Source organism: Bacillota bacterium (assembly GCA_033549065.1).
In the GTDB taxonomy this organism is placed as follows: domain Bacteria; phylum Bacillota; class Dethiobacteria; order DTU022; family DTU022; genus JAWSUE01.
This window is the reverse complement of sequence record JAWSUE010000004.1, coordinates 1-115,343: the sequence shown is the minus strand read 5'-3', so window position 1 is coordinate 115,343 and position 115,343 is coordinate 1. Positions and strand designations below refer to the sequence as shown.

Here is a 115,343-nt window from a genome sequence, read left to right as displayed (position 1 = left end):
CATGTTCATTAGTGGCTTCATTTATATTATCAGGGAAACCATTAAAGGGCTTTATCGCAACAGGTGGATGTGTATAACATCAACCGGGGTGGTTGTTGTAACTTTACTGATGCTTGGTCTCTTTATGCTGGTTAACCTGAATATAGGGCATATCACAGATACTGTGAAAGAGCAAGTCGAGATTGTAGTTTACATAGATGATCGAGCAAATCAGGATGTGCTAAGCCGTTTGGAACAGAATCTACGCAGCCATCGTGATATTGAAGAGGTGCGTTACGTATCAAGCGAAGAACATCTGAACCGGCTTCAGAGTCAGCTTGGAGCGATGTTGGAAGGTTATGATACTGATCTTGACAATCCTCTTCTCGCGTCGTACGAAATTAAAACTGTCGTTCCGGAGAATGTTGTTGCTCTGGCCGGTGAAATTGAACTATATGAAGGGGTTACTTCAGTATTTTACGGACAGGATTATGTTGAAAACCTTTTTGCTGTAACCCGTGTTCTCCAGTATGTTGGGCTGGCTCTTATGGCAGGGTTGTCAATCACAGCAGTGTTTTTGATTTCACATACGATCAAGCTTACCGTTATGATGCGGAAAAAAGAAATAGCAATAATGAAGTATGTGGGAGCTACAAACTGGTTCATCCGTTGGCCTTTTCTGTTGGAAGGCCTGATGATGGGTTTCGTCGGCGCTGTTTTGCCATTGATAGCTTTATACTATATATATCAATACTCGGTAGACTGGGTAGTTGCCAATAATCTTTTTTTCCTGAGCTTGCTCCCAGTCCAAATGGTAATTATCGAGTTAGCCAAGTACCTGGTCCCACTTGGTACCGGTTTGGGAATCCTGGGAAGCACATTTTCAATGGGACGCTTTTTGCGGGTTTAAACAATATATAGATATAAGAAATACAAGCAGGGAGGAAAAAGAATATGATGACCGGTAAAAAAGCCTGGTTTTTATTAATTTTCCTGACACTTCTGTTTTTTATTTCTATCGCTATTCCTGCCTATGCAATAAACGAAGAAATTGAAGCCAAACAGCAGGAAAGAGAGGAAATTGAAAAAAAGAGGCGCGATGAACAGAGCGCTCTTGAACAGCGTCTTAATCGTGAATCTGCTTTAAAGGAAGAGTTAAAATACCTGGAGAACCGTATTCAGGAGCTGCGACAGGAACAGGAAAGATTGGCCGGAGAAATAGCCCTGGTGGAAGATGAAATCTCAGAGGCAGAAGCCGAACTTGCTGTTGCTGAAGAACAACTGCGTTACCAGGAAGATTTATTAAAACTGAGGTTAAGGGCAATACAACAGCACGGGCTAGTGACTTATGTGGAAGTTCTCCTTGAATCCAGCAGCTTTTCCGACTTTTTAACCCGATTATATAATTTAAGTTTGATTGCTTCCAATGATCTACGGCTTATTGAGGAGATTCAGGAAGAAAGAGATTTAATTAGAGCATGGAAAGAAGAGCTCGAGCAGAAGAAAGCTAACCTGGAAAATATGCGCCGCAGGGTTGCTGACAACGAAGCTGAGATGGAGAGGGTATCAGAAGACAGGGTTATCATCCTTGGAGAGCTTCAGGAAGAAATTACCCTTAACCTGAAAGCGATCGAGGATCTCGAACGTGAAGCACAAGAGCTCGACGATCTTATCCGACGCTTAATTGCCGAAGCCAGCAGCAGATTTTCCGGAGTTCAGGGAGCGCTGCATTACCCGATTGAACCACCGACCTGGATCAGTTCGGGATATGGTTGGCGACGTGATCCATTCAGTGGTGCCCAGGCCTGGCATGGCGGTGTGGATATGGCGCCACATCATGGAGCAGCAAATTATATCCTGGCTGCAGCAGATGGTGAAGTAATCTATTCCGGTTGGAATGGTGGATACGGTAACTGTATTATGATAGATCATGGTGATGGAACTGTAACATTATATGCTCACATGAGCAGTTTACTGGTTAAAAAAAGTGAAATCGTTCTAAAGGGTCAGCGTATAGCCCGGGCTGGGACAACAGGATATAGCACAGGAGTTCATCTACATTTTGAAGTTCGGGAATATAACCAGCCGGCGGTTCGAAGATATCCCAGTGGAAAGCCGGATCACAGGTATAATCCGATGAACTATTTTTAAGCAACATAATTATTTAACTTTTTAGGCCGTTCAAACACACGTGTATTGAACGGCCTATTTATTTTTGGGTAGTAGAAGATTATATTTATGATATTATAGATAACAGGTGTCCGGTTTGAATCCGGATTACTGCACATGAAATTTTTTGGGAGATGAATTTTATGGAGAATAACAATAGAAAGAATTTTTTTATCTGGGCATTGGTTGTACTTGCCTTAATTATCATAACGAATCTGGCAACATATCACTATTCCAGAAATGCTGCTGAAGGCGAGAATGATAATTCAACAACCATAATCAGGTATGAACCTACACGAAGCGATATTGATCCCGATACGGTAATTATATTTGAAGCGCTGGACTCCATCTTGAAAAATTATTACACGCCTGTTGAAAAAGAAGTCCTGATCGAAGGAGCAGTCCGTGGTATAATCCAGAGTCTGGATGACCCTCTGGTCCGTTACTATGATGCCGAGGATTTAGAAGAATTCCTGATGGAAACCAGGGGTTCCTACGGCGGTATCGGGGTTAGGATTATAGAATCAAATCAGAGTATTGTTGTTTTTGATGTATTCCCCGGGACGCCGGCAGAAAGAAGTGGCTTGAGCCCCGGTGACAGAATTATTAAGGCTGACGGTGTTGAATTAACCGGACAGGGTCTGATGATTGCAGTTGAACACCTACGTGGTCCAAGTGATACAATAGTCGAACTTGAAATAAGTAGGCCTGGTGCGGATGAGCCCATCGTGATTAATGTTAGTAGGGAAGAGATCCAGGTAACCACAGTTTTCAGTGAAATGCTTGATGACGGCCTTGGCTATATTCAGATCAGCAGTTTTGACAGCAATACGGCCAGGGAATTCACCGAGCAGTTCAGGGCTATGGAGCAGAGAGGTTTAAGCACAGGTTTGATTCTAGATTTGAGGAACAACCCGGGAGGCCTGGTTGATCAGGCTGTTGAGATTGGCAAGCTATTAGTTCCTGAAGGCGAGATTGTCAGACTTGTCGGGCGTGACGATGATGTAAAAACTATTTATAATTCCAGTGCTGCCCGCAAACCTTATCCTATCGTTGTTCTGATCAACGAAGAATCTGCCAGTGCATCTGAACTGCTGGCGGGTGCGCTTCAGGACAGGGGGGCTGGAATGCTGGTCGGGAAAACTTCATACGGAAAAGCATCTGTCCAGCAGTTAGTCTACTTACCGGGAGATAATGCCATACTTTTAACTATGGCCCGCTACCTGACTCCATCCGGCCACGATATTGATAAATATGGGATAGAACCTGATTTTACTGTTGAAATGCCCGAAGTTTTGCGGTATTATCGTTACTTCCACCCCGGAAGGCTGGAAGAGGGCTCGTATGGCCCTGATGTGGAAGTTTTACAAATGATCCTGGAACAAATCGGAATAAGAGTTGAGGTAAGCGGTTACTTTGATGATCAGACAGCCCGGGCATTATCTGAATTCCAGATCTATGCAAACCTTAGACCAAGCGGTGAATTTGATGATCAGACGTGGATAGAACTAAGAGAAGCACTTGATATTGCTGCCCGCGATCAGGACGCACAGCTTAACTATGCAATTGAACTGATCAACAAACCAGGGTTGTGGACCATTACCGGAGGAATTGAATAAAATATGGAAGTTCTTCTGGAAATCAGCCGGGTTTTCATGTTGACCTATGCCCTGGCATTCGTGATGCCCATCTTTTGGATAGTTTTATTTCTTGTTTACTTACAATACAGGCGTCAGCTATTAACTGAAAAGAAATTATTCGGCCGGGCAATTAACAATCTGGGCAAACAGATGTTGACATCAGTTGGGCTGGGAGCAGTCGGGGGTATTGCAGCCAGCATAGTCCTTGTATTTCTGGGCCTTTCGCTGGAGCAGATCGGGTTATATTTTATATGGCCTGTGGCTTTATTGTTACTCCTTCTGAATCCCCGATATCTTTGCTTTTCATATGCCGGTGGGATTGTCGCTTTGCTTGTCCTTTTTACCCGTTATATACTGACAGATCTTTTTCCCGGTCTATCAGAAAATCTGATGGTTGAGGCACTGTTAAAAATTCATATACCGGCGCTCCTGGTATTGATTGGTCTTCTGCATCTTATTGAAGCGTTTTTAATTTACTTTGGCGCTCACCAGGGAAGCAGCCCGGTTTACCTGAAACAGGAATCGGGTGGTGTGATTGGAGCATACTTGCTGCAGAGGTTCTGGCCCATACCCCTGGTTGGACTTCTGGTGTCGGTGGTTCTCCAATCGGAGATTGTCGGGGTAAGCATGCCGGACTGGTGGCCTATACTCCAATCGACTATTCAACCCGGTGAAGGCCAGAGCCTGCAGTATATGGTAATTCCGGTAGCTGCCGGCCTGGGGTACGCCGACATTGCTATCTCCTCGTCTCCCCGTGAGAGATCCCGGTTTTCTGCAAAATGGCTTGCAGCCTATAGTATAGTTCTTCTAATCATTGCTATAGCATCAGAATATTATCCTTCGTTGATTATAATAGGAGTGATTTTGGCTCCGGTCGGGCATGAAATCCTTATTATTTATGGGAAAAAAAGAGAAGAAAAAAGGCCTTCTTATTACCAATTCACCCCCCACGGAGTGCAGTTAATGACAGTCTTACCGGGAAGTTCAGCCATGGAAGCAGGTTTGCAGGAAGGAGATAAGATCACCGGAATCAACAATATGGAAGTTAATAGCACCAGGGAATTGATGACAAAAATTGATGAAAGTTATTTCATGGTTTTTGTTGAAGGGATAAGGGATGGCAGTCATTTCTCGGTTATTTTAAAAAAAGAAGCTGGAACGAGAACTGATACAGGTAGAATTTATAATGATCAAATGAGGCCAGCTTCTTCCTCTTTATTACTTCACAGATGTGTAGAATTAGGAGTAATTCCGGTTCCCGAACCTGACTCGCCGGTTTATCTCGAAGCGAGAAAACCTGATACGCTGGGCTGGATCAGAAAAATAAAGAAGAGAATTAAAGTGATGCTCAGGATTTCCTGAATGCCATGGGCCAAAAGGTGGATTGAAATATGTTTGCTGCAGCATTCGCTGCTTTTATTACTATATTTATAGCTGAATTTGGAGATAAAACGCAACTCGTTTCGCTGGCTATGGCCTGCCGGTACCCTCCGCTGAAAGTTTTGAGCGGGGCCATGGTTGCTCTGGCTGCAGTTCTGGGTTTGGCTGTATTGGTAGGAGGTTTAATATTTACAGCAATTCCACATTCGGTAGTTGTTATAATATCTGGCGCTGTTTTCCTGATCATGGGGATTGCCAATTATCTTCGCAGGGATGATTCTGCAGAGGAATGCAAAGATCGAAATGGTTTTCTGCATACAATGATCATGGTATTTGTTGCTGAGTTTGGAGATAAAACTCAGCTGGCCGCGCTCTTCCTTGCAGCTAGCTTTGGTTATCCACTGGCTGTTTTTGCCGGTGCAATGGTGGCGATGTTCTTTAACCACCTAATTGCTGTTTACCTTGGCAGCCGTTTTATATCCAGGATAAATCCTAAAGTGCTTAAGGTCGGTACAAGTATGGTATTTATCATTATCGGCCTTCTGATTATTATTCTGGAGTCAGGCTTGATAGGATGATTCATAAAAAGTAATTTCTATATGGTATAATTGATAATGTTTATCAGTTATTAATAAACTGCCGGGGAGGTGTGAGATTGGCCGGCAGTACTTTCAAAATATATGCAGATCACAACCCATCCGGAGATCAACCGGAAGCAATTAAAGCCCTGGTGCAAGGATTGTGCCAGGGCTCCCGTTACCAGACGCTTCTGGGGGTAACCGGATCCGGTAAAACATTTACAATTGCCAATGTAATTGAACAGGTTCAGCGGCCAACCCTGGTTATCGCTCCTAATAAAATTCTGGCTGCTCAGCTGTGCAGCGAATTCAAAGAGCTTTTCCCGGATAATGCAGTTGAATATTTCATCAGTTATTATGATTATTACCAGCCTGAAGCATATTTGCCGCACAGTGATACATATATCGAGAAGGATTCCTCTATCAATGATGAGATAGATAAATTGCGTCATTCGGCAACAAGCGCTCTTCTTGAAAGATCTGATGTAATCATTGTTGCTTCAGTTTCCTGTATTTACGGACTCGGCTCGCCCAAGGATTATCTTGATCAGGTTTTATCTCTGCGTAAAAGTGCCAGAATCAGCCGGGAAGCGATCATCGAGCGGCTCGTAGATATTCATTATCAGCGTAATGAAATCGACTTCCACCGGGGAACATTTCGGGTCAGGGGAGATGTTCTCGAAATTATCCCTGCTTCTTTCTCTGAAGCTGCAATCCGGGTGGAACTTTTTGGCGATGAAATTGAACGAATCAGGGAAATTGATCTAGTCAGTGGAAAGGTTACCGGTGAACGAAGTCATGTAGCAATATTCCCTGCAACACATTATGTAACCGCTCCCGATCAGCTGCTGCGTGCTATAAAAAATATTGAAGCTGAATTGCAGGATAGGTTAGCCTATTTTAAAAAAGAAAATAAACTGTTTGAAGCCCAACGACTTGAACAGCGTACTTCCTTCGACCTGGAAATGCTGCAGGAAATAGGTTTTTGCAGCGGTATCGAAAATTATTCTCGTCATTTAGATGGACGTGATCCAGGAAGCCGCCCGGCAACCCTGCTTGACTATTTCCCGGAAGATATCCTTGTGGTCATTGATGAATCACACATTACAATTCCCCAGATCAACGGTATGTACCGTGGGGACCTATCCAGGAAAACAACCCTGGTGGAGCATGGCTTCAGGCTGCCGTCAGCTCTTGATAACCGTCCGCTGCAATTTGAAGAGTTTGAATCACTTGTCAACCAGGCAATATTTGTTTCAGCGACTCCCGGTCCCTGGGAATTGGAGAAAAGCAATGCGATAGTAGAACAGATTATCAGGCCAACCGGCCTGGTAGATCCTGCAGTTGAAGTCAGACCGGCAGAAGGACAGGTTGATGATCTTTATGGTGAGATCAGGAAAAGAGCCGAGGCGGGTCAAAGGGTATTGGTTACAACCATGACCAAAAGAATGGCGGAGGACCTTACTGAATATTACCGTGACATGGGGATAAAAGTGCGCTATATGCATTCAGATATTAATGCTCTTGAAAGAATGACCATAATAAGGGGATTAAGAACCGGCGAATTCGATGTTTTGATCGGAATCAACCTCTTGAGAGAAGGATTGGATCTGCCTGAAGTGACCCTGGTTGCCATCCTTGATGCAGACAAGGAAGGGTTTTTGCGGTCCGATCGTTCATTGATTCAGACTATCGGAAGGACAGCCCGCAATACCGAGGGCAGAGTTATAATGTATGCGGATGGGATAACATCTTCTATGCGCAGAGCTATTGATGAAACGGAGCGCCGCAGGCGCAAACAGCTGGATTACAATAGAAGGTATGATATTACGCCGAAGACCATTGTGAAGCCGATCCGTTCGCTGATTGAAGCTACAGTTGCGGCAGAAGAGGAAGGTCGCTACCTGGGTGACGGATTTAAGAGAATGGCGCCGGGCGAGCGAAAACAGGCCATAGATAAATTGCGAAAAGAGATGATAGAGGCTTCAAAAGAGCTAGCTTTTGAGCGGGCGGCAGAGTTACGTGATATGATATTCGAACTGGAGAAGCAGTAATGTTTAGAAGAGGTGAATAGCTTGACATCAGGAGAAATAATAATTCGGGGGGCGAGGGAGCATAACCTGAAGAATATTAATCTTAATCTCCCCCGTAACCAATTTATAGTATTTACCGGACTCAGTGGTTCAGGAAAATCTTCACTGGCATTTGATACTATTTATGCTGAAGGACAGCGGCGTTATGTTGAATCCCTTTCAGCTTATGCCCGTCAATTTCTTGGTCAGATGGATAAACCTGATCTCGATCATATTGAAGGGTTATCTCCGGCCATTTCAATTGATCAAAAAACGGCATCTCGTAATCCCCGCTCTACAGTTGGGACAGTTACGGAAATCTATGATTATATTCGGCTGCTCTATGCCCGGATCGGAAAACCATTCTGTCCGACCTGTAAAAAGCCAATCAGCCAGCAAACAGTTCAGCAAATGGTTGATCAGATCATTACCCTGCCGGAAGATACCCGGATTCAGGTTTTAGCCCCGCTGGTCAGAAGTAGAAAAGGCGAGTATTCACGGCTTTTCGAAGACATGCGCCGGAAAGGATATGTCCGGGTACGGGTTGATGGTGAAGTAAGGGAACTGGAAGAAGAAATAAACCTTGATAAACAAAAAAAACATGACATTGAGGTTGTGGTAGATCGCCTGATCGTCCGTGAAGGGATACAATCCCGCCTTGCAGATTCGCTTGAAACAGCACTTAAATTGAGTGAAGGATTAGTTTTAATCGAAGAGGTCGGTGGTAATGAACTTCTTTTCAGTGAAAATTTTGCCTGTGCCGATTGTGGTTTCAGCTTCGAAGAAATCAGCCCCAGAATATTTTCCTTTAACAGCCCTTATGGTGCCTGTCCTGAATGCAGTGGTTTGGGCAGTCGGGCTGAGTTCGCTGCGGATCTGATTATTCCATATCCAGAACTTTCGATCAGTGAAGGAGCGGTCCAGGCCTGGTCGGGGCAGAATTACTACCAACAGTTTCTTGAAGCGGCTGCGAAAGCATGGGGAATAGATCTCAATAAACCATTTGGAGAACTCGATCCTGAACAGCAGGAAAAAATTCTCTATGGTTTTTCAGAAAAAATAAATTTCCGTTATGTAAATATGTTCAAACGGGTTCGCTTTTATAAAAAGGCTTTTCCCGGAGTATTAAAGCTTCTGGAAAAACGGTATGCATCTACCAGTTCCGAGGAAATGCGCGCCGAAATGGCTCGCTACATGCAGGTAAAACCCTGCCCTTCATGTTCCGGAAGCCGTTTGAAACCTTCCAGCCTTTCTGTAATGCTGGGAGGGGTTAATATTGCAGACATTACTGCCTTAACTGTTGATGAGGCGGCTGGTTTTTTCACTGAACTTCAGCTTAATTCACGCGAACAGCATATCGCAAGGCAGGTTATGAAAGAGATCGGAGAAAGGTTGCAATTTTTATGTAATGTGGGGCTTCAGTATTTAACGCTTGATCGCACAGCATCTACTCTATCCGGCGGGGAAGCACAGCGAATCAGGCTGGCAACCCAGATCGGTTCCGGGCTTACCGGGGTTATCTATATCCTTGATGAGCCAAGTATCGGACTCCATCAGCGCGATAATGCCCGTTTAATAGGCACACTTAAAGCGCTAAGAGATCTCGGAAATACTGTATTAGTCGTGGAACATGATGAAGAGACTATTCGTAGCGCTGACCACCTGGTTGATATCGGTCCCGGAGCAGGTGCCGGTGGTGGAGAAATCGTTGCCCAGGGATCTTTGGAAGAAATTATTACCGCGCCTGCGTCTATTACAGGCGATTATCTCGCCGGAAGACGTTTTGTGACTATCCCGGAAAATAGGCGGTCAGCGACTGATCGCTGGTTATGGATCCGTGGAGCTGCCGAGCATAATCTTAAAGATATTGATGTCGGCATTCCGCTCGGTTTATTTGTATGCGTTGCCGGAGTTTCCGGTTCAGGAAAAAGTACCTTGATAAATGAGATTTTGGCCAGGGCTCTTGCCCGTAAACTGCATAGATCGAGAGAACAGGCCGGCCGGTATAGATCCATCGAAGGTATTGAACAGCTCGATAAGGTGATCGAGATTGACCAATCGCCAATCGGCAGAACACCCCGATCAAATCCGGCAACTTACACAGGTCTATTTGACGGTATAAGAGAAATATTTGCCAAGACAACCGAATCAAAACGACGTGGTTACAGGCCAGGCCGGTTTAGTTTTAATGTAAAGGGTGGTCGTTGTGAAGCCTGTCGTGGAGATGGCATACTGCGTATTGAAATGCACTTTCTACCCGATGTTTACGTTCCCTGCGAAGTGTGCCGTAGTAAACGTTATAACCGTGAAACCCTTGAAGTTCGTTATAAAGACAGGAATATAGCCGATGTTTTGGAAATGACAGTCGAAGAAGCACTTGATTTTTTTTCTGCCATACCTAAAATCCAGCGTAAATTACAGCTGCTCTATGATGTTGGCCTGGGATATATTCATTTGGGTCAGCCTGCAACAACTTTGTCAGGTGGTGAAGCCCAGAGAGTTAAACTGGCCACCGAGCTTTCCAGGCGCAGTAATGGCCGCAGTCTCTATATTCTTGATGAACCAACAACCGGGTTGCACCTCGATGATATCAGTAAACTGTTAATTATTTTGGAACGATTGGTTGAAAGCGGTAATACCGTGGTTGTTATCGAACATAATCTGGAAGTGTTGAAGCGGGCTGATTATCTTATAGATCTTGGGCCTGAAGGCGGTGACGGGGGTGGAACAGTTGTTGCCAGCGGCACTCCGGAAGAGGTTGCCGCCTGTACCGGATCTTATACCGGTCAGTGGTTGGCCCGTATTTTGGCTGGGTAACTTGTGATCATATTATTCCGGAGGATTAAGATCGTTGATTAAAGAACTGAAAAAAACGGTGAGCCATTTTCCCGATCTACCGGGAGTATACCTGCTGAAGGACAAGCATGATAAGATTATTTATGTAGGGAAGGCTCAATCACTGCGCAATCGGGTTCGATCATATCTTACTGAATCGCCGGCTGCTTTGCCCCGGCTTAAATCCCTGCAGGAAAAGTTGACCGCAATTGAATATATTGTGACTGATTCCGAAGTGGAAGCTTTAATTCTGGAATGCAGCCTGATCAAAGAATATCGCCCCCGTTTTAATGTTAACCTAAAAGATGATAAAGACTACCCTTATATGTTAATCACACCGGAAAAATATCCTCGTCTTGAACTATTAAGGTTATCGCAGAAAAGTGGAAAAAGAGGGCGCTACATCGCTGTACCGGGGAAAAAAGAGATTCGTTATGGTCCCTATACCGATGTTGGCTCAATAAGGGAAACTATGCAGTTTCTCGGGACAATTTTCCCTTTAAGGCGCTGTCGTCAGCCGCTTGACGGAACCCCGGCTTCGACAAGACCCTGTCTGAATTTCCAGATGAAACGATGCATTGCTCCCTGCCGCGGAGAAGATTATGTATCTGCGGAGGAATATGACAACATAGTCAGGCAGGTGATGTTATTTCTGGATGGTCGGTTTTCCGATCTTGAGCAGAAGCTTAAACAGCAGATGGAACAGGCAGCGGAAAGACAGAATTTTGAAGAAGCAGCGGTAATAAGAGATCGGCTAAAGTCTTTGCAGCAGGTTGCCGGATATCGTCAAAAAGTATTGCTATCTGAAAAGAGTGTGGATCGTGATATTATCGCCCTGTCAAGGCTGGGAAAACAGAGTGCTGTTACCCTGTTTCAGATCAGAGGTGGTAAACTTTTGAACAGGGATTATTTTAATTTAACAGGAACTGTTGATGTTGAAGATCGGGAAGTGATCACGGCCTTTATTAAATCCTACTACAGCAGGGTCGATAAAATCCCTTCGGAGATAATTTTATCGGTGCAGCCGGCTGATAGCGAAATTCTGGGGCAGTGGTTCGGAAATAAAGCAAAAAGAAAAGTTACCCTGAAAATTCCAGTTAGAGGTGGCCTGAAAAAGCTTGTTGAATTGGCAGAAAGGAATTGTTTACTCCGGCTGGAAGAGGAAGAAGAACGCCGTATGACCAGGATCGATAAACCTTTACAGGATTTGCAGGAGCTGCTCAGCCTCAAAGAACCGCCGGGAAGAATAGAAGCCTATGATATATCTCACCTGCGGGGAGAAGAAACTGTGGGAGCGATGGTTGTTTTTAATAATGGTGAATCCAGCAGTGATGATTACCGGTTTTTTAACATTCGCAGTGCCCCTGCAGGTGATGATTATGCATCGCTGAGAGAAGTCCTGTTGAGAAGAGTTAAGCAGAACCACTGGCAGAAACCGGACCTTGTTCTTATTGATGGAGGCAGGGGACAGCTCAGTACAATTAAAGAGATCCTTCAGGATACAATCTTTTCTGATGTGCCCCTGCTGGCGTTAGCTAAAAACCCAGACCAGCTTTTCGTTGAAAACAGCAAACAACCTGTGCTTCTGTCGGCTGATAATGCCATGCTGAAACTGCTGCAGCGAATTCGCAATGAAGTTCACCGGTTTGCAATTAGCGGGCACAGGAGGCGCAAAAATCGCCGGAATATCCGATCTGTTTTGGAAAATATTCCTGGTGTGGGGCCGGTAAAGCGAAAAGCATTGCTTGAATATTTTGGCAGCCAGGAAAGAATAATTCAGGCTTCTACCGAAGATCTTCAAAAAGTTCCAGGTATTAACCACTCCCTGGCTGAAAATATCTTCAGGTTTTTTCATAACCGCCAGCTACAAGATATTTAATACCCCTAATAAACCCTGTTTCATATGGTATACTGGTCACAAGACAGGGAGGTGGATTTCGATTAATACTGAGAGTGGAATGCGATTTGTCATAATTACCGGGCTTTCAGGTGCAGGGAAGAGTCATGCTTTAAATTGCTTTGAAGACCTGGGATATTACTGTGTTGACAATATGCCTCCAACTTTGATCCCGAAGTTTGCCGATCTATTCATTCAGTCTGAAAATGAAAAAGTTGCCCTGGTTTGTGATATGAGGGGAGCAGCTTTTTTCGAAGATCTTTTTGAATCGCTTCAGGATCTTGAAAATCGTAACATTGATTATGAAATTCTATTTCTAGCTGCAGATGATGATGTGTTGATCCGGCGATATAAAGAAACCAGGCGTCGTCATCCCCTGGGTAGTTTGAGTCTGCCTGAAGCTATTCAAAAAGAACGCGAAGTTTTAAGCGAGTTGAGGGGAAGAGCCAACCGGGAGATAGACACCTCCTCGCTGAAGCCCTGGGAATTGAAAGCCCGGATAGTTGAGATCTATGAACCGGAACAGCGTGATAAAAATATGCAGATCCGGATTATTTCTTTCGGTTTCAAGTTTGGGCTTCCCATGGATGCTGATTTGGTTTTTGATGTGCGATTTTTACCAAACCCCCATTACGTAGATCATTTAAAGCCGCTTACCGGCGAAGACGATAAGGTTAAGCAATATCTCTGGCGATGGACTGAAACATCAACCTATTTTCAAAAGCTGAAGGATCTCATCGAGTTTTCGATCCCTTACTATCTTAAAGAAGGTAAATCCAACCTGGTAATAGCCATCGGCTGTACCGGTGGGAAACACCGATCCGTAGTCTTGGCTGATGAACTGGGCCAGGCTCTTGGCTCCCGGTTCAACCTGATTATAGAACACCGCGATATTCACAAAAACTGATCAAAGGGGTAGTATTATCTGTGTCTTTGACCAGGCAGGTAAAAGAGGAACTGACCAGGCGGGAAGAGCTGCTCGACTGCTGTAGCTCCTGGGAACTTAAGGCATTGTTACTTAGGCACGGGTACTATACTATTCGGAGAAATGTCCATATTCTCAGCATTGCGGTTGATGACAGCATTGTCGCCCGCAGGTTATTCAACCTTCTAAGGCAGGCCGGGGTTGCAACCCCGGTTATAGTCAGACAGCAGGAAAAAAGGTTGGGTAAAAACAAATTTCTTGTTCAGGTCCCCGGGGCGGAGCAGATAGATGCCCTGCTGGTTTACCTTGACTTAAAAGAGGCCGGATGTCACATCGGTTTTTTTAGAAGATCTTCGGCTGTCCCAAGACGAAATTGCTGCTTGAAAGCATTTCTGCGTGGACTTTTTTTAGCCGGGGGCAGTATCAGTGTATCAAGAAAATCGGGTTATCATCTTGAATTAAACTGCGGCAGTTTTGAAGATGCCCAGGTTTACAAGCGGATCCTGGAATCATTTAACCTGGTGCCCATAATCAGAAGGCGCAGCGGTTCTGTCTTTATATATTTCAAAAGTGCTGAAGCAGTCGCCGACTTCTTGCGCATAATAGGTGCCGGCGGAACATTATTGAAGTTAGAGAGCATGCGTGTAGTTAGCAGTATGCGGAACCAGGTTAACCGCCTTGTTAATTGTGAAACTGCTAATCTGGAGAAGGTAATTGCTTCTTCACGACACCAGCTTGATATTATTGATCAAGTGGATGCTCTGATCGGTTTAAACAATATCACACCATCTCTCAGGGAAGCCGCTGCTGCCCGCAGGCGTTTTCCTGAAGCCTCACTCAAAGAACTTGGTGAGATGCTTGAACCTCCTGCAAGCAAATCTGCAATGAATCATCGGTTCAGGCAGCTTGAAAAGATCCTGGAGAAAAAATCTGGGTAGCTAGCAAAAAGCGTGCCAGTTAGTTCACCCAGGGCAGGATTTATTTTCAGTATGTCGAACTAGCTTTTAACCGGCTTTTTAGCGGCTTACTAAATCCTGACAGAACTTTTAAGATTTTTTGATAGGAGTTTTTATAGTGAAGCTTGATTATAATCTCAAACTGGAACAAACTCAAAAGCTGATCATTACGCCTGAACTGAAGTTGGCGATAACGCTGCTTCAGTACTCTGCGCTGGAACTTCAGGATTATATCCAGGAAGAGCTGCTTAATAATCCGGTACTGGAAGTGCAGGAGCCACAGGAAGAAGAGAAAGCTGAAAATGAAGAGGTAGTAATTGATGAGGAAGCCAAAAAGGTTTCTGATGATGAATTTCCCTGGGAGGAATATTTCAGGGATATGGATCTTGATACTGCTGAAAGTTATAAAGGCGGTATAAGGATCGATAATGAAAATTACCCGTCAATTGATAATTGTGCCTGTTCTGAAAGTACTATGGCCGAAGATCTCCTGGGACAGCTGCGTTTACTCTCTCTGACGGAACGCCAGTTTAACGTAGCTTCTTTTCTTGTCGGCAGCCTTGACCATAATGGCTACCTCCAGGGAGAACTTGATGAATTGGCTATTGCACTGGGGGTAGATATCCCTGAGCTGGAAGAGGCTCTTGGGATTATTCAAAAGCTGGAACCAACTGGGATCGGATGCCGAAATCTTCAGGAATGCCTGATGCTTCAGCTGGACAAAATGGAAGATCCACATCCTCTTGCCTGCGAAATAGTAAAGAAATTTCTGCCTGCTGCCGCTGATGGTCGCTATCAGTATATTGCTTCACGCTTGCGTTGTGATCAGAATCGAGTAAAAGAAGCGGTTAATCTGATCAGGACTTTAAACCCCAAACCCGGAAGTATATTTGGTGAAGGTGAAGAAACCAGATATATTATCCCCGATGTGATTGTGGAAAAGGTTGATGACCAGTATGTGATCATGGGCAACGACAGCAACTTTCCACAATTAACCATCAGTACGGTTTACCAAAAATTGCTAAAAAGCAGCTCTACAGATGAACAGCTGTCTTCATTTATCAAGGGGAAAATTGAAAAGGCTTATTGGCTTATCCGGAGTATTGAACAGAGAAGGCTGACTTTATTTAGAGTATCGCAACAAATAATTGATATCCAAAAACCTTTTCTCGATTACGGTATAAAAAAACTAAAACCCCTCACCCTAAAAGAGGTTGCGGAGAATGTGGGAGTTCATGAATCAACTGTAAGCAGGGCAACCGCCAATAAATATATCCAAACGCCCCGTGGATTATTTCCCCTTAAATTTTTCTTTTCCAGCGGCATCACCGGATCCGAAGGAGACAATTACTCCTCGCACAGTATAAAAACGTATATCCGAGAGCTGGTTGATGCGGAATCGCCGGATAAACCGTTAAGCGATCAACGGTTAGCTGAGGTGCTGCAGGAAAAGGGAATAAGTATATCAAGACGAACAGTTGCCAAGTACCGCGAGGAGATATCAATTCCCGCTTCATACAAAAGACGCCGTAAATAGATTCAAGAGGTGGTGAAGGCAGTTGCTGAATAAAAAAAGCATCCTTGACCTTGAAGTCGCCGGAAAAAAAATATTACTAAGGGTCGATTTCAATGTTCCCCTGGAAGAAGGAGCTGTCCGGGATGACAGCCGGATCAGGGCTGCCATTCCAACGATAAAATGGCTGTCAGAACGAGGTGCACATCTGGTTTTAGCTTCACACCTTGGCCGGCCGAAAGGCAAACCGGTTAAAGAAATGGTTATGGATCCTGTCGTTTCAAGGCTTGCTGAATTATTAAATAAACCTGTACATAAAATTGATTACATTATTGGCCATGAAGTATCAAATGCTGTTAAAAGGATGAAAGACGGGGATATTCTACTTCTCGAAAATCTCCGGTTTGATGAGCGGGAGGAAAATAATGACCCTGAATTTGCCCGCCTGTTGGCCGAACCCTTCGACCTCTATGTCAATGATGCCTTTGGCACTGCTCATCGTGCACATGCTTCAACAGCAGGAGTTGCTGCTTATATTCCAGCCGTGGCAGGGCTGCTGATGAAAAAAGAAATCGAAGAACTTTCGCGCTGCCTTGAACAACCGGGGCGTCCGCTGACAGTCATACTGGGTGGAGCCAAAGTATCGGATAAAATTAATGTAATCCATAAATTTTTATCCCTGGCTGATTATTTGTTGATCGGTGGTGGGATGGCCAACACTTTTTTGGCTGCCCGCGGTTATAACATGGGTTCGTCATTTTATGAAAAGGGACTCGTTGAAAAAGCCGGAGAATTACTGGAAGAAAGTGAAAAACGACGCGGTAAGATTATACTTCCGCTTGACCTGACTGTAACTGAAGATCTTGAACCGGGTTTACCTTATGCAGTTATGTCTCCCGAACAGGTTTCCGGTAAATGGAAGGCTGTTGATATAGGTCCGGAAACGGTAAACTTATTTGGTAAATATATAAAAGACGCTGAAATGGTAGTGTGGAATGGTCCCCTTGGTGTATTTGAAATATCTCCATTTGATCAGGGAACAGAAATGATTGCCCGGGCTGTTGCCTCGAGCAAGGCCTATTCAATCGTTGGTGGAGGAGATCTGGTGGCGGCTCTGGAAGGGTTAGGTTTATCTGGTAAGATAAATTTTATCTCAACCGGCGGTGGAGCTACATTGGAATTCTGGGAAGGCAAAGATCTTCCCGGTATATCTGCCCTTGAAGATAAATAATGATATAAACCAGGTAATCGGGGAGGATTGATCGTGAAACTTTTAATAGCTGCAAATTGGAAGATGCATAAAACTGTTGCTGAAACAGAGGAATACTGTAGATCTATTATTGTAGAAGAAAAGTTATTTGGTGATGTAGATATTGTAATCTGCCCCCCCTTTACTGCACTTTTTTCAGCAGCAGAAGTTCTTAAAAACAGTTCAATTAAACTTGGTGCACAAAATATTCACTGGGCTGAGAAAGGAGCATATACCGGAGAAATATCTTCGGCCATGCTTTTCGAACTCGGGATTGAATATGTGATTATCGGACACTCGGAAAGACGTCGGCTTATGGCAGAAAGTGATCAACAAATTCATGATAAGATTGCTGCTGCCCTAAGCTATGGATTAAAGCCGATTCTTTGTGTTGGCGAGTCTGAATCAGAAAGGAACCGGGGAACAACTGATCATGTCATTGAAAAACAACTTAAAAGTGCCCTGGTTGGAATTGATCAGGCTAAGACATCCGGGCTGGTAATAGCCTATGAACCGATCTGGGCTATCGGTACCGGAAAGGCGGCTACTGCAGAAGATGCCGAAAATGCTGCCAGGTATATTCGCAGCAAGGTCGAAAATTTGTTAGGTTCCCGGATTACCGGGGAACTTCGAGTACAATATGGAGGAAGTGTTAACTCAGAAAATATTGGCTCTTTTGTTGAACTCCCTTCAGTTCATGGCGCCCTGGTAGGGGGTGCAAGCCTTGAAGCCGATTCGTTCAGCACGCTGGTTCAGGCAGCCCGGAAGGCGGTTCATAATTGAAAAAGATTATCTTGATTGTGCTTGATGGATGGGGCTTCAGTGAAGAATCTGAAGGCAATGCTATACTTCAGGCAAATACCCCACAGATGGACAGATTTATGTCAGAGTACCCCTGGGCTCTGCTTGATGCTGCAGGTGAAGCGGTTGGACTGCCTGATGGACAGATGGGCAATTCAGAAGTTGGCCATCTCAACCTGGGGGCTGGAAGGATAGTATACCAGGAATTAACCAGAATAAGCAGGTGCATAAATTCAGGTGATTTTTTTAACAACCCTGTTTTAATAGAGGCAATGCAGTCGGCAAAAAACAATGAAAGTTCTCTGCACCTGATCGGTCTCGTATCAGACGGAGGAGTGCACAGCCATTTTGATCATCTTCTGGCGCTGCTGGAAATGGCTGGCCGGCAGAAATTACAGAAGGTTTTTGTCCATGCAATCCTGGATGGGCGAGATACCATACCTTTTGGAGCAAAACCTTTCCTCGAACAGCTGGATAAGCTTGGCAAAGAAAAAGGATACGGGCAAATAGCTACAGTAACCGGCCGATACTATGCCATGGATCGTGATAACCGTTGGGATCGGATCGAGAAAGCTTACAGGGCTTATGTCAGAGGTGAAGGAATCAGCTATTATGATCCCATAGAAGCCCTGGAACAAGCTTATGAACGCGGTGAAGGTGATGAATTTGTTCAACCATCGGTTATACTGGATAGTTCAGGGCGACCGCGGACGTTAATTCATTCCGAAGACAGTGTTATATTTTTCAATTTTCGGCCTGATCGGGCCCGTCAGCTCAGCCGCACATTAATCGAAGCTGATTTTTCTCATTTCAACCGTGGAGATAATTTCCCCTTACCTTTCTTTGCAACGATGACAGAGTATAACAAACAATATAATGTTCCGGCTGCATTCATAACTGAAGATTTACGATCAACCCTGGGTGAAGTATATGCAAGCCGGAATCTTGCGCAGATGAGAATAGCCGAGACCGAAAAATATGCACATGTAACGTTTTTTTTCAGCGGAGGCCGAGAATACCCGTTTCCCGGAGAAGATCGTATCCTGGTTCCATCTCCCGGGGTGGCTACATACGATCTGATGCCGGAAATGAGCGCACCTGAAGTTACCAGCCGGATTGTTGAAACGATAAAAGAAAGTAAACATCCCTTAATTGTAGCCAACTTTGCCAACGCAGATATGGTGGGGCATTCAGGCAAATTTAATGCGGCAATTAAAGCGGTTGAAGCAGTTGATACGGGGCTGGGAGCTGTAGCCGCAGCGGGGTTGCCCCGGGGTTGGAACATTCTTATATGCGGCGATCATGGAAACGCAGAACAGATGCGTGATAAGGCTGGGGAAACCCTTACAGCACACAGTGCGAATCCGGTTCCCTTTCTGATGCTGAGCCCCGAGGAACATAAATTGCGGGACAGGGGCATTCTGGCTGATGTGGCTCCTACTATCCTTGAATTGGCTGACCTTGATGTGCCATCCGAGATGTCGGGTAAGAGTATGCTGAAGAAGGAATAATTAACTAGTTGCTTATGTATGAAGGAGGGTTATTAGTTGTGAATGAACGGATAGAATCGGTTAAAGCCAGGGAAATCCTTGATTCAAGGGGAAATCCGACGCTTGAAGTGGATCTGCTTCTGGAGGGAGGCTGGATCGGCCATGCTGCCGTTCCTTCAGGTGCTTCAACCGGAGCGTTTGAAGCTGTTGAATTAAGAGATGGTGATGAACACCGTTACATGGGAAAGGGCGTTCTAACAGCTGTCCGCCACGTTAATGAAATTTTAGCACCGGAATTAGCTGGTAGAAATGTGCTTGACCAGAGAATTCTTGATAAATTGATGATTGATCTTGATGGAACCGATAACAAATCTCACCTTGGAGCAAACGCTATCCTGGGTGTTTCTCTAGCTATAGCCAGAGCAGGAGCGGCGGTGCTGGATATACCTCTTTATCGTTATCTCGGAGGTATTACTGCTTCTGTTTTACCGGTCCCCTTCATGAATATTTTAAATGGCGGCAGTCATGCCGATAATAACATGGATATACAGGAATTTATGATTGCTCCGGTAAAAGCCGGTTCATTCAGTGAAGCCTTGAAAATGGGGGTTGAGGTGTTTCATAATCTGAAAAAAATTCTAAAATCGAGGGGCTTAAATACAAATGTAGGCGATGAAGGTGGATTTGCTCCAAACCTGGAATCCAACGAAGCTGCCCTTGAAGTGATCGTTGAGGCTATTTCTGCAGCAGGCTATCAACCAGGGGAAGAGATTTTTCTTGCTCTTGATGCCGCCGCAAGCGAGTTTTACCATGAAAAGAGGTACCATCTGGAAGGCATGAAATATAATTCAGATAAGCTGGTTGGCTATTATAGCGATCTGGTGAAACGATTTCCCATAATCAGTATTGAAGATGGCTTAGATGAGGATGATTGGGAAGGGTGGCACAAACTTACCGAAGTATTGGGGAATAAGATCCTGCTTGTCGGAGATGACTTATTTGTGACAAACCCCGGCCGGTTAACAAGGGGAATTGAATCGGGTGTGGCAAACTCAATTCTCATCAAGTTGAACCAGATTGGAACTTTAAGTGAGACGCTTGAAACCATGGCTTTGGCCGGTCGGCATGGATACCGCTGCATGGTTTCGCATCGTTCAGGAGAAACGGCAGACACCTTTATTGCAGATCTGACGGTTGGTACCGGAACGGGAATGATTAAAACGGGTGCGCCATCAAGGATGGATCGGGTTGCAAAGTATAACCGGTTGCTCCGTATCGAAGAGCAGCTGGGCAGGGCTGCCATCTACGCAGGAGATTTTATCAGGCTGTCAAGTTAATAATTATTTGTCAAAAAGGGTTTAATGTGTTAAAATATCGAGTGTTCGGTTTGTATTGATGAATTTTGGAGGTATTGCTTATGCTCGGAACAGTATTAACGATTATTTACCTGGTTTTATGTCTGGCTTTGATCGCAACGGTGCTTCTGCAGTCAGGGCGCAGTGCGGGTTTGGGAGCTATAGCCGGTGGTGCACAGTCACTTGTCGGCAAAAAGAAAGGATTGGATGAAAAACTGGGTAAAGTAACAACATTTCTGGCTGTTGGTTTTATGCTCTTTACCATTGCACTGGTTGTAATTAACTAATCCGGGTAATATATCTAGAAATTCAGGCAGGGGAGCCAATGATGCCCCTGCCTTTTATTTTAAATTAAAAGGATTTATAATTATTCTTACGATAACAAATCCCGCCAGGTGAAGTTGTGGCAGGAATAGGAGTTGAATAAATTACCTTGAGCGATAGAAAAAATAGTTCAGCGCAGCTTAGAATTTCTTTAGAACAACTATTGCGGCATCAGAAACAAACTTCAATGGCCTTGCCCCAAATACTGGAAGGTCTAAAGTTACGCCGCGAAGACAAGGCAGTTTTACTTAACGAAATCCGTAAAATGCAGGATGAGGGACTCTTGGTTAAAACAGAGCGTGGACGGTTTGGCCTGCCCGATCGCCTGGGATTAATAACCGGAGTTCTTCAGGGAAACCGTCGTGGTTTTGCATTCCTCCGTCCTGACCGGCAGGCAGAAGATATTTTTATCAGCGCCGGTAACCTGAATGACGCTGCTCACGGTGATAAGGTAATGGTTCGGGTTGATGAAAAAAAGCGGGGAAGGCGGCGAAGGGAAGGAACGGTAATCGGAATCCTTAAACGCGGCAGAAACCGTCTTATTGGAACCCTGCAAAAAGAAAAAAAGAGATATTACGTTATTCCTGATGATCAGCGCTTTCCTGGAGTTATCAGTGTTGAAAAACATAAACTGGAGAAAGCACAAAGTGGTGACAAGGTTATTGTAGAGATCGAAAAATGGCCCCAGGGAAATAAGCTTGCCCGGGGTAATGTTGCCGAGTTGCTTGGCCCCACTGGTAGTTACCTTGCGGAGAAGCTGGCTTTCAAACATCGTTTTGATTTACCCGGAGATTTTCCTGCTCAGGTTATGCAGGAAATAGAAAATTTGCCACAAGAGGAAGATGTAAAAATAATTGCCAGTGAACAGGGCAGGGAAGATCTTAGAGATCTTAAAATGGTTACGATCGATGACCAGACTGCCCGGGACTTCGATGATGCGGTTTCGTTGGAAAACCTTCCTGATGGCGGACACCGGCTAGGAGTTCATATCGCCGACGTCTCCCATTATGTTCGTGAAGGCAAACCCCTTGACCGGGAAGCCTTTAAACGGGGAACAAGTATTTACCTGGTTGAGCGGGCGATCCACATGCTGCCACCTGCCCTTTCAGAGAACCTCTGCAGCCTGCAGGCTGAGAAAGACCGCCTTGCAGTCAGTGCAATCATGGATATAGATTCTGATGGCAATCTACTCTCGGCAAGATTTTTCCCGAGTTTGATCCGGGTGACTGAAAGATTAACATATCAACAGGTTGAAGCATATTTTAACGGGAAATCGGGCGAAGGAAAATTTAAAGATGAGTCGCTACCCTTAATAATAGATCAGATGTCGCAGCTGGCAGAAATACTCAGAAGAAATCGTTTTCAAAGAGGAGCGCTGGACCTTGATCTTCCGGAAGCAAGAATCGAACTTGATGAAAACGAAGTGCCTGTTTCTGTCGAAAAAAGAGCAATGGGACGATCAGAATCACTTATTGAGGAATTTATGATTTACTGTAACGAAGCTGTTGCTTCATATCTCGCAGCTAAAAAAATTCCCTGTATTTACAGGATTCATACCATCCCGACCGAAGAAAAATTGACTATGTTACGTGAAACCCTATCCCTGATGGGAATAAGCGCTGTATCAGGAATGAAAAATCTTAAACCGAAACACTTAAAAGAGCTTCTTGAAAAAACAAGAGGTGAGAGAAACCAGAAACTGGTGCGTTACCTGGTATTGCGCTCACTGCCGCAGGCAGTATATAGTGCTTCAAATGAAGGACATTTTGGACTATCATCTTCGTACTACTGTCATTTTACATCACCAATCCGGCGCTATCCTGATCTTGTGGTCCACCGGATATTAAAAAAGAAACTTCTACCCGGTGGTTTGACTGCCGAGAGGATTAAACGTCTGAAAACACGCCTGCCGGAAATAGCTCTGCATTCTTCAGAGAGGGAAAGAGCTGCGGTTGACGCTGAAAGGGCCAGTATTGAAATCAAAAAAGCCGAATATATGGAGCAGAAGATTGGAGAAGTTTATGATGGTATTATAAATGGGGTAACCAATTTTGGCCTATTTGTTGAACTCGACAACACCATTGAAGGGATGATTCCAGTAAGCGAATTAGATGATGATTATTATATTTATAACGAAAAGGCAGCCTCACTGGTCGGTGAACGAACCCGAAAAACATACCGTCTAGGTGATTTAATCCGGATCCAGGTTACCCGGGTCAACCGCGAGGAAGGCAAAATAACATTTGCTGAATATAAAAAAACGGAGATTTCTTGATTCCAGGTTTTCAATGGTGGGCGAAAATCTGCTGTTGTTTAGTTTAAGTTAATAGGGAGGCATTTCAATGGATCTATATGAAGCTTTAAAGAAAAGGCGAAGCATCAGAAAATATTTACCCGATCCTATTCCAAAGGAGAAACTGGACCGAATACTTGACGCGGCAAGAATTGCTCCTTCCTGGAGCAACCAGCAGTGCTGGCGGTTTATCATAGTTAAAGATTCTGAAAGAAAAGCAATGCTGGCCGACAGCATGCCTGATAATAATCCGGCAAAAAAAGCTGTGGGGCAAACCGCTCCGGTAGTGCTGGTAATATGTGCTGATCCAAAGGAATCGGGAGTACAGGATGGTAAAGAATATTACCTGCTTGATGCGGGCCTGGCTATGCAGCAGTTGATGCTTGCAGCCCATGCTGAAGGATTGGGAACCTGCTGGATAGCATGGTTTGACGAAGCAAAAGCACGTGCCGCATGTTCCGTCCCCGAAGGTATTCGTATTGTAGGCCTTACCCCTCTGGGTTATCCCGGAACAGAGCCCTCGGAGAGACCGCGCAAAGGGTTGGAAGAGATTGTCTCGGGAGAAGAATGGGGTAAACCGTACATTTATTAAATATTAAATAATAGTTAACGGAATTGAAAAAATGGATAAATTAATCAGCACCAACCGAAAAGCAAGGCATGATTACCATATTGAAGAAACATACGAAGCCGGTATCGCCCTGACCGGGACTGAAGTTAAGTCTGTACGCAATACCAGGGTTAACCTTAAGGATAGCTATGCCCGGATTGAAAATGGTCAGATTTTCCTGTATAATATGCATATAAGCCCTTATGAAGCGGGAAACCGCTTCAATCATGATCCGCTGCGCATTAGGAAGCTGCTAATGCACAAGACCGAGATAGGACGGTTGGCCGGCAAGATCAATGAAAAGGGCTATACTCTTGTTCCATTGAAAGTATACCTGAACAGGGGTCTGGTAAAAATTGAACTTGGCCTCGGTCGCGGTAAAAAGCTTTATGATAAAAGACGCGATATAGCTGAAAGAGATAGTCAGCGTGAGATGGAAAGAGCTTTCAGGGAAAGGCACAAAATTGAATAAATCTTGGGGGCGTAAGGATTCGACGGGGGTTGTGGAAGCAGAAGTGGCAGGTCCAGGACCATGGCCTGGTTAAAACATGGAACGGCTATAAACGCCAAACCGAATTACGCACTCGCTGCTTAATCTAAAGTAGCGCATCCCTTCCTTCCCTGGCCGGGGGCAGGAGCAGGGGTGTCAATCATCCGGCCTACCGCTTGAACGGTCGTCCTGCCGTTTAACCGGGAAAATCAAGAGGACTGGCGCTGAGAGATCCTGTTTCGGGGAGCTTTAGGCGCGAGAAACAAAGCCGAAACTAAGCTTGTAGAAGCTTCTGTAGCCGGGCCTTCGGACGCGGGTTCGATTCCCGCCGCCTCCACCAATTAAATAGCTAAAACGCGCGAGTCTTAACGGGCTCGCGCGTTGCTGTAAAAGCCGGGGTCAGGTCTTGAAATATAAGTTTTTAAAGATAATCTATTTTTATTACACTAAACATTTCTATGATATTCTGCATTTGCACAGTATTTATGCCTAATAAAGTGATATTTCAAGACCTGACCCCGTTAATAAGTGTTCGTTTATTAATAACAAGATTGGGTAAGCCAGGCAGTGCGAATCAAAAATTGGGGTCAGGTCTTGAAATGTTAAATAGAATGTGATAGATTTTCTACATGGCCAGACCACTACGTATTGAGTATCCTGGAGCAGTATATCACGTTACCTCTCGCGGTAATGCAGGGAATAATATATATAAAGATGATCAGGACCGTAAAACCTTTCTGAAAGTACTTACTGAAGCTGTTGAGAAGTGTAACTGGTATTGTCACGCCTATTGTTTGATGGATAATCATTATCACCTTCTCATTGAAACTCCCGAAGCTAACCTCTCATACGGTATGCGTCAGCTAAATGGCGTCTATACTCAACGTCATAACAGAAGGCATCGAAATGTCGGCCATATTTTTCAGGGAAGATTTAAATCTATATTGGTTGATAAAGAAAACTATCTCCTTGAGCTGAGTCGTTATATTGTGCTTAATCCTGTAAGAGCAAAGCTCGTAGAATCACCCGACCAATGGCCATGGGGAAGTTACCGAGCAACTGCAGGGCTTATCAAGGCTCCGGAATTTCTCTTAGTAGACTGGATCCTTGGCATGTTTGGGACCAACCGCCATGTTGCTCAAAAACGTTACCAACATTTTGTTAGACAAGGTATAAATGATAAATCTCCCATGGATGACCTTCAGGAACAAATAATAATAGGGGATAAAGCATTTGTTGATAAGGTCCAGGAAATTTTGAAAGACAAAAAAGACATAGTGGAAATTCCGCGAAATCAACGTTATGCAGGTAGGCAAAGCCTGTCGGAACTTTTTTCTGATATAGCCGATCTTACAAAAGAATTAAGAAACCAAAAGATTTCTAAAGCTCACCTGGAATATGGATATAGTTTGAAAGAAATTGCTGACTCTATTGGTGTTCACTATTCAACTGTAAGTAAGGTTGTGCGGGAAAAGAAAAAGTGATGATTCAAGACCTGACCCCACTACTCGTCAATAGGCGTAATAACCGACTGACTTATCTTCAAAAAGCGATATTCTGCCGGAAAAGGTTGGTTAGCAAAAGACCATCCGGTCAAGGATCCTTCAGTATTATTAGTTTTGTTGGCAATCGTCAGAGGTGTTGTTAACACTGTCTTAATAATATGATTGGACAGATCATAAAAAAGGAGCTCTATATTACTTACAATCATTTCGGTGACTGATGTTTTAAACTCTTCGAACAAACCTAAATCTGCAATATGCTTCGTCAATTTGTAGTCAAATAAGACAGAAACGATTAAGGCAGTCTCACCGGGTGGTGACAGTGAAGGGTCGCGTAAAGCAGGAATGGATATCTCATATGTATTTTGTTTGAAGAAGGTTTTAAGCCAGCCGAAAATTTTATCCCGGCTACTGGTAAAGGTCATCTGGTTGTCCATCAAAGTGGATAAAGAAATGCCGGACATACCCTCGGAAGTTGGAGTATAAAAAGCATGAGGTCCACTGATCGATTCAAACCTTTCCGGAGGCTGATCAACAATGATGTAGAGTGATAATACAGAATCAGCTCCTTTTTTTGTAGCCAAGAAATTCTGTTTTTGCTGTACTTTCTCTTTCAGTGGAGAGGATGGCCACTGCTCTGCATCGAGGCATTTGTATAGCGTATTTAGGTCTGCTGCCCAGATAAGTTGATTATATGTGACATTTTGTCCTTCTTTAAGCCAGACCTGCCTATTAGATGTATCAATATGGACGACTTCATGACCGTTGATTATCTGTCCCTGATTATCCTGGATTAATTCTACCATGCTATCAACGATTACTTGCGTTGATCCCCTGGGATACTGGTAATCCAGGTAAAGTGAAAAATATGATAATGCAAAGAAGGTTGGAGTATTTTCAAAAAAATGCTGGGTTATAATGTGGATTAACGACTCATTATCGGTGATTCTTCTTAAATGATCATTGATTGGTTCAAGCAGTTTCATTGCCTGGCGGATATTCAGGACAAACTTTACCATCCAAGGCAATAGTGTTTTAAGCATATAGGCGTAATCATATGGTTTTGACATAAACAATGGGTTTTCAATTCCGTAGAGCACATCCATATGCTCCATTACTTTCTTTATATCCTTCAAGATGTGATCAATTTCTTGCTGGTGTTCTGGGTATAGTTCCTTTAGCAGTGAACCATAGTCATCAATGCTTGATCTATCTTTAAAAGTTACAGATTTATTCCCAACAGTTATTTTGATAGGATTGGGTAATAATTCAATATTGAGTCCAAGCTGTTCCATCATTGGTATAAAAACACCGGAATTGATGATACCCCCGGCAGCCGGATTTAGACAAAAAAGCTGCTGAGGTTAGCCCGGCGATGCAGGCACCAACAATTATGACATCGTATGATTGTTTTGGTTGCTTAATAATATCTCCACCCTGGATTCTGCATAATGATAATTAGTTTTAAAAAGACTATGCAAGATCAAAGCGATCGGCATTCATTACCTTATTCCATGCACTGACAAAATCTTGGACAAACTTTTCTTTAGCGTCATCACTTGCGTAGACTTCTGCGATAGCCCTCAATTCAGAATTTGAGCCGAAGATAAGATCAACTCTGGTGCCTGTCCACTTCAGTTTGCCTGTTACGCGATCATATCCTTCGAATACATCCTCGTCTTCAGCAGTTGCCTTCCAAACCGTACCCATGTCGAGCAGGTTTAAAAAGAAATCGTTGGTCAGGCTTTCAGGGTTTTTCGTGAACACACCATGTTGAGATTTGTTATAGTTAGCGTTTAGAACCCGCATACCACCGATCAGTACGGCCATTTCAGGAGCGGTTAACCCCAGAAGCTGAGCCCGGTCAACCATCATCTCTTCTGCAGTAACCGCATACTTAGCTTTGCTGAAGTTGCGGAATGCATCGGCTTTCGGTTCAAGTACCTTGAATGCTATTTGATCAGTCAGTTCCTGTGTTGCATCTGTACGGCCTGGAGCAAATGGAACTGTAACCTCAACCCCGGCGATTTTAGCCGCTTTTTCGATGCCGGCGCAACCAGCCAATACTATCAAATCAGCTAGTGACACTTTCTTATTTCCTGTCTGTGCATTATTGAAATCACCCTGGACTTTTTCAAGCGTCTTTAATACTTTTTCCAGCTGTTCAGGCTGATTCACCTGCCAATCCTTCTGCGGAGCAAGACGGATACGCGCCCCGTTTGCACCGCCGCGTTTGTCTGAACCACGGAAGGTAGATGCAGAAGCCCAGGCCGTGGTAACCAGTTCAGGAATCGATAGCCCAGAGTCAAGAATCTTGGCTTTGAGATCAATCATATCTTTTTCGTTGATCAGCTCATGATCGACTGCGGGTACCGGGTCCTGCCAGATTAACTCCTCTTCCGGAACTTCCGGTCCCAGATAGCGTGCACGTGGGCCCATATCACGGTGGGTCAGCTTGAACCAGGCCTTGGCGAAGGCATCGGCAAATTCGTCAGGATTTTCAAGAAACCGCTTGGCGATTGGTTTGTATACAGGATCCATCTTTAAAGAAAGATCGGCCGTGGTCATGATCGTTGTCACTTTTTTCGAGGGATCATGGGCAGCCGGCGCCAGATCTGCATCATCAGGGTCAACCGGTACCCATTGCCATGCACCGGCAGGACTCTTGACGAGATTCCAGTCGTATTTGAAGAGAATTTCAAGGTAACTGTTATCCCATTTTATCGGGTTAGATGTCCAGGCGCCTTCTATACCGCTGGATATTGTATCGCCGCCCTTACCGCTACCCATACTGTTTTTCCAGCCGAGCCCCTGATCTTCGATACCTGCCGCTTCAGGTTCCGGGCCTACATTTTCAGGGTTGCCTGCACCGTGGCATTTGCCAAAGGTATGACCTCCGGCTACCAAAGCAACAGTTTCTTCATCGTTCATAGCCATACGGGCAAAAGTTTCACGAACATCTTTGGCGGAAGCTAATACATTTGGTTCTCCGTTTGGTCCTTCCGGGTTTACATAGATGAGACCCATTTGTACGGCAGCCAGTGGATTTTCAAGATCCCGCTCACCGCTGTACCGCCTATCTCCGAGCCACTCATCCTCGGCGCCCCAGTACACATCTTCTTCCGGTTCCCAGACGTCTTCACGCCCACCGGCAAAGCCGAATGTTTTGAAGCCCATTGACTCCAGGGCAGCGTTGCCTGCCAGAATCATCAGATCCGCCCAGGAGATTTTTTTCCCGTACTTCTGCTTGATCGGCCAGAGCAGTCTTCGGGCTTTGTCTAGATTGATGTTGTCAGGCCAGCTATTCAGGGGAGCAAACCTTTGTGTTCCCGACCCTGCGCCTCCTCGGCCATCACCCATCCGGTATGTACCTGCACTGTGCCAGGCCATGCGGATCATCAGCCCTCCGTAATGGCCATAATCAGCAGGCCACCAATCCTGCGAATCGGTCATAAGATCGTTTAAATCTTTTTTAACAGATTCCAGATCGAGTTTTTTGAATTCTTCAGCATAGTTAAAATCTTCACCCATGGGGTTTCTTGATTTAGGGTTTTGGTGAAGCATCTTGAGGTTCAGTTGGTTGGGCCACCAGTCCCTGTTTGTCGTGCCGCCACCGGCAACTCTTCTTTTGGTCATTCCGGTTACCGGACATTTTTTTTCTTCATTCATGGAATTAACTCCTTTCAGTCATTATTAATTATACTTGAAAGGCATTTTGGACAAACACCTTTAAAATATACATTCCTGTCAAAAACTTTGAATCCGGTTAATTCTTTAGTATCGATTAAATCAACTTTTATGCTGAAGTTGAATATAGAACCACATTCTTCGCATTTAAAATGCCCATGGGTCTCAGTTATGATGTCATAACGTGTTTCGTTCTCTTCGATTGTTAATACCTGCACCAGGCCGGCTTCAAGAAATAAATTCAGCGTATTATAGATAGTAGTTTTTGAAATGGTAGGAATTTCAGATTGCAGGTCTTTGAATATCTGATCTACCGTAGGATGGCACGAATTTTTTATTAAGTATTCAAATATTTTGATCCGCTGAATAGAAGGTCGTATATTCTTATCTTTCAATGTGTTAGATAGATCCTTATATAAAGCTTTCATATGCAGCCTCAACGCCAATTATTTTAAATATTTAGTATTTGTAATGAGTGTTAAATAAAACTTACTACAAATAATATGCACTGTCAATTAAATTTGCTTATTAGATTTCTATTTGCTATAATACCGTTGCATGGGCGTGTAGCTCAGTTGGGAGAGCACTTGGCTCGCATTCAAGAGGTCAGGGGTTCGAATCCCCTCACGTCCACCAGGTAAGGGTTTTCGGGCATTGTAAACCGCCTGAAAACCTTTGTCATAACGGCAGAATGGAGGTAATTTTTAGATGAAGAAAAGTAAGCGAAAGCATCCTCTTTACAATATAATTCTTGCAGTTTTATTTATTGCTTTAACAGCCTTTGTTACAGCCTGTGGTGAAGATGAGGTTGTCGTCGAGGGTGCAATATCAGTTCCTGATGACTTTTCTACAATTCAGGAAGCAATTGATGCTGCAGAAGATGGCGATGTAATTTTGGTTCGACCGGGCACATATAATGAAAGCATTAACTTCAACGGGAAAAATATCACTATTCGCAGTGTTGATCCCGATGATCCGGAAGTTGTAACAGGAACAATTATTGATGGAAACGGTGTCGATTCTGTTGTAACCTTCGAAAGCGGAGAAAACGAAAACGCCGTTATCACCGGTTTTACTATCACCGGTGGAAGTGGAAATATGGAAGTTTTGGAATTTGAGATAGAAGGTGAGATGCAGCAGATTCCTTCTTTTTACGGTGGAGGAGTTATAGTTTTAAATGGCGGTTCACCTACGATAAGCAAAAACATTATTACCAATAATGTGGCCGAGCGTGGTGGCGGAGTTCTGATATACGGCTCAAGTCCGGTTATCACCGGCAACCGGATCCACGACAATATCTCAACCGGCGGCGGCGGTGGAATCTTCCTAGCCTATGCGTCAGCAACGATCACTGATAATGAAATTACCAGCAATTCTGCCGGCCGAAGCGGTGGAGCTGTAGCAATCAGCGGTGAAGGAGACGCTCATACAATTTTCGAAGGAAATTCGATTACCGATAACCGAGCTGAAAACGGTGGAGCATTTTCAATCTTTGAGGCAAGCCCGGATATTAATAATAACAGTGTAATTAACAATAGCGCCACCCAGGTTGGCGGTGGTTTTTACATGATCATGTCTTCTCCGACACTAATCGGAAATGATATCTCAGATAACCAGGCAGGACCATCCGGTGGAGGAGTTGCTATTTATTTCGAATCTTCTCCGCTTCTGCAGGATAATCTTATTATCGGCAATAACGCAACGGCCGGGGGAGGCATTTCAATTTTTATTAATTCATCTCCTGTTCTTGAAGGTAATACTATATCTGATAACCGGGCCAGCATTGGTGGCGGTGTGGTTATTAATGAATCCTCCAATCCTGAATTCTCGAACAATGAGATATCGGAGAATTTCGTCGAGCGCAGTGGTGCAGGAGTATATATCCAGGCATCGAATCCTGTATTTAACGGAAACATATTCAGGAATAACGAGGCAAGGCGAAACGGCGGTGGATTGTTAGCTCTTCTGGATGCAGTGGTTACTTTATCCAGCAATACTTTTGACAGCAACCGGGCCAGTGAAGGTGGTGCAGTGCATCTCTCTGAAGGAGCGACCCTGCAGATAGGTGATCCCGATGATAATACGTACCAGGGCAATATCCCCGGGGATATTCACCAGGAATAAGCAATTAAATAGTTTAAAAATGATTGAGATATAAATTTTGCAGATTCATAACATTGATAGGCTGCCAGGTAGTACCAGGCAGCCTATAACTTACGACATCACTATCTTGAATGATTAAAAATATACTAAAAGTTAGGTAATGATATCATGAAAAAGTTTGTCTACGGTTTAAAGCCGGGTTTATTAATATTGATCGTGAATGTTGTTTTATGGTCACTTTTAATTACCGGATGTTCGTATGCTGATGACAATCAAGCTGTTCTTGATTCCAAGGCTGAACCTGAAATAGGAGAGGAAGTGGGTTTAGTGGAACAAAATAGGGATTTTGATAAATATGCAATACCCCCTCTTGAGTTTACAATCCCCGAAAATTTGGAAACTGCAACTTTTGGGTTGGGGTGATTTTGGGGCCCCGATGCCCAGTTCGGGCAGATCAAGGGTGTATACAGGACGAGAGTTGGTTATGCAGGCGGAGTTTATGAGAACCCAACATATCAGAATCTGGGAGACCATACCGAAACTATACAGATTGACTATGATCCTTCGGTTGTCAGTTACGAAGATTTAATCAAGATATTCTGGGAAAACCATGACCCGACAATTCCTTGCTGGTCAAGACAATATATGTCGTTGATTCTTTATCATAATGATGAACAGGAAAGGATTGCTCTGGAAAGCAAGGCACTGATAGAAAGTGAAACAACCGGGGATGTAAATACAGAAGTAGCACCGCTTACAAACTTCTACCTTGCCGAAGATTATCACCAGAAATATTACCTTCAGGGAGTGCCCGAACTTATTAGAGAAATCAGGGCGCTTTTTCCGGACTTCAGCAGTTTCGTAAACTCGACAACAGCAGCCCGTCTTAATGGTATTATTGGTGGATATGGTGATAAAGATTTGATAAGTGAAGAAATCGAAAGTTACGGCCTCTCAGAAGAAGGTAAAGAGCTTCTAATGCTAATCGCCAGGTAAAATGATATAAATTATATTTCTATGTGCACCGCTAATTCAAAAGATTAAGTGGTGTTTTTTATTATAAACAAAATATAATAAATATTTGATATATTTCAAAATATAAGATATAAATTATGTTAGAAACCCCGGGGAGGTTAAGTATGTATTACAAGGGTGAGGAGATTGAACAACCAGAGAATGATACGATTGTTCATGTATTTGCACGCTGGGCAACCGATTTCCCTGAAACTACAGCACTGATTGAAAAAAGAGGAGAAAGCTGGCATAAAATCAGCTGGCGGGAATATGGCGAAAAAGTTTTGAACATTGCCTGCGGATTACAGGCTTTGGGAATTGAAAAGGGTGACAGAGTTGCCATATTCTCAGAGAATCGTGTTGAATGGACATATGCTGATATGGGAATTCTTGCTGCCGGGGCAGTATCCGTGCCCATTTATGCCACAAGTGCTGCTGAACAGGTTCTATACATACTTAATCATTCATCATCTAAAGTTATATTCGTGAATTCAAAGGAACAGTTGGAGAAGGTTAATTCAATCCTTCCGCAGATGCCGGGCCTTGAAAAGGTAATCTCATTTAATTTCTATTCCGGGGAAGATATATTTGATCTTAGCTTTGAAGAATTCCTGGATTTAGGCCGAAAATATCAGCGGACAAATGCATTGACCTATAACGATTTATGTTCTTCGCTCAGCCTTGAGGATATCAATGCAATTATGTATACATCCGGGACGACCGGACCGCCTAAAGGCTGTCTCCTGTCACATGGTAATATAATTTATATATGTCAGAGTGTTTCTTACCTGCTTCCGCTGGATAAAGACGATCTTGTTCTATCATTTCTGCCCCTGGCGCATTCTATGGAAAGGCATGGTGGACAATTTCTCAGCATCTATTTTCGTTTGCCTACTGCCTATTCAGCAAGCCTTGATACGGTAAGGACAGATTTAATAGAAGTTCAACCTACCTGGTCCAGGGCAGTTCCCCGCTTTTTTGAAAAAGCATACAATCGAGTTCAGGCTGCAGTTCAAGATTACAGCCCGGTTAAAAAGAAAATATTTAACTGGGCGCTTAAAGTAGGGAAAGAATCAAATATTTATCGCCAGGATGGTAAAAAGCTTCCACTCCTTTATGGATTCAGGTATAAAATTGCCGATCGCTTGGTTTACCGTAAAATTAAAAAGCTTATGGGTGGCCGTATGCGCTTTTTCATATCAGGTGGAGCTCCACTGGCAAGAGAGATCATAGAATTCTTTTCTTCGCTGGGTTTACTAATAGCCGAAGGTTATGGCCTTACAGAATGTACGGTCGTATGTTCCATCAATCGTCTTGATCATTACCGGTTTGGAACAGTCGGGCTTCCCATTCCCGGAGCTGAAATAAAGATAGCTGCTGACGGGGAAATCCTGATCCGTTCACCGGGTGTACTAAAAGGCTACTATAAGAATGAAGCAACCACAAGGGAAGCTATTGATGCCGAGGGTTGGTTCTATTCAGGAGATATCGGGTATTTCAATGAAGAAGGGTTTTTGGTGATCAGTGATCGTAAAAAGGATATGATCATTACCGCCGGTGGTAAAAATATCACGCCACAGAACCTGGAGAATGCATTAAAAACACACCCACTGATCAGTCAGGTATTGGTTTACGGTGATGCTAAGCCATACCTGGTAGCTTTAATTACTCTTGATGAAGAATCACTGCCGGAACAAGCTCCCAGATTTGGCATTGATCTAAAACAAACTAAAAGGCCGTCAGAGAATAAAGAGCTTTATAGGGTTGTTGAACAGTATGTTGCCGAGAAGAACAGTGAGTTTTCCCGGGCAGAGCAGATCAGAAAGTTTGTAATTCTTGATGCCGATTTCAGCCAGGTACTTGGGGAAATAACGCCGACTCAAAAGGTCAAACGGAAAGCAATCACCGTACGCTATTGCGATGTTCTGGAAAGCCTCTATAGCGATTTGTAAGATATATTATAAAAAGGTGGGTTACATTGCAGTTGTGCTATAATGAACCTGATCTAATTTCGATTAAGTAAGTATAAAGATGGGGACGTAGCTCAGCGGGAGAGCGCTTGATTCACATTCAAGAGGTCGGAGGTTCAATACCTCTCGTCCCCACCAGGTGATATGTATGGATGTGCTTTCCTATTTATTAAACATCCTATCTATCGTTACAAACTCATAACCTTCATTCTGCAGAAATTCAATAAGTTCTGGTAAAACCGTGATTGTATTGCTTCGATCTCCACCCGCCGAATGCATTAATATAACAGCACCTTCATGGTGATATCGCTTGATTCGATCGAGGATTTTTCCAGGGCTGTTCTGGGTATCTGACCAGTCAAAAGTTTCAATTGACCAGTTAACAATAATCATGCTTTCTTCACACAGCACCTTGATCTGTTCGTCTGTTACAACCCCGTAAGGGGGACGAAAATAGGCTGGCCTGAATCCTAAAATTTCTTCAAATATTTGCTGGGTTTTAATTACCTGCTTTTGATGCGCTTCCTCTACTTTGAGATATCTGAAATCCGGGTGGGAATAGCTGTGATTACCAACAGCATGTCCTTCATCGACAATACGTTTGGTCATTTCCGGATTAAGCTCCATATTTTGTCCCAGGAGGAAGAATGTCGCTTTAACATTACACTCTTTTAAAACGTCCAGTATCCCCGGTGTATACCTGCCATCGGGGCCATCATCAAAGGTAAGGGCTATTTGCTTCTTGTTCGATGGTGAATGTAAATAAAAGCATTCAGGAAATTTACGGGCCTGATTTTCTACCGTCTCCTTAAATTCAATTAAAATTGAATCCAAAAATTCATTTCTTAAGATCTGATCCTGAACTGGTTCCTGCTCAGATACATCAGGCATTGGGCTGACTCCTATATTTTGTTCACCTGGTGATGTCAAGAGTTCAGTTTGGATTTCTGGTAGTGTTTCACTGATTGGTAATTTACTGCAGCTGGTTGTGAAGAAACAAATTGCAGGAATTAGCAATAAGATTAACATGTACAAAAATTTTTTATACAGCCTAATCCTCTCCATAAGGCGATAAAGCCTGCAGTACTTGTGATTAATCATATTATAGCATTTTCTTGCCGGAATTAATTTAGTGGGCAGTGCATGAAGGGGTTTGCTATTGAAAAGTATCAATCAAACCAAGAGAAAAACGCATAAGTAAAGCTATATCAAGAACATTAATAAGCCCGTCGCCGTTCACATCGGCATTTATTTGCTGAGCTTCATCAAGGATTGCTAAGCCTACTACATAACGGGCTACCAGCGCAACATCATTTACGGTTACCTTGCCATCACCGGTTAAGTCTCCTTTTCCTAACATCATGAAATATGCAATAGCAGTTTTATTTTCATTGATAGTTACCCTTACTTTAATATCTTTAATAGTGCTGTTACCGATCTGCCACCGGTCAAACCTCCACCCTGCATCCGGTTTAGCAGTTAATTCTAGCTTGTCATCCTGGTTGTATGTATATAATCCCGGTGCAGGGTTGGTGGTTCCATTCCCTTTAACGACAACTGTCAGTGAAAATAAATTGGCAGGTGCAGGTGCAGACACGACGGGTGGATTGGATGTCGGTGGATATGATACTGGAGGATTCGTTGTTGGCTGAGATGGTGATTGCGGTGTCGGCTCAGGGCTGGGAACTGGCGTGGGAGTTGGGCTCGGTAACGGCTCATCGAGCAAATCTTCGTTAAAAATAGCTGTTACATCTGTATCTTCATCTATATCGATTGTTACAGAAAGTGCTGTATCTTCAACATCATTAATAACCCATTTCTGGAAATGCCAGTTATCCACTTCGATTGCATTGAGGCTAATTTCACTGCCTTCTTCAACAGTATATGTTCCGGCAGCAGGTTCTGTAATACCCTGACCGATTATTTGTATTGTCAGTACATATTCTTCGGGCCCTTCAGGTTCTTCGGGATTGGGATTGTCCGGGTTTTGGCCGACTGAATCAGGATTTTCTATGAATACTGCAGTTGCTGTTATATCACTATCCATATTGATAAGCAGTGCCGATTCACTAGTTTCTTCGTCATCGATAATCCATTTATCAAAGGTCCAATTTTGATCTGCTGTTGCAGATAAATTTACTAAGGTATTTTCTTCATATCTATATGTGCCGGGAAGGGGATCTGTCATGCCTTCTCCTTCAATGGAAACCAGCAAACTGTACTCAACAGGTTCAACTGTAATCGTGACTTCCTTTCCAGCTGACCATGAAGATAGCTTAGTTGTTTCAGTTGCACAGCGAGCTTGTGAGCGGACCTGATAGGTGCCCGGAACGCTCCATATTATTTCTGAACTCAGCGAACTGCTCCAACCGGAATATCTGTCGTCTCCCCAGTCAAATCGGTATTCAACAGGGTGGCTGTTTGAGCAGGAGGCACCAGTTTCTATGCTATAGATATAAGTTGTCTCTGTAAAACCGCTGTCAGGTCCTGAAGGAAGGGGGGGGACAGAAATGGCACAGTCAATAGGCGATAACTGCCAGTTCAAAACGATATTCCCGGTAGCGCCCAACCATCCGTCAACAGCAATCTTGTAGCTATTTCCACTATTGGCATTGAAGCCGACCCTGCTCTGACGGGTTCCACCATAATCATCATTTGAAGCAATTTCAGTTAAACTTGATACAGTATTGCCGGTATATACAGCCAGTACAGTATCATAGTTGCTGCCAAAAGTTGTGATTTCTGCAAAACCTGACTGCGGGGCAACCCATTCCCACCAAACGGAACGGCCTCCTCCTGACCTGGCGTGGATTGGTTCTCCAGGTTCACTGGTAGAATTGATATTCGTACCTGTTGTTTGCCCGCTCAAGCCGTTGATCAGATAACGGTCGGCAAAATTGTCATTGTTTTCGATAACCGTACCTGAAGTTCCATAAATATGGTGTATGCCCGCAATATCAACTTCATGCAGGTACCGCTGCAGGCCGGTCATTCTGTAGTACATAATTGATCCTTCCACTGAAGAATGCTCCAGGCAGAGCCAATGGCCAAGCTCGTGGAGAGCAACGGTCTGGACATCATAATAAGCATAGCCATTTGTATACCAACTATACCTGGTATTGAACACGATATCCGTTTCCAATATCCGCTTATTCTGATCGTACCAGATTGTAGCGGTAGCCAGGGCGCCCGTATTAAGATCGCCCCAGAGTATTTCGTTTATATTATTTTTTGATGCTAAACCAATGCGTGAGTGTGTTCCGTCATACCTGAAGGTAAAGTTTGCACCGGCATTATTCCAGGTGCCTGCGGCAGCCTGGATATGTTGATTCCGATCACTCGTAGATGCATTTATTTTGTAAGGAACTACCGGTGAAGATCCCGGCCAGCGCACACCGCTATAGGTATAATCGTAGCCATTTACATAGTCGGTTTCTACTTCAGTCAGATCAAGATTTAGCTGTGAATGCCCTTTGACAGCTATCGTTTTGATCTCTTCTTTTAATATTTCTACCGGGATGCCCCTGGATTTATTGCCTTTTACTTCAAACTTACCCTGGAAACTTCCAAAAACATCGTATGTCTTTGGCTGGATCTGCCTGCGCGGTAGTATTTGTCCGGGGCGTTCATTGAGGAAAAAAACCGCTGTTTCTCCCGGTTTGAAATTTGGATTATCCGATACAAACTGGGTAATTCCATCAACATTTCCACCGGGAACAATTATACTTACAGTATTACCAGTGGTTACGCCACTTATTAATTCTTCCACAATAACAGTTACAGTACTGTATATGCTGGTATAATCCTCATTCCACTGGCTCGATATTTCTTCAACCGTTCCCAATATTACAGAGTCAGCCTCAGTTGAGAGTTCTTCCAGACTCAGTTCGACCATTACAGCATGAGCCATCCCGGCCGGACCAAATGTAATTAAAATGGCCAGCAAAGCAGCAAGTAAATATTGCTTTTTTTGATTCTTATTAAACATATGCATCCTCCATGAGAGGATCAGACCATCATAGAAAAGACCAAAAAACCCGCCTAATTTCCAGACGGGACCGGTTTATTGCTATTCAAACCGGCAGCTGGCTGGCATCAGCATAAAAATGCTCTTAGCCCCTGTAGTTTTGCGTCGCCACTTTTCAGCAGTTTTGCCTTTTCATTCCTGAATATTAACATTATGCCATTTTATGCTGTAAAAGTCAAACTTTTTTGAAACGTTTCATTATGGAGCAATCACTGTGCTATAATGGGTTTGAAGTGCAATTTTGCAGCAATTTCTGATATTAACAGGAGTAATAAATGGATCGAAAAACTGGCCTGATTTTGAACTTGGGCAAATATGGAGGATACACGGCAGTCCTCTGGGTTTCGGTAATTACTGAAGGGATATCTTTTAAGGGTCCCTTTCTGCCGTTTTTGATTATATTTACACTTGACAATATCAGGACTTTTTACCTTGATAATAAGTATCCAGCATATAGTATCCCCAGTCTATACATACAGCTCCTGGCAGCTTATATCTTTATATTCATGGATGGGACTTCTGTCGGTGGCATTTTACTGATTATTTTAATTGCCGAAAGTCTCCTGGCTTACAAAAGCCCCACGGGAGAATATATTTTTATTTTTGCGATCACCGGGTTCATTGCTGTCAGTGCAGCCGGATTTTACTGGAGGAACACCTTAAATTGGGATAATATGGCAGTAATTATGATCAATGCACTCTTCTTTCTTTTTGCCTATGCTGTCAGCTACCTTGCCAGAAGGCAAACCGAAGAACGGGAGCGAGCTGAAGCAGCCCTGGAACAGCTGGATCGCTCCCGTGCAGACCTTGAGAAAGCATACCTGAAGCTTATGGAAGTGAGCAAAGAACGAGAACAACTTGCTGCTGTTGAAGAAAGGACCCGTATTGCACGGGAGCTTCATGATACTCTGGCTCATACGCTGACGGCGATAATTGTCACCCTTGAGGCAGGGAAGAAGCTGGTAATCCGGGAGCCACAAAAAGCCCTTGATGAGTTGAAGAAAAGCCAGGAGCAGGCCCGAAAGGGACTTGAAGAAGTGCGCCTGACCGTAAAGTCATTACGTTCAGATCCTGTTGAAACGCTGGGCTTCCCAGATGCCCTGAAGGGCTTGATCCGTGATTATGAAGGAAGTGGAGTTTCAATACTGTTAAATATCGAAGACGGAATTGAATTGCCAGAGAATGTTGAACTTGTTATTTACAGAATTGCCCAGGAAAGCATTACGAATGGTATTCGCCACGGACAGGCTTCAACTATAAAGATTAACTTACAGCAACTGGAACGGAAACTACTGCTCGAAATTGAAGATAACGGAAAGGGAAACACAGAGTTGCAAGAAGGATACGGACTGCAGGGAATTCGTGAACGGGCGGCAACAATCGGTGGCGATGTTTCTTTTACGAATTTACAGCCTCAAGGGTTTTTGGTTCGAATGTTACTGGAGGATTTCAAGGTATGAGAGGTAAGATAAAAATTATAGTTGCTGATGATCAACAGCTGATGCGGGAAGGTCTGCAGACTATCATTGATCTGGAGGAAGATCTGACTACTCTTGGCACAGCTGCGAATGGCAGGGAAGCGCTTAACTTATGTCGACAGCTAGGGCCGGATATAGTCCTGATGGATATCCGGATGCCCGAAATGGACGGTGTTGAAGCAACCAGGTATATAGCTGAAGAGTGCCCTGATACAAAAGTTATTATCCTGACAACCTTCGATGATGACGAACTGATAATCAAAGCTATGCAGGCCGGGGCAAAAACATTTTTGCTCAAAGATTTACCATCGGAAAAACTTTTTGAAACAATCAGGGTAACTCACAAGGGCAATATAATGCTCCAGCCCGAGATTGCTGCCAAGCTAGTTGGCAGGGCTGCTGGTTCTGAAAAAATTGATACAGCAAAAGTTACTGCATTGGAAAATGATTTATTAACCAAGCGAGAAAAAGAGATACTCAGCTTAATGGCTGATGGATTAAACAACAGTGATATAGCGTCCAAGCTTTTTTTAAGCGAAGGAACTGTGAAAAACCAGGTTAGTGTAATCTACAGCAAACTCGGAACCAACGACCGTACGCAGGCAGTACTGCTGGCCCTGAATAAATACCTGATCTAGATAAAAGAATTTCTTCTTTGTTTCGTCTAATACAAACATGACTGCAGTAATATTAGTCAGTGACTATTTAATGACCGCAGTTACTGTTTTGCTGAAGATTCAGGGATTATTATATAGAAAAACAAGCCCTAAAGGAGAGATTGGAAATGAGTAAATCGGTAAAAGGCGGTATTATTTTAATAGTTGCAGGTATTGTCTTGTTACTAAGCCAATTAGGTGTAATACCCGGACAGATTTTTCTATTCATGCTTGCCCTGGGATTTATTGCAACCTATGTTTTACTTGGCGGACGAAAAGAATATGGGAATGTCGGTTTTCTAATTCCGGGAACTGTGCTGCTGGCAGTTGGTATCTTTGCTTCTCTCACTGTAGCTCCGGCTGACGGAGTAGTGAGTGCAGCATATTTCTTTCTGCTTCTCGGATTAAGTTTTTTTGCGGTTTTGCTTGTCCACACTATGTGGTTCAAAGAGCTCGATCATGGAGGACGGTTCTGGCCCTTATACCCGGCTATAGGACTTTTTCTCTTTGCCGGTTTTATTGGTTTTGCCGAATCAGGCCGTTGGGTTGATTATCTGAGTTACCTGAACTATTTATGGATCGTTGGTCTTATTGTTGTTGGCATCTGGATGATTGCCAAGAGCACTAAAAGCAAAAAAGAATCCTGACTCAGGATGATTTGAAAACCTGTTGTATAATACTATTAAAAGTAAGCAGCGAATATGAACCTACCCTGGTGATTTCGCTGCTTTTATCTCTTAGCTGCAGAGCTTCTTTCATTGTATCTTTACGGGGAAGGTTATCTGCGGTTAACTGTAGAAGTTACCTGAGTCTTATAGGTTAATTAGGTTATTGGAGGAGGAATTCCTGATATGTCCGGTTCCACCCTATTGATCATCGCCATTATATTTGTAATAAATCTGGTGCTGATCGCTGTTGCTATTACCGATCTGATGCAGCGCAAGAAGGTAAAGTATATATCGAAAGCCGGTTGGATCGTGATCATAGCAGTGATCATTTTTGGATCAGTTATTTATCTCCTTCTCGGCCGTGGTCAGGAGTAACCTTATGTTTATAGCAGATAGGAAGCTGTTGCTTATTGATGACAGAGATTATCCCAATAGATAAACATACATCTCTTTACATATGGGCACCTGGAGCATTGGTCGGTAGTGAGCTTTTACAGACCAGAGACATCCTTATTAAAATCGAAAATGGTATAATTTCTTCACTTCAAGCCATCTCCTATGAAAAATTACCGGTCCATGTTTACCATTCTCCCAACCTGTTTTCTTTAGAAAGAGGGCAGGTTCTAATGCCGTCATTAATTGATGCCCATGTTCATCTGGCACTGGGAGGCGATGGTCTCAGTACTGCGCTGGAAATGTGGAGAACCCCTGAAGGATTCAAGGTTCATATTATCAAAGCTTTGGAGAATACCGCCAGGGCTGGGGTTGGTGTAGTTAGGGATGGTGGGGATAGCAGGGGATTTAATCTTCATTTCAGGGATTATTTTAGTAAAAGAAAAGAAGTTTTACCTCAAATTGTTGCTACTGGCGAAGCCTTACGCAGAAAAGAAGGCTATGGTTCTTTTCTGGGTCATGGCTACGATTCTCCTGAAGAAATCCCTTTTGTAATCGAGAGACTTTCAGATTCCGGTATTGATCAGTTAAAGATTGTACTTTCCGGTGTTGTAAGTTTTAACTCTTATGGTTCTGTTGAAGGTAAATTGATGCCCTTTGATGAGTTGCAGGCCATTATTGGCTATGCAAACAAAAAAGGGCTTAAAACTATGGCCCATGCCAGTTCAGACGAAGCAGTAGAGTTGGCTGTTCAGGCTGGAGTAGATTCGGTAGAACACGGCTACTTTGTTAAAACAGAAACGCTAAAAAAGATGGCAGATAAGCAGGTTAGTTGGATACCCACGGTAATTCCGGTTGCTGCTCAGGCCCGTAATTGGAACCGTTCAAATTGGAGCATGGATGAAGTTGAAACAATAGAAAAAATATGTGAAGAGCAGGTCCAAAAAATTGAACTTGCATTCAGATTGGGAGTCCCCCTTGGTATGGGAACTGACTCAGGTGCACCTGGCGTTAAACATGGAGAGGCTATACTGGAAGAGATCAAGCTCTATGTTGATAGCGGGATTCCGGTAGGAGAAGTATTAAAGATAGTGACGTCTGGTAATGCTTCTCTTGTTGGCCTCGGGAGTAATATTGGGACCATTGCCAGGGGCATGAAACCGGCACTTATGGTTATTAATGGTGACCCCCTTCAGGAGTTGGATTCATTAAAAAATGTTGAGCGAATGTTTATTCCAATAGGCAAATAAAAGGATTCGGAGGAGATAATATGGCTGAAAAATTATTAATCATTGGCGCCGGTATGGCAGGTCTCTCGGCAGGGATTCATGCCAGAAGAAACGGTTTTGATGCAGAGATATTTGAAATGCATAACCTACCGGGTGGATTATGTACTGCCTGGGAGAGAAAAGGATTTACTTTTGATGGGTGTATTTCCTGGCTGACTGGTTCCGGTGATGGAAGCCAGTTTAACCGCCTTTGGCGGGAAGTAGGCGCTCTGGAGGATACGGAGATTATCGATCATGATATTTTTATGAGCGTTGAAGGAAGTGGAGGTAGAATCCTTCACATCTATTCTGATCTGGACAGACTGGAAGAACATCTAATTGAATACGCGCCTGATGATTCAGATATAATTAAAGATTTAATTGACGGCGCGAGGACAATGGCCGGGCTGGAATTTCCCCTGGAAAAACCGGATGAATTGATCAAAGCATGGCATATCCTCATGATCCTGATCAAAATGATGCCCATGTTTAAGGTGTCAGGCAAATTTGCCAGAGTAACCATTGCTGATTATTTAAAACAGATCAAGGCTCCCTTTCTGAGAGAAGCCCTGGAATTGATAATGCCAACTCGCTATTCCATGATAGGTTTGATCACAACCCTTGCTTCCTTTCATAACCGGGATGCCGGTTTCCCTCAAGGGGGATCCCTGCAATTTGCCCGCTCGATAGAGAAGTATTTTATAGATCTCGGAGGGGCAATAAATTATCGTAAAAAAGTTCGAGAAATTATTATAGAGGAAGGACAGGCAGTAGGTTTACTTCTTGAAGATGGCTGTGAGGTAAAAGGCGATATAATAATATCCGCAGCTGATTTGCATCATACAGCATACGAATTGCTGAAAGGCAAATATCTCACTCCTTTAATCCGGGATAGTTTTAATAAATTGCCGATATATACATCTGTTCAGGTTTCCATGGGTGTTAACTGTGATTTGTCTTCTGAAGATAAGAAGCTGGCTGTCAAATTGGATAACCCGATTAAGTTGGGAAGTGAAGAGAATAAATATCTTTATATTACTAACCATTTTTATGATCCAAGTCTGGCTCCTTCAGGAAAAACCTTTGTATCTGCTGTCCTCTATTCTGATTACGATTACTGGCATGCAGATTCGCAAAATAAAATACGCTACCGCGATAAGAAAGAAAAACTGGCGCAGCAGGTAGTAAAATTGGTAGAAAAGCGATTTCCTGCAGTCAGGGGAAATATCGAGGTGGTAGATGTTGCAACTCCGGCTACATATAACCACTATACCAATGTCTATAAAGGGGCTTATATGGCCTGGATTGTTCCTCCGGCAACCGGGCGCTTCAAGATCCCAAAGAAAATGCCCGGGTTGAGAAATTTTTATCAGATCGGACAGTGGGTAGAGCCTCCATCCGGATTACCCGGTTCGATGTTAACGGGACGCCATGTTGTTCAAATTATTTGCCATGACCTGAAAAGACCATTTAAAATCAGACTTTAGTTTTACTGAAAATCATTCACAGGTACCTTTGTTCGTTCAGGGAGTTTCGTTAATCTGGTCATGAAATATTAAAAGTGCTAATATAGAAAGCTGGAGGTAGTTAACTATGACCGGAGCTGATAACCTGAAAATATTTTCTGATGATCCGGCTCGTGAGGCATTTTTAAATCATCCGCCGGGGAAACTGATTCTGAGGAATTCTCTACCGGCGGTTGCTTCAATGCTTTTCATGGCCTGCTACCATATAGCAGATGCCGTTATGGTTGGTAGAAGCCTGGGTCCGGAGGCGCTGGCTTCAGTTAATATTCTTTATCCAATACTGGCCTTTTTTATCGGCCTGGCGGTTATGATCGGTGTTGGCGGTAACGCCAGGGTTGCTGTTTTGCAGGGTGCAGGGAAAACAATCATGGCCAGAAGAGTTTTGGGATTGGTTGTAACACTGGGCACCATCCTTGGTGTTACGGGCAGTGTAATTGTGATTTTTGCCTATCCGGTAATACTGGATCTGCTCGGCACATCAGGGTCACTTGGGGTGATGGCAGGAGAATACCTTTTGACCATCTATCCCTTTTTTACTACAATGATCTTGATCTTTGTTCTGGAGCAGACTGTACGTAATGACGGGCGCCCAAACTTCGCTACCGGTGTTATGATGGGTATGGCAGGGCTTAACATTTTGCTTGACTATCTTTTTCTCTTTCGGCTCGGAATGGGCATAGGCGGGGCAGCGTTAGCTACAGGATTATCCCAAACCCTTGGTGCTTTCATCTTCATCGCTTATTTTGTTTATAAAGCGCTGAAGCAAAAAGCCGGACTTCGGTTTGGCATACCGGGCGGAGGATTTATTACCCTGAAAATGGTTGCCTTTAATGGTTCTTCAGAGTTTTTTACCAGTGTAGCGGCCGGGGTAACCACTTTTTTATTCAACCGAACCCTGCTCTACTATCTCGGCAGCGATGGTGTGGCAGCATTCGCCATGGTTCAATATCTGATGCTCATCGGCTCTGTTGTTTTCCTTGGGCTCTGTACCGGATCACAGCCTATCTTAAGTTATAACCACGGAGCAGGCTATCACGATAGAGTCAAACAAACTTTAGTCAGGTTGATCAGTATATCTTCCCTTCTGGGTTTAGTATTCTTTATCATCCTGAGGACGCAATCGGCGGCCATGATTGTGCTCTTTATTCCAGAACATCCGGAAGCAATGAAACTGACAATAGAAGCGACAGCATTTATCAGTTGGACACTGCTGATTATGCCGATTAGCATTATCAGTTCCATGTTTTTCACAGCTCTTGAAAAGGCCGGGAGTTCCTTACTGGTGGCCATGTCGAGGGGATTGGTTTTTACGGTAATTGGATTAAACATTTTCCCAAAATATTGGGCAGAAACGGGGATATGGATCACCCCGATTTTTTCTGAAATATTGACCCTATTATTGGTTGGTATTTTAATCTATCGCTGGTATACACAACCTGAAATATCTTCGGTAAGACAAGTTGTTGAACCGCTGCCTTCTATTGAATCTTAGTTGTCGGATTGCCCAAGATATTTTTCAACCTGAGGTGAGAAACGATTTGTTCCCCAAACCCCGGCCAGTATGGCAGCAGTACCGATCAGATGGTACCAGTATACTGTCTCACCCCTGAAAATAACTCCGGCTGCAATAGCGACTACAGTAACCATATTGGCAAATACAGATCCCCTGGTGGCCGCAATCTTGCTGAGCATAAAATTATACATAAAAAAAGCAGCTACGGATGATGCAACACCGAGATAGATTATTGTCAGCCATTGATCAGCCAATGGTGTTAAAAACTGATTGATCCTTCCATCCATTATATGCTGAACCAGAGAAACAGCATTGAAGACAATAGCTCCAACAACCATCATAACCCATGTAAGCTGCAGGGGATTGTAATAAACCGATGCTTTGCGTGATGAAATATTGTAACATGCAGCAGCCATTACAGCACCTAAAAGGGCGAGAGTACCCAATGGGTTAACGCCGGTAATCGACTGGTTATCCATAAATACAATAAATACTACACCACTAACAGAAGCGATGATGAAAAACACCTGAAGTTTTGACGGGTATTCCCGCAGAATGAATGCGGAAAAAATTGCAACAAAAATCGGGATTGCCGCAATCATCATACCCGAATAAGAGGCCGATGTAAGCATAACACCTGCAGTTTCTGCTGAGAAATAAAGGATGGGTTGAAATACTGCCAGTGGAAGCAGCGAAATATAATCAGCGGGAATAATATCAATAGTTATTATCTTAAATAACCTTAATAGAAGCATTGCGCCTGCTGCCGCAGCAAACCGCAGGCCAAGGAGATGAAATGGAGACAATTGATCAAGAGCACTTCTGGTGAACATGAAAGAAAAGCCCCAGGTTAAAGCCACTCCTATTCCAGCCAGGTATGGTAAATAACGATTCAAAGGATCAATCTCCAAAATTAATTTTAAGACTAACCAATACTATATAATAAAAAAACCGACCAGGAAAGCATCAATGAAAAAATGTTTGGTGCCATAACGATAATGTCTTGATCTGAAAGCCTAAAAAAAGATATGATAAAGCCAGCAAATGATTGATTCTTAAATAAAAGCGAAAAGATCTTTACAAATAATAATTTAATACAGGAGGTTATAATTATATGAATTATTCGGCCCGCAATATTATTATTCCGGTAATTTTTATGCTTCTAATTCTATCCGGCTGCGGCAGGGTTATAACCACTGAAGAATTTCTGCAGTCATATAAAGTTCGTTCTGGGACTATACTCGAGATTTTTAATCCCAATGGTGATGTAACGGTTGTTGGTTGGGACCAGGACAATGTTGAAATCAGGGCGGTTAAGGAAAGTACTCACGGGCAGTCAGCTCTGGAGGAAGTTGAAATATTTATAGATATCGCTGAAACAATGACGATTCGAACTGATCATCCCGGCCAGCCAACTGATGTCACTGTTAAATATGATATAAAAATTCCTGCAGATATAACAGTCAACCACATCGAGTGTTCAAATGGCAATATCAATCTTGTCGGAGTAACCGGCAATCCATGGTTGGCCACATCTAACGGCACCATTTCAGCTCAGGAAATTAATGGGATTGTCACTGCCAGAAGCAGCAACGGGGATATTTCAGTTATCGGCGCCAGGAGTTTGGGAGGGCTAAGCACTTCTAATGGCAATATCGAAGCTGAAGTAAGACTTCTGCATGATGATCTTGAAATCAGGACCAGCAATGGCACCATTACTCTCCATGTTGCCCAGAGCGTAGAAGCGGATTTCGCGGCTGAAACCTCAAATGGATCGATCACTATTTCTAATCTCAATTTTGATTCAGTTGATCTAAAGCAGAATAGCCTGGTTGGGGTTATGAACGGTGGCGGTAATAGCATCAGGCTTAACACTTCTAATGGAGCAATAGATTTGTTGGTTTTAAGGTAATCACCCGAAAGGATACTATCAGTTAATGGCTGAACAGTATATTGTTTTTTCAGTATTGGCAGTTGTGCTCATTTTTTTTATATGGGGAAGATTCCGTTATGACCTGGTGGCTGTTCTGGCCCTACTTATGCTTACCACGATCGGTATAATCCCCGGGGATGAAGCATTCCTGGGGTTTGGCCACCCGGCAGTAATAACTGTGGCTTCGGTATTGATAGTAACCAGAGCCTTGATGAATTCGGGACTGATTGATTCCCTGGTTAGATTGATGGCCCGTATCAACAAAAGTGCGGGCATGCAGTTTTTTATCCTTATCACAGGAGTAACTGTATTTTCGGCTTTTATGAATAATATCGGGGCACTGGCTTTATTCATGCCGGTCGCAATCCGCATTGCCCGGAAAAATAACCGATCCCCGTCAATTTACCTTATGCCGCTGGCATCCGGTTCTCTGCTGGGAGGATTAATGACCCAGATAGGGACACCACCCAACATTATTATCTCCCTCTTTCGTGAAGGCACAGCGGTTGGAGCACCTTTCAGGATGTTTGATTTTACTCCGGTTGGAGCAGGAGTAGCATTGATCGGGTTGCTCTTTATTATTTTTCTGGGATGGCGCCTGATTCCATGCCGTAAAGGACGTACTTCCCCGGAAGATCTTTTTGAAATTGACAATTATCTTACTGAAGTCTATGTACCTAAAGGATCCAGGTACGCCGGTAAAAGGCTGCTTGATCTCGGAAAGGCAACAGACGGTGATATCATGGTGGTCGGCCATGTCAGAAATAAAAAGAAGCTGCCCTTTTTCTCGCCTTACAGGGCATTTCAGGAAGATGACCATATAATCATCAAGGCGAATGCTGAAGATCTGAAAGAATTTTTAGATGTTACCGGGCTAGAACTCGCTGCTTCACGAAAGCTTAGTGCCGAAGATCTACGCTCGGATGAAATAAGCGTTGTAGAAGCAGTGGTGACCAATAATTCACCTCTTGAGGGTCAAACAGCAAGATCGCTGACCCTGCGTACAATATACGGAATTAACCTTTTAGGTATTTCACGAGAGGGTGCCAGATTAACTGCCCGTCCGGACCAGATTCGTCTCCGGCCAGGAGATGTTCTGCTGCTTCAGGGACGCATGGAGGTTTTACGGGAGGTAATGTCGACTTTGGGCTGTCTCCCCCTGGTTGAAAGGGGGCTTAAACTAAATCAATCCCGGCGGGCCTATCTTTGTGTCGGAATATTTACGGCAGCAATATTAAGTACCACATTCGGCTTGCTTCCCATTCAGGTTTCTTTCATCTCGGCTGCTACAGTCATGCTGCTGACCGGATTTATTAACCTGAAAGAACTTTATGAGAGTATTGAATGGCCGATTATAGTCCTCCTCGGAGCGATGATCCCGGTCAGTAATGCCCTGAAGACCACTGGAGGAGCTCAAACTATCGGAGAAGCAATTTTTTATCTTACCGGAGATTTGATGCCGTGGGTTGTACTGACAATTTTACTGGTGATTACCATATTGTTATCCAATGTTGTTAATAATGCAGCTGCAGCACTACTAATGGCGCCAATAGCCCTGAGCGTGGCAGGCGGGCTTGGTTATTCAGGTGATCCCTTATTGATGGTAGTTGCTGTCGGGGCATCCTGTGCATTTCTTACTCCCATCGGGCACCAATCAAACACATTGGTTATGGGGCCGGGTGGGTATCATTTTGGTGATTACTGGCGTATGGGATTACCGCTTACTTTACTGGTAATAATTACTACAGTACCGCTAATTATGCTCTTCTGGCCTTTATAAAGCCTTGTTAATCTTATGCCAGTTCCTTTTTGCCTGTCTCTGGAGCTTTTCAATCTCAGGGAGGTTTTACATATGCCGATTGAACAAATAATCATCTTTTCAGTCCTGGGGTTGATCCTGTTTCTTTTTATCTGGGGGAGATGGAGATATGATCTGGTTGCTCTTTTTGCCTTGCTGATTGTGACGGTTCTAGGATTAGTTCCTCCCGAGAATGCCTTTTCCGGGTTTGGCCATCCTGCTGTTATTACCGTTGCTGCAGTGCTGATTGTCAGCAGGGCGTTGTTTAATTCCGGAATGGTAGACTATATTGCCCGCCTAATATCAAGGGTTGGTGAGAATGCAAATATACAGCTATCAGTGCTTGTTTTAGCAGTAACATTAAGTTCTGGATTTATGAATAATATTGGAGCCCTTGCCCTGTTTATGCCTGTGGCTATAAGAATGGCCCGCAAAAGTAATCGCTCGCCTTCCCTTTTTTTGATGCCTCTTGCCTTTGGTTCTCTTCTTGGTGGGCTGATTACCCAGGTAGGCACTCCCCCGAATATAATAATCTCAATTTTCAGAGCCGAGACTTCTCTGGGAGTTCCTTTCCGGATGTTTGATTTTGCACCGGTGGGAGCAGGAGTAGCCCTGGCCGGATTTATCTTTATTATTCTCCTCGGTTGGCGGCTGATACCACAGCGGAAAGGACAGCTTTCCAGGGAGGAGCTTTTTAAAATTGATGATTATATCACCGAGATTTTTGTTCCCGGGAAGTCATCTTTAACCGGAAAAAGACTGCGGGATCTGGAAGAGGCAACCGATGGTGATATCATTGTAGTCGGACATATCCGTAACGGGCAGAAGTTTCCCGCTCCATCTCCATATCGGACGTTCAAGGAAGGCGATGAACTTGTAATCAGGGCCAATGCTGAAGATCTAAAAGATTTTCTTCATACAACCGGTCTCAAGCTTGCAGAAACAGATAAACTGGATGAAGAAGTGCTCAGTTCCGAAGAGGTTACCGTAATGGAGGCAACTATAACCAGAAATTCAATGCTTGAAGGGAAGACAGCACGATCGTTAAACCTCAGGTCACGATACGGCGTAAACCTGCTTGGCCTTTCAAGACAGGGCAGCCGTCTTAGTAAAAAACCGGATAAAATCAAATTTCGTGTTGGTGATGTTTTGCTGTTGCAGGGACCGGTAGATACACTGAATGAAGTTTTACCATCACTCGGTTTACTGCCTCTTGTTGAAAGAGGTCTGCGGGTTGATCAACCCCAGAGGGTTTTCCTGGGGATACTGATATTCGCTGCAGCCTTAACACTTGCGGCAACGGGACTTCTTCCGATCCAGATCGCTTTTACATCTGCAGCCCTGGTTATGGTATTAGCCGGTTTTATTTCTTTAAGGGAGATCTATGAAAGCGTGGATTGGCCGGTTATTGTATTGTTGGGAGCAATGATTCCGGTTAGCCAGGCTCTTGAAACCACCGGGGGAGCCGGTATGATTGCAGAATTAATTATGCATACTTCCGGGAATGCCATGCCCTGGGTTACCCTTACGCTAATCCTGGTCGGCACAATGTTTCTTTCGGATCTGGTCAACAATGCAGCAGCAGCAGTGTTAATGGCCCCAATTGCCATCAGCGTTGCGGTTGGTTCCGGTTTTTCGGTAGATCCTTTCTTGATGGCCGTTGCAATTGGAGCTTCCTGTGCTTTTCTAACCCCCATCGGGCATCAATCCAACACTTTGGTGATGGGTCCTGGTGGATATAGATTTGGTGATTACTGGCGGATGGGTCTTCCTCTGGAAATAATTATTGTTTTGGTTGCTATTCCGCTGATAATGATTGTCTGGCCGCTTTAGGAATTGCTGGGTGAAGGTTCTAAATGGCTTGTGTCGAAAAAGTACTAAGTTGTACATATTAAATAGATTGCTTTTAATTCACGATCTGAATTATTGAGGGAGGTGGAATGCATTGAAATTTAATACCCGCTTTTTAATGGTATTTTTGCTGACCACCATATTTATGATTTTGCTTATTGGATGTCTAGTTGAACCTACTCAGGTAAGTCCGCCGGCAGAAGAAGAGATTGACGAAGAACCTGAGGTAGAAGAGGTAGAAATAGATGAAAATGATGAAGTTGGTGAGCCTGATCAGCCTCCGGCGACAATCATCTCTGACTACTATTGGCCCTGGATCAGTCATGCCCAACTAAGTTTATCCAGTGGAGAGGTCATTCTTGGCCCGGATCTTTTTGTATCCGATATTGGATTTATTGCTGAGTTTACCGAAGAATATGCTTATACCGGCCGGCTGATCTGGTTCGTTGAAGAGTCGGATGTATTTGATCTGGATTGGGTAAATCTGGCATTTGATGTAGAATATTATGAACAAAATGAGTGGTTGTCTGACATCTACTTTGAATTTAATATTGAAGACCTTATGTTAGAGTCCGGTGAGGAAGGTATCCGTGAAGTGATTGTAAATCAATCTGATGAACAACAGGGTTTCAAAGTAATTATTAATACAATTATTTTTGGCAAACAACAGGAGAGCGCTGTGACTGGCGGGCTAAGCGATTACATTGCCCTGGACGTAGAAATGATAGTCATTGGTAATCCATAAAGAAGGAGTGTTTGGAAATTGAACAATATTGATCAAGTGGCTGTAAATACAATCCGGTTTTTAGCGGTTGATGCAGTTGAAAAAGCTAACTCAGGACATCCCGGACTTCCCATGGGAGCGGCAGCTGTAGGCTATACTCTCTGGAAACACCATCTGAAGCATTGCCCCGATTGTCCGGATTGGGTTGACCGTGACCGTTTCGTTCTTTCAGCAGGACATGGTTCGATGCTGCTTTACGGGCTCCTCCACCTGTCAGGATATGCTCTTCCCCTGGAGGAAATAAAAAATTTCAGGCAGTGGGGGAGTAAAACCCCAGGCCACCCCGAATATGGATACACTCCAGGTGTTGAAACAACTACCGGACCTTTAGGCCAGGGTTTTGCCAATGCGGTGGGAATGGCCATTGCAGAAAGAAGACTGGCAGCAGAATTTAACCGGCCGGGGTATACACTGATTGATCATTATACTTATGTCCTCTCCAGTGATGGCTGCATGATGGAGGGGGTAACGTCTGAAGCTGCCTCGCTGGCCGGCCATCTTGGATTGGGGAAACTAATTTGCCTTTATGATGATAATAAAATTACCATAGATGGCAGCACGGACCTGGCATTTACTGAAGATACCGGTCTCCGGTTTAGAGCATACGGCTGGCAGGTTTTACAGGTTGAAGATGGCAACCGGATTGACCTGATTACTGAAGCTTTGGCAATGGCCAAGAAAGAAAACAATAAGCCCAGTCTCATTATGGTCAGAACCCAAATAGGTTACGGAGCTCCTAACAAGCAGGGCACTGCTGATGTGCACGGGGCTCCCCTGGGTAAGGAAGAGGCAGAACTGGCCAAGAAAAATCTTGGTTGGCCGCTGGAGCCTAAATTTTATGTTCCGGAAGAAGTCTACACCCTGTTCAATGAAATTAACCTGAAACACAAAAATGAAAAAGAGGAATGGGACAAACTCTTTTCTAGATATCGGGAAGAGTACCCGGAACTTGCAGATAGCTGGAATAAATGGTTTTCCGGGCAGGTACCTGAAGAACTTCTTGATGATTCCCGGCTTTGGGAATTTGATGGTAAAGAAATGGCAACACGTTCCGCTTCCGGTCAGATCATGCAGGTTTTGGCAGAATACATTCCAAACCTGATCGGGGGTTCAGCAGACTTGAATGCTTCAACTAAGACCAGCCTGAAGGGTTTTGGAGATTTTCAGGCAGGAGAACCCGCTGGAAACAACATTCATTTCGGTATTCGGGAGCATGCGATGGGGGCTGTATTATCAGGAATTGCCCTGCATGGAGGATTAAGGCCTTACGGATCGACCTTCCTAGTCTTCTTCGATTATATGAAACCTGCGGTCAGGCTCTCGGCTATAATGGGTATTCCGGTTGTTTTTATTTACACACATGATAGTATTGCTGTGGGTGAAGATGGCCCCACCCATCAACCCGTTGAACACCTTTCCAATCTGAGGTCAATTCCCAATATGCATGTCTTAAGGCCTGCTGACGGGGCGGAAACTGCGGCAGCATGGCTGCATATCCTGCAGCGGCGTTGCGGACCGTCGGCCTTGATTTTATCCCGGCAGAATCTGCCGCAGTTGGCCGGCACAGGTAAAGATGCTCTTAAAGGTGGATACATATTAAGTAGGGAGACAACAGATAAGCCGGATATGATAATAGTTGCTTCCGGATCGGAAGTTAACCTGGTCCTGAAGGCAAAGAAGGTTTTGGAGGATAGGGGTTACTCGATCCGCGTTGTCAGTATGGTTTGCCGGGAACTGTTTATAGCCCAGGATAAACATTACCAAAAGCTTGTGCTGCCGGAATCAGTTCAGAAAAGACTGGTTGTAGAGGCTGCTTTGCCTATGGGTTGGGAAAAAATTGCCGGCCCGGGAGGAGAATTTATCGGTGTAGATGATTTTGGGGCGTCAGCTCCCGGAGAATTAGTTATGGAAAAAAGAGGTATATGTGCTGAGGCTATCGTTGAAAAAGCAGAGAAAATGCTTGCATAAATATGGAGGCTCCTTATTGTTAAATCGCTCAGATCTTGAATTAACTATTAAATATATAAGCATGTTTATTATCATTCTCTTTACTGTGGTTTTAACCCTTAATCTAACCGGCTGTGACCAGGCATCGCAGGATTTGCCACTGGAAGTGGCTGAAGAAGATGATCTAAATAATGAAGAGGCAAACGGGTCTTCATCGGATTCGGGAGATGAAGAAATTGGTGAAGATGAATCTGAAATAGATGTTCCTCCAGAAGAAGATAACCCGGAAGATGGTTCACCATTAATAGATCATGAAAGTGATAATGAGAATCTTTCCGGTGTAAAAGTAGTTTCTGACGGTGATTACCTGTTGGCCCTGGTGACAAAAGAAACAACCCTGAAAAGTGACTATCATCCAACTGATTTAAGCCCTATTCCGGCATACATGTTTCCTTCCAGAGAACTATATTTAAGGGAAGAAGCTTTGATGTACCTGACCGATCTCTGGAATGCTGCTGAAGCAGACGGGGTTATTCTTAAGATCATCTCGGCATATCGCAGCTATAGTTATCAAAAGAGCCTTTTTCAAAGTTATGCGAACAGGTATGGTGAAACCCAGGCTAACCGCTTCAGTGCCAGGGCGGGCCAGTCTGAGCATCAGTTGGGCACTACTGTCGATTTTGGAGGAACTGACGTTGATCTTAAGGCGGCTTTTGCCCGGACAGAACAGGGGCAATGGCTTGCTGAAAATGCACACCGATTTGGCTTTGTTTTGAGTTACCCGGAAGGAAAGGAAGAGATAACGGGATATATATTTGAGCCATGGCATTATCGTTACATCGGGGTGGGTGCAGCTGCTGAATGGAAAGCATATGGACTCACCCTAAATGAATACCTGGATTCAAAGCCCCAGTATTATGATTAAATCTATAGTTTAGCCGGAACACTTGAAATAATCGGCATAATCGCTTATGATTAAACAAGAGTCGGGTTTCGATTACCGGCATACTGATATTAAGGAGGGATTCTAATGACAAATGGTATACAGTTAACCCAGGAAGAAAAAACGTTTGGAATGCTAGCTCATCTGGCTGCACTTGCCGGCTTTATTATTCCTTTTGGCAACATCATCGGGCCGCTTGTTGTTTGGTTGATTAAGAAAGATCAGTCAGCATGGGTAGACAAGCAGGGTAAAGAATCACTTAACTTCCAGATTTCGATCACCATCTATGCGATCGTAGCCGGTATACTGACTATTATAGTAATCGGAGTATTATTGCTGATTGCAGTTGGTATATTCTCTCTGATCATGATCATTATTGCTACCGTAAAAACAAATAACGGAGAGGATTATCAGTATCCGCTGTGCATCCGGTTTATCAAGTAGAATCAGGTTATATAGAATTATTCCTTTGAATAGGGGTAGGATAAAATCCTACCCCTAAGGTCTCAATAAAAGATTCCGAAGCACCAATGACGCTCCGGTATAATTGCGGACATATTTATAAGGATTGCCAAATAAGTGCACTTATCAGCATTATTTCTGTCCGTATTAAAACCAAGGGGGAGTGTCATAAATGAATAAGATCTTACTGGTTGAACCTCAATCGAAGGAAGACCATGTCTACAAGCATGTCCGTATGCCCCGCCTGGGGCTGCCTATTCTAGCCACACAACTAAAAAACAAAGGGTATGATGTTGAAATATATATGGGAACCGCAGATTCATTGCCCATGGAAAAGTTGCTTGCAGCAGATCTTGTCGGTATATCTACAACAACAGCTACCTGTCGTGAAGCATATCAGATAGCCGGTTTATTGAGAACAAATAATATTCCGGTCGTTATCGGTGGTATTCATGCTACTTTTTTACCTGAAGAAGCTCTCAAATTTGCTGATTATGTAGTACGTGGAGAAGCGGAAGAAACTTTTCTTCCACTCATTCAATCTATAGAAGAAAACAAACTGAAACATGATATTCCCGGAATATCTTACTGGTGTAATGGAGAAGAAATCCATAACCCCGGGTCCGAAATAAAGATAGACATGGACTCCTTTCCCATACCGGACCTCTCTTTATTCAATGGTCATTCAAAATTGCGGACTATTCCTGTCATGACATCCAGAGGATGCCCTTTTAGCTGTACCTTCTGTTGTGTAACCGAGATGTTCGGAAGACGCTATCGACATCGTTGCACTGAAAGCGTATTGCAGGAGCTGGAGCGTTATGAAGGCAAAAATATATTTTTCTGTGATGATAATTTCACAGCTAACCCCGGGCTGACCAAGGAGCTGCTAAGGGGAATTATTGATCGTGGGATAAAGCTAAATCGATGGGGTGCACAGGTTCGGGTAGATGCTGCCCGGGATGAAGAGCTTTTAAGCCTGATGAAACTTTCGGGTTGTGGAATAGTCTATATAGGTTTTGAATCTATCAACCCCGAAACACTGAAAGATTTTCAAAAACAGCAAACGATAGAAGATATTGAAAAAGCAATCAACTGCTTTCATAATCACGGTATAAGAATTCATGGTATGTTCGTTTTCGGTGGTGAAGCAGATACTGTCGATACGATCAGACAGACTAAAGACTTTGCACTGCAGAATAGGATTGATAGTATTCAGTTTATGACACTAACCCCATTTCCGGGGACTGCTTTCTACGATAAACTGGAAAAAGAGGGAAGGATTTTAACCCGTGACTGGTCACTTTACGATGGTCACCATACCGTATTTCAGCCTGCCCTTATTCCTGCTGAAGAACTCCAGCTTGAATCGGTTAAAGCCCTGAAAAAATTCTATTCTTTCAGGAATATTTTTCTTAATGTTCCGCTTACCGGTTGGGCAACAGCGATCCACAGGACAATTGGATGGATTCTGACCAGACATTTCGAACGTCGAAACCGTTGGTACTATAAACTTCTAAAACAGAATAAAACTCCGGCTGAAAAACCGATCGCTCTATTTTATCGGTTATTCAGAGGAACGGACTATCCGAGAATGGATTTGAATGTCGCTAAATCACACTTAAAGATTTCGATATCCGAGCAAAAAGGAATTTTGTATTTAAAACTGAGAGGTTTGATCAACAGCTTACAGATAAAAGATCTTAAACGTTCCCTGAATGGACCGCTTACAAAACAATACAGCCAACTGGTAATTAACATGGAAGGGCTCGGGTTTGTTTCTGAAAAAACAGCGGGAAGGTTTTGGTCATATATAGAACGGCTGGCATCCAGAGTACGCAGGTTACAGGTAATTGTCATACCCGATAAGCATTCATTTGCTTTTTTCGTAAACGAAAAAAGGAAGAAAAAATTACCGCCTATTGAAGTTGTTTTTCAAAAGAGGTAGCAGATTGTTTCCAGTCAAAAGGCAGTGATCCAGTATCCCAAAATAAAGGCTAATACAGAAAATATTAGCACAAGTCTCCAGGGATGTTTGCGTCGTTTCGTGGTTTTTTTCAGGTGGCGTGCCAATTAAGTGCCTCCATAAAAGAAATCAAAATTGCTGTCCAAATTATTATAACATGGATAGACAAGCACAATGTATTTATCCTGTACATCCGATTTCATTTAAACTTCAGCGTTGTCAGCACTCTAGTTATATATTATAAATAAATAAGGCTGAAAAGCTTATTTAAGTAGCTAAACTGGAAGGCGAAAGGATGCCCGAGCATTGCGCCGTAGCGATGGAAAATGGTTTTTCACCAGGGTAAAAAGAACAATTTACAATTTCAAGATGATCAGCGAGGGTGATAAAGTAGCAGTCGGTCTTTCCGGGGGAAAGGATAGCGCCGCCCTGCTATACATCCTGAATCTATTCAGAAAGCATGCCCCCTTTGATTATGATCTCCATGCAGTTTATGTTCATCTTGGTTGGCCGGTTAACCTTGATCCAATTGAATTGCTCGCCAGAAAACTGCAAATCCCGTTACATGTTGAAGAAACTGCGATTGCCCGGATAGTATTTGAGACCAGGAAAGAGAAAAATCCATGTGCGCTTTGCGCAAATATGCGTCGTGGTGCTCTGCACCAGGCAGCAAAAAAGATTGGAAGTAACAAGGTTGCCCTGGGACACCATCTTGATGATGCAGTACAAACCTTCATGCTAAATCTTATCTATACCGGATTTATGGGAACCTTTAAACCGGTTACCTACCTCGATCGCACAGATCTCTACATGATCAGACCGCTGATCCAGCTGCCTGAAAAAACCCTCGCTTCCCTTGTTACAAGGGAAAACCTGCCCTTACTTAAAAACCCCTGTCCCATCAGTGGTGAAACAAAGCGAAAAGAAATAGCTGAACTTTTTGAAGGACTTGTTACCCGCTATCCTGACCTACGTGAAAAATTTCGCTCTGCATTATTAAAAAGCTCTTTCTGGCAATAAGTTGTCAACAACCCCGTCCCCCTGACAGTTTTTATTGATTCTAAAATTTATAATTATTATTTTAAAATTTATAAAGGTGTTTTTTTACTCCTGTCGAATCTAGTTATTTAGCTTTTTATTAACCTGCCCATAGGAGGTGCGCTTTAGTGCGCTATCGTTATTTTCCAGGATGTACCCTCAAAGGACAGGCAAAAAACATGGAAAATGCCACAATGGCTGCTGCTGCAGCCCTGGGAATCCAGCTGATCGAACTGGATGAATGGCAGTGCTGCGGTGCTGTTTATCCATTGTATGAAGATGAGCTGATCACTCTTCTCTCCCCGGTTCGAACCCTTGCTGCGGCAGAAGGTGAACCGCTGGTATCTCTGTGTGCCGCCTGCCACCACGTTTTAAAAAGAGCTCAGGAATTGATGCAGCGTAATGAAGATGCCCGTAATAAAGTTACAGACTACCTCGAAGTCGACTATACCGGTGAGGGGCGGGTTCTTCATTTTCTGGAAGTCCTTCGCGATGACCTTGGCTTTGATAAGCTTGCTGAAATGGTTAAAAAGCCACTTGAAGGACGAAAAGTAGCAGCCTATTATGGTTGTCTATTATTGAGGCCTTCAAAGGTTATGCAGTTTGATGATCCTGAAAATCCCTCAATCATGGAAGATTTGTTAAAAGCCCTGGGTGCTGATGTTGTTAAGACTCCCTATCGCATCGAATGCTGTGGCGCTTATCTCTCGGTTACTGAAGAAGGGGTTGCCCGCGATACGGTGGCAAAAATTCTAGATTCCGCCCGAAATGTCGGTGCGGAAGCGCTGATTACTGCCTGCCCCCTTTGCCGTTACAACCTTGAAAACTGTGCTGAAGAAGACGGCAAAACTCCCATCAAAATCTATTATTTCAGTGAACTTCTTGCAGAGGCGCTCGGCTTACAATTTGATCAACTGATATCATCAGCCCTGGAAAGGAGGCGAAGCAGTAATGACAGCGAGCAGTAAAAGCCGTTTAATAGATGAAATGCGTATGCAAAGCGGGCAGGATCCTTCGTGCTGTTTTCAGTGTGCCAAGTGCAGTGCTGCCTGTCCGGTAACTGCCGCCATGGATTTACTGCCACACCAGGTAATCCGCTATTTACAGCTCGGTCTGGAAGAAGACCTGGCAAAAAGCAAAACGCCCTGGATCTGTGCTTCCTGTTTCACCTGCGCAGCACGCTGTCCACGTGATCTTGATCTGGCCAGGATGATGGAAGGTATTCGACTGGTTATGCTGCGCCGCCGGGATGGAAATAAATTTGGACCCGCAGACCTTACACCCGAGCAGTTAAAAAAACTGCCACAGCAGGCTTTGGTCAGCGGTTTCCGTAAATATAACAAATAAGGGAGGTTGTGGACTTTGCCGAGAACGGGAGTATTTATCTGTCACTGCGGTACCAATATTGCCGGCACGGTAGATATTGAGAAAACTGTTAAAGCGTCCCGCAGCTTCCCCGGTGTGGTGCACGCTGATGATTACCGGTATCTCTGTTCTGAAATGGGACAGGATATAATTAAAAATGCTATTAAAGATAACAACCTCGATCGGGTGGTGGTAGGTACCTGTTCGCCGCGAATGCACGAGCAAACATTCCGCAAGGCAGCCTCTGAAGCCGGGCTTAATCCATATATGGTTGAAGTGGCTAACATCAGAGAGCATTGTTCATGGGTGCATCGTAACATGGACGAAGCAACCCCAAAAGCGGTCGCTCTCGTCAGGGCGGCTGCGGCCAAGGCTGCGCTGAATGATCCCCTGGAAGCCCCGGCCATTGAGGTTGAGAAGAGAGCTCTGGTTATCGGTGGAGGGATCGCCGGTATACAGACTGCACTGGATATAGCTGAAGCGGGTTATGTTGTCGATTTAGTTGAACGGGAACCGAGTATAGGCGGGCGCATGGCTCAGCTTGAGAAAACTTTTCCAACGCTTGACTGCTCGGCATGTATTCTGACCCCAAAGATGGTTGAAGCAGCCCAGCATCCGAATATTAACCTGATTACTTACTCCGAGGTTGAAGAGGTGAAAGGTTTTGTCGGCCAGTTTGATGTTAAGATAAGGCAGAAAGCACGCAGTATAGATCCGGTCAAGTGTACGGGTTGCGGCATATGCTATGAAAAATGCCCGGCAAAAGCCCCTTCAGAATTTGAAATGGGCAGGGCTAAACGAAAAGCGATTTATGTGCCTTTTCCTCAGGCTGTGCCTAACATACCGGTCATCGACCGTGAAAACTGCCTCTATTTCAAGAAAGGGCGTTGCCAGATCTGTGCCAAGGAATGTCCTCCTCAGGCTGTTGACTATGAACAGCAGGATGAAATACTCGAACGTCGTTACGGAGTTATCGTTGTAGCTACGGGTTTCGACCAGCTTGATCCTTCAATTTACGGAGAATATGGTTACGGCCAGCATCCTGATATCCTTACCGGTCTTGAATTCGAGAGGCTCTTTAATGCTTCAGGACCTACAGCGGGCAAGGTAGTCCGTCTTTCAGATGGCAAACCGCCCAAAAAAGTTGTTTTCATCCAGTGTGTCGGTTCTCGTGACAAAGCACGCGGAATGAATTACTGTTCAAAGATATGCTGCATGTACACTGCCAAGCAGGCCTTACTGCTCAAGGAAAAATTACCGGATGCAAAAAGTTATGTATTTTATATTGATGTCAGAACAGCAGGGAAGGGTTATGAGGAGTTTCAACGCCGGGCTGCAGAAGAATACGATGTTGCCTACCTGAGAGGTCAGGTTGGGAAAATATTCCCTGAAAATGATTACCTGGTTGTCCGGGGAGTTGATTCGCTCAGTGGGAAAACGATTGAGATCAACGCTGATATGGTAGTCCTCGCTGCTGCGGCAATTGCCCGATCAGATGCAACTGAATTGGGACGGATTGTCGGTATAAACAGCGACAGTTACAAATTCTTTAATGAAGCACATCCCAAGCTAAAGCCGGTAGAAACTCATACTGCCGGTATATTTATCGCCGGTGCCTGCCAGGCTCCGAAAGATATACCCGATACAGTTGCCCAGGCCGGCGCGGCAGCGGTAAAAGCAATCGGTTTGCTCTCCAAAGAACTCCTTAAGGGAGAGGCATGCACTGCTGAAGTTAATCAGGCTGAGTGTTCCGGTTGCCTCTACTGTGAGGCAGTCTGTCCATACAATGCAATTAACCCGGTTGAAATTGAAGAACGATATCACGGAGGCACTCTGCAGCGTACGGTTGCCGAAGTCAATCCGTCACTCTGTCAGGGCTGTGGATCATGCACCGTTATATGCCGGTCAGGGTCAATTAATCTGAGAGGCTTTACAAACGAACAAATTTTGGCGGAGGTGGATGCCATATGTCTACAGCGCTAAACGAAACCAAAGCTAACTGGGAACCCCTGATTGTTGCCTTCTGCTGCACCTGGTGTAGTTATGCCGGCGGAGACCTTGCCGGAACCAGCAGGATGAGCTACCCCTCCAACGTGAAGGTTATACGTGTTCCCTGTTCGGGAAGAATGAACCCCATGTTCGTCCTCCGGGCATTTCAGCGAGGCGCTGATGGTGTTCTTGTTGCCGGCTGCCACCCGGGAGATTGCCATTACACAACGGGTAACTATCACGGTCGCCGCCGCCTCTCCGCGTTTAAGAAGCTCGTTGAATTTGCCGGATTTGAGCCGGAACGTTTTGAGGTAAGGTGGATATCAAGCTCTGAGGGCGATAAATTCGCAGAAGAGATGGAGACGATTACCGAAAAGATCAAGGCCCTGGGGCCGAACAGAAAGATGAGGGATGCCAGATGGCAGAGCGTAACGTAGACGAGTTGAAGAAAATACGCGATGTTGTAAGCCAGGATTTACTGGGTGGTCGCATCGATCTGCTTCTCGGTTGGGAGAAGGGTCATTACTGGTGGCAGTCGCGCCCGCTTTTTGCCGCCAGGGAGGAGGACCTTGAAAAGCTCACCTGGGATTCTTTTTGTGCTGTTAATCTCAGTCGGTACCTTCTGGAAGAGCTGAAAGATCACCAGAAAGTAGGAGTTTTGGTCAAGGGTTGTGACTCACGGGCTTTTAACCGTCTTTTACAGGATAATATGGTCAAAAGAGAACAGGTCATTCTTTATGGGTTACCCTGCCCGGGGATGCTGGATTATAAACTTATTGTTCATTATGCCGAAGCTGAGCCGGTAGGAATTGTCGAACAGAACGGGCAGGTTGTAATTAAAACAGCCGCTGGCGAAAAAACAGCTGATCGTCAACAACTGCTTATGGAAAAATGTCGTGGCTGCCTCTATCCCGATCCTGTGGTTTACGATCAACTACTACTTGAACCACAGGGTGTAAAAGAGGTTGAAGAGCGCTTTAAATCGATTGAAGAACTTGAATCTCTTTCAGACGAAGAACGTTATGCGTACTGGGAAAAAGAGCTTTCCCGCTGTCTTCGCTGTTATGCCTGCCGTCAGGCCTGCCCCTACTGCAGCTGCCGTGAGTGTTTCGTGGAACAGGAAAATCCGCGCTGGCAGGGCCGTGCTTACCAGCCCAGTGAGAACTTTATGTTCCATTTAATCAGGGCTTATCACGGTGTGGGACGCTGCATTGATTGTGGGGAATGCCAGAGAGCATGCCCGGTAGATATACCCCTGCAGGAACTGAATCGGAAGCTAATAAAAGATATTAATGAGCTGTATGGTCATTATGAAGCCGGACTGGATAATGAAACAGAACCACCGCTGCTGACTTACCGGCCCGATGATCCTGCTGCTTTTTCTGAGAAGTGAGGTGGCCACAATGAAGAAAACAATAAGCAGGGACAAATTACCCGATCTATGGAAAACCCTGGCAGGGAAAATGCAGCTTTACCTGCCTGTTCAGGATGGGCCGGCAGTCCTTCTTAAACAGTGGGAGGAAGGCGTAGATGTTAACCTCGATGCTGTGAATACTGCCATATCAGTAAAAGATATTTTCCTGCCCCGTGAGGAAACATATCTACAGTACCACTGTAGTGGTCAGACCCTGGAGCTTTCTGAAATGGAAGATTTCCAGCCAGCAGTTGCATTTGGTATTCACCCCTGTGATTTGAAAGCTGTAGAGCTGCTCGATAAGGTTTTCATGGATCAGGAACCTGCCGATACTCTCTATAAAAAGCGACGTGAAAAAACTACCGTGGTTGCCCTGGCCTGTAATAAGCCGGATCCATTCTGTTTCTGCAATGACTTTGCTATTAACCCTGCCGATGCTCCGGGTACAGACGTGATGGCTCACCTGACTGAAAGTAATCTGCTGCTTGAAGCAAGAACTGAAAAGGGTAAAAATCTTTTGGAACAGTTGGGTGAATTACTGGAGGATGGCTTCAAAGAAGACCAGAGGCAGAATGAGTTTAAGACAGCCGACTTTAACCTCAGTCTGGAAGGTCTGGCGGATAATTTAAAGAGCCGCTTTGATGATCCCCTTTGGGATGAACTCTACAAAAGCTGTCTTGGCTGTGGTGTTTGTACCTATGTCTGTCCAACCTGTTACTGCTTCGACGTTGAAGATTACGGACATGCCTATGAAGGAGAGCGCTTCCGCTGCTGGGACAGCTGCATGTTCGGTGAATTTACCCAGATGGCTGGTGGACATAATCCCCGGACTGGCAGAAAAGAAAGAGTTCGGCAGCGTTTTCTTCACAAACTGCAGTACTATCCCGAGACATATGGTGAAATTGCCTGTGTCGGCTGTGGTAGATGCCTGCGCAGCTGTCCCGTGAATCTCGATATTGTGCAGGTTATAAAAGCCCTGGGAGGTGAAAAAGTTGAGCAGCGCTAATCCCTTAGTTCCTCAAAAGGCCACCGTGCTCGATATTACTGCCGAGACTCCGGATATAAAAACCCTGCGGGTATCCGGCAAAGATGGCCTGCCTTTTGACTTTAAACCCGGGCAGTGCGCCATGATTTCAGTTCCACCGGTCGGAGAAGCAATATTTTCTATTACCTCTTCACCCACCTGTCGTGACTGTCTCGAATTCAGTATTAAAGAAGTCGGTTCTGTATCAAGTGCGCTGCACGCTCTCAATCCCGGTCAGCAGATCGGTATCAGGGGTCCCTACGGCAATGGTTTTCCAGTTGAACAAATGCGTGGAAAAGATCTGCTTTTTATTGGTGGTGGTATAGGACTTGCCCCACTTCGTTCACTGATCGGTTACTGTTTTGCAAATAGAGTTGAATACGGTCATATCGATATTGTCTACGGAGCCCGCAGCCCGGCCGACCTGATCAGGAAAAGTGAGATCAGGGAAGACTGGCCGGCTCAACCGGACACCAGTGTATACCTGACAGTTGATGCCGAGTTTCCTGACTGGAGTGGACATGTTGGCTTTGTGCCCTCCTATGTTTCCGAACTGGCCTTTACACCGGAAGGCAAGGTAGCCATAACCTGCGGTCCTCCGATTATGATCAAATTTGTTCTCAAAGCATTGGACGAACTTAGGTTTTCACCGGATCAGGTAATCACAACCCTGGAAATGCGCATGAAATGCGGTGTGGGAAAATGCGGCCGCTGCAATATAGGCCCGGTTTACGTATGCAAAGACGGACCTGTATTTACCCTGGCAGAACTCAACGAACTCCCTGCCGAATACTAAATCAAAATCAAACCTAAATAAGTGTACGATTCAAAGCCTGTCCACTTTTCGTACACTTATTTTTTTATTTTTTGCCTATGCCCTGTTTTATGTATCTGTTTGCCAGATCCTGGTACATTGGAGCGCTGGTGGCAACCCACATGAGTGAGGCGCCGGTTATTTCCTTCTTAACTTCTGCCGGAACCCCGGCGACAAGGTGCCTGGGTGGGATTTGCATGTTCGCCGGAACGACACTACCGGCGGCAACCATCGCTTCTTCTCCGACAACTGAAAAATCCTGAATGACTGAATTCATGCCGATGATTGCTCCTTTCTCAATGGTGCATCCGTGAAGTACTGCACCATGAGCAACCGTTACATTTTCACCGACAATAGTTTCACAATCAGGGATAACATGTACCACAACATTATCCTGAACGCTGCTGCCTTTTTTTACGATTATCCTACCGAAATCTCCTCTCAAAACTGCTCCAAACCAGATGCTTGCGCCTTCTTCGACAATCACATCTCCGATTAAAGTTGCTGTCGGTGCTACAAATGCGCCATCACTGACCTCCGGAGTTTTACCTTCAAAGCTTACAAACATAGTCAGCCCGCCTTTCGAATCAGGATCAACCTGCTATTACAGCTGCTTTTAAAAGATAGTTAGCCTATTTTTCTATATATGAATCGCTTTTCCTTCAATCTGCACGTCCGGGTTGTGTTATAATTTATAATGTTATCTGCAAATCAGCAAAATGTGACATTTATATACGCCATGTCAAATAAAATTTCGAAGGGAGCCGATTATTATCGACGCAAATAAATTTCGGGAACTGCTTAAGGATGTCCGTGATGGCAAGATAAGTATCGAGAAGGCTTCTGAAAAATTACAGTTTATGCCTTACGAGAACCTTGGTTTTGCCAGGGTTGATCACCATCGGCACCTGCGCCGTGGTTTTCCTGAAGTTATCTTCTGTCCTGGTAAAACTGCAGAGCAGGTAGTTGCCATAGTCGGCAGCCTTTCTGTAACAGGTGGTACTGTTTTGGCTACCAGAGCAACTCCTGAGATTTATGATGCGGTCAGGATAGAATTTCCCGGTGCCGAATACCACAAAGTAGCAAAAGCCATCGTAGTTCCTGGAGAAGAGATTTCTGAAAAGACAGGATTGGTGGTTATTGTTTCAGCAGGGACAGCAGATCTTCCGGTAGCCGAGGAAGCTGCTCTGACAGCAGAACTGATCGGCAGCAAAGTCGAAAGAGTTTACGATGTAGGGGTTGCCGGTATTCATCGGTTATTTGACTGCTGGGATAAAATCAGCAAGGCAAGGGTTATCGTTGTTGTAGCCGGTATGGAGGGTGCCCTGGCCAGTGTTGTGGGAGGCCTGGCAGCCTGTCCGGTGATAGCTGTGCCAACAAGTATAGGGTACGGTGCAAACTTTGGCGGGCTTGCTCCGCTACTGACTATGCTGAACAGCTGTGCAACGGGTGTTGCTGTGGTTAATATTGATAATGGGTACGGGGCCGGTTATATGGCAGCGTTGATTAACAAGGTTGGCAAAGGAGAAACAGTTTGATGTACAATAGTGAAGCCCGTAACGGGATTACCATTTATTTTGATTGTTACAGTGGGATAAGCGGCGACATGGTTTTAGGGACGCTCCTGGATCTTGGCCTGGAACTGAACCGACTTCAGAAAATGCTTGATGGTCTTAAACTGCCAGGTTACCGGCTCGAATCAGAGAAGATATCCCGGGGTGGAATTCAGGGAACCAGGGCAAAGGTGATCCTCGAAGATCAAAAACCGGTAATGAGAAATTTACCGGAAATATTAAGCTTGATTGATAAAGCAGATCTGCCGCAGCCGGTTCGGGAAAACAGTACAGCCGTATTTAACAATCTGGCTCTTGCTGAAGCAAAGGTTCATGGAATATCCGTTGAAAAAGTTCATTTTCACGAAGTCGGAGCAATTGATGCTATTGTTGACATTGTGGGAGCGAGCTGTGCTTTTTACCTCTTGGAGGTTGAGCATATTTTCTGTTCACCTCTGCCTACAGGTAGAGGTGAAGTCAAGACGGCACACGGAAAGTTACCCCTCCCCGCACCGGCAACTTTGGAACTGCTTGCTTTGCGAAATGTTCCAATCAGGGGCTCTGAAGCAGAATTCGAGCTTGTCACCCCAACGGGTGCGGCTATTATTACTACTTTTGCCGAAGCATTTGGCCCAATTCCTGCCCTTACGCTTGAATTGGTTGGCTATGGGGCGGGAAGCCACGATCCCGGCTATCCAAACTACCTGAGGACTCTTATGGGTACTGCTGCCGGAAAAGTTATAGGTTATGATGAAGAAGTTTTGCTGCTTGAGACAAATATTGATGATTTAAATCCTGAAATTTATGGTTATCTAATGAAGAAACTATTTACTGCCGGCGCACTGGATGTTTACTACACCCCGATACAGATGAAGAAAAACCGTCCCGCAGTTAAAATTACAGTACTAACATCTCCGGACATGGCAAACATAATAAGCGATCTTCTATTCCTTGAAACAACAACCCTCGGGGTGCGATTAACTTATGGCCGAAAAATCATGAAGCACCGCGAAACAGCAGTGGTCGAGACTGACTGGGGGCCGATCAGAATCAAATATGTTCCACAAGGCGATAATGCAATTCCTGTCCATTACGCTCCCGAATTTGATGACTGCCAGGCAGTGGCTGAAAAATCAACACTACCACTTAAAGAAATTTACAGACTGGCGGAATCTTTATTCCGGTCGGGTTATCGTAAATAATAACCATAAATATTTTCAGGAAACACAAACAAAGAGTGGTTATTAAGAGTTTGAATATTGTTGACATATTTAATATTTTGTAATATAACAAATAAAAGGAGGATTAATCAATGGACGGAAATATTATACTGGAAAAAATCAGGCAGATGAACCGTGCTTTCCTCCGAAGCGATGAACAATTGCTTACAATGGATGAAGCAGCGACAATTATTGCTGAGGTCATTGGTTCAGATGTCCTGGTTGTAGAGCGAGACGGCAAGGTTTTAGGCAGTGGGCTGCCCACTGCGGGAAACAATAATTTCTTTGAACCACTGGTTAAAGAAGGCTTTTTACCGGAAGGCTCGGCCTTGATGGGCCTGGTTAAAGCTTGCGAACCTTTAGTTGATAAACCATTTAAAGAGAAATCCGGAAGTAAAAAAAACTTCACACTTTCCATGATCCCACTTTTGAGTAAAGGCAGATGCCTTGCTACTTTATTATTAGGCTACAGTGAGAAAGAGTTAGATAAGGAAAAATTGGTTGTTGGTGAAGCAGGCTCAGCGCTTATTGGTATGATGATTTTGCATAAGGTAATCGATCAGAACGAGGAAGACACCAGAAACAGAGAACTGGCGGAAGTAGCTTTTGAAAGCCTGTCATATTCAGAGGTTGAAGCAATTCGGGAAATTCTTAAAAATCTCGAGAATAATGAAAGCGTAGTTGTTGCCAGCAAGATAGCTGATAGCCTTGGCATCACCAGGTCAGTTATTGTAAATGCTTTAAGAAAATTTGAAAGTGCAGGGATTATTGAATCGAGATCTTTAGGCATGAAAGGCACCTTTATCAGGGTTAAGAACACGCATGCACTGGAACTGGTTGCAGCCAGGTCCGAACGTTTTGGGGCAGCGTTTCGTTAAGAATAGATATAAAAGTAACACAAATAAATAAAACAGTGAAATCAACCGGTTGTGATACTTTCAAAGGCATAACCGGTTTTTCATATTAAAGATATTTCATTGACAGCACTATTACAGGTTGTTACAATTAGGTCTGATGTTTAAACTAACTTAGCACGAATTGTAGATGGAGGGGTTTTAAGTGTCTATATTTTTGACATTTTTAGCGATATTTGTTGCAAAGATCAGCCACGTAAGCCTCGGTACTCTGCGCATTATTTACCTCACCAGAGGACAGAGCAAGATAGCGGCAGTTATCGGTTTTTTCGAGGCAATTATCTACCTTTTTGCATTGAGTATGGTTCTAAATAACCTCGATCAGTGGTCCAATATACTGGTTTACGGTTTTGGGTTTGCAGTCGGAAACCTTGTCGGTAGTATTATCGAAGAAAAATTAGCAGTTGGCTATGTCCATATACAAATTGTAACGATCCATAATTGCGGTACACTTGAAGAAGTCCTTCGAGAGAATGGCTTTGGGGTTACCTCAATTCCCTGCTACGGCAAAGAAGGGGAACACAGGACACTCCAGGTGTTGCTTAAAAGACGGGAACTGCCCCATTTCCATAAACTGATGGATAAGGTAGCCCCTGAAGCTTTTATTTCAATATTTGATACCCGCAAAATTATGGGTGGATATTTTACAAGAATGAAGGCGAAATAGAGATGGCAATAACTGGTGAACAGCTAGTCAATGCTCATAAGGCGATCGGCGTAATTGATTCGGGTGTTGGTGGGTTGACAGTCGTGCGCGAAATCAGCAGGTTAATGCCTGATGAAAGCATTATATACTTTGGCGATACAGCCCGTATGCCTTACGGACCGCGTTCTTCAGAAGAAGTACGCGGTTTTGTTTTTGAAATGATCAAGTACCTGCAGCATCAGGAAATTAAAATGCTGGTAGTGGCCTGTAACTCTGCCACCGCAGCTGGATTGCCCTATTACCAGGCATTTTGTGATTTGCCGGTCATCGGCGTGATCGAACCCGGAGTCAGGGCTGCTCTCGCTGCAAGTCACAACAAAACTATCGGGGTAATCGGGACAGTCGGGACAATAAACAGTTCAGAATATGTTAAAGCCCTGCAAAAAAATAACGGGAATCTAAGGATCTTTACCAAAGCCTGCCCTTTATTTGTTTTACTGGTGGAAAATAACCTTGTGAACACTCCTGAAGCAAAGAAAGTAGCGCATGAATATCTCGACCCCCTGGTGTATGAAGGAATTGACACCTTAATACTGGGATGCACACATTACCCACTTATGGCAGATTTAATCCAGGAAGTTGTTGGTCCTGAAGTGAGATTAATTAATTCTGCTGAAGAGATAGCCTTTGAAATCAAAGCAATATTAAGAGAATCTGAACTTACCAACCCGCTTAAAAGTAAGGAAAACCGCTTTCGGTTTTTCGTAAGCGGTCATCCGAGATCATTTGAAGAGGTAGGAGCAAAACTGCTTCAACAGGATATCATAGCATACCAGGTCCTGTTTTAAACCAGGTTGTTTACATAGCTCTTAAGCGTTTAATTCTATCCTCTGCCGGCGGGTGGGTTGAGAAAAGAACGCTCATCCGATTTGCTGCTTTCAATCCAAGTGCAGGGTTTACGATATATAGTCCGTTTAATGCACTGTTTTCAAGCCTGTTATTGGGAACCTGCATATTTGTGATTTTTTCCAGAGCGCTGGCCAGTCCTTCGGGATAACCGGTAAAGTCAGCTGCTGTTGCATCTGCAAGATACTCGCGCTGCCTGGAGATGGCAAACCGGAGAAGTTGAGCAAATACGGGAGCCAGGATCCCGATAATGACAAGGACCAGAATGCCGATCAATTGCCCTTGCCCGCTCCTGCGACCTCCACGGCCAAGTCCACCAAACAATGCCGATCGGCGGACAACAACTCCCAGAAATACAATTGTTCCGGCCAGCACAACTGCTACTGTTGCCAGCAGCACGTCATAGTTATTTATATGAGCCATTTCATGAGCGATAACCCCTTCAAGCTCCTGGCGGTTCAACCGCTTCAGCAGTCCTCTTGTAACTGCGATTATCGAATTTTGCGGGTTTCTTCCGGCTGCGAAAGCATTGGGTACTTCACTCTCGATTATATACAACTTAGGTACCGGTTTTCCGGCAGCTATACTCAGTGCTTCAACTGTATTATAAAGGAAAGGTTCGTCTTTTTTTGAAACCTCTCTTGCTCCGGCCATTGACGTGACCACTCCCTGGCCACCGAAATAACTTACCAAAAAGAGGACTATGAAAACCAGGAAGGCCAGGATAAAGCCTATTACCGGATCACCGATGTAGATTCCACCAAAATAGCCTATGATGGCAAATAGAACGGCATAGAGGATAAAGAGGAGGAAGGTTTTTCTTTTATTGGCCGCAATTCGACCGTAGATTGGATCCATCACCTTGCTTCACCACCGCCTATTTCAACATGGGGAGCAGATCTTGCCTTATCTGATTCGACGGCGAAAAATTCCCGTGGCTTAAATTTTAACAGATTTGCCACAAGATTGGATGGGAATCGCTGGATTACCATGTTCAGAACCATCACTGTCCGGTTATATCGCTGGCGGGCATATGCAATCTTATTTTCAATTCCAACCAGTTCTTCCTGGAGCATTAAAAAGTTCTGGTTTGCCTTTAACTCTGGATAGTTCTCCGCTACTGCAAATAAACTCTTTAAAGCATTAGTCGCTATGTTATCAGCACCGGCGTTTTCCTGAATGGATGTGGCTTTCATCCAATCAGTTCTTGCTTTTGTGATTGCCTCGAGAAGTTCCCGTTCGTGAGTCATGTAACCCTTAACGACATTGACCAGGTTGGGTACCAGGTCAAAACGTTTTTGCAGCAGGGTATCAATATTTGCGTAAGCAGTATCAGCCATGTTTCGTAAACCAACCAGCCGGTTGTAAGTATAAGCAATGAAAAAAAGAACCAGGGTGATTACAGCCACTATCACGTATGGGCCATCCATCAAATAACCTCCTTCGGAGAGCTAAGAGTAATTATTCTTTGTTATCAATGGTTTTCCTCTATACATTATACAGTGAAACAGAAAAATAATCTTGCGATACCAAATCTTAAAAGAAGAGGAATTGAATACATGGTGAGGAATAGTGAAGGAAAACAAATTAATATGAAAGGAAAGATCATATGCGACATGACGGCAGGGAAAACGATCATCTGCGTCCTCTTAAAATCACACGCTCTTATTTGAAATTTCCTGAAGGCTCTGCACTCATTGAACTGGGAGATACCAGGGTGATCTGCACTGCTACAATTGAAGATAAAATCCCCGCATTCCTTAAAGGAATGGAGCAGGGCTGGGTTTCTGCGGAATATGCCATGCTTCCCCGCTCAACATTTGTACGTTCATCCAGGGAACGATCAGGGGCAAGCGGACGAAGCATGGAAATCCAGCGTCTGATTGGTCGATCACTGCGCGCTGTAATAGACCTGAAAGCTCTGGGAGAAAGAACAATATGGATCGATTGCGATGTACTTCAGGCTGATGGTGGTACCCGTACGGCGGCAATAAGCGGTGCTTTTGTTGCCCTTGCCGAAGCGATTTATCACCTTCAGGATAGTGATAAAATCGATCAATTTCCCCTCTATGATTACCTGTCGGCGGTCAGTGTTGGAATGGTAAATGGCGGTATACTGCTCGATCTCGCTTATATTGAAGATGCTGTGGCTGAGGTGGATATGAATCTGGTTATGACTGCAGACGGCAAACTGATAGAAATTCAGGGCTCGGCTGAAGATCAACCATTTAACCGGATTCAGCTCGATCAAATGATTGATCTAGCTTCAAAAGGTGTGAAAACTATAACTGCAGTTCAGAAACATGTTCTTGGATCAGTGATAACCGGTTTGATTGATAAAAGTCGGATATCATTCAGCCAAAAAAACCTGGAGGAATAACTGTCTTGAAAACGTTGGTTCTTGCAACCGGTAATCGCAACAAGGTAAAGGAGATGAAGGAGCTGTTGGCTGGCCTGCCCGTTAAGATTCTTACTATGGATGGTTATCCCGGCCTGGTTATGCCAGAGGAGGATCAGCCCACATTTGCGGGAAATGCTGCTGTAAAAGCAGAAGCAGTATCTGAATTTACCGGAGAGATAGCTTTGGCAGATGATTCAGGTCTGGAGGTTGATGCTTTAGAAGGTCGTCCCGGTGTTTATTCGGCACGCTACGCTGGAGAGGATGGTAATTACGAAGCTAATAATCAACTGCTGCTCAAGGAACTTGAAGGTATCCCCCCTGAGAGTCGAACCGCTCGTTTTGTCTGTGCTATTGCTGTATCTGTACCCGGAGATCAAACATACATAGTTGAAGAATCGTGTCCGGGACGGATTGCTGAAAACCCTGATGGCGACGGCGGTTTCGGCTACGATCCGCTATTTATATATGAACCTTCCGGAACAACCTTTGCCCGCATGAGTCCGGAAGAGAAGAATGCTGTTAGTCACCGCGGAAAAGCATTGCGCAGCGCTTATCATGTCCTTGAAAAATTATTCATCCAGTGACAATAAACGTTGTATTATTGTTATTTACTTGTGCTTGTGCTACAATATGCTTTGTAGAAATGAAAGTTACAGTGACGTCGGGGCGTAGCGCAGCTTGGTAGCGCACTTGGTTTGGGACCAAGGGGTCGCTGGTTCGAATCCAGTCGCCCCGACCATAAAAACGCGGAACTCCGACCGCGTTTTTTATTAATCAGGCAACTACTACGGTGATAGCAAATTAAAGGATGAAAGGAGAATACCCGTTTTATCATTTAGCTGCGGGTCTGGCAAAGATGGCTAAAATACTGATTATCTATCACAGCCGTACAGGCCATATCAGGAAAATGGCTGAAGCGGTGGTAAAGGGAGCCAAAGGCACGGGAGCAGAAGCAACTCTATGCAAAGTTACCGAATGTAATGTTGATGATCTGCTCAAACATGACGCAGTAATCGTCGGTTCTCCCACCTATTATGGATTGGTGGCAGGACCGATTAAAGATTTCTTTGATCGAAGCGTAATTCATCATGGTAAACTGGAGGGAAAAATCGGTGGGGCATTTGCCAGCTCTGCCATACTGGGTGGCGGGGTTGAAAGCACCATATTAAGCATTTTACAGATGATGCTGGTACACGGCATGATAATCCAGGGTCAGAGCAAGGGAAATCACTTTGGTGCAGTTTCTATCGGTTCACCTGATGAAAAGGTTCTTGATCAGTGTTTGAATCTCGGTAAAAGAATTGCAAAACTGGCTTCCAGTCTCCACGGCTGAGTAATAAATTAATAATAGTACTCAGAGTACTTTTATTAACTTATTATTTCAAGGTTTCATTCATACTTCCTGTCCTGTACCCCAGGATATCCAAAGTAACATAGGTGAAACCCAGTTCTCTGAATTTGTCATAGATCAATTGTCGATTAATCCTTTCCATCAATCGGGCAAAACCGGTTTCATCGGTTTCTATCCTGGCCAGGTTTCCATGATAGCGTACCCTGACCTGGTGTAAGCCAAGATCCAACAAAAATTGTTCTGCAGCATCGATCATCAACAATCTTTCCGGTGTAATGCTTTCGCCATATGGGAAACGTGAAGAGAGACAGGCAAAAGATTGCTTGTTCCAGGTTGGCAAGCCTAATTCTTTTGATAGTTTGCGGATCTCTTCTTTAGTCAGCCCGGCGTGACGCAGCGGACTCTTTACGCCAAGTTCAGAAATGGCGATATGTCCCGGCCGGTAATCTCCTTCATCATCAAGATTTGATCCCTCGACAACATGATTAAGGTTTTTTTCACTGGCTATAGACTGTATTTTTGAAAAAAGTTCTGATTTGCAGAGGTAACAGCGGTTTACAGGATTATCAGAAAACCCGTCGATATCAAGTTCTTCTGAATCGATTATTATATGTTTGATCCCGTTTTCTTTGGTAAAAACCGAGGCTTCTTCAAGTTCACGCTTAGGAAAACTCAGAGAACGGGCAGTTACGGCTATTGCCCGATCACCGAGAATATCATGGGCAATCTTTAAAAGGAAAGTTGAATCGACACCGCCAGAAAAAGCAACAGCAACACTTTCCAGGGTTTTCAGGTAATCGCGAAGCTTGTCGACCTTTTCATTTATACTAACCATTAATAATCTCTCCGTTCCGTCTGTATCCAATTATTAGTCAAGCACCATCATCTGCTTACCACCGTATTCAACTCCGGCACATCTGCCAGAGTCATTAATAATTGTTTGCCCCGTTTGTAGATCTATTAATTCCAGGTGTAAGTTACCCTGCAGGTTTTCCTGGACCAGGGGAATCATTTTATCTCCACGGGGTCCGTTAAGCAATATAAAATTATCATATTCGGTTTTACACTTCACATGTAATCTGTGTCGGGAATTATTGAAGTTCATAATAACATCGCTACCTTTGCTGACCACCTCTATCTTACTGTGATTAATTGAAGTAAATTCATAAAAATCATTGTTAACGTAGAGCCCGGCCAGAAATCCCCTGAAATTGCTGAAAAGAAAAGGAATGTGGCCTATCGAACAGCTAAAGGAGGCACGTGCCGTTTGGAAATGGTTGCATTGGATCCAGATCCATGAGTAGGGAAAAGCAGATCCCCAGTTTTTCTCAATGTAACCTTTGCCCCCTCCGAAATCTATGTTTTGTCCTTTGAAATCAAGTGATCCTGAAAGATCAAAATCCATGGAACAAACCTGGCTGTAGCACTGCATTTTGGGGATATAGTTATAAAAACCCATACTGCCCGGATTCAAAAAGTTGTCCGGCCATTTGTTATGATTACTGAATTTGATTTTACCTATTAAACTAACTTCCGGGCGGTCAAGTTTAAAATTCAAACCCTCTATTCCGAATTTGTTTTTATCGATATTTAAAGAGAATATTCTTTTATCTGTCCCGAAAGACTCTACAGGAAACCGAAGGTAATCATAAGTTTTTTTCATGCCGTCAACTATCTGAATAAATGAATGCGAGTAATCTCTGTTTGGGCTGTAATAAATGCCGGGTATAAAGGCAAAAGCATTTTCCATTCCGGCATCAACCAGCTTAAAATACCAACCTTCAAAAAAGGTTTTTTCTGTCCGGTCATGATAGAGGTCTGGGTTGCGCAAACTTTTTAAATTCATCATTAGTCCCTGTAATAGATTAATAGAATCATTGGGTTTTTATAATAACATAAATATCTTTTAACACCCTTGCATTACCTGATATCGTAAGTCCACAGATCATGTTGATACTCTCCGGCTGTTGAGAACGATTATCTATTTAAATGGATACTTTTTATCCAGATATTTCGGCTCTTCGTATTTGTCTTTCATAATCGGTCCCCCGATGATAAGAATTTAGATGGAACCATTTCGACGAAACTCACGGATAAGCCTTTTTTGTTTTGATAAATTTAAGTTCACTTGACAGGCAGCAGTTCAATCTGTACATTCTAATAAACTAAGGAATAAGTAAATATATTAGATTGTCGGAGGTGATCTATATGCAAAAAGTGCCCAAGACAAGGAAAAACCTTCTAAAGTGTTTATGTAAAAAATGCCCTACCTATTCATTTACCTGCAAAATGATGTCTATCCCGGGGAATATAATACTATTGATGGATACCAAAGATGACAGGCTGCATGCCGAAACCATGTTCTGTGCTTACAGCAAGAGTCAATGTATAAAAGATGAAAAGGGCTGCATCTGCCGGAAGTGTGAGGTATACAAAGAAAATGAATTATCCGGGATGTATTTTTGCCTTGAAGATGGAGGCAAATAATAAGGGAAAAGTTTCGGTACATAATTAAACCAGGTTCCAACAGACCTTTAGCTTACCTGCAGAATCAACTTTCCCGACCATCTACGGCTGTATTCCTTCGTCTCTAAAGACGAGATCCTTCAGCCTCCGACCGGTTCTGTGTGTTCCTGCGCTGCGGTTTCCGGCGCTTCCCGGCTCCGTTCCGGTATAACCCTTCACTTTGCCTTTCCGCTTCAGTTCCTTGCAACTGCCTGGTTCTCTTGGATAACGCCGGCTTCCGAATCAGGCTTGCGCCCTTTTCTTTTTCCGGTTTTTCCCTTTGAGCCGGGCCCGGTTCACCTTTCAGTCCCTCAGAACCTGGTATCTAGTATATTAGCATGTTACTAAAAAGTTGTCAATGAATTTTTAAAATTTTATACTAACGATTCAAGATCATTTCACCAAATTTTTTGCCAAAGGCTTCACCTTCTTTAAAATCCTCAGGTGATGGTCCCCCGATAAAATCAAAAGCTTCAACTAACTCCCATTTCAAACCTTCAATCCGTTTGTCCAGTTCTCTGCGAGCTCCTCCCGACCAACCGTAACTTCCAAAATAGGCTAACTTCTTGTTTTTAATTGCCTTTCTTTCTGCCAGATCAAGGAGGTGGGCAGCAGGTGGAAAAAGCCGGGCTTCGTAAGTCGGTACCCCAAGTATAACACCCTGTTTTGACCAGAGTGAAGGGAGAATATAACTGCCGTGTGTTCTTGCCACATCATAAATATCAACTTCAACACCGGCGCCAGTTAAACCCTGCAGAACAGAATCCATCATTGCCCCGGTATTGCCATACATTGATCCGTATAGAACTGTTACAGCAGGTTCTCCATGATTGTTGGCATATTCAGCCCATTTCTTATAAAGCTCTATTATTCTGCCGGGTTTTTTTCGCCAAACCAATCCATGGGATGGAGCAATAATTTTAATTGGAATTTCAGATAGCCGGGCTATCGCTTTTAATACCTGACCGCTGAAAGATGCGACTATGTTTGCGTAATAACGTAGAGCTTCTTTTTCGTAAAAGTCAAAATCAGTATAATCATCATCAAATATGTCCCCTCTTAAAGCGCCGTATCCTCCAAATCCGTCGCAGGAAAATAATATTTGCGAATCTGGCTCGTAGGTCATCATTGTCTCCGGCCAGTGAATAAAAGGAGTCATGAAGAATTTAATCATTTTTCCACCAAGGTCGAGTTCTTCTCCATCGCTTACTATGCGAACCTTTTCAGTTATGCCAAAAAAATTAGCTACCATTGGAACGGCTTTAGCCGAACAGAGAATCTCTGCATCAGGGGCGAGTTCCCTTAATATCTTTAAGACCCCGGTGTGGTCAGGCTCCATGTGGTTGAGAATAATGTAATCGATCTTTGACACCTCAACGATTTCATTGATCCGGTCAATATATTCCTCTATCTTTGTTGATTTGGCCAGGTCAACGATTGCTTTCTTATCGCTGTTAATCAAGTAAGAGTTGTAAGATACCCCTTCCCTGGTTATCGGCCACAATCCCTCAAAAAGATCTGTTGTGTGATCATTGACTCCGATCCAGTAAATATCAGGCTGAATGGTAACAGCAGGCATATCTGGCACCTCCCGGAATTAAATTGAAATGATAAACGAAGCATTCTTATAGATAATTTATTATATCATTAAACAGATCAATACCGCTTGAGGTATAATTAGAAAAAGTCTTATATCAGACATATAACACAAAACCAGGGAGGAACCATGAAAGAAAAATCTATTAAAGAAAGCCAGCTGACAATTGTTCAGCAGATGGTTCAGGCCGATGCAAACCTGGCTGGGAACGTGCATGGTGGAGTTATCATGAAATTGATCGACAGCACAGCCGGAATTGTTGCCGCCAGGCATTCTTCCAGCAACGTGGTTACTGCTTCGATAGACCGGCTCGATTTCCATAATCCGGTTTATGTAGGGGAACTTCTTAAATTAAGTGCTTCAATTAATTACACGGGGACATCTTCCATGGAAGTGGGAGTAAGGGTAGAAGCTGAAAATGTGATGACAGGGGAATGCCGCCATACAGCCTCTGCTTATCTCACTTTCGTAGCGCTTGACAAGGACGGAAAACCCACAAAAGTACCGCCCCTTGCTCTCGCGGGTGAGGATGAGAACAGAAGATACCAGGAAGCTTCCGAGAGGCGTAAAATCAGGCTTGTGGAGCGTAAAAGAGAAGCTGGAAATGATTGAAGGAAATTTATTATACTGTGTGATTAAGTGATATAATTGAGCTGATAACAAACTAAAGATGATAAGGTTGATAACATCACAGACTTCTTAAAGAATGTTGATACCAAGGACGGAGCCAAAATGCTTCAGCATATCTTTTCCGGAAACAATGATCGGGTCCAGAATAACCTGGCCAGGCAAACCGGAATGAAAAAGGACCAGGTATCAGGCGTTTTGACCCAGTTGGCTCCATTACTGATCGGTGCGTTAGGACAACAGAAAAAAGAGCAGAAACTGGATGAATCAGGCATTTCAGGATTATTGAATGGGCTGATGGGTCAGGGTGACAGCGGAGTGATGGGTCTGGTTACAAACATGCTGGATAAAGATCAGGATGGCAGCATCGTTGATGATATTGGCGGAATGCTGGGCAATTTCTTTAAGAAATAGCCTAAAAATTATCAAGCTGAGGGTAGAAAAAATTAGGCATCTGAAAATCTATTTAAATAATCATCAAAAACTAAACTTCCTGAGTCGATCTGAAAAATGGGCAACGGAAGTTTTTTATTACAGATTTGGCTGATGCGATGATAAATAATATTATAAATACGCTGAAAGCGGGGTGACGAGAATGAAAAATTATGACATCCTGATCCAAAATGCTCGGCTGCGAGGGCAGGGCGGCAGGCTTTTTCAAATAGGTATCGGTAGGGGTAAGATCACCAGCCTGGCGAAAGAAATAAACGGCACTGCTGAAATAGAAATTGATGCCCGAGGGAACCTGGTAACCGAATCGTTTGTCAACCCCCACCTTCATTTGTGCAAGGTGTATACCCTGATGATGATGGACGATGAAGCAATGAAGTCTTACCAGGGTTCTGATAAATCTATGGGTAAAGCGATGACCGGGATTGAACTGGCCATGCGGGTAAAAGAAAACTATGCCGAGAAGTGGATCATCAAAAATGTCAGGAAGGCAGTTGCTCTCTCTGCTTTGTATGGAGGCACCCATATCCGGGCGTTGGCTGATGTTGACAGTAAAGCCCGCCTGGAAGGTGTTAAAGCTCTGCTCAAAGCCCGAGATGAATTTAAAGGTATCGTTGAAATACAAGTTGTCGCCTTTGCCCAGGACGGTATTGTCCGTGAACCGGAGGCCGCTAAGCTGGTTCGAGAGGCGATGAAGTTAGGGGCCGATGTGGTCGGCGGTATTCCCTGGATCGAATATACGGAAGCGGATATCAGGGAACATATCAAAGTTATATTTGATATTGCCGAAGAGTTCGATGCCGATGTATCAATGTTGGTCGATGATGCCGGTGACCCGGGACTGCGAACAACAGAGTTAATGGCTTTGGAGACAATCAAGCGAAATCGCGTAGGCCGTTCATTGGCTCATCATGCCAGGGCCATGGCTCTTTATCCCCAACCTTATTTTCAAAAACTGTCAGCGTTACTAAAAAAAGCAGGAATGGGGGTAGTCAGCGACCCGCATACCGGTCCACTGCATGCTCGCGTTCAGGACCTTTTAGAAGAGGGCAACCTGGTTTGCCTGGGACAGGACGATATATCAGATGCTTACTATGCGTTTGGCCGCAATAACATGCTGGAAATAGCATTTCTGGCTTCACACCTCTTATGGATGACTACCCGACCGGAAATCGAAGTATTATATGACATGATCACTTCCAGGGCTGCAGAATGTATCGGGCTCAGGAATTTTAAACTTAAAGTAGGTGAACAAGCTAACCTGGTTATTCTTGATGTTCCCGACACACTCGAGGCGCTGCGTTATCATGAAGCACCGAAATATGTGATCAGCCATGGTAAATTAGTTGATCAGATAAAAATGCAAGCGATTATTGCCAGTTAAGATTTATTTTCATAAACTAATCAGGGAAAACATGAACATGATCTCCAGGTTCCAGCCTACCATCGTTCGCAGTGCCGTATCGCCCGGAACCGTCCAGAATGCAGAATAACCGGTAAGGTGCATGACCCATACCATTTGAAAGTGGTTAAGTCCCTCAAACCTTCCAGCGCCTGCAGCGTTGCTTCAGTCATCTTCAGATCCTCCTTAAGCATTTGTAGTTGCAGGACTTTATGTTATTACGCCTGATAAAATGCATAGGCGGAACATCAATAAGCATCGGCTTTGCTTTTGGTAAATAAAGATCTTTGTAATCCTTTTTGAAATCCACCTTATCGGGCATTTCTTTTCCCCCTGTGGGTATTTACCTGAAAGATTCTGGTCATCAATGAATATCCCTGCAGAAATGATTAATTGAGTTGTAATAATATAAAGAAAAATCAGTGCGAGGCACTGATTTTCTACATATAAATCTATATTGATTTTTTTAATGCAGGTGGGTCGATCCGATTACAATGCTGTTGCCAAAGTATTGGATTGTTTTTTTGCTTTTGCATTCCGGGCAGGTATGAATTGTGCCTTTTTCTTTTTCTGCGAGAGTCTCCGTAATCTCAAAGATCTTGCCACAATCCCGGCAGATGTATTCGTAATTAGGCATAACAGCAACCCTCCTTACCGGCTTGTTGTTATTAAAATATTCTACTTTGATTTTCAGAAATCCTTCATTTTGTTTAGCTGGTCATATTGAAAAAGACTTTTAACAATTCGTCGCGGACATCAGCCGGTAGTAAGTCCAGGATAGTATTTAGAGTTGCCATCTCTTTGGGCAGTTCCATGCCGGTTAACCCGATGACCGGTATGATGGCCATCATTACCTCTTCAACCGGTTTACCGGATACTTCTTTTACTATTTCAGCCAACTCATCCCGGTTTACAGATGATCCCGACCTAACTAGTGAAGCAACTACATCGTTTAAATCCTTTAAAAACAGTTCAGCCTGCGGCACGTTGGCCTGGGTTATGCTCACATGCAGATTTGCCGGCCCACCCCCAAAGGAATATTGTGGGGTCATCTGCCAGCCACGCTTGCGCATCAAGTCATCGACTTCAAAGATGTTAACCTGATGGGAAGTCATTGTAAACATGCACATGTCCGGTTTTCCAAGTACATCTAAACCTTCAATACCGGCAATCCCCTCCAGTATTACTTTTGTAGCTTCCTGGGATTGACGGACAATTTCCCTGAAACCTTCTTCGCCAAGGTAGCGCATTACGGCGTATGCAGCTGCAATCGGGCCACCTGTTCGACTGCTCTGAGTGGTCGGGTTTATTAAGAAATACAGGGTTGTGCCCGAACTTACAAACCAGGCATATTTTCTAAGTTCGCGGTTACGGTATAAAACCACCGATGCATTTTTGGGTGTGTATCCGTACTTGTGTAAGTCAGCAGATATACTGGTTACTCCTGGGACAGAAAAGTCAAAATCCCGGACCTCTTCACCCATTCGTCTCAATACAGAAAGATATATTCCACCAACACATCCATCGACATGAAATAGAATGTTCTTTTCGCTGGCCAGAGAGGCCATTTCACTGATGGGATCGATGGAACCATGAGAATAATTGGGAGCCGAACCAACGGCAAGAATTGTATTAGAGCCAAGAGCATTTTTATATGAGTCGAGGTCGGCGCGGAATTCATCCAACTCTACGGCAGTCTGGATTACCTTAAGGTCAAAGTAATGGGCAGCTTTAAGAAAAGCGGGATGAGCGGTTACCGGCAGGACCATTTCCGGCCTGGTTATCTCAGGTCGGTTTATACGGGCCCAATCCCTTGCTGTTTTAACAGCCATCAGGATACTTTCGGTACCTCCACTCGTTATGTTGCCTACTGCTTCATCATCTCCTCGGAGCAGTTCAACAACAGAATCTAATATTTCTTTTTCGATCAGTCCTATACTTGGGTACATTGTTATCCAAAGAGCATTCTGGGCCAGAAATTTGTTGTAGGCTTCAATGGCAAGCTCGTGGGCTTTATCACCGGGATTATAGACTCCTGATAAAACTTTTCCATCCTGCCAGTTTACATCCTTCGCGGCAAAATTTTTGAGTTCCCTGAGGACTTCTTCTCGCGTTGTTCCTGTCGGCTGTAAGGCACCCATTTAAATTAACACCTCCGAACTGAGTTAAAAAATATTTACATATATTGGACATTATATCATTAAATCGCACGTTTAGGCAGCTTATATTTACAATATTATAAAAAATACAAATTGACTTACAAAATACCGCCGTGTTAAGATCTTTCCATCAGGATTTAAAAATAAACCAGCGGAGCTGATTAAACATGGAGAAAAAGCGGTCGTTATCAGTTGGAACATATATCGGTTATGGCATTGGTTCGGTGGGGACCGGTATTTTTGCGACAGTGCCCGGGTTACTGCTTCTTAGTTTTATGGTCCGCTACCTGCAGATTCCACCGGCACTGGCCGGGACCGTGATCATGATACCACGATTATGGGATGTAATAACCGATCCCTTCGCCGGTTCTCTTTCCGACAGGACGCGCAGCAGATGGGGAGCGCGCAGACCCTGGATGCTGGCCGGTGCTTTAACTTTGCCGGTCGCATTTGCCTTACTTTTCAGGGTCCCCGAGCAGATTGGAACCGAGGCTGCTTGGTACTTGATGTTCATCTACATTCTTTGTACTACATTTTTCACCATTTACCAGGTGCCGTATGTATCGATGCCGGCTGAAATGAGCGAGGACTATTATGAACGAACAACAATTATGTCCTGGCGTGTTGCCTTTTTAACATTGGGAATCCTGGTGGGTGGAGCCGCTGCACCGGAAATTATCTCGGCCGGTGGAGGAGGCAGGGATGGGTTTGCCCTGATGGGAATTGTTGTTGGGGTGGTCCTATTCCTGGTACTGATCGGATCTTTCTTTGGCACCGCCCGGGTGCCTAAAGTTGAACCGGTGGCTGTAACCGCTTCTTTCAGAGAACAACTTCGGGCGGCGGGAGAAAACAAACCTTACTTTATACTCTTCGGTGCATATATCATCCAGGTCCTGGGTATTGGGGCGATGCTGGCCGGTGTTGACTTTTTCTCCAGCTATATTTTAGGCGATCCGGGACAAACCAGCATTTTATTTGTCTGCCTGATTGGGCCAGCCCTGATTACTATGCCTCTATGGGTCAGGGTTGGCCGCCGTTTTGGAAAGCTTTCAGGATATATTATCTGTACAGTGCTTTTTGCTCTCGGCGGACTCTTTTTGATGCTGGCCAGCCCTAACCAGCTTTGGTTGGTATACCTGATAGTCTTTGTCATGGGCGCCGGTTATGCCGGGACCCAGCTTTTTCCCTTCTCCATGCTGCCGGATACAATCAGTGCCGATACTCTCAGGACGGGCATGAGGCGGGCTGGTGCCTTCACAGGTTTATGGACCGCCGCAGATAAAGCCGGCTTTGCTGTTGGTCCTGCAATTTTTGCTGCTATCCTCGCAGTAACCGGTTTTATTGAGACTGAAGGCGGGGTTATCATTGATCAGCCGGCTTCAGCCTTAATGGGAGTCAGGATTGGATTTGCCCTGCTGCCGGCTCTGCTGATGGCTCTGAGCATTTTCTTCTTGCGGCGTTATAAACTGGATCCTGAAACAATCGCAGCATTGGGATTAAGCGAAAGGGAAGGCAAATAAAGCAAATCCATTTTGATTTTATATATACTGCCGGGTTAAAGATCAATCTAAATCCTGGTAACTTCTGTTCAATTAATACAATACCTACGTAATGGGAGAGCCTCAAATAAGGCTCTCTCATTGTTTACTCATTGTTAACTTTAGGCTGTTATAGTTATCTTACAATCAACAACTTAGCAACTTAATGATTTGCACTAACCCTGAACTTAAATAAAGTTTGCCATAACGATTCTTCATATCTTAGAAAGGAGGTGGATCTAATGGTTCTTTATGTTATGAAGTGGAATATCCATCCTGACAAAGTAGATGAGTATCTGAATTGGACCAAATCGTCTATTCCACGAACCATGTCAGTACCGGGAGTTATTGAATTCAGGGCGTACAGACCAGCCTCTGGAAGTTCACAGGTTGTTGTAACTTATGAATTTGCCGACATGTCATCCTGGGCTGCGTGGCAGGGACACGAAGATATGCAGGCTCTTTTATCAGAACTTCACACAGTTGCCGCTGGTATAAAGCTGGAACTGTGGGGTCCTTCACCGGTTGTCCCGGAACCTATGCGGACATGTGATTGAAAGATTTCTCATGTTCTGTATCTTTGATGCATCAAAATCAGACTTTAAATAGTAGGAGTTGAATATGCAATTCCTGGATCAGTCCTCGGTAAGCTGGCCAAATCTTTTATACTCAAGCAAAATGAACGTGAAGCAGATACACTCCTAGAAAACCTGAAGTTGAGGATGGAAACCTGACAAAACGTTTAACTGAAGCAACCCAGTTTTTGGTAAAGTTTTTCTGTTTCCGGAGACGGTGTGAGTCCAGACTCTTCTAAAAGAGTCGTCTTGAACCATTTTTGTTCTTCGGTAAATGCTTGCCGGTCTCCAAGTGCCGAATATATCTGAAGCAGCAATCGGTGTGCCGGTTCACAAAGTGGATCGGCCTCTTTTAGTTTTAACAGATAATCCATTGCCTTGTGATAACTCCCACGAAGGCGATAGAACCTTGCCAGTGCGAGAAGAGCTTCAAAATATAGGTGCCTGAGACGCACTTGACGTGGAATTGCCCATGCATACTCGATTTGCTCTGCCAAATAATCTCCCCGGTAAATTTGAACTGCTTTAGAGAGCATGCCAACACTCAGTTCACGAAGTGGTTCTTCCTGCAGACCAGCATTGATCAACCCTTCAAAGTTTTTAAAATCCAGCTGAAATAAACCTGATTGAAGCGCATAGCAGTCCTGCTTAAAGAACACCAAATCCGGTAAATCTTTACACTCGAAATGGCGGCGCAGGTAATGCATGGTTGTTCTGAAAAGGGCACTACCATTTTGAGGATCAGTCTCCGGCCATAGTTCTTCTATTAACCTCTCTTTACAAGCAGGCCTTTCAAGGTGAAGCATTAATGCTAATAGTTCACATGTTTTTCTGGTACGCCAACCGGTTATTTCTTTTTCGCCCCTGTAAAGCTGAAAGGAACCAAAAGTTTTTACTTCAATTTCTGGTTTTTCATCAAACTTTACTCTGGGATTAGTTAAACCCATTTTAGATGGTAACTGCATGTAATGTAGATAAGATTGGGCTGATTGACGAACTACCGGTGCATTATCCCTGGAAAGGATAGTTATTATTTTTAATGCATCTTCTCCTGACAGTTCTGTCAATGGTGCTATGACTCTGTGGCGCACTGCCGGATTGGGATGTTCAGAAAGTTCATAAAGCAGGTTGAGTGATAATTTGCCAAGGCGGATTAACATTTGTTGGGTGTAGGTTGTTTCAATATCATTTTCCAGGCTGAAACGTAATATAGGCTCAAGAAGTTTGGCTGTTGGCTGAAGGGCATTGCATATAAAATTTAACTTTGCCCCAAGGCTTAAAAATTTACGGGCATATTTTTCAAATTCTTTTTGCTCACCTGAATAATAGTGAATGTAAGCGATTGCTTTATAAGCCTGACAAAGTCTGGTCCTGAAATTCATAGCTGAAAGGTTGAATTCAGCTCTCATCAGGATTGCTTTTGCTTCAGGTATGTTTCCCATCAAGGCGAGAATAGTTCCGGCAAGCATTTGAACTAGCCCACAGGCCAGGTCGTTTTGTATTTCAGCGGCCTTTATTGTTTCGTCCAATATCTGCTTAGATTCAACCCAATTTCCCCGGGCAAAACGACACCAGGAAAGCAACATCTTGTTTAAAAGTAAAAAATATCTTTCCGAACCATAATGATATTGTAATTCAAGGGCTTTTGTTATGAGCTCCTCTGTTTTTTCAAAGTCTCCTATTTCATAATATATATATGATAGGGCACAGTAGGCTGATGGCAGCGTTTCGACCAGTTGGTATCTTTCCTTCACTTCAACGCTTTTAAGAGCCCACTCTAGAGCTTTGTCCATCTCGCCCCAGTCACAGTAGATATAGGGAACAGCATCCTGGGTATAATACCCGGGAAGGGTCCCTTCGGTTGAATTTTTTATGCCCCACTGGTATATCTGCAGCGCTTTGGAATGCTGTCCCTGTTGGTATAGTATATGTCCCAGTGCTTCAGCCATATGAGTACAGGCAACCATATTGCCTGCTTGTTTAGATAATTTCAAGGAATCTGTCAGATAGGTTTCTGCTTCTTTTAGATTGCCTGATAAAGTAAGATTGTAAGCTTTCTCCAATATTAAATCATAACGTTGAGCTGTTTCCTCGGTATTCAACCAGGCTGAAACCTGGTCAAGTAAAGTCATGCTATCACTATATAATCCACGGTGCCTTAATAATCTTGCCTGCAGCAATCTGCATTCGGCAAGGCCGGTATTTTCAGTATCAACTGTGAACATGGATGTAGCAATTTCTATCCATTGCTCTGCCTGATCAAGTCTGCCCCGGTAAGTTTCAATAACTGCTTTATAAAATGATAGCCAAGCACTGTTTCGGACCTGGTCATCGCTAAGTTGTTCCAACCAATTGGCTACAGTATGCCAGCGGCCATTCAGCAGATTTAGGCGCCCTGCTTCTTCCAGTACAGCCTTTGCTTCTTCGTCAAAATCAGATTGAAGATAATATTCAACAGCTTTTCCAGTTTGATTTTTCCACCGGGCTATGCGACCTGCACGGTGGAATAAATGGTTCTTTTTATTGATTAGACGATCCATTAGAAATTTTCTAAATAGCTGGTGGCAGCGGTAAGTGCTTTTTACGCCAACCAGGGGGGTTAGAAGTAAAAATTTTTCGGCCAGGGATTGTAAGATTTTTTCCGAGTCGGTACGTTCAAGCAGTAAATCACATTCTTCCGGGTTGAGTACTTTTAATACAGAGCTTTCAATCAGAAACTTCTGGTATATGGAAGGGAGTTTTTCAAGAATTTCCGAGGCCAGATAGTCATAAAGCAAACCGGACATGGGGGAATTGTCTTTAAAATTCACTGGGATAGAATCTATTAGCTTTGGGTTGACCAGTTCCATAATCGCCGGCCATCCTCCGGTAAGTCCATGGATTTTTTCCACTGTTTTTCCACTTTGAGCACCGTAAAGTTTGGAAATTACAGCCCCAGCCTCTTCTTGTGTAAAACAAAGTTCACCGGTACTTATCTGAATGGCCGATTTGTTTACATATAAACGGGAAAGTGATAAAGGAATTAGATTTCTCGAAGCGATAATTAAAAATACTTCCGGTGGAAGATGTTCTATAAACTCCTGGGCTATTGAGTGAACAACCGGTTCCTTAATCACATGATAGTCATCAAGCACAATAAGAGGGTTGGCATCAGTTCGAACAAAGTCATTGATCAGCAGTGATGCTATAAAGCGAGGCATTTTTCTCAGTTTTTCACCGCTCATAGTCAGCTGAAGGACCTTATCACCGATATTTGGCCAGTGGGATTGCAAGCCCTTCGTAAGGTATTGAAGAAAAAGAGCCGGATCGTTGTCGTTGCGATCAAGATGAAACCAAACCAGTGGTCTTTCTAATTTGTGACTAAGCTGTAATGTGAGAATGGTTTTTCCGTAACCAGCAGGAGCGGTGATTATTATAATGCGTGTTTTATCTGCATTGAGAACAGGTTCTATAAGGCGTTCCCTGGGCAGCAAATTTCTGTCTTCTCTTGGTGGCATCAGCTTGGTAAGCATCACTTCAGCCATTTACGGTACATCCCGTATTTAAGACTTCTTTGTGCTTTTCAAGATGGGCTGTGTTATCTAAATAATGCAAATAATTAGTATAACTAATATACTACAGCCTTAACAATATAGCAATCAATGATTGTTTAGTTCCACATTTGCCCAAGAAGATGTGGAGCGCTTAAAAATATTTCTGCACCCCACTGTTTTCATCATTAATGGTTCTGTTTTTAGCCCATAGGAGGAATTACCCCCAGCTGCTGCAAAAATCCAAGATAATCAGAATACTCCCATTCTTCGACTATTTTACCGCCTTCCCAACGATTGATCAGACAGCCTACCAGGGTTACATCCTTGTTGGTTGGGGGAATTGGCAGTGACGGAGACTGGCCTGTATGTTTAGCTTTCCAGGCATACTGCCAGGTGCTCAGATTTCCTTCGAATACGATATTAGGGATGTCAACTTTGATATTGGAGTATGCATTTCGGGATTCGCGGGTTGATTCCTTGGCAGCTTCCAGGTTTGGAAGATCAGCAAAAGGAGGTTTGTGAAATGTGCAGTCCGGTGCATAATATTCGTCCCAGGCCTCAAAGTTACCTTTATGCCATCCTTCCAGAATTGCATTTTTGAACCTTTCTTTTTCTTTTTCATTCATCGCTTACACTCCCCGTATAATTAATTGGCCAGCTTTCATAAATTGAAAAGCCTCTTATAAAAGTTTATGCTCAGTCTGTTAACAAGGAGTAAACAAATTATTTGTATGGTAGAATCCATTCTTTATATTCCATAATGAAAATATGCAGGTAATCTCTATGGGTTATTGAATATACTCTGCGGGGAGGTGTGTGCATGGACAGACCTGATAGCACTATAATTCAGGAAGACATGGTCAGCCAGTCTGCAATTGAGAAATTTACAAAGGAAGCAGCAGCATTGATCGGAGAAGAGAATGTCTCTGTTAACAGGGCAGATTTAATATCCACCTGCCGCGACTACTGGCCCGTGAACAGTATCTGGATGCTCAATGGCGAATTCCCTGCTCTCCCGCAGGTAATTATCTGGCCTGGTAATACAGATGATGTATCAAAGATACTGTCGCTTGCTAACAGGGAGAAAATACCTGTTACTCCTTACGGTGAAGGTTCGGGCGCCCTGGGAGGAGTAATACCCCTTTACGGTGGCGCCGTTCTTGACATGAAGAAAATGAACCGTATCCGGGACCTGGACCATGATAATTTAATGGTAACAGTAGAATGCGGAATGAATGGAGCGCTGTATGAAGAAGAGTTAAACCGGGCCGGCTACACCGGCGGCCATTTCCCCCAGTCCCTGCGGTGCTCCTCCGTAGGAGGCTGGCTTGCCTGCAGGGCTGCAGGGCAATTTTCAACCCGCTACGGTAAAATTGAAGATATGACCGTATCCCTGGAAGCTGTCCTTCCTGACGGGACGATCTTTAAAGGGCGCGCTGTTCCCCGGACATCAACGGGGCCGAGGGTAGATCACCTCTTTCTAGGTTCTGAGGGCATCCTGGGGGTAATCACTGCCGCAACTTTGCGGATCTGGCCCCTGCCGGAAAAGCGGTATTTAAATTCATATACTTTTGACAGCCTGGAAAGCGGTTTGGAAGCGATTCGTCTTTTCATGAGGACCGGTACCCGGCCGGCGGTGGTTCGCCTCTACGATGCCCAGGAAACGGGTAACCATTTTCCCGAACTTGGCGACAAGCGTCCCGCACTGATCTTGCTGTTCGAAGGGGCAGAGGAAATTGTTAATGCCGAAGCCTCTCTGATTGATAAAATAGTCTTTAAACAAGGAGCTTTGAAATCAGGTTCGAAGCATGTGGAGCACTGGCTTGAGAAACGCTTCAATATCAGTCTGGCCTCGATGTTATTTCAAAAAGGAGCTGTTTTGGACACTATAGAGGTCTCCACCAACTGGCATAACGCCTATTCAACATACCTGACTATGCAGGAAGCCTTATTAAAAGTAGAAGGGACTATGCTGGCTTCCGGTCATTACTCGCACGTTTATCCTGAAGGGACGGCGCTCTATATTACAACTGTGGGGTTTCCTTCGGGTGATAAAATTGATTACTATAAAAAATTATGGTCAGGGGCAATGGAAGCATGCCTGAAGGAAGGAGCGGCCATATCACACCACCACGGAGTTGGGCTGCAAAGAGGCTTATTTATGAGAGAAGAACATGGTGAGGGGTTGGAGATTATCCGGCGAATAAAAAGCGCTCTCGATCCCCTGGGGATAATGAATCCCGGCAAACTGGGCATCGGGGAGGTGCGGAAATGGCAGAAGTAAATATGGAACAACTCCTAAACTGTGCGCTCTGCCCGAACATGTGCCGCTGTGAATGCCCGGCAGTGCAAACTCTCGGGCGCGAGGCTGTTGCCCCGGCAGGCAAGGCAAGGATTGCCGCCATGCTTAATGTAGGGCACCTGGAATGGAATGAAGAGCTGCTTGAAGCTGTAGCCAACTGCCTGGGCTGCCGCGGCTGCACCATCCACTGCCCCTTTCCTGAGTTGAACCTATGTGACGAGTTATTATTTACCCGCCTTGAAGAAAAGGGAAAAGGGGTAACCCTGCCTTCCTGGACTCCGTACCTGAACAACCTGAAAAAATACGGTAGTCCCTACGGGCAGAAACCGGAAGAGTCCTTAAAAATCTCAAACGATTCCAAGATAATCTTTTTTGCAGGATGTACTTCTATTGCTAATCATCCGCAATCAATCGAAGCAGCAAAGTACCTTTTTGAAAACGCGGGTATTTCATACCAGATGATTGATGAAGACTGCTGTGGATATCCGGCAGAAACATGGGGAGATATTGATCTGGCCAAACAGCTTGCTTCAGAGAATCGCAGAAAAATGATTGAAAGCGGGGCAAAAGTTCTGGTGACGAACTGCCCGGAATGCTGGTCTGTTTTCACTGATCGCTATGCTGCCTGGGGTTTTAAGCTTCCTTTGGAAATTATTGATGGGCCTTCATATTTTCTAAGCTTAATCCGATCTGAAAAACTAAAACCGGAGGAATTGGCTATCAGGAAAGTCAGTTACCATGATCCCTGTATCTGGGCCCGGACAGCCCAAAAAACAGAGGAGCCGAGAGAAACTTTAAAAAGCATTCCCGGCCTGAAATTAGAAGAACCTTTTGCATCAAAAGAACTTACCCGCTGCTGCGGCGGGGGCAGAATGTTTCAGCTTGCATTTCCAAAAACAGCCAACGAAATTGCCAAACGCCGCCTGGCTGAATTTCCCGCAGAGGCTACAATTGTAACTGCCTGTCCCTTCTGCCGGGAAGGCCTGATCCAGGACGATCGCCAGGCCCTCGAACTGGTTGAACTTCTCGCCGCTGCCTGCGGCAAACCAAAATAAGTGTACGATTTAAAGCCTGTCCACTTTTCGTACACTTATTTGTTTTATGATTTGTTGGTTGGGTGACAGGTTGAGGAGATGAAGACACCCAGCGCCTTCAGTTCGCGGTCGGAGCGGTTGACGGTTTTCGGTTTTAGAGCATCCTCATAGGGCACATCTGCTATTTCAAGCCCCCGGATGCCGACCATTACACCAGAGCGGTTTTCGCCAAGCAGGATATCAGCTGCCCTGATCCCGAAGCGGGTGCCCAGGATGATATCATCAGCTACCGGGGCAAGCCCTCTTAAGGTAAATCCTAAATCGGTAGTCCTTACCTCTTCAATTTTCTTTAGCCCCAGTTCAATTCTCAGCACCCTGCGTAATATCTGCGAAATGCCGCCCAGCTTTGGATTGCCAAAGGTGTCAACTTCCGGCGTTTCTTCCAACAGTGATTTGACAACAGCACTTTCCTGTTGGGCTTTCAAAATAACCGGATCGCTGCAGGATATGCTGGTTCCTTCAGCCACAACCAGGTTGACATACTGACGTTCTTTATAAAGTTGGTCTACTTGCGCACAAAACTCGCGAAGGTTTACCGGGCGTTCGGGTATGGTGATCAAATCTGCCCCGGAGGCAACGCCAATTTCCAGGGCTAACCATCCTGCCTGTCTGCCCATTACTTCGACCAATGAGATACGTCTGTGCGCCCGTGCAGAATCCGCCGTGCTTCTTGCAGCCTGAGCTCCGAAGAAGATTGCCGTGCGGAAACCGATCATCACATCGGTGCCCGATACATCATTGTCAATACTTTTGGGAGCCATCACGGTCGGTAACCCCCTGTTTTCAAATCGGAGGGCAGAAAGCAGGGTATCATTTCCGCCTGTTCCCAGAATTCCATCTACACCAAGGCGCTTCAGGTTGTTCAATATTATATCAGGATAGCCCTTTGCCTCATTTTCATCGGTAAAAGGGTTAAAGCGGGATGACTCCAAAATAGTGCTCGATCGATTTTCCAGGCCTATCACTTTAGCCGTATCCAGGTATAAGAGGTGGTCATCCAGGTTATCGGCAGCTAAACCAGCAAAAGCGTTCCTGACTCCAATAAACTCCACGCCATACTCACTGTTACCCCTGCGGACAACTGAGGCAAGAAAAGCGTTTATTCCCGGACAATCTCCCCCGCCGGTTATTAATGCAATTTTGCGGGTCATTATCAACACTCCAAATTTTTATTATGTTTCGGATTGTCCTCTATTTTACCATATCAAAAATTACTAGCGCGGCTCAAGTGTAAGTTTTTCTTTCAAAGTTTTAACGTCGTCGACCTCAAAAATCATTTCTTTATATTCACCATCAAGCCACATTTGATGCTGGTCATCGTAATGTTTGCTTAAGAAATGACCTGAATTTCCTATAGCCAGGGCATCAAAAGCCCGACGGTCCGTCATGTCGACCATATAGCGCCAGGGAGCCGAATGGGTAACTCTGAAGGGTTCGGTGAGCTGGTAGCTCATGTTTGCCGGGGTGTGAAAACTTCCGCCCACCGGATCGGGACCACGGTTATAGAACCGAGCCAACAGGGCTACCGAACCTAAATTATGCTTGAAAGTGATCGTATGAAGCTTGCCCCACTGCCATCCGGTTGGCTCCCCGCCGATCTCTTCATCCAGATAGGAGACGGAAGCCCTGAATGCATTAAGAATTATGTCATCCCTGTTTTCAACGCTTTCGGTATTTACATCATTGAACCAGCCCGATTCACCGCTTAGCAGCATCCGGTCGAAAGCATTTGTGCTCGCTCTCTGAACGAGAAAACGCTCGTATAGTTCTTCACCCATTTCATCGGAAAAAGTCATTTCAAGAAGATTCATGTACAGTGTGTTGTATATTGAAGGACCAACCGAATCGGCTGGCTCTAAAGGCTCATCCAGCCAGGCCCTGAAAAGTTCCAGCACAGCAGCTTCTTTATCACTGAGCTCTGCCCTTTCCAGAGCGCCAACAAGGACTGGTCCCAGGATTTCTGCCTGAGTGTTGTAAAGGCTGCTCTGTCCTTTAATCATATCTTCAAGAGTAAAGCTGGATTGGCCTTCATATTCCCGCCAGATACTCATTGCCCGGTATGGTGGCGCCCAGGAGGCGGTAATAAAATATGGATAATCATCATCAACTACCCGGTGGTTAGCGGTTACAATAATACCCCCCGGAGGGTTATACAAAGTAGGGAGTTCATCATAGGGGATATATCCTATCCATTCATGCTGATCTGTTGTTCCATCTGCCGGCAGCAAACCGTTTCCACTGCGGCGGATCGGAATAAGACCGTTAGCCCTGTAACCTATATTACCCTCCCTGTCAGCGTAGACCATGTTTTGGGTTGGTGTGGCGAAGTCTTCAAGTGCCTCTGTAAACTCTTCCCAGTTTCTCGCTTCCATGTAACCGAGGATTGCCGCGAATTCCCGTGTTCCTTCAAGGGCAGTCCACTTAAGGGATAAAGGTATCTCCAGGTCAACAACACTGCTGATGACCGGCCCAAACCGGGAGATCATCACTTCAATCTGCCGCGGTTCATTTTCTCCTTTGACCGAAAACTCTTCAATGACGATTTCTGCATCAACCCATTCATCCATGTAGAGGTACTGCTTGGGATCATCAGGATTTAATTCCAGAACGTATAAATCCTGCACATCCGGGCCGGTGTTTGTAAAGCCCCAGGCGATATATTCATTGAAGCCTACAATGATGCCGGGCACACCCGGAAAAACAACTCCGGTAATATTAAGCCGGTCCTCCACTACAAGGTGAGCAGTATGCCAGATTGAAGGCAGTCCCATGGCCAGGTGCATGTCGTTGGCCAGTATGGCACCCTTGCCGGAAGCAAGGTCTCCGCTGATCACCCAGTTGTTTGAGCCTAATCCCGGTACATACCTCGTTTGCCCATTCAATTCGGCAATACGGGACAACTCTATTAATGATTGGACTCGATTACTCACGGTTAAATTTGTTTCGGCTCTATTCTCTTTTTCTGATGAGGAAATAATAACAGGCCCGTAATCCGGGTAATCAGGAAAAATTTCCGAAGCAAGTCCAAAGCCGACATGCTCAATCAGGGCTGTATGAAATAGTTCAGTCTGCATGTTACTCCCCAGGTACCAGGACATATAAACGCCTATGGCCAGGCTGTCTATGGGCGTCCACAGCTCCGGTTTGTATCCCAGCAAAATAAATTCCGGGGAGAGGCGATTATAGTTTTCCTCAATGAATGCATTAACTCCCGCAGAGTAGGCTTCAAACAAAGCGAGGGTCTCCGGGTCGAACAGTTGATAATTTTTTTCGGCTGCCCGGTAAAATCCGACCGTCAGGGTAAATAGATCGGTTTCAATAAACTCTTCACCGAGGATTTCAGACAGTTTCCCCCCAACACCCCGCCTGCTCATATCCATTTGCCACAAGCGGTCCTGAGCCTGGGCATACCCCTGGGCAAAAAAGAGGTCTTCCATAGAAGCGGCAATGATATGCGGCACGCCATACTGATCCCGGTAGATTTCAACCGGTTCATTTACCCCGGCAGAAATAACTCCGCTTGTCTTTGGCAGACCGCCGCGAGCAATAAAAGTAATTACCGCCGCCAGAATAACTATTACCAGCAAAAGGACAAACAAAACTATAACCGGCCATTTTCGCTTCATTTAGAACACCCCGCGAAATTTTTATAAAATATATTTATAATTTTCGATAAATAAAAACAATTATCCTGCAATTCCTAATCATAGTTTTAATAACTACAAAAAAACTTGCATAATTAACTTGAAGAGTTTATATTATTATAGAGAAATAAGCAGGTTGCCTAAACATGAGATTATATGTCAGACATGCGGGTGTAGCTCAATGGTAGAGCCCTAGCCTTCCAAGCTAGATACGTGGGTTCGATTCCCATCACCCGCTCCAATTTTTTATAGATGATCAGTATCAACTAAAAACCTTCCCACCTTTCATTAACCCATCAACTGTTACTAGTTTAACCCTTTTCAGAAGTGTAATAGTCATAATTATATAGCAACTAAGTCTATAAAAAGGTAGGTCTATTAAGTGTATTTCGAGATCTCGAAAGATCTAAACCTTCCACAAAAAGAAGTATTCATATTCCTCCGGGACAAAGATAAATATATGCAAAAAGAGGGTTCACCAGTACTTGTATTAGAACAAATATCTGAAGGTCCTGTTGGTATAGGTACGAGATACAGGGAAGTTGTTCAGATGTTACCGTTTTACAGGGGTGAAATATTATCTATAATAACCCGATACGAACCATATGAATACCTTGAAGAAGATTTTTCAGGAGCTGGGATGAAGGGGCATCTTGCTTACCAATTCATAGATAATAATGGCACCACCGAGCTAATTCAACGAGAAAGCATCTTCTTTGCTTTTCCACTAAACCTGCTGAACCCCATTATCAAAAGGATATTTGGTCAAAAGATTTTGGAGCGGTTGGAAGAAATTAAAGTAGAACTTGAGTAGAAAATACGTTTTACAGGTTATTGACTGCTCTCGACCCCGAAGAAACAATATCGTGCGATAAACGAAGAAATACAATGCATTAATGCGAAATATAGTAAAAATCACGACCAACCGGGAATATTTGCGAAAATCTGCCTCTCTCAGATAATATTTGAACTTGATCACCATGGAAATCCTTTGCATAATATTATTAGCACTCGGCAAACGAGAGTGCTAATAATAACTAAAAATATGGGAGGGAAAACCATGAGGGATCTGATTAGAAGAGCAAACAACAATGAAATGGATCGGATCCGTTCAGGAATCGATTCGGTGTTTGCAGATGCTTTCTTCCGTAACTGGCCATCCGGCGGGCAGGGAGCATTTCCACCCGTTGATCTTTTCAACACAGAAGGTTCACTGGTGGCCCTGATAAACCTGCCAGGGGTTGATATCAATGAAGTGGAAGTTACAACCAACAATGATACCCTGACCATTTCGGGTGAAATTAAATTTGAAGTGGGCGAGGGCGAACTGCTCTGGCAGGAAAGGACAGGAGGCAAGTTCTATCGAAGCTTCAAGCTGCCGGTTCCGATCAAAGCCGATTCTGTTGACGCAAGCTATAAAGCCGGAGTCCTGCGTATCGAAATGCCCAAGATCGACGAGCTAAAAAGCAGGACGATCAAGATCAAAGAAGCCAAGTAAAACTTAAAATAACTCAAGAGTCAAGGCATCGGGAATGATCTTATCCCGGTGCCTTTTCATTTATGCCTTGACCTGCCTCACTAGATTACCCAAGTTTAGCTGTTTTCATTTCATTCAATAAGCTATAATAGGAATAATCTTATAATGCCCATTAAAGGATGCAATAATAGATGGAACTGACAGCGCTGCATGCAGTTGGTATTGTAATAACCCTGATTGCTGTATTTGGGATCGGCATCTACTCCGGCCGCAAAGTCCGGACTGCTCTCGATTTTTCTGTTAGCGGCCGCAAAGCCGGTTCATTCCTGGTTATGGGCACTATACTGGGCACTCTCGTCGGCGGCGCTTCAACCATCGGCACTTCGCAGCTGGCCTATCTATACGGTTTATCTGCCTGGTGGTTTACCCTGGGAGGCGGTATCGGATGCCTGATCATAGCCATCTTCCTGGTCAAGCCGATGCGAGAGACCAGGTTTGAAACAATTCCCCGGTTTATATCTTCCAGCTATGGCACAACTGCCGGGGTGATGGCCGCTGTCTTTGTATCCCTTGGAATGTTTATCAATATAATGCCCCAGGTGTTCTCTTCGATGGCCCTGCTGTCCTCAATGTTTGCCCTTAATCTGAGCCTGGCTGCTTTACTGACAGTTGCCCTGGCCATATTGTATGTTGTCTTCGGCGGAGCCTGGGGGACAGGCTTGATGGGCGTAAGTAAAATTATGCTCACCTGTTTTGCCATGATTGCTGCCGGGTTTGTAGCCTTTCTTCTCTCCGGAGGAGTTTCAGGGATCACCGGCTACTTCCCTTCATACCCCTGGTTCAGCCTCTTCGGCCGGGGAGTAAATACTGACCTCGCTTCAGCTTTTGCCCTCATGGTCGGTGTTCTTTCGAGCCAGATTTATTTTCAGGGTATATTTTGCAGCCGCGATTTAAAAGCAGCCCGTAACGGCGCCCTGTTGAGCGCTCTTCTCGGTCCGGCCATCGGACTCGGTGGAATCCTGGTCGGTCTTTTCATGCGGATGCACTATCCGGGTATAAATCCGGCTCATGCTCTGCCGCTCTTCGTACTGAATCATTTGCCACCCTGGTTTGCCGGAATTGTCCTGGCGACCCTGCTTCTGGCCTCAATCGGCACAGGAGCCGGCCTGACACTCGGGGTTAGCACCATGTTTAACCGGGATATCTATTTGCGGCTAAAACCGAAAGCAGACGATAAACAGGTTTTAACCGTTTTCCGGATATCTATCATAGCAGTCATGTCTTTGGCCCTGGCAGTTGTCCTCATCGTGGGCAATGATGTGGTTATTCTTAACTGGAGCTACCTTTCCCTTGGACTGCGGGGAGCAACAATCTGCTTTCCCCTGCTTGCCGTAATCTTCCTGAAAGGAAAAATTTCCCCCGGGGCTGGCACTCTGTCGGTAATCCTCGGTCCATCGATTGTTATAATCGGGACTATCATTAAATTAGCCTTGAACCCGCTGTATATCGGCCTGGCAGCCAGTTTTCTTATTCTGGCTATTGATTATCTGCGAAACAGGGGAAACCATTTTATAGAGCTGGAGTAAACAATTAGCATTAAGAAAGGAGTATGACCATGAACCGGTTGAAAGCGCTTCCCGGAGGAAACAGGGTTGTCATTACCGTAATCGGCCCGGACCGGGTGGGGATTATTGCCGCTGTGGCAACAGTTCTCGCTGATAACGGGGTGAATATTCTCGATATCAGTCAGACAGTAATGCAGGAATTTTTTGTCATGGTCCTCGTGGCTGATATGGCCCAGGCAGCTGTTGATCTCGTTACACTGAAAGATCTGCTGGCGAAAAAAGGTGAAGAGTTAAAAATGAGAATTGATGTCCAGCATGAAGATATTTTCAACTTCATGCACCGGATTTAGGGGGTTAAGCTGTTGCTTACTATTGAAGAAATCCTGGAAACGATCAAGATGGTCCAGGAAGAAAATCTCGATATCCGGACCATTACGATGGGTATAAGCCTGCGCGACTGCAGCGATGCCGACCACAAAGCAGCGGGCAGAAAAATTTATGACAAGATCACCCGCTTAGCTGGTTCGCTGGTTCAGGCCGGTGAAGAAATTTCACGTGAATATGGGCTGCCCATTGTTAATAAGCGTATTTCGGTGACCCCGATAGCACTCGTCGCCGAAGCGAGTTCTGCTGAAAACTACATGGAATATGCCTACGCCCTTGAGAAAGCAGCACAAGAGGTGGGTGTTAATTTTATTGGCGGATTCTCCGCTTTGGTGCACAAGGGATTCACCGGAGGCGATTTGAAGCTGATACAATCGATCCCGCAGGCTTTGAGCGAAACAGAACGGGTCTGCGCTTCGGTAAACGTGGCAACTTCGCGAACCGGGATCAATATGGATGCAATCTACATGCTCAGCAGGGTGATCAGGGAGACGGCGAAACTGACAGGTGATCGCGATAGTATCGGCTGTGCGAAACTGGTAGTATTTGCCAATGTTCCCGAGGATAATCCCTTTATGGCCGGGGCGTTCCACGGAATCGGCGAACCGGATTGCGTGATCAATACCGGGGTAAGCGGACCGGGCGTGGTAAAAAGTGCGATCAGCCGTGTTGGTGATGCCGACCTGGGTGAACTTTCTGAAACGATTAAGAAAACAGCGTTTAAGATAACCCGCATGGGCGAACTTGTTGGTCGGGCGGCGGCGAAAAAACTGGGTGTTCCTTTCGGTATTGTCGATGTATCACTGGCCCCTACACCGGCTGTCGGTGATAGTGTGGCAGAGATCCTTGAGGAGATGGGTCTTGAAAGGTGCGGCGCTCCCGGTTCGACAGCCGCCCTGGCTTTGCTGAATGATGCGGTTAAAAAGGGCGGAGCCATGGCATCTTCTTATGTGGGCGGTTTATCCGGGGCCTTTATCCCGGTCAGCGAAGATGCAGGGATGATCAGAGCTGTAAATGATAAAGCGCTGAACCTGGAAAAGCTGGAAGCGATGACCGCAGTTTGCTCTGTGGGTCTTGATATGATTGCGGTGCCCGGAAATACTTCGGAAGAAACTATTGCCGCCATTATCGCCGATGAAGCGGCCATCGGTGTATTTAATAATAAAACGACTGCGGTGAGAATAATACCGGCTTATGGCAAAAAAGTTGGAGATTCTGTTGAGTTTGGCGGTCTATTGGGGAGAGCACCGATCATGGCTGTAAATAAATTCAAGGCAGAGAAGTTTGTCAGGCGCGGCGGTCGCATCCCAGCCCCGATTCACAGCCTGCGCAACTAAAATCGGTTATCACGGGACCAGTATATCGATCATTCCGGGCATGATACTGTATTCAAGGCTGTCTACATATTCCGGGAACAGCTCCCCATCCGAATGAGCGGGTGAAGGCGATTTCAACCGGACGCTGATCTGCCTGGTGTGAATTTCCTGAACGCCTTCAGCTTTAACAAAGGTTCCTTCCGGTTTCATAGCTTTGGGAAGCAGGGCAAGCAGACTCAAAGACGATTTCTTGTAGGCCAGCACGGCTGTGAGTAAGCCATCGGACGGGTCAGCATGGGGTGCCATGAAAAATAGACCGCCGGTTCGTGGGGCATTGCCGACCGAGATCAACGTCAGGGGTCCTTTGTAACTTCCACCATCCCATTCGATTTCAGCCTGCCAGCTGGGATTATGGGCAATCCCTTTTACTGCTGCCGCCAGGTAGCGGGGAATTCCTTTTAAGAATGTCATCTGCTGCTGCAGAACAGTTATGTACGGTTCCAAACCCATGGCTGAATTATTGACAAAAACCCGTTCACCGGCGACGCAGACATCGATCGATCTCGTTTTGCCGGTGGCTATAACCCCGGCAGCTTCTTTAAGATCCAGGGGCATGTTGAGGTTGCAGACGAGATCATTGGCTGTTCCCAGGGGCATAATGCCCAGGGTTCCGAGATGTGCTTTCCCCTTTGCTTTTGCCATCCCATTCACCACGTCACCGATCGTACCATCTCCGCCGGCAGCTATAATCGTCGAAAAACCTTCCCGCACAGCTTCTTCGGCCAGATCAACCGGATGGCGGCTGTGCTCTGAAACAACAAAGGAGAAATCCACACCGGCTTCCTCCAGGGCAGCTCTGGCTTCCGGCCAGCGTTTTTGAGCATTCCAACGGTTTGAGTAGGGGTTCAGTATCACTTTCGCAGTCATGATAGCCTCCAATCTTCCAACAGCAATAATCTGCAGAACAGGTTTTGTTCTTCTACAACACCTTCATTTTTACCTGCTTTAGTATCCGCTGCACTGTAGTATTATTTTACTGAGCATGCCTGTGCGTCAAAAGGCATCTAATATCCTGAATTATTGAGAAGGTTATTAATCAGAAGTTGTTGAATATGACTGTATAATATAAGAAGTGAGGTAAAGAAATGGCAGCAGAAACAGTTGGTTCAACCTCCCTGGTTGCGATGATCATCACGCTCCTGATCTGTTTCGGATTACCCCTGATCCTCTTGATCTACTTCTATGTTAAAGAACGCATCTCCATCGTTGCTGTACTGGTAGGCGCTCTTGCATTTCTGGTATCACAGGTTTTTATCCGTATTCCCATTCTTAGTGTAATTTCCGGCATGGATTGGTACCGACAGATGGCAGCAAACCTGATCCTGATCGCTCTCTTCCTGTCACTTACTGCCGGATTGTTTGAGGAAGTTGCCCGCTTTCTCGGTTTTAAATTTCTATTAAAAAAACACCTTTCATGGAAAAATGGTATTGCCTTCGGTATCGGTCACGGTGGAATTGAGGCAATAATACTGACCGGCTTTACCTATATAAATAATCTGGTTTACAGTGTTATGATCAACACCGGTGCATACGATGAACTCCTGGCCCCCCAGTTGGGGCCTGAAATGGCCCAATATATCAAGACACAACTGATCAGTCTGCCACCGCATATATATCTTGTTGCCGGGTTTGAACGGGCATTTACTATTTTTATTCACATAGCTCTTTCCCTTATCGTTTTGCTGGCTGTAACCAGGCGTAACTACATCTACCTGCTTTATGCAATCCTACTTCATGCAGCGGTCAATATTCCGGTAGTTATAATCCCCGGCCTCGGAATGGATATTTTGTATGCAGAATTATACCTGTTACTTTTGGCTGTTTTCAGCATTATATTTATCAAGCGCTCGCCTAGTTTGTACCCGGAATTGCCTGTTTCAGACAATTAAGTCTGTAATAATACTAATAAGTTTTTAGATGGGAATTATAACATGTCAACTATCAAGGATATAGCCCGCAAAGCGGGTGTTTCCGGAGCCACAGTCTCACGAGTGATCAATGATGCCAAGAATGTAAAACCGGAAACAAGAGAGAAAGTTCAAAAGGCAATCAAGGAACTGAGCTACTATCCCAACAGCCTGGCCAGGGGCATGCGCAGTAAAAAAACAAACAGCATCGGCCTGATCCTGGCTGATATAACAAATCCTTTTTATGCTGAAACTGCAAAAACAATTATTGAAACTGCCGGCAGGCACGGTTATTCAATTATTCTCTGCAATACCAACAATGATCTCGATGAACAGCAGAAAGATATTGAGATCCTGCTTCAGCGTAAAGTTGACGGTTTCATTTTCGCTTCAGTACATTGGAAAGATCCGGCGGTTAACAAGGTAATTCAGAACAATATTCCACATATGCTGTATAACCGGGTGACATCAAAAAGCAGTAACCTGAATTACGTTATTCTCGACAATGAAAGAGGGTCTTTTATTGCCGTCGAACATCTTTATAAACTCGGCCATCGAAGAATTGCTCTAATCAGGGGACCGCAAACCTTCTCTACCGGAAGGGAAAGAACCAGTGGTTATATCAACGCTCTTAAATATTTTGGCCTGCCCTATGACGAGAAACTGGTGGTGCAGGGTCAGTACAGAAGTAAAGAATCGTACGAGGCGACAAAGAAACTGCTTTCTTTAGCTGATCCTCCGACAGCAATCTTTGCCGGCAACGACTTGATGGCTTTAAGCGCCATGGAGGCAATTGTTGCCTCCGGGTTGTCAATTCCCAAAGATATTTCTCTTGTAGGTTTTGATGATATCGAAATTTCATCTCACAGCGGCATTAAACTGACAACTGTATCCCAGAACCCGAATATAATGGCAGAAATTGCAATTGATAATCTTTGTAAAATTATTACAGCAGTAAGCATTCAACAGCCTGTCCAGATTGTTCTCAAGCCTGCCTTGGCTGTAAGGGAAACAACAGGGCCATTATAAATGATTTATAATAGAAATAGCTATAAAAATTAATAAATAACCAGCAGGATTATTATTGATAATATTGAATAGCTTAAGATAATGTAAACGATTACACAAACATCCTCAGCAACAGGAACCTACATAATCTTAAGCGGGATAAGGCCAAAACACCATTAGAATTTAAACATCAAAGCGGCTAAAAGTGTAATCGTTTACATTTTTGTACATGTCGAGATCAACGCTAGGAGGTAAAATAGATGGTTTTCCCATTCAGTCTTCCAGGTATTAACTATTTCGGAAGAGGTGCACTTTCTGAACTAGGCCCTGAGGTTGCCGGATATCGGGCTAAAAAAGTGTTCCTGATTTCCGATAAAGGGGTGGCCGATGCAGGCCTGATTGAAAAAGTAGCCAGGCAGGTTAAGGAATCAACTGCTGAATTTTTATTATACCTTAATGTTAAACCGGAACCAACAGTTGAAGATCTCGATCGCTGCCTGGAAGCTTTCAAAATGGAATCGTGCGATCTGATTATCGGCCTGGGTGGTGGCAGCCCGCTTGATGTTGCGAAGGGCGTCTCTATTCTTGCTACAAACGGGGGAAGTATTCTTGACTATGTCGGTATAAATCTGATTCCGAAATCGGGCATTCCAAAAATCCTGATACCAACCACAGCCGGTACCGGGGCTGAAGTAACAAAGAACGCTATCTTTACCGATAAAAAAGAACAGCTTAAAAAGGGAGTAGTTAGTAAATATTTATTGCCGGAGGTGGCCATTGTTGACTCAGACTTAACTTTAACCATGCCTCCAAGCGTAACTGCTGCGACCGGCATGGATGCTCTGACTCACGCGATTGAATCTTACACCGCACCAAAGGCTACTATTCAAACAGATCTTTATGCTCTGAAAGCGATCGAGTTGATTGGAGAAAGTTTAAGACAAGCTGTGGCTTCAGGAACTGATGCAAAAGCCCGGGAAGATATGGCTCTGGGCAGCGTTTTTGCAGGAATTTCATTAGCTAATGCCGGAGTCGGGGCAGTTCACGCCTGTGCTTACCCGATTGGCGGTCGCTTTGGAACCGGTCACGGGGTAACCAATGCCCTTCTCCTGCCGTATATTATGGAATATAACCTGGTTGGTAACCTGAAAAAGTTTGCAAACATAGCCCATGCGCTTGGCGAAATTACTGATCAAATGCCACTGCGGGAACAGGCCAATCTCGCGCCCAAAGCGGTATTTTCCCTTTCAAAGGATATCGGTATTCCGCAAAAGTTGAGCTTATTCGGGGTGAAAAAGCAAGATATTCCCGACCTGGCTGAGGCAGCTATGAAAGTAACCCGCTTGATGGATAACAGCCCAAAAAAACTGACCCTTGAGGAAGTTACCAGCTGCTTATATAATGCTCTCGATTAAAGTCGTACAGGTATGATAGGAGGTTAAAATGGGAAAAATAAGCGTGGATCTGACAGGGGAAAATGCAATAGTTACCGGAGCCGGGAAAGGTATAGGCAGGGCAATTGCATTGAAGCTGGCTGAATCAGGCGCCAAGGTTTTTGCCGTCAGCAGAACCCTTAAAGATCTGGAAGTAGTTAGAGATGAAATAAGGAAAGGAGGTGGAGAATGTTCAATATTCAGCTGTGATGTTCAAAATGTTAATCAGATAAGTGAAATGGTCGATAAAGTTAGCGAAGAGGCAGGCAAGATTGATATTCTGGTCAATTCTGCCGGTCTGAATATCCAGGCTCATACCCTTGATGTTACCGAAGAACAATGGGATACAGTAATCAATACTAATCTGAAAGGTTCATTTTTTACATCACAGGCTGCTGCCAGAAAAATGAAGGAATTTAATGAAGGACGAATTATCAGTATTACTTCCCAGATGGCGTTTGTTGGTTTTTTCAAGCGAGCTGCCTACTGCGCAAGCAAGGGCGGACTCACCCAGGCTACGAAGGCCATGGCGGTTGAACTGGCCGAATTCAATATCAAGGTAAATTGTGTCGCCCCGACTTTTTTGAAGACTCCTTTAACCGAGCCGATGTTTGAGGATATTGATTTCTATAACGAAGTGCTGAGCAGAATACCACTAGGTAAAATTGGCACTCCTGACGATGTTGTTGGTGCAGTTCTCTATCTTTGCTCAGACTCGGCCGATCTGATTACCGGTAGTACAATTCTCGTTGATGGCGGATGGGTAGCCTGGTAACAAACTTATGGGTTAACCTACAGAGGTGCTTCGAAACGCTGTTTTCGTTTATCCCGGAAGCAGTGTTTTTTATTTGAAGAGGTAGCTAAACAGAAGGGTTACAGGGAATAATAAAGAATTACTTAACAATTTAAATAACAATGGTTCTTTTGTATCAAATAATATTCGTTTGTAGTGTAATCAAACGGGGAGTGTGATAGCAAACAATGAAGGTATTCTATGGCGACATTGTAACCTGTGACGAAAAAGGAACAGTATATCAGTACCTAGTTGAGGATGAAGGAAAAATCGTATTTGTCGGCGATAAACTGCCGAGGACCTACATGCGCGAATCCGGGCAGATTGACCTCGGTCCGAAAGCTCTTCTCCCTGCATTTGGTGATGGCCATATCCACTTTTCAAACTGGGCTATATTTAATTCCACATATGATGTCCGTGCAGCTCAGTCAATCGCCGATGTAGGCCCGATTATTAAAGAATATGCAGAGAGAGACCCCGGGGCAAAAGTACTGGTTGGTTTCGGTTATTCCAAGAATTCCATAGCGGAAAGGCGTTTGATCACCAGGACTGAACTGGATGATATAGTAAAAGACCGGCCAATATACCTGATCAATTATGACGGACATTCGGCTGTCGCCAACAGCGCAGCTATCGGTTTGATGCCGATGGAAATACGCTCCCTTCATGGATTCAACCTGGAGTCCGGCCAGTTATTTAACGAGGCATTTCTTAAAGCCAACGATTTTATTACCAACAAAATTCCGTTTACCAGGCTGCTTTCATCTATGGTTAAGGGGATGGATACGCTTGCCGGTTACGGGGTTGGTCTGGTCCATCCGGTGGAAGGCGTCGGTTTTCCCCGTGATCTGGATGTAGATGTGGTCCGCTTTGTAGCAAGGAGTGCTCAGCTTGAATTTCGGGTCTACTTTCAGACTATGGATATCAAGAAAGTGTTACGCCGGAAATTACCACGCATCGGGGGCTGCTTTGCCTGCCAGCTTGACGGCTGTTTCGGGGCTAAAGATGCTGCTCTGCTCGAACCGTATAGCGATGACCCCGGGAACCGGGGCATTCTTTTCTACAGTGATGAAAAGGTTATCGATTTCGTCAAAGCAGCTAACCGGGCCGGGTTACAGGTCCAGATGCACTGTATCGGTGATGCTGCCGTTAACCAGGCAGTCCGGGCTATCGAATCCGCCCTTGAAGATTTCCCGCGTAACGATCACCGGCATACACTAATTCACGCCTGCATGATTCCTGAAGAAACCCTGGAGAAAATCGCCGCACTGAAGATCGGCATTACCCTGCAGCCGGCCGTACTTACCTCTCCGCTGGAACCTCCGGATTATCTTGAAAAGATCCTGGGTGACAGGTTCATTACCGGTTCTCCCCTGCGTAAAATGGTTAACATGGGTATTCATGTCAGTGGAGGTTCAGACGGGCCGGTAACCATTCCGGACCCCATCGAAGGTATCCATGCTGCCTGTAACCAGCATAACCCCGATCATTCTCTAAGTGTTCACGAAGCTCTCAGGCTCTATACCTACAACATTGCCTATACTTCATTCGATGAAAAAGAAAGAGGGACTCTGGAAGAGGGCAAGGCGGCCGATATGGTTATATTAAACCGCAACCCCTTAAAACTTGATCCTGCCGATTTGCTGAAACTGAAAGTGGAGAAGCTCTACATGGCTGGTCGGGAATATGAAAAAGGGAGAAAAGTCCCGCAGGTTATTTTTGAAAGCATTAAGAAGTTGGGCCGTCCCGTCTAACAATAAAGTTAACCCGAAAGTATAATGAACAAATTCCCCTAACGGTCCAGTTAATATAGACCTCCGGTATGATGTGCCATTTAATTGATTCAGGTAGCATGATAAATGTAGAAGTCTAATTATTACCGGAAGGTGTCTTTTTTATGCGAAAAATATTTCTGGGGTTAATAATTACCGGCATCGCCACTGTTATATTTATTTCGGTGAGATCAAATACCTCCTCTATTGTTATTAATCCTCCATCCCCGGGAACGGTTATATCTGAAGAACAGGTTGTCATGGAACCGGTCGGTTTCTTTACCATAACTCAGGGCGGCAGTACGAAGGCGCTGGTTATTCAAAACAATCTATCCAGGCCGGTTCGATTCAGCATCGGATACGAGCACCCATACCTTTCTTTTCAGCCGCAGAGCGAAAGCATCCCATCGGGAGGAACTATAGATGTTTATATTAATCTGGATCACCTTTGCCCCCCGGGAGATATTGAGCTGCCTGTGTATCTTCGTGGTGATCTTGAAGATGAAAGACTTGGTATGGAAGCGGTGCTTTCCTTCAGGGTAAAACCGGGATACCTCTTCCTCAATCTGGTTGAAGGCAATCCGGAAATTCTCTGGAACGGTGAACCTGCTCCCCGCGGAACAGAGCTCTATTACAGAATACCCGGTGAAGAAGCCTGGAATCTGTGGGGTGAACTGCCCCGTATAAGTCAGTCGGTTGACCTTGATCATGGCACTTATGATTTCGAATTTAAGGCTGTTCTGGGCGAAGTGGAATCCACACCTGATCTCTACAGGGTTACGGTTAGTGATACCATTTCCTTTACGGAAATAGAAATAGATGATTTGCAAACACCTGAAGAAGTAGCTCTAACCACACCTGCACCGGTTAAAACGCCCAAACCAATAGCGGAAGTGAAGCCCACGCCTCTTCCATTTCAAGCTACCCCGGCTATTCCAGGCTACACAGCCTATGAACTGAAACTTTCTGCCGATCAGAAATCCGGTTTCTACTACTTTAGAAATTTCTATGTCAACCCGACCGAAAACTCGCTTTACCTGCCTGATGATGCCTATGTATATATATCTTTTGATCGGGATGGACTCGGCCTCTATTTTGACTGGTCTTCAAATTATTCTTTTGCCATGGTTGTCGTTCGTGGCGGCCCGGCATTCAATACCTACCGCTACAACCCTCCGACCGTAGGCGACTATTACCTGCATCCGCCGGTCAATCCGGAGAATAAACTATACCTTGGCATTACCAGTATTATTTTTTATTATGGTGGATAAACCGGATCTTAAGCTCTGCTTCCCTATTTTAAAAGGACTTTTCCTAAAGTGTGGTCCTTAAGTGGTAGATGTAAACTCTTCTTTTGTGCCACTTAAGATACACCTGCGGTGTGATGTTATAAATACCCTAAAAGAATATAAATTATATTAGGAGAAATATATTCTTCGGAAATGAGGGCTTCAGATGAGGAAGATTTTACTGGGCCTGGTGATTACCGGCCTGGCCCTGACGCTATTTATAACGATTAAGCCGCAAACCGCAAACCTTATTGTAACCCCCGAAGGTCCTCAAAGTGTGCCGGCGGATCAGGCATTAAGCGTCTTGCCAGTCCCTTACTTCGAAATTGTTCAGGGTGAGAGTACAAAAGCCCTGACAATTCGTAATAACACCGGGCAGAGAATCGGGTTCAGTTTAGGGCACGAGAACCCCTATGTTACTTTCCAGCCACAGGGCGACCAGATCGGGCCGGAACTTTCACGAGAAATTGAGATAGTTATAGATCCGGAATGTCCGGTTGGCATGATCGATCTTCCCGTCTACCTGCGGGCTGATATACTCGGCGAAAGAATCGGGTTAGAGACTTCCTTAAGCTTTAGAGTTGTTGAAGGTAACCTCTCATTTGAACAGCTTGAAGGCAGTTTCGCTGTACTCTGGAACGGGCATCCGGCACCCCGTGGAGTACTTGTCTATTACCGTCAGCCCGGAGAAAGTCAGTGGGATGTTTGGGGAGAAACACCACGGGTTGAACCGCCCCGTTATCTCGCACCGGGTGATTACAATTTTGAATACAGGGCGAAACTGGGAGATGTGGAATCACCAGTGGCGCTTTTAAATATCACTGTTGAGGAAATAATCGTCAAGACTCCCGAACCCGAACCGGTTGCTGAAGCTCCTGCAACCGCTGCTGCTCAGCCTGTAATCGAAGAAGAAAAAGAACCGGAACCGCCTCCAATCGGCACATGGGAATACCTGATGTGGAAGAAAAAGATGCGTCAGGAAGCAATGAAAGCCAGCCAGGAAGTGGAAGAAGAAGTCCCCGAATGGTGGGAATTCTAATCAATCCGGTGCAGGCCTTTCGATACAGCATAGAGTGCAGCCTGAGTGCGGTCATTTAATTCAAGCTTTTCAAGAATAGAACCAACATGTTTTTTAACAGTATGTTCGCTTATGTACAACTCATCAGCTATGCATTGATTATTTAGTCCTCTGCTGAGTGCTTTAAGAACTTCCAACTCTCTGGGTGTTAATTCGCTGAGGTCGGGTTTTCTGCTGAACCGGCCTTTTTCCATGGCCATCTGGACTACAACGGGATCAAAATATTTTCTGCCCTGGCTGACAGTTCTTACAGCGTTGATCAGTTCTTCCGGAAGTGCTTCTTTAAGGATGTAGCCATCTACATTTTCAGCTATTGCAGCCTGTATCTCCTCTTCTGTTGAGTATGAAGTCAGAATGATGTACCTGGTTTTATCACAGATCTGCCTGCCCTGCCGGACAATTCCCAGGCCATGTTCATTATTCAGCCTTAAATCAACCAGGGCTACATCGGGTTCCTGCTCTTTAATGATTTTTAATGCCTCTTTTATATTCGATGCGCTTCCTGTCAGCTCCATATCTTTTTCCAACCTGGTTGCCGCCTCTATCCCTCTTCGAACCAGGGGGTGGTCATCAACCATCATTACTTTGATCATCACATGCTCCCTCCTTCTCTTAAATCACCGGCTTACTCCACTGAAACCGGTGATGTCGGTATTGAACAGGTTACTTCAGTTCCTTTACCCTGCTTGCTCTTTATGTCAAGGGAACCCTGCAGGGAAAGGGCTAACTCACGCATATTGACCAGGCCCAGCCGGTTTCCGGCGGAATAAAGGTCCAGGCTGCTCTGAACATCAAAGCCTCTGCCGTTATCACTTACTTTTAGAATTGATCTGAAAGGTGTTATATCAAGGTGTACTATGACTTCAGAACATTTCCCGTGCCGCAGGGCATTTCCCGTTGCTTCCCTGATGATCCTGTAGAGCACCTTGCAGATGGCCGGGTTTAAATATTCCGTACTGCCGTTTACCGTGTTGGCAATTTTTATCGAGTTCATTCTGGCCAGTTTATCCAGGTAGCTCGATATTTCATCAATAAACTCCTTATTTGTTTCCTGGCGCGGGTTAAGACGGTAGATCAGCGAACGCAATTCGCGGGCAGTCTGGGCGGACAGGTTTTTGATGTCTACCAGGGTATCATGATATTTTTCTTCAAGCATGCCGTCGGTTTCTTTTGATAATGAGTCGATGCTGTATACAATGCTGAACAGATTCTGTGAAATAGTATCGTGGATTTCATTGGCGATCCTCTTCTGTTCATCTATGACCAGCAGCTTATCTGCAAACTGCTCGGCACGGGCTCTTTCCACGGCGATGGCGCTCAGATCGGCTAAAATATTGAGGATGTGAATCGTCTCATCGGTCTGGTAGGTATTGTTTAACTGAATGCCGGCCAGCATGCCAAAACAGTGAGAACCGGTTTTCACCGGGATGCTGATCAGTCTTGCACCATTTGAGGGTGAGTTTATGAGTGGCTTTATAACCGGTTTTTTACTCTGGGAGACCTCATCCCATGATTCAAGCAAAGGCTGCCGCCACTCTTCTTCGGGAAAAAGGCTCTTCGGTCCCTTTACAGAAAAAATCGGATAGTATTCATCATACTCCTCACGGCCTACGTTTTGCATCCAGAAGATTGCCTTGGCACAACCTGTCAGCGCCCGGGCATAGGAAGCAAAAAGTTCAATAACCATACGTGGATCATTATGTCTTGATACAGTTTCAACGGCGGCGTATATAGAGGAGATATGCTGCAGAACCCTCTCGCGCTGTTTGAACATGGATAGCCATTCGGCAGTTTGTTCGGCAAAACGGATGAATAACAGAAGGTTTTCCGAAAAAGATAAGGGATTGATCATTGGCTTCAACCAGCCAACAAATAAAGCGGAAACCTGGTTCTTCTCACCCTTTAGCGATACGGCAACAAAGTTTCTATTTCTACCGATCAACATTTTTTTTGATCCGGTATGAGATAGTTCGTCCCAACGATCTTCTAATTCATTGCGAACAACATTTGCCTGTAAACCGCGAATATTTGAATTTGAACATGCAATCTTAATATTTATTACAGCATTGTTGTCAGGAATTTCTTCATTTACTAATGTTATAAATACAGCGGCCTGCCGAAAGGGGAATAAACCAACAAGAGTCTCAATCAAAGCATTGTAGATGTCTTTCTGGCTTTTACATGTTGCCACTTCACGCTGGAATTTTGAGAGGCTCTGAAAGACCTGGTAGTTTTCAGAGAGGTTCTGATAGGCAGAAAGCAGTTCTCTCTTTTGGCTTTTGCTTTCCATTGTCTGTTCGGATAAGTTTAAATGCATGCGGGCGAACATATACATGATGATCACAATTACTGTTAAATTGAGCGCGGCGTAGTAATTATTATTTAGAATATCGGAAAGGGTGAAGAAAGCCCCCAGCAGGAAGTATTTCCAGCCAATAGTCCCGACAATCAATACCCCAAGTATTAAGAGAGCATAGGCCAGGCTAAAAAAGGCAGTAGAAACAATGAAGGGGTTTAATGCATACCAGAGAAAGGGGCCGTGAAATCCACCTGTATAAGTTAACAACAAGGATATACCAACAACTTCAGTAATTATAAGGAAGGATACAACTTTTATATTGTTCCAGTAATGCTCATAAAGGCTGATCAATAAAATGGCCGAGGCGGTAAGTAAAAGAATTAAACTTAGCTGTGAAAGCAGGTCAAAGTTACCGGGGAACAGCAAAAATAGAGTTGATGAAAGCAGCAGGGAAAGCAACCGGTAGAGGCGGATTATGCTGGTAGGCTTCATGTTGGCTAATAATCTACCGAGTTGGACAGGAACTTTTCGTTTCTCCCTTACCTCTTCCTCCAACTCCACAGAATCGTCACTTTGTAGTGTTTCGAGTTCTGTTTTCATTGTAAGCCTCGTATGCCGGTATCAATGTACCGGCATTAAAAAATTAAGAATTATTATCAACATTTAAATTTTCGACATGGTGACAATAATTCCTTTTTTTGAAAGTACGAATTTTCGTAACCCCAACCATTAAAAGTACCCTGAGTACTAACTTATTAACTTATTGTCGAAATAATACTTAATACCCACAAAAAATGGGTAATAAGAACCATGCAGTAAACGGCTAAGAGTGATAATTTTTAAAGTGGGCGTATGTGCCCTTCACATAGATCCAACCTCATGAAATTATACATAATAAAATGAAATGAGGAGGAGATTTACAAGATGATTAAAAAGAGCAAGTGGCTGGCAGTTACTTTGGCAGTAATGATGTTGATTGGGATATTTGGTGGATCAGTATTAGCAATGGATCCACCAGGTGACGCTCAGGAGGTGCCCTTGTATGCCGGGCAAAATATCGAAGTCGGTTCGGTTTTTGTCTGGAATGACAGTGAGAACCTGTTCGTCCTATATAAATTAAGCGAAGGTGCATTGGAGGATGGCTGGTGCATTTCTGAAACACATCTCCATGTTGGGAAATCTCTTGATGAATTTCCGCTGGCAGGCCGTCAGCAAAACCCTGTTCCCGGCCAATTCGATTACAGTGACCCCCATGGATGTGTACCGGAGTATCTTTATGAAATTTCCTTAGATGGTTGGCTGGTAGGTGATGAACTTCTGGTTGCTGCCCATGCGGTGGTCAAGAATACAGTAGTCTTGGATTGTTGGGAAACAGTATGGCAAATAGGCGATGTAGAAGAAAGAGATCCGGCAACAGGATTACTATACAATTATGCTGATGAATTCAACTGGGGAGCCCCGGCTGGACCGACGACTATGGGGCTAACTTTAGCCCAGGAAACACCACCTTTTACCAACCCATTTATAGTTGGAACTACACCTACCAGTGAGTTTCCGTTTAATTCAAATGCAGTTAGGGGTTACGCAACCGATTTCGAAGTTAAATGGGACGGGGCACTAAATTACGGAGGCAAACTAACTATTTCATGGTCACCTGGTAATTCTGCATTTGAACGCAAAGTTATTAGTGGCGATGGGATAACTGAAACTATCGTAACTGCAAATGGAAGTGTAGCATCTGGCCAAGGATGGTTTATGGATCAATATCTTCTTGTAGAACATTCCGTGATTGTTTCACCTCTAGCAGATGGATTACAAACGATAAGATTCCAACATACTAATGGAGATGGAACATTTTGGGATTGGGTTCGGCTTGAAGAACCATGTGTAGAAATTAATATCGAAACTGCCTGGGGCGCAGGAAACCGCTTTACAAATCAGGGGAATTGGGCAACATACTTTGAATATACTTTAGAATAAAACTACTCTGTGTGCTAAATTACTAACTTATTGCCTGCCTTAGAGAATAATTCTGAGGCAGGCAATTATTTTTGTACTCTGAATACTAACTTATTAACTTATTGCTTGAAGCTGCTGAAATACATGTTTAAGGTTTGTTAATACTCTTGATCCGTCTGAACCGGGCAGTGGCAGCAGATTGACAAGACCGAATACGAGGTTGGTCAGAAAGAGAAGTTCCTGTCCTGTTATGAAGAACGAAATTGCGAAAAGAAGATTTATTGCCGGACCCGCTAAAGAAACAAACGTCCTTTTAAGCGGTTCATTTGCATAAGGCTCCCAGCTGATACCGATACCTTTTAGATTCAAGACCAATCCTTGAATGCGTCCAGCCCGGGTGAGCATTATTCCCAAAGCATGGCCGGCTTCGTGAATAAAAACAGTAAACAATATTGCAATAATCATTTTTTGCTTCCTCCATCATACGGAATCAATTTCCATCCGACGATAATGGAGGAGTACAGCAAAAATCCTGTTTCGGTAGCCTGGCAGTCATACCCTTACAGGGCTTAGACCCATAGCTTTGCGTCGCTTCCTTTCGAAAGCTTTGCCATTATCGTCAGGTTTATTTCTCTGTTAAAAACATATATTTATGCTACTGAAATCAGTATAACCCAACAAGGTGGTATAAAGCAAACTTTTTCTCCACTCGAACAACTAATTTCTGCACCTACACTTTTACACTTTAGTAGTAGTGAAATGTAGACTATCCGGTGATGTTAAAAAATTTTATGAGATTTAAGATTATGATAACTTCAGTGAATTGCATAATATTTCGGGAATATTTATTTCATCATTTAATAACATCCAGGGAGGTGTTTGCGAAAGTAATTAGAC

The 115,343-nt window shown here is 44.4% G+C and carries 99 protein-coding genes, 4 tRNA genes, 1 other RNA gene, 2 pseudogenes and 2 riboswitches (1 of these 108 running past the window's edge); of the genes and pseudogenes, 82 read left to right on the top strand and 24 right to left on the bottom strand.

Translation table 11 applies throughout. The annotated features are described in order from the left end of the window. From ftsE to SCJ97_03720, 22 genes are all read left to right on the top strand, one after another. Positions 1–12 carry the final stretch of a cell division ATP-binding protein FtsE gene (ftsE, locus tag SCJ97_03825; GenBank protein MDW7739171.1) on the top strand. It extends 678 nt beyond the left edge of the window, so 12 of the gene's 690 nt are visible here — the last part of the coding sequence; its start codon lies beyond the left edge, outside the window; it ends in the stop codon at positions 10–12. Beyond that, complete coding sequence (gene ftsX, locus SCJ97_03820) at positions 2–889, top strand: permease-like cell division protein FtsX (GenBank protein MDW7739170.1); 888 nt, start codon at positions 2–4, stop codon at positions 887–889. The genes ftsE and ftsX overlap by 11 nt, the downstream gene beginning before the upstream one ends. A gap of 47 nt (positions 890–936) precedes the next feature. Continuing rightward, positions 937–2,130: a peptidoglycan DD-metalloendopeptidase family protein gene (locus SCJ97_03815; GenBank protein ID MDW7739169.1), complete on the top strand. Its 1,194-nt coding sequence runs from the start codon at positions 937–939 to the stop codon at positions 2,128–2,130. Positions 2,131–2,291: 161 nt separating this feature from the next. Beyond that, complete coding sequence (locus SCJ97_03810; protein ID MDW7739168.1) at positions 2,292–3,767, top strand: S41 family peptidase; 1,476 nt, start codon at positions 2,292–2,294, stop codon at positions 3,765–3,767. A gap of 3 nt (positions 3,768–3,770) precedes the next feature. Further along, positions 3,771–5,150, top strand: coding sequence for a PDZ domain-containing protein (locus SCJ97_03805; GenBank protein ID MDW7739167.1), 1,380 nt, complete (start codon positions 3,771–3,773; stop codon positions 5,148–5,150). Between the two features lie 29 nt (positions 5,151–5,179). Beyond that, complete coding sequence (locus SCJ97_03800; GenBank protein ID MDW7739166.1) at positions 5,180–5,746, top strand: TMEM165/GDT1 family protein; 567 nt, start codon at positions 5,180–5,182, stop codon at positions 5,744–5,746. Positions 5,747–5,823: 77 nt separating this feature from the next. Then, positions 5,824–7,800 carry an excinuclease ABC subunit UvrB gene (gene uvrB, locus SCJ97_03795; protein MDW7739165.1) on the top strand — a complete coding sequence of 659 codons (1,977 nt, stop codon included), beginning with the start codon at positions 5,824–5,826 and terminating at the stop codon, positions 7,798–7,800. A 21-nt stretch (positions 7,801–7,821) separates the two neighbouring features. Then, on the top strand, positions 7,822–10,635 hold the full coding sequence (gene uvrA, locus SCJ97_03790) for an excinuclease ABC subunit UvrA (GenBank protein MDW7739164.1): 2,814 nt from the start codon (positions 7,822–7,824) through the stop codon (positions 10,633–10,635). 34 nt (positions 10,636–10,669) lie between these two features. Continuing rightward, the gene (uvrC, locus tag SCJ97_03785; GenBank protein MDW7739163.1) at positions 10,670–12,532 is read left to right on the top strand and encodes an excinuclease ABC subunit UvrC; all 1,863 of its coding nucleotides are present in this window, start codon (positions 10,670–10,672) and stop codon (positions 12,530–12,532) included. A gap of 79 nt (positions 12,533–12,611) precedes the next feature. Then, complete coding sequence (gene rapZ, locus SCJ97_03780; protein ID MDW7739162.1) at positions 12,612–13,457, top strand: RNase adapter RapZ; 846 nt, start codon at positions 12,612–12,614, stop codon at positions 13,455–13,457. Between the two features lie 20 nt (positions 13,458–13,477). Next, positions 13,478–14,413 carry a DNA-binding protein WhiA gene (whiA, locus tag SCJ97_03775; GenBank protein ID MDW7739161.1) on the top strand — a complete coding sequence of 312 codons (936 nt, stop codon included), beginning with the start codon at positions 13,478–13,480 and terminating at the stop codon, positions 14,411–14,413. Between the two features lie 136 nt (positions 14,414–14,549). Continuing rightward, a complete protein-coding gene (rpoN, locus tag SCJ97_03770) occupies positions 14,550–15,968 on the top strand; it encodes an RNA polymerase factor sigma-54 (GenBank protein MDW7739160.1) in 1,419 nt (472 codons plus the stop codon). A gap of 25 nt (positions 15,969–15,993) precedes the next feature. Further along, entirely contained in the window at positions 15,994–17,175 is a 1,182-nt protein-coding gene (locus SCJ97_03765) for a phosphoglycerate kinase (protein ID MDW7739159.1), read from the top strand. Positions 17,176–17,208: 33 nt separating this feature from the next. Next, positions 17,209–17,976, top strand: coding sequence for a triose-phosphate isomerase (tpiA, locus tag SCJ97_03760; GenBank protein MDW7739158.1), 768 nt, complete (start codon positions 17,209–17,211; stop codon positions 17,974–17,976). Then, the gene (gene gpmI / locus SCJ97_03755) at positions 17,973–19,505 is read left to right on the top strand and encodes a 2,3-bisphosphoglycerate-independent phosphoglycerate mutase (protein ID MDW7739157.1); all 1,533 of its coding nucleotides are present in this window, start codon (positions 17,973–17,975) and stop codon (positions 19,503–19,505) included. Before tpiA ends, gpmI begins: the two co-directional genes overlap by 4 nt. A 14-nt stretch (positions 19,506–19,519) precedes the next feature. Beyond that, a complete protein-coding gene (gene eno / locus SCJ97_03750) occupies positions 19,520–20,821 on the top strand; it encodes a phosphopyruvate hydratase (GenBank protein MDW7739156.1) in 1,302 nt (433 codons plus the stop codon). An 80-nt stretch (positions 20,822–20,901) separates the two neighbouring features. Beyond that, entirely contained in the window at positions 20,902–21,126 is a 225-nt protein-coding gene (gene secG, locus SCJ97_03745; GenBank protein ID MDW7739155.1) for a preprotein translocase subunit SecG, read from the top strand. A 146-nt stretch (positions 21,127–21,272) separates the two neighbouring features. After that, the gene (gene rnr / locus SCJ97_03740) at positions 21,273–23,438 is read left to right on the top strand and encodes a ribonuclease R (protein ID MDW7739154.1); all 2,166 of its coding nucleotides are present in this window, start codon (positions 21,273–21,275) and stop codon (positions 23,436–23,438) included. 67 nt (positions 23,439–23,505) lie between these two features. After that, the gene (locus SCJ97_03735; protein MDW7739153.1) at positions 23,506–24,048 is read left to right on the top strand and encodes a nitroreductase family protein; all 543 of its coding nucleotides are present in this window, start codon (positions 23,506–23,508) and stop codon (positions 24,046–24,048) included. 22 nt (positions 24,049–24,070) lie between these two features. Beyond that, complete coding sequence (gene smpB, locus SCJ97_03730; protein MDW7739152.1) at positions 24,071–24,538, top strand: SsrA-binding protein SmpB; 468 nt, start codon at positions 24,071–24,073, stop codon at positions 24,536–24,538. A 5-nt stretch (positions 24,539–24,543) separates the two neighbouring features. Next, positions 24,544–24,896: a transfer-messenger RNA gene (gene ssrA / locus SCJ97_03725) on the top strand. A gap of 289 nt (positions 24,897–25,185) precedes the next feature. Next, the gene (locus tag SCJ97_03720; GenBank protein MDW7739151.1) at positions 25,186–26,040 is read left to right on the top strand and encodes a transposase; all 855 of its coding nucleotides are present in this window, start codon (positions 25,186–25,188) and stop codon (positions 26,038–26,040) included. Between the two features lie 20 nt (positions 26,041–26,060). On the opposite strand, the gene SCJ97_03715 is transcribed toward SCJ97_03720, so the two are convergent. The 3 genes from SCJ97_03715 to SCJ97_03705 form a co-directional block, all read right to left on the bottom strand. Continuing rightward, positions 26,061–27,353, bottom strand: a complete 1,293-nt coding sequence (locus SCJ97_03715; GenBank protein ID MDW7739150.1) for a hypothetical protein — start codon at positions 27,351–27,353, stop codon at positions 26,061–26,063. 178 nt (positions 27,354–27,531) lie between these two features. Beyond that, on the bottom strand, positions 27,532–29,727 hold the full coding sequence (gene katG, locus SCJ97_03710) for a catalase/peroxidase HPI (protein MDW7739149.1): 2,196 nt from the start codon (positions 29,725–29,727) through the stop codon (positions 27,532–27,534). A 14-nt stretch (positions 29,728–29,741) separates the two neighbouring features. Then, the gene (locus tag SCJ97_03705) at positions 29,742–30,173 is read right to left on the bottom strand and encodes a Fur family transcriptional regulator (protein ID MDW7739148.1); all 432 of its coding nucleotides are present in this window, start codon (positions 30,171–30,173) and stop codon (positions 29,742–29,744) included. A gap of 132 nt (positions 30,174–30,305) precedes the next feature. On the opposite strand from SCJ97_03705, the gene SCJ97_03700 reads away from it, so the two are divergent. The 6 genes and pseudogenes from SCJ97_03700 (at position 30,306) to SCJ97_03675 (ending at position 34,970) form a co-directional block, all read left to right on the top strand. Then, positions 30,306–30,381: transfer RNA gene (locus tag SCJ97_03700), tRNA-Ala, on the top strand. A 72-nt stretch (positions 30,382–30,453) separates the two neighbouring features. Beyond that, the gene (locus SCJ97_03695; GenBank protein ID MDW7739147.1) at positions 30,454–31,869 is read left to right on the top strand and encodes a right-handed parallel beta-helix repeat-containing protein; all 1,416 of its coding nucleotides are present in this window, start codon (positions 30,454–30,456) and stop codon (positions 31,867–31,869) included. A gap of 147 nt (positions 31,870–32,016) precedes the next feature. Continuing rightward, complete coding sequence (locus SCJ97_03690; protein ID MDW7739146.1) at positions 32,017–32,271, top strand: hypothetical protein; 255 nt, start codon at positions 32,017–32,019, stop codon at positions 32,269–32,271. 12 nt (positions 32,272–32,283) lie between these two features. Next, a pseudogene (locus tag SCJ97_03685) lies at positions 32,284–32,844 on the top strand (peptide-methionine (S)-S-oxide reductase). Positions 32,845–32,987: 143 nt separating this feature from the next. Then, positions 32,988–34,814 carry a long-chain fatty acid--CoA ligase gene (locus SCJ97_03680; GenBank protein ID MDW7739145.1) on the top strand — a complete coding sequence of 609 codons (1,827 nt, stop codon included), beginning with the start codon at positions 32,988–32,990 and terminating at the stop codon, positions 34,812–34,814. An 81-nt stretch (positions 34,815–34,895) separates the two neighbouring features. Next, positions 34,896–34,970, top strand: a tRNA-Val gene (locus tag SCJ97_03675). A gap of 24 nt (positions 34,971–34,994) precedes the next feature. Here SCJ97_03675 and SCJ97_03670 read toward each other — a convergent pair. Next, positions 34,995–35,723, bottom strand: a complete 729-nt coding sequence (locus tag SCJ97_03670; GenBank protein ID MDW7739144.1) for a polysaccharide deacetylase family protein — start codon at positions 35,721–35,723, stop codon at positions 34,995–34,997. A gap of 265 nt (positions 35,724–35,988) precedes the next feature. Then, a complete protein-coding gene (locus SCJ97_03665; protein ID MDW7739143.1) occupies positions 35,989–38,820 on the bottom strand; it encodes a matrixin family metalloprotease in 2,832 nt (943 codons plus the stop codon). A gap of 89 nt (positions 38,821–38,909) precedes the next feature. Further along, positions 38,910–38,998, bottom strand: a riboswitch (cyclic di-GMP riboswitch). Positions 38,999–39,134: 136 nt separating this feature from the next. Between SCJ97_03665 and SCJ97_03660 the strand changes: the two genes are divergently transcribed. The 7 genes from SCJ97_03660 (at position 39,135) to SCJ97_03630 (ending at position 46,340) form a co-directional block, all read left to right on the top strand. Further along, complete coding sequence (locus SCJ97_03660; protein ID MDW7739142.1) at positions 39,135–40,319, top strand: sensor histidine kinase; 1,185 nt, start codon at positions 39,135–39,137, stop codon at positions 40,317–40,319. Then, entirely contained in the window at positions 40,316–40,975 is a 660-nt protein-coding gene (locus SCJ97_03655; GenBank protein ID MDW7739141.1) for a response regulator transcription factor, read from the top strand. The genes SCJ97_03660 and SCJ97_03655 overlap by 4 nt, the downstream gene beginning before the upstream one ends. A 146-nt stretch (positions 40,976–41,121) precedes the next feature. Beyond that, on the top strand, positions 41,122–41,640 hold the full coding sequence (locus SCJ97_03650) for a hypothetical protein (GenBank protein MDW7739140.1): 519 nt from the start codon (positions 41,122–41,124) through the stop codon (positions 41,638–41,640). A 204-nt stretch (positions 41,641–41,844) separates the two neighbouring features. Beyond that, the gene (locus SCJ97_03645) at positions 41,845–42,036 is read left to right on the top strand and encodes a PLDc N-terminal domain-containing protein (GenBank protein ID MDW7739139.1); all 192 of its coding nucleotides are present in this window, start codon (positions 41,845–41,847) and stop codon (positions 42,034–42,036) included. Between the two features lie 38 nt (positions 42,037–42,074). Then, positions 42,075–43,304: an amidohydrolase family protein gene (locus tag SCJ97_03640; GenBank protein ID MDW7739138.1), complete on the top strand. Its 1,230-nt coding sequence runs from the start codon at positions 42,075–42,077 to the stop codon at positions 43,302–43,304. 20 nt (positions 43,305–43,324) lie between these two features. Continuing rightward, positions 43,325–44,809, top strand: a complete 1,485-nt coding sequence (locus SCJ97_03635) for an NAD(P)/FAD-dependent oxidoreductase (GenBank protein MDW7739137.1) — start codon at positions 43,325–43,327, stop codon at positions 44,807–44,809. 106 nt (positions 44,810–44,915) lie between these two features. Next, entirely contained in the window at positions 44,916–46,340 is a 1,425-nt protein-coding gene (locus SCJ97_03630) for an MATE family efflux transporter (protein ID MDW7739136.1), read from the top strand. On the opposite strand, the gene SCJ97_03625 is transcribed toward SCJ97_03630, so the two are convergent. Continuing rightward, positions 46,337–47,257 carry a DMT family transporter gene (locus tag SCJ97_03625; protein ID MDW7739135.1) on the bottom strand — a complete coding sequence of 307 codons (921 nt, stop codon included), beginning with the start codon at positions 47,255–47,257 and terminating at the stop codon, positions 46,337–46,339. The two genes, SCJ97_03630 and SCJ97_03625, sit on opposite strands and share 4 nt — an antisense overlap. A 218-nt stretch (positions 47,258–47,475) precedes the next feature. Here SCJ97_03625 and SCJ97_03620 point away from each other — a divergent pair, with 218 nt between their 5' ends. The 16 genes from SCJ97_03620 to SCJ97_03545 all read left to right on the top strand — a co-directional run bounded on the left by SCJ97_03620 (position 47,476) and on the right by SCJ97_03545 (position 65,671). Beyond that, positions 47,476–48,273, top strand: coding sequence for a DUF4097 family beta strand repeat-containing protein (locus SCJ97_03620; protein MDW7739134.1), 798 nt, complete (start codon positions 47,476–47,478; stop codon positions 48,271–48,273). A 25-nt stretch (positions 48,274–48,298) separates the two neighbouring features. Then, entirely contained in the window at positions 48,299–50,074 is a 1,776-nt protein-coding gene (locus tag SCJ97_03615; protein ID MDW7739133.1) for an SLC13 family permease, read from the top strand. A 72-nt stretch (positions 50,075–50,146) separates the two neighbouring features. Continuing rightward, positions 50,147–51,925 (top strand): SLC13 family permease, encoded by a 1,779-nt coding sequence (locus tag SCJ97_03610; protein MDW7739132.1) that lies wholly within the window; start codon positions 50,147–50,149, stop codon positions 51,923–51,925. Between the two features lie 112 nt (positions 51,926–52,037). Further along, positions 52,038–52,688 carry a hypothetical protein gene (locus SCJ97_03605; GenBank protein MDW7739131.1) on the top strand — a complete coding sequence of 217 codons (651 nt, stop codon included), beginning with the start codon at positions 52,038–52,040 and terminating at the stop codon, positions 52,686–52,688. Between the two features lie 18 nt (positions 52,689–52,706). Further along, the gene (tkt, locus tag SCJ97_03600) at positions 52,707–54,695 is read left to right on the top strand and encodes a transketolase (protein MDW7739130.1); all 1,989 of its coding nucleotides are present in this window, start codon (positions 52,707–52,709) and stop codon (positions 54,693–54,695) included. Positions 54,696–54,711: 16 nt separating this feature from the next. Further along, complete coding sequence (locus tag SCJ97_03595; protein MDW7739129.1) at positions 54,712–55,599, top strand: M15 family metallopeptidase; 888 nt, start codon at positions 54,712–54,714, stop codon at positions 55,597–55,599. A gap of 105 nt (positions 55,600–55,704) precedes the next feature. Next, a complete protein-coding gene (locus tag SCJ97_03590) occupies positions 55,705–56,061 on the top strand; it encodes a DUF4870 domain-containing protein (GenBank protein MDW7739128.1) in 357 nt (118 codons plus the stop codon). Between the two features lie 190 nt (positions 56,062–56,251). Further along, complete coding sequence (locus SCJ97_03585; GenBank protein MDW7739127.1) at positions 56,252–58,027, top strand: radical SAM protein; 1,776 nt, start codon at positions 56,252–56,254, stop codon at positions 58,025–58,027. A 324-nt stretch (positions 58,028–58,351) separates the two neighbouring features. Then, the gene (locus SCJ97_03580) at positions 58,352–59,065 is read left to right on the top strand and encodes a tRNA 2-thiocytidine biosynthesis TtcA family protein (GenBank protein MDW7739126.1); all 714 of its coding nucleotides are present in this window, start codon (positions 58,352–58,354) and stop codon (positions 59,063–59,065) included. Between the two features lie 146 nt (positions 59,066–59,211). Then, a complete protein-coding gene (locus SCJ97_03575; protein MDW7739125.1) occupies positions 59,212–60,051 on the top strand; it encodes a CoB--CoM heterodisulfide reductase iron-sulfur subunit B family protein in 840 nt (279 codons plus the stop codon). After that, a complete protein-coding gene (locus SCJ97_03570) occupies positions 60,035–60,430 on the top strand; it encodes a 4Fe-4S dicluster domain-containing protein (GenBank protein ID MDW7739124.1) in 396 nt (131 codons plus the stop codon). Before SCJ97_03575 ends, SCJ97_03570 begins: the two co-directional genes overlap by 17 nt. Positions 60,431–60,445: 15 nt before the next feature. Continuing rightward, the gene (locus SCJ97_03565; protein MDW7739123.1) at positions 60,446–62,431 is read left to right on the top strand and encodes a CoB--CoM heterodisulfide reductase iron-sulfur subunit A family protein; all 1,986 of its coding nucleotides are present in this window, start codon (positions 60,446–60,448) and stop codon (positions 62,429–62,431) included. Then, the gene (locus SCJ97_03560) at positions 62,416–62,874 is read left to right on the top strand and encodes a hydrogenase iron-sulfur subunit (protein MDW7739122.1); all 459 of its coding nucleotides are present in this window, start codon (positions 62,416–62,418) and stop codon (positions 62,872–62,874) included. The genes SCJ97_03565 and SCJ97_03560 overlap by 16 nt, the downstream gene beginning before the upstream one ends. Continuing rightward, positions 62,856–63,830 carry a 4Fe-4S dicluster domain-containing protein gene (locus SCJ97_03555; protein ID MDW7739121.1) on the top strand — a complete coding sequence of 325 codons (975 nt, stop codon included), beginning with the start codon at positions 62,856–62,858 and terminating at the stop codon, positions 63,828–63,830. The genes SCJ97_03560 and SCJ97_03555 overlap by 19 nt, the downstream gene beginning before the upstream one ends. A 10-nt stretch (positions 63,831–63,840) precedes the next feature. Beyond that, positions 63,841–64,857 (top strand): 4Fe-4S dicluster domain-containing protein, encoded by a 1,017-nt coding sequence (locus SCJ97_03550; GenBank protein ID MDW7739120.1) that lies wholly within the window; start codon positions 63,841–63,843, stop codon positions 64,855–64,857. Next, positions 64,844–65,671 (top strand): FAD/NAD(P)-binding protein, encoded by an 828-nt coding sequence (locus tag SCJ97_03545; GenBank protein ID MDW7739119.1) that lies wholly within the window; start codon positions 64,844–64,846, stop codon positions 65,669–65,671. Before SCJ97_03550 ends, SCJ97_03545 begins: the two co-directional genes overlap by 14 nt. 64 nt (positions 65,672–65,735) lie before the next feature. Here SCJ97_03545 and SCJ97_03540 read toward each other — a convergent pair whose 3' ends face one another. Then, entirely contained in the window at positions 65,736–66,257 is a 522-nt protein-coding gene (locus SCJ97_03540) for a gamma carbonic anhydrase family protein (protein ID MDW7739118.1), read from the bottom strand. 205 nt (positions 66,258–66,462) lie between these two features. On the opposite strand from SCJ97_03540, the gene larB reads away from it, so the two are divergent. The 5 genes from larB (at position 66,463) to murI (ending at position 70,870) form a co-directional block, all read left to right on the top strand. After that, positions 66,463–67,227, top strand: a complete 765-nt coding sequence (gene larB / locus SCJ97_03535) for a nickel pincer cofactor biosynthesis protein LarB (protein ID MDW7739117.1) — start codon at positions 66,463–66,465, stop codon at positions 67,225–67,227. Then, the gene (gene larC, locus SCJ97_03530; GenBank protein MDW7739116.1) at positions 67,227–68,444 is read left to right on the top strand and encodes a nickel pincer cofactor biosynthesis protein LarC; all 1,218 of its coding nucleotides are present in this window, start codon (positions 67,227–67,229) and stop codon (positions 68,442–68,444) included. The genes larB and larC overlap by 1 nt, the downstream gene beginning before the upstream one ends. Before the next feature lie 110 nt (positions 68,445–68,554). Continuing rightward, positions 68,555–69,340 (top strand): HTH domain-containing protein, encoded by a 786-nt coding sequence (locus SCJ97_03525; GenBank protein MDW7739115.1) that lies wholly within the window; start codon positions 68,555–68,557, stop codon positions 69,338–69,340. Between the two features lie 181 nt (positions 69,341–69,521). Then, positions 69,522–70,043 carry a DUF2179 domain-containing protein gene (locus tag SCJ97_03520; protein ID MDW7739114.1) on the top strand — a complete coding sequence of 174 codons (522 nt, stop codon included), beginning with the start codon at positions 69,522–69,524 and terminating at the stop codon, positions 70,041–70,043. Positions 70,044–70,045: 2 nt separating this feature from the next. Next, complete coding sequence (murI, locus tag SCJ97_03515; GenBank protein MDW7739113.1) at positions 70,046–70,870, top strand: glutamate racemase; 825 nt, start codon at positions 70,046–70,048, stop codon at positions 70,868–70,870. 10 nt (positions 70,871–70,880) lie between these two features. Here murI and SCJ97_03510 read toward each other — a convergent pair whose 3' ends face one another. After that, the gene (locus SCJ97_03510) at positions 70,881–71,786 is read right to left on the bottom strand and encodes a M48 family metallopeptidase (GenBank protein ID MDW7739112.1); all 906 of its coding nucleotides are present in this window, start codon (positions 71,784–71,786) and stop codon (positions 70,881–70,883) included. Beyond that, the gene (locus SCJ97_03505) at positions 71,786–72,358 is read right to left on the bottom strand and encodes a LemA family protein (protein ID MDW7739111.1); all 573 of its coding nucleotides are present in this window, start codon (positions 72,356–72,358) and stop codon (positions 71,786–71,788) included. Before SCJ97_03505 ends, SCJ97_03510 begins: the two co-directional genes overlap by 1 nt. Positions 72,359–72,537: 179 nt before the next feature. On the opposite strand from SCJ97_03505, the gene rph reads away from it, so the two are divergent. From rph to SCJ97_03485, 4 genes are all read left to right on the top strand, one after another. Then, a complete protein-coding gene (rph, locus tag SCJ97_03500; protein MDW7739110.1) occupies positions 72,538–73,308 on the top strand; it encodes a ribonuclease PH in 771 nt (256 codons plus the stop codon). Between the two features lie 5 nt (positions 73,309–73,313). Next, complete coding sequence (locus SCJ97_03495; protein ID MDW7739109.1) at positions 73,314–73,913, top strand: XTP/dITP diphosphatase; 600 nt, start codon at positions 73,314–73,316, stop codon at positions 73,911–73,913. A gap of 78 nt (positions 73,914–73,991) precedes the next feature. Next, positions 73,992–74,068, top strand: a tRNA-Pro gene (locus SCJ97_03490). Between the two features lie 117 nt (positions 74,069–74,185). Then, the gene (locus tag SCJ97_03485; protein MDW7739108.1) at positions 74,186–74,662 is read left to right on the top strand and encodes an NAD(P)H-dependent oxidoreductase; all 477 of its coding nucleotides are present in this window, start codon (positions 74,186–74,188) and stop codon (positions 74,660–74,662) included. Positions 74,663–74,705: 43 nt separating this feature from the next. Here the strand turns inward: SCJ97_03485 and larE are convergent, their stop codons facing one another. Then, positions 74,706–75,515, bottom strand: a complete 810-nt coding sequence (larE, locus tag SCJ97_03480; protein ID MDW7739107.1) for an ATP-dependent sacrificial sulfur transferase LarE — start codon at positions 75,513–75,515, stop codon at positions 74,706–74,708. 33 nt (positions 75,516–75,548) lie between these two features. Beyond that, positions 75,549–76,526, bottom strand: coding sequence for a tocopherol cyclase family protein (locus SCJ97_03475; protein ID MDW7739106.1), 978 nt, complete (start codon positions 76,524–76,526; stop codon positions 75,549–75,551). 362 nt (positions 76,527–76,888) lie between these two features. Between SCJ97_03475 and SCJ97_03470 the strand changes: the two genes are divergently transcribed. Then, positions 76,889–77,167, top strand: coding sequence for a DUF2769 domain-containing protein (locus tag SCJ97_03470; GenBank protein ID MDW7739105.1), 279 nt, complete (start codon positions 76,889–76,891; stop codon positions 77,165–77,167). Between the two features lie 397 nt (positions 77,168–77,564). Here the strand turns inward: SCJ97_03470 and SCJ97_03465 are convergent, their stop codons facing one another. After that, complete coding sequence (locus SCJ97_03465; GenBank protein ID MDW7739104.1) at positions 77,565–78,764, bottom strand: FprA family A-type flavoprotein; 1,200 nt, start codon at positions 78,762–78,764, stop codon at positions 77,565–77,567. Between the two features lie 147 nt (positions 78,765–78,911). On the opposite strand from SCJ97_03465, the gene SCJ97_03460 reads away from it, so the two are divergent. The 3 genes from SCJ97_03460 to SCJ97_03450 all read left to right on the top strand — a co-directional run bounded on the left by SCJ97_03460 (position 78,912) and on the right by SCJ97_03450 (position 81,243). Further along, a complete protein-coding gene (locus tag SCJ97_03460) occupies positions 78,912–79,394 on the top strand; it encodes an acyl-CoA thioesterase (GenBank protein MDW7739103.1) in 483 nt (160 codons plus the stop codon). 75 nt (positions 79,395–79,469) lie between these two features. Then, on the top strand, positions 79,470–79,823 hold the full coding sequence (locus SCJ97_03455; protein MDW7739102.1) for a DUF937 domain-containing protein: 354 nt from the start codon (positions 79,470–79,472) through the stop codon (positions 79,821–79,823). Positions 79,824–80,004: 181 nt separating this feature from the next. After that, positions 80,005–81,243, top strand: coding sequence for an amidohydrolase family protein (locus tag SCJ97_03450; protein MDW7739101.1), 1,239 nt, complete (start codon positions 80,005–80,007; stop codon positions 81,241–81,243). Positions 81,244–81,299: 56 nt separating this feature from the next. Here SCJ97_03450 and SCJ97_03445 read toward each other — a convergent pair whose 3' ends face one another. The 4 genes and pseudogenes from SCJ97_03445 to SCJ97_03430 form a co-directional block, all read right to left on the bottom strand. Continuing rightward, positions 81,300–81,434 carry a hypothetical protein gene (locus SCJ97_03445; GenBank protein ID MDW7739100.1) on the bottom strand — a complete coding sequence of 45 codons (135 nt, stop codon included), beginning with the start codon at positions 81,432–81,434 and terminating at the stop codon, positions 81,300–81,302. A gap of 53 nt (positions 81,435–81,487) precedes the next feature. After that, positions 81,488–81,583: pseudogene (locus SCJ97_03440) on the bottom strand (transcriptional regulator). 144 nt (positions 81,584–81,727) lie between these two features. After that, positions 81,728–81,898 (bottom strand): FmdB family zinc ribbon protein, encoded by a 171-nt coding sequence (locus tag SCJ97_03435; protein ID MDW7739099.1) that lies wholly within the window; start codon positions 81,896–81,898, stop codon positions 81,728–81,730. 73 nt (positions 81,899–81,971) lie between these two features. Beyond that, positions 81,972–83,402: an aminotransferase class V-fold PLP-dependent enzyme gene (locus SCJ97_03430; protein MDW7739098.1), complete on the bottom strand. Its 1,431-nt coding sequence runs from the start codon at positions 83,400–83,402 to the stop codon at positions 81,972–81,974. A gap of 185 nt (positions 83,403–83,587) precedes the next feature. Here SCJ97_03430 and SCJ97_03425 point away from each other — a divergent pair, with 185 nt between their 5' ends. Together SCJ97_03425 and SCJ97_03420 are read left to right on the top strand one after the other, a co-directional pair. Continuing rightward, entirely contained in the window at positions 83,588–84,940 is a 1,353-nt protein-coding gene (locus SCJ97_03425) for an MFS transporter (GenBank protein MDW7739097.1), read from the top strand. A gap of 260 nt (positions 84,941–85,200) precedes the next feature. Continuing rightward, entirely contained in the window at positions 85,201–85,515 is a 315-nt protein-coding gene (locus SCJ97_03420; protein ID MDW7739096.1) for an antibiotic biosynthesis monooxygenase family protein, read from the top strand. Between the two features lie 185 nt (positions 85,516–85,700). Here the strand turns inward: SCJ97_03420 and SCJ97_03415 are convergent, their stop codons facing one another. Continuing rightward, a complete protein-coding gene (locus tag SCJ97_03415; GenBank protein ID MDW7739095.1) occupies positions 85,701–89,057 on the bottom strand; it encodes a BTAD domain-containing putative transcriptional regulator in 3,357 nt (1,118 codons plus the stop codon). 209 nt (positions 89,058–89,266) lie between these two features. After that, the gene (locus tag SCJ97_03410) at positions 89,267–89,692 is read right to left on the bottom strand and encodes an ester cyclase (GenBank protein ID MDW7739094.1); all 426 of its coding nucleotides are present in this window, start codon (positions 89,690–89,692) and stop codon (positions 89,267–89,269) included. A 194-nt stretch (positions 89,693–89,886) separates the two neighbouring features. Between SCJ97_03410 and SCJ97_03405 the strand changes: the two genes are divergently transcribed. Further along, on the top strand, positions 89,887–91,350 hold the full coding sequence (locus tag SCJ97_03405; GenBank protein MDW7739093.1) for an FAD-binding oxidoreductase: 1,464 nt from the start codon (positions 89,887–89,889) through the stop codon (positions 91,348–91,350). Next, complete coding sequence (locus SCJ97_03400) at positions 91,338–92,423, top strand: (Fe-S)-binding protein (protein MDW7739092.1); 1,086 nt, start codon at positions 91,338–91,340, stop codon at positions 92,421–92,423. The genes SCJ97_03405 and SCJ97_03400 overlap by 13 nt, the downstream gene beginning before the upstream one ends. A 44-nt stretch (positions 92,424–92,467) precedes the next feature. Here the strand turns inward: SCJ97_03400 and SCJ97_03395 are convergent, their stop codons facing one another. Next, positions 92,468–93,613, bottom strand: a complete 1,146-nt coding sequence (locus SCJ97_03395) for an ATP-dependent 6-phosphofructokinase (GenBank protein ID MDW7739091.1) — start codon at positions 93,611–93,613, stop codon at positions 92,468–92,470. 63 nt (positions 93,614–93,676) lie between these two features. Beyond that, a complete protein-coding gene (locus SCJ97_03390; protein ID MDW7739090.1) occupies positions 93,677–96,088 on the bottom strand; it encodes a penicillin acylase family protein in 2,412 nt (803 codons plus the stop codon). Between the two features lie 185 nt (positions 96,089–96,273). Between SCJ97_03390 and SCJ97_03385 the strand changes: the two genes are divergently transcribed. The 6 genes from SCJ97_03385 to SCJ97_03360 all read left to right on the top strand — a co-directional run bounded on the left by SCJ97_03385 (position 96,274) and on the right by SCJ97_03360 (position 100,869). Continuing rightward, a tRNA-Gly gene (locus SCJ97_03385) sits at positions 96,274–96,347 on the top strand. Positions 96,348–96,488: 141 nt separating this feature from the next. Continuing rightward, positions 96,489–96,920: a hypothetical protein gene (locus SCJ97_03380; protein ID MDW7739089.1), complete on the top strand. Its 432-nt coding sequence runs from the start codon at positions 96,489–96,491 to the stop codon at positions 96,918–96,920. A 246-nt stretch (positions 96,921–97,166) separates the two neighbouring features. Continuing rightward, positions 97,167–97,604 carry an Hsp20/alpha crystallin family protein gene (locus tag SCJ97_03375; protein ID MDW7739088.1) on the top strand — a complete coding sequence of 146 codons (438 nt, stop codon included), beginning with the start codon at positions 97,167–97,169 and terminating at the stop codon, positions 97,602–97,604. Positions 97,605–97,774: 170 nt separating this feature from the next. Beyond that, positions 97,775–99,169 carry a sodium:solute symporter family protein gene (locus tag SCJ97_03370; protein MDW7739087.1) on the top strand — a complete coding sequence of 465 codons (1,395 nt, stop codon included), beginning with the start codon at positions 97,775–97,777 and terminating at the stop codon, positions 99,167–99,169. Positions 99,170–99,198: 29 nt separating this feature from the next. After that, the gene (locus SCJ97_03365) at positions 99,199–99,498 is read left to right on the top strand and encodes an ACT domain-containing protein (protein MDW7739086.1); all 300 of its coding nucleotides are present in this window, start codon (positions 99,199–99,201) and stop codon (positions 99,496–99,498) included. A gap of 12 nt (positions 99,499–99,510) precedes the next feature. Continuing rightward, a complete protein-coding gene (locus SCJ97_03360; protein ID MDW7739085.1) occupies positions 99,511–100,869 on the top strand; it encodes a PFL family protein in 1,359 nt (452 codons plus the stop codon). Positions 100,870–100,878: 9 nt separating this feature from the next. On the opposite strand, the gene SCJ97_03355 is transcribed toward SCJ97_03360, so the two are convergent. Continuing rightward, entirely contained in the window at positions 100,879–101,775 is an 897-nt protein-coding gene (locus tag SCJ97_03355; protein ID MDW7739084.1) for a diacylglycerol kinase family lipid kinase, read from the bottom strand. Positions 101,776–101,993: 218 nt separating this feature from the next. Between SCJ97_03355 and SCJ97_03350 the strand changes: the two genes are divergently transcribed. From SCJ97_03350 to SCJ97_03320, 7 genes are all read left to right on the top strand, one after another. Further along, a complete protein-coding gene (locus tag SCJ97_03350; GenBank protein ID MDW7739083.1) occupies positions 101,994–102,797 on the top strand; it encodes a YhfC family glutamic-type intramembrane protease in 804 nt (267 codons plus the stop codon). Positions 102,798–102,839: 42 nt separating this feature from the next. Then, positions 102,840–103,844, top strand: coding sequence for a LacI family DNA-binding transcriptional regulator (locus tag SCJ97_03345; GenBank protein MDW7739082.1), 1,005 nt, complete (start codon positions 102,840–102,842; stop codon positions 103,842–103,844). Between the two features lie 239 nt (positions 103,845–104,083). Next, positions 104,084–105,238 carry an iron-containing alcohol dehydrogenase gene (locus SCJ97_03340; GenBank protein ID MDW7739081.1) on the top strand — a complete coding sequence of 385 codons (1,155 nt, stop codon included), beginning with the start codon at positions 104,084–104,086 and terminating at the stop codon, positions 105,236–105,238. A gap of 28 nt (positions 105,239–105,266) precedes the next feature. Next, positions 105,267–106,031 carry an SDR family NAD(P)-dependent oxidoreductase gene (locus SCJ97_03335; protein MDW7739080.1) on the top strand — a complete coding sequence of 255 codons (765 nt, stop codon included), beginning with the start codon at positions 105,267–105,269 and terminating at the stop codon, positions 106,029–106,031. 206 nt (positions 106,032–106,237) lie between these two features. Further along, the gene (locus tag SCJ97_03330) at positions 106,238–107,803 is read left to right on the top strand and encodes an amidohydrolase (protein ID MDW7739079.1); all 1,566 of its coding nucleotides are present in this window, start codon (positions 106,238–106,240) and stop codon (positions 107,801–107,803) included. Between the two features lie 143 nt (positions 107,804–107,946). Continuing rightward, positions 107,947–109,092 carry a hypothetical protein gene (locus SCJ97_03325; protein ID MDW7739078.1) on the top strand — a complete coding sequence of 382 codons (1,146 nt, stop codon included), beginning with the start codon at positions 107,947–107,949 and terminating at the stop codon, positions 109,090–109,092. 184 nt (positions 109,093–109,276) lie between these two features. Further along, the gene (locus tag SCJ97_03320; protein ID MDW7739077.1) at positions 109,277–110,149 is read left to right on the top strand and encodes a hypothetical protein; all 873 of its coding nucleotides are present in this window, start codon (positions 109,277–109,279) and stop codon (positions 110,147–110,149) included. Here the strand turns inward: SCJ97_03320 and SCJ97_03315 are convergent. After that, positions 110,146–110,781 (bottom strand): response regulator transcription factor, encoded by a 636-nt coding sequence (locus SCJ97_03315; GenBank protein MDW7739076.1) that lies wholly within the window; start codon positions 110,779–110,781, stop codon positions 110,146–110,148. The genes SCJ97_03320 and SCJ97_03315 overlap by 4 nt on opposite strands. 32 nt (positions 110,782–110,813) lie before the next feature. After that, positions 110,814–113,087, bottom strand: a complete 2,274-nt coding sequence (locus SCJ97_03310) for an ATP-binding protein (GenBank protein MDW7739075.1) — start codon at positions 113,085–113,087, stop codon at positions 110,814–110,816. Positions 113,088–113,411: 324 nt separating this feature from the next. Here SCJ97_03310 and SCJ97_03305 point away from each other — a divergent pair, with 324 nt between their 5' ends. Then, positions 113,412–114,467, top strand: coding sequence for a hypothetical protein (locus tag SCJ97_03305; protein ID MDW7739074.1), 1,056 nt, complete (start codon positions 113,412–113,414; stop codon positions 114,465–114,467). 93 nt (positions 114,468–114,560) lie between these two features. Here the strand turns inward: SCJ97_03305 and SCJ97_03300 are convergent, their stop codons facing one another. Beyond that, positions 114,561–114,911, bottom strand: a complete 351-nt coding sequence (locus tag SCJ97_03300; GenBank protein ID MDW7739073.1) for a M50 family metallopeptidase — start codon at positions 114,909–114,911, stop codon at positions 114,561–114,563. Between the two features lie 71 nt (positions 114,912–114,982). Continuing rightward, a riboswitch (cyclic di-GMP riboswitch) is annotated at positions 114,983–115,068 on the bottom strand. Positions 115,069–115,343: the final 275 nt, after the last annotated feature.

What these genes read in the sequence shown, in the direction of transcription:
- larE (MDW7739107.1), bottom strand. Translation starts at nt 75,515, where the DNA reads ATGGTTAGTATAAATGAAAAGGTCGACAAGCTTCGCGATTACCTGAAA.
- SCJ97_03655 (MDW7739141.1), top strand. Translation starts at nt 40,316, where the DNA reads ATGAGAGGTAAGATAAAAATTATAGTTGCTGATGATCAACAGCTGATG.
- SCJ97_03340 (MDW7739081.1), top strand. Translation starts at nt 104,084, where the DNA reads ATGGTTTTCCCATTCAGTCTTCCAGGTATTAACTATTTCGGAAGAGGT.
- SCJ97_03370 (MDW7739087.1), top strand. Translation starts at nt 97,775, where the DNA reads ATGGAACTGACAGCGCTGCATGCAGTTGGTATTGTAATAACCCTGATT.
- SCJ97_03570 (MDW7739124.1), top strand. Translation starts at nt 60,035, where the DNA reads ATGACAGCGAGCAGTAAAAGCCGTTTAATAGATGAAATGCGTATGCAA.
- SCJ97_03430 (MDW7739098.1), bottom strand. Translation starts at nt 83,402, where the DNA reads ATGGGTGCCTTACAGCCGACAGGAACAACGCGAGAAGAAGTCCTCAGG.
- SCJ97_03405 (MDW7739093.1), top strand. Translation starts at nt 89,887, where the DNA reads ATGGACAGACCTGATAGCACTATAATTCAGGAAGACATGGTCAGCCAG.
- SCJ97_03665 (MDW7739143.1), bottom strand. Translation starts at nt 38,820, where the DNA reads ATGTTTAATAAGAATCAAAAAAAGCAATATTTACTTGCTGCTTTGCTG.
- SCJ97_03365 (MDW7739086.1), top strand. Translation starts at nt 99,199, where the DNA reads ATGAACCGGTTGAAAGCGCTTCCCGGAGGAAACAGGGTTGTCATTACC.
- SCJ97_03415 (MDW7739095.1), bottom strand. Translation starts at nt 89,057, where the DNA reads ATGGCTGAAGTGATGCTTACCAAGCTGATGCCACCAAGAGAAGACAGA.
- SCJ97_03350 (MDW7739083.1), top strand. Translation starts at nt 101,994, where the DNA reads ATGGCAGCAGAAACAGTTGGTTCAACCTCCCTGGTTGCGATGATCATC.
- SCJ97_03470 (MDW7739105.1), top strand. Translation starts at nt 76,889, where the DNA reads ATGCAAAAAGTGCCCAAGACAAGGAAAAACCTTCTAAAGTGTTTATGT.
- SCJ97_03400 (MDW7739092.1), top strand. Translation starts at nt 91,338, where the DNA reads ATGGCAGAAGTAAATATGGAACAACTCCTAAACTGTGCGCTCTGCCCG.
- SCJ97_03735 (MDW7739153.1), top strand. Translation starts at nt 23,506, where the DNA reads ATGGATCTATATGAAGCTTTAAAGAAAAGGCGAAGCATCAGAAAATAT.
- SCJ97_03375 (MDW7739088.1), top strand. Translation starts at nt 97,167, where the DNA reads ATGAGGGATCTGATTAGAAGAGCAAACAACAATGAAATGGATCGGATC.
- SCJ97_03325 (MDW7739078.1), top strand. Translation starts at nt 107,947, where the DNA reads ATGCGAAAAATATTTCTGGGGTTAATAATTACCGGCATCGCCACTGTT.
- SCJ97_03335 (MDW7739080.1), top strand. Translation starts at nt 105,267, where the DNA reads ATGGGAAAAATAAGCGTGGATCTGACAGGGGAAAATGCAATAGTTACC.
- SCJ97_03550 (MDW7739120.1), top strand. Translation starts at nt 63,841, where the DNA reads ATGAAGAAAACAATAAGCAGGGACAAATTACCCGATCTATGGAAAACC.
- rapZ (MDW7739162.1), top strand. Translation starts at nt 12,612, where the DNA reads ATGCGATTTGTCATAATTACCGGGCTTTCAGGTGCAGGGAAGAGTCAT.
- SCJ97_03630 (MDW7739136.1), top strand. Translation starts at nt 44,916, where the DNA reads ATGACCGGAGCTGATAACCTGAAAATATTTTCTGATGATCCGGCTCGT.
- SCJ97_03525 (MDW7739115.1), top strand. Translation starts at nt 68,555, where the DNA reads ATGGACGGAAATATTATACTGGAAAAAATCAGGCAGATGAACCGTGCT.
- SCJ97_03800 (MDW7739166.1), top strand. Translation starts at nt 5,180, where the DNA reads ATGTTTGCTGCAGCATTCGCTGCTTTTATTACTATATTTATAGCTGAA.
- SCJ97_03475 (MDW7739106.1), bottom strand. Translation starts at nt 76,526, where the DNA reads ATGAATTTAAAAAGTTTGCGCAACCCAGACCTCTATCATGACCGGACA.
- SCJ97_03420 (MDW7739096.1), top strand. Translation starts at nt 85,201, where the DNA reads ATGGTTCTTTATGTTATGAAGTGGAATATCCATCCTGACAAAGTAGAT.
- murI (MDW7739113.1), top strand. Translation starts at nt 70,046, where the DNA reads ATGGCAATAACTGGTGAACAGCTAGTCAATGCTCATAAGGCGATCGGC.
- SCJ97_03460 (MDW7739103.1), top strand. Translation starts at nt 78,912, where the DNA reads ATGAAAGAAAAATCTATTAAAGAAAGCCAGCTGACAATTGTTCAGCAG.
- SCJ97_03590 (MDW7739128.1), top strand. Translation starts at nt 55,705, where the DNA reads ATGACAAATGGTATACAGTTAACCCAGGAAGAAAAAACGTTTGGAATG.
- SCJ97_03300 (MDW7739073.1), bottom strand. Translation starts at nt 114,911, where the DNA reads ATGATTATTGCAATATTGTTTACTGTTTTTATTCACGAAGCCGGCCAT.
- katG (MDW7739149.1), bottom strand. Translation starts at nt 29,727, where the DNA reads ATGAATGAAGAAAAAAAATGTCCGGTAACCGGAATGACCAAAAGAAGA.
- SCJ97_03510 (MDW7739112.1), bottom strand. Translation starts at nt 71,786, where the DNA reads ATGGATCCAATCTACGGTCGAATTGCGGCCAATAAAAGAAAAACCTTC.
- SCJ97_03390 (MDW7739090.1), bottom strand. Translation starts at nt 96,088, where the DNA reads ATGAAGCGAAAATGGCCGGTTATAGTTTTGTTTGTCCTTTTGCTGGTA.
- SCJ97_03635 (MDW7739137.1), top strand. Translation starts at nt 43,325, where the DNA reads ATGGCTGAAAAATTATTAATCATTGGCGCCGGTATGGCAGGTCTCTCG.
- SCJ97_03425 (MDW7739097.1), top strand. Translation starts at nt 83,588, where the DNA reads ATGGAGAAAAAGCGGTCGTTATCAGTTGGAACATATATCGGTTATGGC.
- SCJ97_03395 (MDW7739091.1), bottom strand. Translation starts at nt 93,613, where the DNA reads ATGACCCGCAAAATTGCATTAATAACCGGCGGGGGAGATTGTCCGGGA.
- SCJ97_03355 (MDW7739084.1), bottom strand. Translation starts at nt 101,775, where the DNA reads ATGACTGCGAAAGTGATACTGAACCCCTACTCAAACCGTTGGAATGCT.
- SCJ97_03650 (MDW7739140.1), top strand. Translation starts at nt 41,122, where the DNA reads ATGAGTAAATCGGTAAAAGGCGGTATTATTTTAATAGTTGCAGGTATT.
- SCJ97_03715 (MDW7739150.1), bottom strand. Translation starts at nt 27,353, where the DNA reads ATGGAACAGCTTGGACTCAATATTGAATTATTACCCAATCCTATCAAA.
- SCJ97_03305 (MDW7739074.1), top strand. Translation starts at nt 113,412, where the DNA reads ATGATTAAAAAGAGCAAGTGGCTGGCAGTTACTTTGGCAGTAATGATG.
- SCJ97_03310 (MDW7739075.1), bottom strand. Translation starts at nt 113,087, where the DNA reads ATGAAAACAGAACTCGAAACACTACAAAGTGACGATTCTGTGGAGTTG.
- SCJ97_03465 (MDW7739104.1), bottom strand. Translation starts at nt 78,764, where the DNA reads ATGCCTGCTGTTACCATTCAGCCTGATATTTACTGGATCGGAGTCAAT.
- SCJ97_03620 (MDW7739134.1), top strand. Translation starts at nt 47,476, where the DNA reads ATGAATTATTCGGCCCGCAATATTATTATTCCGGTAATTTTTATGCTT.
- SCJ97_03690 (MDW7739146.1), top strand. Translation starts at nt 32,017, where the DNA reads ATGAAAAAGTTTGTCTACGGTTTAAAGCCGGGTTTATTAATATTGATC.
- ftsX (MDW7739170.1), top strand. Translation starts at nt 2, where the DNA reads ATGTTCATTAGTGGCTTCATTTATATTATCAGGGAAACCATTAAAGGG.
- SCJ97_03810 (MDW7739168.1), top strand. Translation starts at nt 2,292, where the DNA reads ATGGAGAATAACAATAGAAAGAATTTTTTTATCTGGGCATTGGTTGTA.
- rph (MDW7739110.1), top strand. Translation starts at nt 72,538, where the DNA reads ATGCGACATGACGGCAGGGAAAACGATCATCTGCGTCCTCTTAAAATC.
- SCJ97_03330 (MDW7739079.1), top strand. Translation starts at nt 106,238, where the DNA reads ATGAAGGTATTCTATGGCGACATTGTAACCTGTGACGAAAAAGGAACA.
- SCJ97_03315 (MDW7739076.1), bottom strand. Translation starts at nt 110,781, where the DNA reads ATGATCAAAGTAATGATGGTTGATGACCACCCCCTGGTTCGAAGAGGG.
- SCJ97_03320 (MDW7739077.1), top strand. Translation starts at nt 109,277, where the DNA reads ATGAGGAAGATTTTACTGGGCCTGGTGATTACCGGCCTGGCCCTGACG.
- SCJ97_03695 (MDW7739147.1), top strand. Translation starts at nt 30,454, where the DNA reads ATGAAGAAAAGTAAGCGAAAGCATCCTCTTTACAATATAATTCTTGCA.
- SCJ97_03505 (MDW7739111.1), bottom strand. Translation starts at nt 72,358, where the DNA reads ATGGATGGCCCATACGTGATAGTGGCTGTAATCACCCTGGTTCTTTTT.
- SCJ97_03540 (MDW7739118.1), bottom strand. Translation starts at nt 66,257, where the DNA reads ATGTTTGTAAGCTTTGAAGGTAAAACTCCGGAGGTCAGTGATGGCGCA.
- SCJ97_03410 (MDW7739094.1), bottom strand. Translation starts at nt 89,692, where the DNA reads ATGAATGAAAAAGAAAAAGAAAGGTTCAAAAATGCAATTCTGGAAGGA.
- SCJ97_03485 (MDW7739108.1), top strand. Translation starts at nt 74,186, where the DNA reads ATGGCTAAAATACTGATTATCTATCACAGCCGTACAGGCCATATCAGG.
- SCJ97_03705 (MDW7739148.1), bottom strand. Translation starts at nt 30,173, where the DNA reads ATGAAAGCTTTATATAAGGATCTATCTAACACATTGAAAGATAAGAAT.
- SCJ97_03585 (MDW7739127.1), top strand. Translation starts at nt 56,252, where the DNA reads ATGAATAAGATCTTACTGGTTGAACCTCAATCGAAGGAAGACCATGTC.
- SCJ97_03805 (MDW7739167.1), top strand. Translation starts at nt 3,771, where the DNA reads ATGGAAGTTCTTCTGGAAATCAGCCGGGTTTTCATGTTGACCTATGCC.
- SCJ97_03450 (MDW7739101.1), top strand. Translation starts at nt 80,005, where the DNA reads ATGAAAAATTATGACATCCTGATCCAAAATGCTCGGCTGCGAGGGCAG.
- SCJ97_03645 (MDW7739139.1), top strand. Translation starts at nt 41,845, where the DNA reads ATGTCCGGTTCCACCCTATTGATCATCGCCATTATATTTGTAATAAAT.
- SCJ97_03555 (MDW7739121.1), top strand. Translation starts at nt 62,856, where the DNA reads ATGGCAGAGCGTAACGTAGACGAGTTGAAGAAAATACGCGATGTTGTA.
- eno (MDW7739156.1), top strand. Translation starts at nt 19,520, where the DNA reads ATGTATGAAGGAGGGTTATTAGTTGTGAATGAACGGATAGAATCGGTT.
- larC (MDW7739116.1), top strand. Translation starts at nt 67,227, where the DNA reads ATGTACAATAGTGAAGCCCGTAACGGGATTACCATTTATTTTGATTGT.
- SCJ97_03680 (MDW7739145.1), top strand. Translation starts at nt 32,988, where the DNA reads ATGTATTACAAGGGTGAGGAGATTGAACAACCAGAGAATGATACGATT.
- SCJ97_03640 (MDW7739138.1), top strand. Translation starts at nt 42,075, where the DNA reads ATGACAGAGATTATCCCAATAGATAAACATACATCTCTTTACATATGG.
- SCJ97_03560 (MDW7739122.1), top strand. Translation starts at nt 62,416, where the DNA reads ATGTCTACAGCGCTAAACGAAACCAAAGCTAACTGGGAACCCCTGATT.
- SCJ97_03345 (MDW7739082.1), top strand. Translation starts at nt 102,840, where the DNA reads ATGTCAACTATCAAGGATATAGCCCGCAAAGCGGGTGTTTCCGGAGCC.
- secG (MDW7739155.1), top strand. Translation starts at nt 20,902, where the DNA reads ATGCTCGGAACAGTATTAACGATTATTTACCTGGTTTTATGTCTGGCT.
- SCJ97_03720 (MDW7739151.1), top strand. Translation starts at nt 25,186, where the DNA reads ATGGCCAGACCACTACGTATTGAGTATCCTGGAGCAGTATATCACGTT.
- SCJ97_03615 (MDW7739133.1), top strand. Translation starts at nt 48,299, where the DNA reads ATGGCTGAACAGTATATTGTTTTTTCAGTATTGGCAGTTGTGCTCATT.
- SCJ97_03610 (MDW7739132.1), top strand. Translation starts at nt 50,147, where the DNA reads ATGCCGATTGAACAAATAATCATCTTTTCAGTCCTGGGGTTGATCCTG.
- SCJ97_03435 (MDW7739099.1), bottom strand. Translation starts at nt 81,898, where the DNA reads ATGCCTAATTACGAATACATCTGCCGGGATTGTGGCAAGATCTTTGAG.
- SCJ97_03815 (MDW7739169.1), top strand. Translation starts at nt 937, where the DNA reads ATGACCGGTAAAAAAGCCTGGTTTTTATTAATTTTCCTGACACTTCTG.
- SCJ97_03445 (MDW7739100.1), bottom strand. Translation starts at nt 81,434, where the DNA reads ATGACTGAAGCAACGCTGCAGGCGCTGGAAGGTTTGAGGGACTTAACC.
- SCJ97_03670 (MDW7739144.1), bottom strand. Translation starts at nt 35,723, where the DNA reads ATGCCTGATGTATCTGAGCAGGAACCAGTTCAGGATCAGATCTTAAGA.
- SCJ97_03660 (MDW7739142.1), top strand. Translation starts at nt 39,135, where the DNA reads ATGGATCGAAAAACTGGCCTGATTTTGAACTTGGGCAAATATGGAGGA.